The organism is Aeromonas sp. SER (genome assembly GCF_038739615.1).
Taxonomy (GTDB): domain Bacteria; phylum Pseudomonadota; class Gammaproteobacteria; order Enterobacterales; family Aeromonadaceae; genus Aeromonas; species Aeromonas jandaei.
Window position 1 is genome coordinate 1 of record NZ_JBCGFC010000003.1, and the last position, 115,343, is coordinate 115,343.

Genomic DNA, 115,343 nt, shown 5'->3' on the forward strand with positions numbered 1-115,343 from the left:
GCTGACCGGATTGCGGGTCAGTCGGGACAGTCACAACGTGCTGGAACTCTTGTACCAGCATCTCGTCTTCGTGACCTTGTACGAAGATGTTGCCGACGGAATCGGAGGTGAAGGCACCGGCGGTGATGTTGCCCTGGGTTTTACCTTCGATGCTGATATAACATGGAGTTGGCATGTGTATGCTCCTAAATAGATTGGTTAAATGAGATAGCACTCGACCCGACTATTAGCAGCGACCATGCCATTTATTTTTTACATAAAAAACAATGCGTTACAAACACCTTATCGTCACACGCCTCCCCACCAACGCAACTAGTTGCTCAGGCAACAGATCACACCACACAAACTTGCATTAAAGAGATTTAAAACTGCATGCAAGGCAACATTTTGCCCACAGCAGAACTTATATCTACCAATCAGCGCCAGATATAGCAAATATCCGCCATCCCTTGATGTGATGTTCATCAGTCTGGGCCTTATGGCTATTTCAGCTACGGTCTCAAGCTGGCGACTCGCAGCGAGCCATTGTACTGCCCGCCCCTATCAGGATTTAGATATATGAGATTTTGTCGGCGGGAAGAACAATAAACAGGGAAATGCAGAAAAAAATGACGGGAGCGTCTCATGTCAGTCCATATGGTCTGAGCGGATAGAAATGACCAACACGGCACACGACTGAATAGGCATGAGAAAGAAGCAAAGCAGAGCTGGAAAAACCAATTACAGGCGCCGTGAAAAGCAAAAAGCCCTGACGTTTCCGTCAGGGCTTTGCAATTTGGCGGTGAGGGAGGGATTCGAACCCTCGATACGTTGCCGTATACACACTTTCCAGGCGTGCTCCTTCAGCCACTCGGACACCTCACCAAATTTTGGTCTGTTGTTTAACGTGTTCAGCCAACACCTTGTTCGCTGCGCCGTTGCGCTGGAACGGGGCGTAATGTACGGGATACGAGGGCATGTGGTCAATGCAATTTTTTACTTTTTGCGTTCGTTTGCTCAATATCCGAACCAACTGACCAAAAACATGCCATTTCGTATCCCTTTTATTCAATTTACCGCCGCTTCGTGCAAATGTTCTCCTTTGAGCGCCTCTTCCAGCGAGCCATAAAACTCCAGCTTGCCGGGTTGCGGGCGAACCTTGGCGCGCGCCAGCGTCTTGAGCGGCTGGAACTGCAACTCGGCGACGCGCAGTTCGATACCGGCCGCGGCCATCTGCTTGCCAAACTGCAAGAAAGCGGAGAGGCCACCGGCATCCAGAATCGAGACTGCCTCCATCTGCAACACCAGCATGCGGTGCCCTTTCACCTCGGCGGCCAGTTCGGCAAACACCCGCTCCGCAGCTGCAAAGAAGAGCGGCCCATTGATCTTGTAAACCAACGCATCGGTCGGCACTTCGTGGGCATAGCGTTTGTGCTCGGCCAGATTGTGCAGCTTGGTCATCTTGGCGATCTCGCGCATAAAGAGCAGGGAGGCGAGGATCACACCGAAGGTGATGGCAATGACCATGTCGAAGATGACGGTCAGCGACAAGCAGACCAGCAGCACCAGTACATCCGCCTTGGGAGCCCGACGGATCAGTTCAACCACCTTGTGCGCCTCGCTCATGTTCCAGGCGACGATGAGCAGCAGCGCAGCCATGGCCGACAGTGGCAGCCAGGAGAGCCAGGGTGCCAGCACCAGAATGGCAGCGAGTACCACCAGCGCATGGATCACGCCAGAGAGGGGTGAGGTCGCGCCGGCCCGCACGTTGGCCGCCGAGCGGGCGATGGCTGCAGTCGCGGTGATGCCGCCAAAGAAGGGAGCAAAAATGTTGCCAAGCCCCTGCCCCAGCAGTTCGGCATTGGAGCTGTGCTTGCGACCGGTCATGCCGTCCAGCACCACAGCGCAGAGCAGCGACTCGATGGCTCCCAGCATCGCCATGGAGAAAGCGGCGGGCAGCAGACGTTCGATGGCTGCCAGATCCCAAGTCACCGGGGCACCATCCGGCCCGGGCAGTGCCCATGGCATCACCAAGGTCGGCGCGATGGGCGGGATCCCCATCCCTTGCGTGCCATCAGCCAGTGTGTAGCTGAACTTGCTGCCGATGGTGGCCACATCCACCCCAAAGTAATGGAGACCAAATCCCAAACCAACCCCCACCAGCACGGCAGGCAGATGGCCCGGAACCGGCAGCCGGAGCCGCGGCCACAGCAGCAGCACGGCCAGCGTTGCAACCCCCACCAGGGTATCTCCCCACTGCCAGCTGGGCATGGCGCTGGCCAGTGCTTCGACCTTGCCCAGATAGGTTTCCGGCATATGAGGAACGCTCAGACCGAAGAAATCCTTGATCTGCAAGGTGGCGATCACAATAGCAATACCACCGGTAAAACCCAGCGTTACTGAGGGGGGGATGTATTCAATAAGGCGACCGAGGCGGGCCAGACCCATCGCCACCAGAAAGAGGCCGGAGATAAGGGTCGCCATCAACAGGCCACCTACCCCGAACTGCTGGGCAACCGGGTAGAGGATCACCACGAAGGCAGCGGTCGGGCCCGAGATGGAGTAGCGGGAACCGCCGGTCACTGCAATAACGATACCGGCGATGATGGCGGTATAGAGGCCATGCTGCGGAGGAACACCACTGGCAATGGCGAGCGCCATGGCCAGTGGAATGGCGATGATGCCCACCGTCACACCGGCGATCAGGTCACGGCCAAAACGGGCCATGCTATAGGGCTCATCAATACAGGATTGGCGCAAGGCTATGGCGAGCTTCACGCTATTTAAAGAGGCTTGCTTGTGCATGTATACGTAATACCAAGAAGAGGGAGATAAAGGCCGGAGGGATCCGGCGCCCGATCATCATCAAGGGCCGGCAGAGCTGTCGACGCGGCGATGGTATCCTGCGTAACCTTACTCCAGCAGCGCCACTATTTCGATGGGCAGGATCAATGAATACTACAATCCGGCATCATTTGACTCATTTCCAGCCAAATCCCCGAACTTTATCGATTCGACCACCCTTTTTGGCGCCACGTTTGCTACCACAATGGCTTTTAGCCCCCTTGCACGTTGCCGACATGTTTGCCACACGATTGCCACAGAGCCCAAGGTTGCATGTCGATGAATGGCAGCAGTGGTTATGGGCAAGGGACTGATTGTGCTGAAAATAAACCGCAAAGCGCAACTTTTGGGCAAACGGTCTGAAAATCTGTTTTTCGTCCGGTTCGCGGGTTGACACCCGTCTTTCTGGTCATTAATATTCGCCCCGTCTCAACGAGACAGGCAATTCCTCCTTAGTTCAGTCGGTAGAACGGCGGACTGTTAATCCGTATGTCACTGGTTCAAGTCCAGTAGGAGGAGCCAATTCCCTCGTAGTTCAGTCGGTAGAACGGCGGACTGTTAATCCGTATGTCACAGGTTCAAGTCCTGTCGAGGGAGCCACATTTTAAAGCCCAGCCTTATGGCTGGGCTTTTTCGTATCTCTCTTGCAGGCTTTGGCATTGTCAGCAAAGCTGCTTTTTTTCCGAACTATATGCACGGCTCCCGGAAATCCTTTCTGCCTCTTTTATAGAGAGCATGACAGCTGCTCTGCCCTCTACACCGCCCTGTCATTATCGAATCAAGCAGATAAAGGCTGCCGTCATCAACACAGAGCGCTGTCTTCGGATACAGTTCACGTCATAATCACCCTGTTTCCTTATCTTGGAGTTTTTATGCGCCAGTTCAATCTCATGCTCAATGGCAGCAAGATGATGATGTACCCCTTCTACGTCTGCATCCTGCTCTGCGTCGCCCTGCTGATGGTCAAGTTCTTCATGCAGCTCTATGCGCTCTGCGTCAATATCATTGAGATCCCCTACATGGATCTCATCACCGGCGTGCTGACACTGGTGGACTTTGTGCTGGTGGCCCAGATGCTGATCCTGGTGGCGGTGTGCGGCTACGTGCAGTTCATCCAGACCCAGGAGCAGCGCGAGGCGCTTGGCAACAACTGGCTCAGCAAGATCAACTTTGCCTCTCTCAAGCTCATCGTCATCAACTCGCTGGTCACCATTGCCGGGGTGGAAGTGCTCAAAGCCTTCCTCGAAGATGGCATCACCAACGAAGTGGAGATGAAGTGGTCTGTAGTGGTGTTTCTCGCCTTCTCGATGGCGGCACTGATTTATGCGATCACCGAGCGCATGGCCGAACATAAATAGCGGTGGAGCTTCACTGGCGCGATTCAGCTTATATTCATCAGCAATACAATTGATAACTCTTTTCATTACCCTTACTGCGTTATAGACTTGCTCCCCCCGGGCCGATTGCCCGGGTGTTGGAGCAGTTATGACAACCCTTTCCCTCGTCCCCCGACAATTCTGGCAGTGGCTGGCCTATCACCATCAGGCTGCCGAGTGCTCCCTCTACCTGATGTTCTTCTCCGGCCTGCTGTTGTGGGAGCCGCTGACCCCGCTCTGGTCGCTGGCGCGCTGGAATTTGTTTTTCCATGTGATGCTCTCGCTCACCCTGTTCCCGCTGCTATTTGGCGCCTTCTGGCTCTCCCATCGCAGCTTGTTGAACCGCAGCAACAAACCCTTTTTACGCACCACGGGGCGGATTATCGAAGCCCTGCAGCTGATCTGTCTGGCCAGCGGCCTGCTGCTGGTGCTGCACGGCACCCCGGGCGATGCCATGGGCAACCTCGCCAGCTGGGCCCACTGGTTGAGCGCATTGGCGTTAACTCCTCTGGTGCTGCGCCACGCCTGGCGCTGGACCATCTTGAAATGGCGCTCCTGATCCCATGTTGAAGTCATCGTTCTCTGCATATTTGTCACCCCTGCTGGCCCTCCTGCTGCTGCTGACCAGCCCCTTTGCGTTGGCCCAGCAGATGGGCGCTGGGATGATCGCCTATGAGGAGGGGAAAAGCCCGCGCCTTGTCACCGCCAACCAGAACGCCGGCTCGGTCACCCTGCTTGAGCGCGATAGCGGCAAGCGACTCAAAGAGACACAACTAGGTGGCGATCTGCGCCAGCTGGCCCGCGCAGACAACGGCACCCTGCTGGTAAGCGATTATCGCGGCGATCGCCTGCTGCTGCTGGATGATGATCTCACCCTGGACAAGGCGATCCCCACCGGCCATAGACCCTACGGGGTCATCTTCGATCCCAAGCGGCAGTGGTTTTGGATCACGCTGTTCGAATCAGCTCGCCTGCAGGCCTATGACACGGCGGGCAACTTGCAGCTGGATGTGGCCACTGCCGAGACCCCGCGCGGACTGGCCTTGACCGACAATGATCGCCTGCTGCTGACCCACGCCATGACAGGCCAGCTCGCCATCTATGATCTTGCCAAGCTTGAGAAGGACGCCAAGGGAGCTTCGCTTCCCAAGCCCAAGCTAATCACCCTGGCCGAGACCCACAGCGACACGCCAAGCGACTCGCAGGGCTTGCCGCGCCTGCTGGACGGCATCGCCCTCTCCCCCGATGGCAGCGAGGCCTGGCTGCCCCATGTGCTGTGGAGCTTCGATCACCCCTTCCAGTTTCAGAGCACCGTCTTTCCGGCCGTCTCCATCATCGATCTCGATGAGGAGAAAGAGCGGGTCGATGAAAGAAAACAGCTTTTTTTGCAAATCAACCTGCCAAGCGTCGGCAACCGCAGCCAGATTGTCTCCAACCCGTTCGCTGCGCGCTTCGCCGCCGATGGCAAGCGGGTCTATCTGACCCTGGCGGGCTCGGAAGATCTGCTGGTGTTCGACCTCTCCCGCAGCGGCAAATCCAACAGCAACCGCCACCGCCGCAAAAAGTTTCAGGGGGGCGCCAAGGCGACCCAGCTCTTGCGTCACCTGCCGGGGCAGAATCCGCGGGATCTGCTGATCGACGGCAACCACATTCTGGTGCACAACGCCATGGGGCAGGATCTCACCCGCCTCAATAGCGGTGGCAGCGGCCCGTTTGCCCGAGTCACCGTCGATGTGCCCCACTTCGCCGAACTGGTAGAGACAGATCCGCGCCCCGAGCCGCTTCAGCGCGGCGAGCGGCTGTTCAACCTTGGTAACACTGCGTCCAACTCACGCTTCCCGATGGCGGGGGACAACTGGATGAGCTGCAACTCCTGCCATCTGGACGGGTTCAACTTCACCAACCGCTATCTGATGGCGGCCCATCGCCAGCAGAGCGGCGACAACGCCATCAACGGCCACGCCAACCTTGCCAATATGGTGGCGGGGGACTTTATCGGCGAATACCTGCGCATGACCCAGCAGACCCAAGGCGGCATGGGCCATGACATCCGCGATGGGGCCGAGGCGGTTGACCCCGCGAGGCCCCAACCGGAAGTGAAAGCGATGATGGAGGACTTGCACGCCTTCGTCACCGCCGATGACAACCTCCCCTATCTCGCCAACTGGCTGCGACTCGATGCTCCGCGCACGGATCCCGCCAAGGCACCGACCACTCACCCGAAAGAGTGGCTCAACTCCGCCTCCTGCCAGAACTGCCACCAACAGGCGTTCCAGGATTGGAGCGAGAGCAACCACCGGTTGATGGGCAACTCCCATCCCTACTACAAGGTGGTGCAGGCGCTGGCTCGTGAAACCGAGGGCGAAGCGTTTGGCCAGTGGTGTCAGGGCTGCCACATGCCCCAGCAGGTGATGACAGGCCAGCTGGATCTGCCCAAGGGTTCCCACATGTTCGAGCAGGGTGGCGCCTCGCTGATTGCCGCCCACAAGGCGGGCGAACCTGTGGTTGAGGAAGGGACCGGCTGCGTGCTTTGTCATCGCATCACCAAGGTAGAAGATGCGGGCGGCAACAGCGCCTTTACCGTGAATTTGAAAGACCGCGAGAGCTATGTGTTCGAGGATGCCTCGGGCGGCAGCCTCCAGCACTGGCTGGCCGAGCGGCAGATCAACGCCCGTCCGGCGGCCCACAAAGCCTCCTATCAAAAGGATTTCTACCGCGACGCGGCCCTGTGCAAGTCGTGCCACAACGAGTTTGCCCCGGGCACCGGCGCCAATATCGTCAACACCTGGGACGAGTGGGAAAAATCCAGCTTCGCCAAGGCCGAGGATCTTGCCAAACGGCGCACCTGCATCGACTGCCATATGAACCCGGAGCCGGGCAACGGCGGCGCGCCGGTGGCTGGCCAGTCCACCGAAAACGGCACCATGAAAGTGCGGCTCTATCGCCACAACTTTACCGGTGCCCAGCACCAGCTGGTGGGGCTGCGCAACCCCGACCTTGAACAGGAGAGTCTGGCGCTCTTGCGCTCCAGCGCTACCCTCTCCGCCCGTATCGAACAGGCTGCCGATAGTCAGCAGCTGGTGGTGCAGGTCGCCAATACCGGCGCGGGCCATGCCCTGCCCACCGGAGTGGCCGATTTTCGTGAACTCTGGCTGGAGCTGACCGTCACCGACGCCAGTGGCAAGGTAGTGCTTGCCAGCGGCCAGCCGGTGGATGGCGCTGTCCCAGAAGATGCGCGGCTGTTCAGAAAAGTGTTCGGTGATGCCGAGGGCAAGCCGGTGGGGCTCAAGTTCTGGCGCTACGCCAAATTGCTGGAAGATACCCGCATTCCGGCCGATGGCTGGCGCGATGAAGTCTGGCAGCTACCCGCAGAAGCCCAAGGGCCCTTCAAGGCCGATATCAAACTCAATTTCCGCACCTACCCCAAGTGGGTCAATGATGCGGTGCGCGCCGCCGAGCCCAGCTTGCCGGAACCACCCATAGTGCAGCTAAATCGGTTGCAACTTACCCTGCAGCCTCTCCCCGTCACGCCTGCTACGGAGCCTCAATCCTGATGTTTGCAAGTTTCCTCATTACCCTGCGCGAGGGGCTGGAAGCCTTCCTGCTGGTCGGCATCTGCCTCTCCTACCTCGCCAAGCTGGGGGCGAGCCGCTACAACAAGTTCATCTATCTGGGGGTGGGGCTCGGCCTTATCGCTTCCCTGATCGTCGCCTTCCTGTTCCAGGTGGTGGTGAGCCAGTTCGAGAGCGAGCGCTACAACCACCTCTTGATGGCGGGGATCCTCATCTTCGCCACCTTGGTGCTCACCTATATGGCGATCTGGATGCAGAAGCAGGCCAAATCCCAGGTGGGGGCCATGACGGCGCGCATCGATGCGGCCATCGATGGCGGCAACCTGTTTGGTCTGGTGCTGCTCGCCTTTCTGGCGGTGATGCGCGAAGGGTTTGAAACCGTGCTCTTCTTCTCCGCCCTGCTCTATTCGGGGCAAGGGGTGGATCTGCAATCCGGCCTGATAGGCGCGCTCGCAGGGCTGCTGGTCTCCATCGCGCTGGTGTGGGGACTGCTGCGCTCCACCCGCAAGGTGGCGCTGGCCCCCTTCTTCCGCTGGACTGGCCTGCTCATCATCATCATCGCCGCAGGTCTGCTGTCGTCCGCCGTCAACATGTTGCAGGCGGCAGATATCATCACCTTCTGGACCACGCCGGTGTTCGACATCAGCCACATTCTCGACGATCAGGGGGTATTTGGTACCTTCCTGCGCGCCCTGTTTGGCTACAATGCCTCACCCGCTGGCTTGCAGCTGCTGACCTGGGCCCTCTATCTGGCGATCTTCGTTACCCTCTGGCAGCGCAGCTATCGCCCGCAGGTAAGTGCCGCGACTGGCAAGGGCTGAGCCAACACGCCCTGTGGTAGCAAGGCCACGGGGTAACAACACTATTCGGGGGCCGCGCCTTGGTGCGGTTCCCTTATCTATCAAGCAGTTTCGGAATAGGTCATGAGCGATAACAACAAGAAGCACATTGCGGTACTGGGTGCCGGCCCCGCCGGTTTGATGGCCGCCTGGCGCCTGCGCCGCGCCGGTTTTGCAGTCACCCTGTTCGAGCAGGAGCCGGTGGTCGGCGGCATGTGCGCCACCCAGACCTTCAAGGGGCGCGATGGGGAGTATCGCTTCGACTACGGCGGTCACCGCTTTATCACCAAGAACCCCGAGCTGCTCGCCTTTATCGACGAGCTGATGGGAGACGACCTGCTCCACGCCGAACGCAAGAGCGTCATCCGCTTTGGCGGGCGCACCTATGACTACCCATTGAACCTGCCCAACCTGCTCAAGACGGCGCCGCTCGCCCTGATGGCCGGGGCGGTAAAAGACTTGCTGCTGTTGCCCTTTAGCAAGAAGCCGGATGATTTTGCCAAGGCGAGCTTTGCCGAGTGGATCCAGAGCCACTTCGGCCGCACCCTCTACCGCCAGTTCTTCGAGGGTTACACCGGCAAGCTGTGGGGCATCAATCCGGACAAGCTCTCCGCCGACTGGGCCGGCCAGCGCATCAGCCTGATCGATCTCAAAGACGTGGCGCGCCGCCTGCTGCCAAGACGCAACGGCAGTATCTCGGTGCGCACCTATGCCCGCAAATACCGCTACCCCAAATATGGCTTCGGACAGATCTTCACCACCCTGGGCGAGCGGCTGGTGGCCGAAGGGGTTGAGCTCAAAACCGGCGCTACCATCACCCGCCTTGAGCAGGCCGATGGCCGCATCGAACGGGTTTATTGGAAACAAGATGACGTTGAGCAGAACGAGCGCTTTGATCAGGTGATCTCCACCCTGCCGCTGCCGCTCACCTGCCAGCATCTGGGCTTGCCGTGCGATCTCCACTACCGGTCGCTTCGCTTCGTCAATATGCCGCTCAAGCAAGAGAACCTGTCGGACAACACCTGGCAGTACCTCTCCGACCCCCACATTCTGGCCACTCGCCTGCAGGAGCCGCGCCGCCGCAGTCCCTTTATGGCGCCCCAGGGCCAGACCTCCGTGATGCTGGAGATCCCCTGCAATCCGGGGGATGCCACCTGGCAGGCTCCGCTCTCTGATCTGCGCGGTCGGGTTACCACTGATCTCGCGAGTCTCGGTGTCGATACCGCCAAGCTTGGCGATGAAACTTTTGAAGCGCGCAGCGAATACGCCTATCCGCTGATGGATCTCGGCTATCAGGCCCGTCGTAACGAAGCCATCAAGGCGCTGATGCCCATCACCAACCTCATCATGACCGGCCGTCAGGGGACATTCCGCTACATCTTCACCGACACCGCTATGGAGATGGGGATGATGGCTGCCGACATGGTGATCGACGGGGTGGACCGACGCCACGCCATCTTTAACCATCGCAACGAAAATACCGTGATCGAAACCCAGAGCGTGGCCTGATGGCCGCGCCATTGGCATAAGTAAGGAGAACAGGATGACTATCCGCCCGGGTTTACTCGCCCTCACCCTGCTGCTGACCCTGAGCGGGCAGGCGCAGGCTTACTCCTACGCCGCCGCCGGCAAGGAGCCACTGATCGATGCACGCGAAGCGCTGCTGGGCGCCGCCACTGGCGGCAAGGATGCCAGCGCCACCTTGAGCGAGATCGCCGAGGAGCTGACCTATCTGGAACAGCACCACAAGGTGGAATTGCAAGCGCCACTGGCAGCCGCCATCAAGGCCAAAGACGCCGCAGCAACCGCCGCCCTGCTCAATCGCGCCTACAAGGCGGAGATCGAGCGCCGCCTCGAAGGGGCCAGCCAAAACCTTGGCGACTACCAGACCGCTAAGGTGCTGGTGGTCAAGAGCAAGCGCTTCCTCGACTTGATCCTCCCATCACTCAGTGAAGGGGATCGCAAGGCAGCCGAACAGGCGCTGGCCAGGGTGCTGGATGCCATCGGCAACCCGGGGGTATTCGGGGTGGGCGCCAAGCCTGCCGATGCGGCTGCCTTTGCCACAGCGGAAAAAGCGCTGATGGCCGTGCTGGCGCCGCTTTGATGGCCTCTCATCGATGACGACGGCCCCCCTCATCCCCAACCCTTCTCCCGCAAGGGGAGAAGGGGGGCGTCACCACGGCCGATTACGCTTCGCTAATCGACCCTACTTGCTGATCCTGCTGCAACTGGCCTGGTTTTGCTGGCTGCTGGCCTTCCCGGTGGCCCTCGATTCCGACGATGCCCTCAATTTCGCCCACGGGGTGACGCGCTTTAGCGTGCTGGAGTTCTCCCCCCACTTTCCGGGTTACCCCGCCTTTATCTGGCTGGCGCGGCTGATCAATCTGGCGGTAGACGATCCGGCCCGCGCGGTGCAGTGGGCAAGTCTGCTCGGGAGCAGTTTGCTGGCGCCGCTCGCCGCCTTGTTGGCGGTGAAGCTGTGGCAACGGCCAAGCCTGCTCGCCCCAGTCTGGCTGCTGGTGCTGGCCCTACCGCTCACTCCGACACTGGCGCTCTCCGGCCTTTCGGATGGGCCGGCGCTCGCCGCCTGGCTCGGAACGCTGCTGGCCTTGCAGCAGCGCAGATTCGCACTGGCGGGTCTGCTGCTAGGCCTTATGCTGGCGCTGCGTCCCTCCTATTTTGTGCTGGCGCTGCTGCTCTTGTGGCTGGGTATGGTGCAGAAGGAAACGCGCGTCAGGTTTGTGCTCCCCATCGCGCTGGTGGGGCTTATCAGCCTGCTGTTTGTCTGGCAGGCCGATGGCTGGGCCTACTTCAGCGAGGGGCGCCGCTTTACCGACGGCCATTTTACCCTCTGGGGCAATACGGCGGCGACCCATGGCGATCGACTGCTGAGCTGGGCGCGTACCTTCAACGATCAGCTGACCCCGCTCTGGCCCCTGTTGATGGTGGCGCTGCTGATGCTGCCGCTTTGGCAACGCTCAAAAGATCACAAGGCAGCCCTCTCTCCGCTCTGGACGCTCTACTGGTTCATCCTGCTGCTGTGGACCCTGTTTGGCCAGAATCCCGACAATCCCCGCCATCTGGCCCCCATTACCCTGCTCGGTATTGTGCTGCTGGCAGGCTGGCTGCTACGCCGTGGCGAGTCGGTGGTCGCGGTGGCCGGATTGCTGCTCCTAGCGGCGACCTTCACCCTGCCCCGTCCGCCCGCCATGGTGCAGGCGGCAAAACTGGCAGAAAAAACGTGCCCGGCGCTGGTGACCCAGTGGGGGGTAAGATTGCTGCGGGAGACCACGGCGCTGCCGGTGACCGATGGCTGGTACAAGGGGGATGCGGCGCTGGCGCTCTCTCAAGGAGCCTGCCGTTTGAGCCGCCGGGCCATTGAGCCTGCTGAAATGCAGGCTGGCAGCAGACAGATCTGGTTTGCCCCCCGATTTCACGCCGAACCGGGCCTCTGGCTCGCCATACCGGATCCCCCGCTGGCACAAAACTGATAGACTGCCTTTTCGCCCTTTTTCCATCCATCCCACAACTGGATACCCTATGCCCCAAACCGCTCCGACCCGGGCCTCCGCCCTCTCCCCCCGTTTTCTTTTTATCCTGCTGGGTGCGCTGGCAGGCCTGACCCCGCTCGCGGTAGATATGTATCTGCCGGCTATTCCGGCCATCGCCCGGGATCTGGCTACCAGCATCGACGGTGCCCAGCTCACCATCAGCGCCTTTCTGGGCGGCTTTGCCATCGGCCAGCTCTTTTACGGCCCGCTCGCTGACAGCTATGGCCGCAAGCCGGTGATCCTGGCGGGGCTGGTGATGTTTGCCATCGCCTCGGTCGGTTGTGCCATGGCGGACTCCCTGCCCGAATTGCTGGCCTATCGGATGCTGCAGGCGGCGGGCGGCGCCGCGGGGTCGGTCGTGGTCAATGCCCTGCTGCGCGATCTGTTCGAGAAGGATGCCTTTTCCCGCGCCATGTCGTTCGTCATTCTGGTGATGACGCTGGCGCCGCTGGTGGCACCCGTGGTGGGGGGGTACATCAGTGCCCATGCCAGCTGGCGGGTGATCTTCTGGCTGCTGGTGGGGATCAGCCTGCTGATCTGTCTGGTGATGCAGTGGAAAATCGAGGAGACCCTGAAACCCGAGCACCGTCAGCCGCTCAAGATCGGCCAGATCCTCAAGAACTACTGGGGTGTGCTCTCCCATCGCGGTGCCATGGGCTATGTGCTGTGCGGCTCCCTCTCAAGCTCCGGCATGTTCGCCTTCTTAAGCGGCTCACCCTACGTCTATATCGAGTATTTCAAGGTGCCGACCGAGCATTACGGCTGGCTGTTTGGCCTCAATATTCTGCTGATGATGGTGGTGACCTTCGTCAACAGCCGGCTGGTGAAAGGGGTGGGCGCCGAGCGGATGCTGCAATACGGCCTGCTGGTGCTGCCCTGCGCGGGCGCCCTGCTGGTCTACAACGCCTGGAGCCAGACCGGCGGCCTGTGGGGCATCGTCATTCCGGTGGTACTGTTTGTCGGTCATATCAGTCTGGTGGGCGCCAACGCCATGACCGGTCTGATGGGCCACTTCCCGCAAGCTGCGGGCACCGCCTCGGCACTGGCGGGCACCCTGCGCTTTGGCATCGGCGCGCTGGTCGGCATTCTGGTCAACCTCAACCCGCCCCACTCGCCGCTGCCGATGGCCATTGCCATCGCCTGCTGCGGGGTCGGTTCAGCCCTCAGCTACTGGCTGCTCACCGGCCACAAGGCACACTGATCCCTCTGCTGGATATAAAAAAGAGCGCCCCCTCTCTTGCGACAGGGGGCGCTCTTTTTTGGGGAGAGATGTCACAACAGGTGCGCCTCAATCCCCTCCGATATGCGTCACTTCTTGCCAAAACCGGACTGTTTCAGGGTATACCCCGCGCTGTTTTGCCAGGCATCCAGACCGCTTCGGTTGTTGCCTGCTACCAGGCTCGCGGCCAGACTCGGGCTGTTGAACAGCTGATCGGCGGTAAAGAGAAAGCCCCCTTCGCTGCGGGGTACCAGAATGCCCTTCTCCAGCAGCTCCAGCCGCAACTCGATCACCGCTTCACGCAAAGAGGCGGCATCCTCGCCATTGGCGGTGGAACCGGCCAGCACCATAAAGCCCGGATTTTGCCGCTTGCCCACCGGATAACCGTGAGCTTCGGCCCCTTTGCCGTTGAAGTGGTAGAGCTCACGCTCCCCGGGACGATTGTCGGAGAGCGCCTTTTGCAGGGTCATCAGCTCGTTGTAGATCTCGATGGGGACGACGGCCGCCTGCTTGTTCCCCTTGCTATCGATGATAAAACTGACTTGCTTGTGTAACATCCTTGCTCATCCTGTGACCCATGGAAGCCCCTATTCTAACCATCTCGGGCAACCATGATCCAGCAAGGATCCCCATCTCTTTTGCTGCATCGATCACTAACTGACGCACTAGATACACAGCTGAAAGCCATTGACCATCAAATGGTTACCCCACCCTGCTTCGCGCTGGTCACGATCTGGCAAGCCAATCTCCCGCGATCCTTGTCCGGATCCCTTCCCTGCGCCTTGCAATGCAGACCACCGTCAAAAAACCTTTCAAAATCCGAGCGATAAATAACTTTTTACTCATTAAATTGGTCGCCGTTTGATATAATCCTCATCCGGCCCTCTCAGCCCCAAAAGCAGCTGAGGGCAACCCATGTTTGATCAACATCCAATCTGGTTAAAAACAGCGCTCGGGGAGCTGTAACCCCGTGCGGTAGCTATCTCGTTTATCACCATTACACGTGTCTAAGCAGCAAATGTTAATCAAGCTACACCTCACGCGAGCCTTGCTACATAAGGTTTCTATCATCTGCAAGTAAGGTTGAAACGATAAGTATTAGACTATGACACAAGCTAAATGACATTTTTACTGACTGTGCGAGACCGGCATTCCACTATTCGACACAGCTATTTATATACTAATTAGTGATATTCATTTATTAACTGGCAGTTTTTATCGCGAGTAAAAATAATTTCCTATCAAGAATTAAATACAATTTACCTTTTATTACATCTTGTCTAGTCACATATTGAGGTTTAAAGTTGCTCATTAATAAAAATTGGAGCCTCCAAACTACATTCGAAGTAGTAAATGAAAAATATTATCCGGGTGGTATACAAAGCGGCCCTCAACGAAATAGATTGATAGAAACTTGGGGGCAACTAGTTGGTAAACAAAGAGCTTTGAGTGAGCTTGAGCATTTGATTATTGAATATGGCTCAATCAATAAAATGTCAAAATCAGTACGGATGTCTTCAATTACCATCAAAAATCTGAAATCATTTTTTGAATCACTGCCTGATGAATTCGAAAGTTCAAACTCAACTAAAATCCATAAATTTAGTGAAGGTAAACATTGCGGATTAGAAGAAGACTTACACAATGAATTTAAAGAGGTAAAGGGCCAAAATCCAACAAAGTCAATTCAGAATGTCGTCGATGAATATATACTGGCATTTCTCAACAGTTCGGGCGGTAGTATTTTTTGGGGAATTCAAGATGATGGCATCGTAAAATGTATAAAGTTAGATAACCGACTAAAAGATGAGATAAATAAAGTCATCAATCTTAAAATAAACACTATTGAACCATCTATTGACCCCACAAGAATAAATATAGTATTTCATGATGTTACAGGCGTAGATTGTGGTTACGTTCTTGAAGTACGAATACCTAAGTCAAACTTATCTGGCTTACATTTCAACTCATCTGGTAATACTTGGATAAGAGTTAATGGATGCAAACAAAAACTACAAGGTGTTGCATTACAAGATTATCTCATCCAAAGATTACAGAGCAACTTTAAATAGCAATGTTAAATTAAAAAACATTTAATATCGGAGTATGTAAATGGGTAGGGAAGATAAACGAATATTATTGTTGGACTTCTTCAGAGAAAGAGAAGAAAGACACGAGTCTTTTTCAGTTACACAAGCCGCAGCCGCAACAGGTTACAATTCTAAAAGTGTCATTAAATATATAAATGAAAAATTAAAAGGCCAGTTTATTTTCAAATTTGATAGTAACAGTTTCATTTCTAAAGGTCTGATAAAAATATCAAACAATGACTTTATTAGACTTATGTCCCAAAGCACTTCATCAAAGGAGATAACACCACAGGAAAAAATGTACCAACAACTAATAAAAAGGAGTCTAGATGCATTCATTCTTGCGTTAGAAGTTTACAATAGGCCTAGTTTGTGCAACCGAGTTGAAGCATTCACTATTTTAATGGTCAATGCATGGGAGCTTTTTTTAAAGGCTGAGATATTAGATGCATGCGGCGAAGATAAGGTTTTTTACAAAAATGGAAAAAGCATATCGATCTCCGACGCACTACCCCTGAGAATCCAAAACAATGATCCTGTAAAAAGAAACATTGAGACATTGGTCTTACTACGAGACCAAGCAACACATTTGCTCATTCCTGAATTGCAACCACAACTTTCAAGATTATTCCAAGCAAACGTTTTTAATTATCAAGAAAGATATAAAAACCAAATGGGAAACTCCCCTCTTGCTGGACAAAGTGTGGGAATGCTTAGTCTGGTTATAGATGGTCCTACACCTGAAATAGGTGTTATTAAAGAAAACTATGGGAAATTAACAGCAACAGAAGTCGAGAGATTCATCTATGCCTTTGAAAGTACAAATAGAGAGCTAAATTCAGATAAGTTTTCCATCAATATAGAGTACAAACTTGCCCTTGTTAGAAACCCAAATAAATCCGACCTAACATTAAGCTGTGGAGAGCAAGGACAGAAAGCAATAATAATAACCCAAGCAAAAGATCTAAATGATACCCATCCATATTTCACTAATGATGCGATCTCAGCGATAAATGCTAATCAAAAGATTAAAAAAATAAATAGGCATTCATTTCAAGCGATTGTTTTTAAACATAGAATCAAGAAAAACAAAAACTCTGAAATGTACAATTTCACTGATAGAGCCAGATATTCAAACAAATTCATTACATGGGTAGTAAAAAATATTACGGAACATGATAACTGGTTGCAAACAGCATTGGATGAATATAATAAACACAAGAAAAGCAAAAAAATGGCTGCATAAAGTAGATGATAACCCCTCTACATTTATTAGCTAGCAGTAGTTATTTTGAGACAGGAATCTGTTAGATATTTTTATCTATATATCTCTTGCTCAGGCAATGCGACAGCTTATTATTTTCTCCCAGCGATTGAATAAACGCCAGTGTACGGCGATTAAACTGCTCCGGCTGCTCCACATTGCAGACATGGCCGCACTGTTCAATGACCGCCAGCGAAGAGCTGGCATCGCGGGCCACCTGTTCGCGCACCGGCGCCAGAAACATATGATCCTCCTCCCCCATCACATAGAGAGTGGGAATGGGCAGGGAGCGTTCGCGAAAATAACGCATCAGCGGATTAACCTCGGTAGCGAGGCGGAACCAGCGTTTGAACTCTTTCTGGCAGAGCTTGCGGGCCTCGCGCACAAAGAGGTTGCGCGACTCCTGATGGTGCTGGCGCGGCATAATGATGAAGGCAAACAGCCGGTAGAGCCACATATAGGGCAGGAAGTGCTGGCCGAGTCGGCCCAACTGCACCAGCACCCGCGAGCGGATATCGAGCCGCAGGATTGCGCCCCCCAGTACCATGCTCTTGACCCGCTCCGGGCAGAGCTCGGCCAGATGGCGAATAAGGATGGTGCCAAGGGAGATGCCGACAAAGTGGGCGCGGCGGATATCGAGATGATCGAGCAACCGAACGATATCCTCGGTCACCGCCCGAAAGCTGTAGTGGCCCTGGATCACCTGCTGTAGCTTGTTGGACTGGCCATGGCCGCGCAAATCCAGCAGCAACACGTTGAAGTGCTCGCGATAGGCGCGCAGCTGCTTGAACCAGATGGAGGAGCTGCCACCGGCGCCGTGGACAAACACCACCCAATCCCGCTCGGGACCCAGTTCGAAAGTCTTGTGATACAACATCAATAGGCTCCCTCGGTGATGGGGGGTATACTCGGCAGCGCATAGTAACAGATGCCTTCCCCTGATTGATATGCAACCGCACTGATCGGATCACCCACAGCGAGACCAGACCATGGAGTTAACCCCTTTACGCCACTTTCTGCTCTCGTTGCCGGGCAGTCAGGAAGATACCCCGTTTGGCCCGGAGATCCTGGTCTACCGCATCGCCGGCAAGATGTTCGCGCTGGTGGATTGGCAAGCTGACCCGCTCACCATCAACCTCAAGTGCGAACCCGAGCTGGCGCTACTGCTGCGCGAACTTCACCCCGAGGTGAAGCCTGGCTGGCATATGAACAAGCAACACTGGAACACAGTGACCCTGAACAGCACCTTGCCCGATGATCTCTGGCAGGGCTGGGTGCACCACTCCTATGAGCGGGTTGTCGCGGGTCTGCCCAAAGCCAAACGGCCCATGGCGCCCGCCCGCAATGCAGCAGATCAGGGGGCTTCGGCATGACGCCTCTCCTCTTGATCGCCCCCCTTGGCGAGCAGCATATTCCAGCGCTGGTCACCCTGTTCGAGCAGGCAATCCGCCACACCGGCCCCCAGCACTACAGCCCGGAGCAGGTGAAGCAGTGGGCCCTCGGTTCACAACATCCCGGCTTTGTCAGCCAGCTGCGCGAGCATCATGGCTGGGTTGCCATGCTGGGTGACGCGCCTGCCGGTTTTGTCACCCTGAGCGCCGATGGCCACCTCAGCCTGCTCTACGTCGGTGCGGCCCACCAGCGGCAGGGGCTGGGCAATCTGCTGCTTACCACGGCGCTGGCAGGTGCCCGCGCCCTTGGCATCAGCGCCATCACAACCGAGGCCAGCGCCTTCAGTTATGAGCTATTTTTACGGCATGGCTTTACCTTGACCGGCGTGGAAAGCGTGGAGCGCGGCGGAGTCAGTTTTACCCGCCACCGCCTGCACTGCTGCTTGCCAAGCTAGATCAAGCCACTAAAATACGCTTAATTTTCGTATTGTTACTGTATTGAGGCAGCAACCATGGTGGTAGAGAGTGAAGGCTATATCTCGCTGATCGAGTATCTGGTGGAGAGTTTGGGACTGTTTGAGGCCCAGCAACAGAACGCGGGTGGCGAGCAGACCATCGAGGATCTCGTCAGTAGCCGGGTGGCCAGCAACCTGATGGCCATCTGCGAGCAGAACCCTCAGCTGGCACCCAAGGTGCGCTTTACCATCATGCAGGAGGCGGACGCCGTGGTCGCCGATCTGGAAGAGGTGCTCTCCGCTGTCTGGCTGCGCGAGCCGACCCCGGAGCAGAAAGCCTTCCTCATCGAGTTTATCGATCTTATCAAGAACCTCTTCGACAGCGCGATCGCCTGACAGATCGCCCCTCCCGAGCTAAAACAAGCAGATATGAAAAGGGCCGCCTTGGTGGGCAGCCCTGCTTGCTATCATTTTCAACCCGCCAGTGCGTTCATTCATCAGGCGGTTATCAAGGCAAGAAATGTGTCTGGACTTTGCATCCGATCCCTGGACGCTACCTAGTTAGTCCCGACTGGTCGCAATAAGTTCCCTCCTCCGACCATTTATTTTCACTTTTTTTACGGAATCGACTACAAACCTGTTCAGCGGTTCAGGCTAGGCGGTAAACAGACTCCAATGCCACCCAATCCGCAGTAGCCATCCGGGTTCTTCTCCAGATATTGCTGGTGATAATCCTCGGCGTAGTAGAAGGGTGCCAGCGGCAGGATGCGGGTGGTGATGGCCCGGCTGTCACCGCTTGCCGCCATGGCCTGCTGATAGGCAGCCATGCTCTGCTGGGCAATGATCTGCTGACTCTCGTCGCCATAGAAGATGACCGAGCGGTACTGGGTACCGATGTCCCCGCCCTGCCGCATCCCCTGCGCCGGATCGTGCTGCTCCCAGAACAATTTGAGCAGATCGCCATAGCTGATGACCGCCGGATCAAACACCACCTGCACCGTCTCGGCATGACCGGTCAGGCCGCTGCACACCTCCTTGTAGGTGGGATTGGGGGTGACGCCGCCCTGATAACCGGCGGCGGTGGAGTAGACCCCAGGCTGCTGCCAGAACAGGCGCTCCACGCCCCAGAAGCAGCCCATGCCAAACCAGGCGATCGCCATGTTCTCGGGCCAGGGCCCCTGAGTCGGATGGCCGTTTACTGCATGCTGCTGGCCAATCACCATGGCCTCGCTGCGCCCCGGCAACGCCTCTGCCGGCGAAATAATCTGTTCCATCAAGCCACTCCTTGTAAAAACCGGTGCCAATGCACGATGACGAAAAGGAGCATCGAAGATAACAGTTTGTGGCACCGGATCAACCGGCGCCTCCCGCCCCCATCCTCCTCTTCACTCCCCTGCGCCTCTCCTGCCACTTCGGCCAGTTACGCCCGGGCAAGGCATCCGGTTGGCCAACAAACCCAACCAAATCAATATTTAGTCTTGATTTGTGAATTTATTTTCATATATTGAGCCAATCGCTGTTTTTTTATGGAAGAAATATCAAGTGCGTGAACGTGAGCCCAGTCTGGTCAATGCTTTCCGGCAATCTACTCCCTATGTCAATGTCCATCGGGGCGCCACCTTTGTGCTGATGATGGGGGGGGAAGCCGTCTGCCACCCCAACTTTGCCAATATCGTCAGCGATATCGCCCTGCTGCAGACTCTGGGCATACGGCTGGTGCTGGTGTTTGGTTCACGTCCGCAAAACGATGAAGCGTTGGCCCGCGCCGGAATCGAGGCCCAGTACCACAAGCGGATCCGGGTCACCGATGACGAGAGCTTCGCCATCATCAAACAGGTGTGTGGTGGCCTGCAGTACGACATCACTGCCCAGCTCTCCATGGGGCTCGCCAACACTCCGATGCAGGGTGCGCGGATCAGCGTGGTGAGCGGCAACTTCGTCACCGCCCAGCCGCTGGGGGTGGATGATGGCATCGACTTTTGCCACAGCGGCCGGGTGCGCCGCATCGATGTGGAGGGGATCACCCGCCAGCTCGATCAAAAGAGTCTGGTGCTCATCTCCCCCATCGGCTGCTCGGTCACCGGCGAGAGCTTTAACCTGAGCTCGGAAGAGGTGGCTCGCCGGGTGGCGGTCGATCTCAAGGCGGACAAGCTTATCTGCTTCAGCAGCACCCAGGGGGTTATGGACAGACACGGCGAAGCCATCTCCGAGCTCTTCCCCGAACAGGCCGAAGAGCTGCTGGTGGAGCTGGAGCAGGCGGGAGAAGAGATGTCCGGCACCGCCCGCTATCTGCGCGCGGCGATTGCCTCCTGCCGTGGCGGGGTGCCCCGCTCCCATCTGGTGAGTTATCAGGATGACGGCGCCATGCTGCAGGAGCTGTTCAGCCGCGACGGCCTCGGTACCCAGATTGTGCGGGAGAGCGCCGAGCAGGCCCGTGCCGCCACCATCGAGGACATCGGTGGCATTCTCGACCTCATTCGCCCGCTGGAGGAGGAAGGCATTCTGGTGCGCCGCTCCCGCGAGCAGCTGGAGATGGAGATCGACAAGTTCACCATCATCGAGCGCGATGGCCTGATCATCGGCTGCGCGGCGCTCTACTGCTTTATGGAAGAGGCGATGGCGGAGATGGCCTGCGTCGCCATCCATCCCGACTATCGCAACTCCAACCGGGGGGATCAGCTGGTGGCCAAGGTGGCCGAGCGGGCCAAACGGCTCGGCATCCGCCGCCTGTTCGTGCTCACCACCCGCTCCATCCACTGGTTCCGGGAGCGGGGGTTCGAACCGCTGGAAGTGGAGGATCTGCCGGTTGAGCGCCAGCGCCTCTACAACTGGCAGCGTCGTTCCAAGGTTTTGTCAAAAACCATTGTATAACCTATTGATTCTGCGTTGAGTTAGCTGACATTTTGAACTTTTTTACAAACTCGATTGACAGTCCAATCCAACGCAAGGTATTTCTAAATGCACTCCACCGCCATGGTGGAGCCAGAAGAGGAGCGCTGCCCAGGCAGCCCGAGAGAGGACGCCAGAGTCCGGTGAACTTGGGTCAGGGGGAGCAGCGCCGAGACATCTGAGGAGACTGGAAACCTCAGTGTCGGCTGCGGGGGCTGAATCCCCCGGGTTGTCATCGGTAGTGGTCATCCCCCACCGCGCCCTGTCAGGGGCGGGTACGGGATGGGCTCTGCGGGTGGAGTGCTTCTGGCCGGGATCGCTTCGCACATTCCTGCCATTTTCAGCCTCCTCCTCTCTTTTTTGCCCGATGGATCCGGATTTTTAAATTAAGACAGGAGTAAGCAATGAGCCCGATCAATGTCGCCAAGTTTGGCGGAACCAGTGTCGCCAACGCCGCGGCCATGAACAACTGCGCCGATATCGTGCTGGCCAATCCCGCCACCCGCATCGTGGTGCTGAGCGCCAGCGCTGGCGTCACCAATCTGCTGGTAGCACTGGCTCAGGGCGAGCTGGACGACGCGGGCCGCGAAGCCCAGCTGGCCAGGCTGGCCGACATTCAGCAGGCCATTCTGGCCGACCTTGGCCACCCCGCCGAAGTGACGGCCCTGATCCACGATCAGCTCGGCGAGATCCGCACCATGGCGCAGCAGGCCAGCCAACAGACCGATGCCGAACTGGCTGATCGCCTCATCGCCTGCGGCGAACTGATGTCGACCCGCCTCTTTACCGAGTTGCTGCGCCAGCGCGGCGTCAATGCCCACTGGCAGGATGTACGCCAGCTGATGCGCACCGACAGCCGCTTTGGCAAGGCCACCGTCGACCTGAACGCGACTCGCGATCTCTGCCAGCAGACGCTGGGCCCGGTGCTCGGCGACACCCTCGTCATCACCCAGGGCTTTATCGGTGCCGATGGCGATGGCCGCACCACCACGCTTGGCCGTGGCGGCTCCGACTACAGCGCGGCCCTGCTCGCCGAGGCGCTCGATGCCACCAGTATCGAGATCTGGACCGATGTACCCGGCATCTACACCACGGATCCGCGCCTCGTCACCCGGGCTCGCCCCATTCCCGAAATCAGCTTTGTCGAGGCGGCAGAGATGGCCACCTTCGGCGCCAAGGTGCTCCACCCGGCCACCTTGCAACCGGCGGTGCGCCAGAATATTCCGGTCTTTGTCGGCTCAAGCAGGGAGCCGCAGGCGGGGGGAACCTGGATCCGCTCCACCACGGACACCAGCCCGCTGTTTCGCGCCGTGGCACTGCGTCGCCAGCAGGTGCTGGTCACCCTGCACAGCCTCAACATGTTCCACGCCTACGGCTTTCTGGCCGAGGTGTTCGGCATTCTGGCCCGCCACCGCATCTCGGTCGATCTCATCACCACCTCGGAGGTGAGCGTGTCGCTCACCCTGGATCACACCGGCAGCCAGAGCAATGGCGAACCTGTGCTCAGTGACAAGGTGCTGGCCGAGCTCAGCCAGCTCTGCAAAGTCGAGGTGGAGAACGAGCTGGCACTGGTGGCGCTCATCGGCAACCGGATGAGCGAGGTCAACGGGGTGGGCAGCCGGGTATTCGATGCCCTGCGCGATCACAACATCCGGATGATCTGCTACGGCGCCAGCGCCCACAACCTCTGCTTTCTGGTCAAAGAGGGCGAAGCGGGCCAGATCGTCAACCGCCTCCATCAGGAGCTGCTGGACTAACCCTCACCGCTGGCAAATCCGACCATGTAAAAGGGCACCCGCGAGGTGCCCTTTTCATTTCTGTTTCGCTGAGGCGTTGGCTCAGGCGCAGGTGGTCACCGGCAACTGGCACGCCATCACTTCGCGCCGCTGGCGCTGCAATCTGGCCAGCAGCTCGCTCTGGCCCAGTCCCAGCTCTTCGCTGGAGAGATTGTCGACCAGCTGCTCGTAGTGGTCGGTCACCGCCTGCTCCAGCCAGTCGAGACGACGCAGGGTGAGCGGGCTGCAGCTGCGGCCACTGAGATCGTCGGCCACATCGAGCCGGTGGCTGCGATACATATCCCGCCACCAGTTGGCAGCGAGCGCCTCGTCGCTTGCCAGCGCGGCACTCCACTCCCCTTGCAGGCTCTGCAACCGGGCCAGCACGGGGGCGCTGGCGCCTTCCCGTATCAGGTGGTGGATCTCCCGTTTCACCCATTTCAGACAGAGCTCGCGCCAGTAGCGGAACTGCGGCAAGGGATCGGCCTCATCGAGCCAGAGCCCTGACAGGGTGCGGGTCTCCAGCCGCTCCGGCACATGAAATTGCGGGTCGACCAGCCCGTTGGAGTTGTACTCGAAACGGGGGTCAAAGGGCCACATGTAACCAAAGTCGAACACGCTGATATGTTCGCCGTCATCGAGCAGGTTGCCCGGGCTCGGATCCCAGTCGAACCAGCCCCAGCGGGCCAGCTCCCCCTGCACTTCCAGCATCTGCGCCAGATTGCGCTCGTTAAGCTGATGCACCGGCACACCCCGCAGCCAGGGCGAGACCAGAATGCCGGCACGGGCCGAACCAAAGCTGGTACAGACCACGTGGGAGAGCACGGTGGGATGCAACTCGCGCAGCGCTTCGATTTCGCGCCGCCGCTCCAGTTCGGTGAGGAAAGCGGTCTTGCCATCGAGGTTGGCGACCAGCGAATCGTTGCGGCGCCGCTTCAGGCACCAGTGATGGCCATCGATCTTGAGATGAAACACCTCAGCGGTAAGACCGTGACGATAGACCTTGATCACCGACGGATGGGAATCCTTGAGTTTGACCAGCTGCGCCACGGGAAGCGGACAGTCACGTTCGCGCCCGACCCGGATCTCCTCCTTGCTCTCGAGCATACGCAGCAATCTGGCTTGCCGTGCCATCACCTTGGGATTCATACATGTACCTCCTGTCGCTACTGAGAGACTAAACAGCACCTCTCTCGCAGACCAGCAGCAAACGTTCATGATGACGCTTTCATCACATATTCCGGACAACCTCTCGATCGGGATCACAATATGCAGGGCTGGAGTGCAACCAAAAATTCATCAGGCGGTCATTAAATTGACATCCATGAACCGGCCACGCACCATCGGGTCAAATAGTATGCAGATGATCTGCTCCTCTCTCACTTGCTCAAAGGATGAGCTGATATGAATCGCCCTTTCTCAGGCCGTCGCCGTGCCCTGAGTCTCTCCCGCCTGCTGCTGACCCTGCTCGGTGGCCTGCTCATCGTGACCCTGCTGCTGCCCCTCATCAATCCCGGCAGCTGGCTTGGCCGTGCCCAGCCGCTGGTGCTGGGGCCCGCCGACAACCCGCTGGCCACCCTCACCCGCCACGCCCTGCTCTACAAGAGCGACAGCCGCGGCCTCTATCTGGTGGTGCGCAGCCAGTGGCAACTGCGAGGGCCGCTCCAGCCGGGGGACAAGGTGCGGGTGGAGCTGCTCAATGACAAGGGGGAGCGGATCGACGAGCTGAGCCAACCGGTGGAGAAGCGTCAGGTGTGCCGCCAGCGCCGCTGCACTCTGGATCTCAACAGCACGTTGCGCGCCCCCGACGATGCACTGGCCAGCCGTTACCAGCTGCGGATCGGCCTGCTGCTGGCCGATCGCCCCGAGAGCGGCGACTTCAGCCAGATCCTGCAGACCCTGCCGGAGCAGGGCTTCAACCTCACCTACCTGATGGTGAGCCTGACGCTGGTGCTGGCGCTGAGCGCCGCCGTGCTGAAGGCGGTGCTGCCAAGGCTGCGCCGCAATCTGCGCTGGCGCATCATCGGCAGCCTGCTGCTCGGCAACCTCACCTTCGTGCTGCTGCACGGCTTCGTGGTGTTCAAACTGGGGGAGTTTCTGCTCTGGTCAGGCTTTCGCCCGGAGCACTACTACCTCGCCTGGGGCAGCATGGTGCTGGGCTGGAGCCTCTGCGCACTGGCCGGGTTCAACCTCTATATGGGGCTGGTCTTTACTGCCCTCTCCGGCATAGGGCTGCTGGCCAACTTCATGAAGATCGCCATCTATGGCGTGCCGCTCGGCGGCGATGATCTCGGCAACCTGATGGCGCTGCTGCGGATCCTGCAGGATCAGCACCCCGTCGTGCCGCTGCTTGGCGGTGCTATGGTGCTCTTCCTCTGCTGGCGCTTTGCCCTCTCCCGCTGGATCCTGCGCACCGCCGCCGCCACCGCGGCCTTCTTTGCCCTTTGCGTCTTTGCCACCCAGACCAGCAACAAGCTGCTGGGGGCCAACGTGCGCTACGTGGATCGGGCGGTCAACTACCACAGGGACATCATCCGTTCCGGCCCCGGCCTCTATCTGTTCAATCTGGTGGACGAGATGCTGGAACAGGGCAGCGTGTTTCGCTATCCCTTGCAGATCAACGAATTCACCCCTCAGCTGAGCCAACCGCCGCAGGGGGCGGCGCCGCGCTGGGATCTGGTGATCGTGCTGCAATATGAGTCGCTGATGCTCGACTGGCAGGGGCGGCTCTGCGCCCCCGCGCCCACCCTGAACCTGCCCGCCACCATCCAGCAGTGGCACAAGACCATTCACTCCCCCACCACCGGCGGCATGACGGTGCTGGCGGAGTTCGAGATGAACACCGGCCTGCCGGTGGGACTGCTCAAGCAAGGTGTGGTGCCCTACTACTACCTTTCTGATCAGGTGCCAGGGCTGGCCCGCAGTGCCAGCCAGAGTGGCTACCAGACCCTCTTCGTCCACCCCTATGTGGAGAAGTTCTGGGGCCGCGCCAAGGCGATCCCGGCGCTTGGCTATCAGGAGCGCTGGTTCGACAGCCGTTTTTCCACCCTTGAGCACAAGGGGCTCTATATCTCGGACGATGCCCTCATCGATCACCTGCTCAAACGCAGCGAACAGGATGACAAACCTCTCTTTGCCTACGCGGTCACCATGCAGGGCCACGGCCCCTTCGATGGCCCTCGCTATCAGGCACAGGAGCGCAGCGGCGCCTGCCCGAACGAGAGCGAGAGTGACAGACAGCTGCTCAACACCTACTACACCGGGGTGGTGGATGCCATGGCCTCGCTGGAGCGGCTGCTCAAGAGTCTCGATCAGTCGGGCAAACGCTATCTGGTCATCGCCTTTGGCGATCACCAGCCCTTCCTGATGTCGGCCGGCAAGGGCATTCACGGCGACAAACCGGCGCGCGATGCCACTTATCAGATCCCCATGATGGCCTTCACCCGCGCCGATGACCCCCTCAATCTGGCGACCCAGTTTGCGCCGGTGCGCCAGCTCTATCAGATGGGGCAAGCCACTCGCCAGCTGCTGGCCGGCAATCTCACCCCCATCAGCGACGGCCCCCTGCTCCATCCGGTGCTGGGCGAGGAGAAGGGTTTCGACGTTTCGCCACTGGTGCCGCAGATCCGTGCCAGCTTCCGGGCCGATGCCCTGCCCTGACAATCCCATCCCCCAACAACAGACAAGGCCGCATCAGCGGCCTTGTCTGTTTCCTGCGCTCCGTCAGACGCTCTGCCACCAGGGCTCAAGCAAGGTGAGCTGCTGGCGGTCGAGATCCAGCGCCGCCTCGACGCCCAGCGGCAACGTCAGCATGGGGTGGGTATGGGCGCAGTCAAACTCCGCCAGAATGGGAAAGTGCGGCGCCCCCACCACCTCCAGCAGGATATCGAGCGGGCGCTTGCCACTGCCCTGATCGTTGAACAGCTCGTGCTTGCCGAGGATAAGGGCGCCGATCCGATCAAACACCCCGCACAGCTTGAGATGGGCAAAAGAGCGCTCCAGCGTCTCGGCAGATTTCAGGCTGTCCTCCAGCAACAGAATGTCGCCGCGCTCGATGGCCGGCATATAGGGGGAGCCCCAGATCCCCGCCATGGTATTGAGGTTGCCGCCCATCAGCCGCCCCGCTACCCGCCCTGTCCCCACCGAGATCAGCCGGTTGGGTTGGCACTGCTTGGTCCGGGTCTGATTTTCCCAATCGAGTCGTTCATCGCTCCACTTTGCCGGGGTGGGCAACGTGCAGGGGACGCCAACCTCGTCGGCCAGCACAATCTGTAAAAAGCTGGCCAGCGTCTCGTCCACCAGCGGTGGCAACTCGCCGAACGAGGCCACCAGCGCCGGGCCATAAAAGGTGACCAAACCAGTCTGGGCATGAATGCCGAGCAGCAGCGCCGTCACATCGGAGTAGCCGACGATGATCTTGGGATCGCGCTTGAGCGCAGCAAAATCGAGGTAGGGCAGCAGGGAGTTGGAGTTGCTGCCGCCAATCACCGACATGATGCAGCGCACTTGCGGATCGCGAATAAGGGCGTTGAGCTCCTCGGCCCGCGCGGCGATGGGGGCGGAGCGCCAGTGATCCTGCTGGCCGGTGAGGCTGCCCGCCTTGAGCCGGAAGCCCTGCCCTTCGAGAAAGGCTTTTGCACGGGCAAAACGGGTGGGGGCCCAGGCGGTTGCCGCGCTGGAGGGGGAGAAAAAAGCGATGGTGTCGCCGCGCTGGAGTGGCGGGGCAAAGAGTCTTGTCATCAGGCACATCTCCCGGGGCTCATCAAAGCGTGAAAACAGAGCCCTGACTATCTCTTATCGCCCCTGTTGGCACAACGGTTGGCTCGCCAGTGTTTAGGAATACAAAACGCTTGATTCATTATTAACAGATATTCTAAACAAAACCGCGCTCCTAGAATGACCTCATTGCGATAGCCAGCCCCGGCTGGCAGCCAGAATGGTCGCCCGGGCAAGCCTGAAGCTTGCCGCCGACCGATGCTCTTGCGACGCCGATTTCAATGAGGACCCCGTCATGAACAGAACCGCATCCCCCACAGCTCTGGTTGTTGAAGGTGGCGCCATGCGCGGCATATTTGCCAGCGGCGTGCTGGATGCGTTTATCGAACGTGACTACCGCCCCTTCGACTTCGCCATCGGCGTCTCGGCAGGCGCCACCAACCTGTTGGCCTATCTCGCCAGCCAGCATGGCCGCAGCCACGACATCCTGACCGAGCTGGCCTGCACCCCGGAGTTTCTCGACCCGCTGCGCTTTGCCAAGGGGGGCAATCTGGTGGATATCCACTGGCTCTGGCACACCAGCTGCCGCAAATACCCCCTCGATATCCATCGCTATCGGGAGAGCGGCATCCCCTTCTATGCGGTGGTGACCAATGCCCTGACCGGCAAGGCGGAGTACATCCGGGTCAAGCCGGAGAACATGGATGAGGTGCTGCCCGCCAGCTGCGCCATTCCCCTCGCCTCTCGCGAATATCCCGAGGTGCACGGGGTGCCGATGACCGATGGCGGCGTCGCCGACTCCATCCCGGTGATCGAGGCCTACCGCCGCGGCGCCCGCCAGATGACGGTGATCCTCTCCGAGCCGCTGGGCTACCGGCTCAAGCCGATGCCCTTCCCCTGGATGATCCGCACCCTGCTCAAGACTCACCCCGCGCTGGCACAGGCGCTGGAGCAGCGGGATCGCAGCTACAACGAGGCGCTCGATTTCATCGCCAATCCGCCTGCTGATTGCCAAATAGAGGTGATCGCCCCGGCCGACTACTTCCCGGTGTCCCGTTTTACCCGCGATATCAACAAGCTGGAGATGGGATACGTGATGGGCAAGTGCGCCGGCTATCAGGCCGCCCTGCTCAATTGATAACAGCTTTACAGGCATGACCCGACCTGCCGCGACGCTCGCGCCGCCAACACAATAACCATCGGGTCAGTTGAACAAGATGAGTCATAAACCGGACCGCGGGAAAGCTGTCTAGCTCTCCCGGCTAGTCAATACCGGGACAGACACGCCCCTGGCAATGCCAAGGCATGTCACCCCAAGACAAGGTGTTTATTTATGTCGTTTCTTCTCACCCAGCCCGCGCTGGTGCAGCTGTTCGAGCGGCTGCTACCCGATTACCGGATCATGGCCCCTGCGGCCGAATATCGGGGCGGTCGCTTCTCCGACACCGACAACGTCACCTACCACAGCATCCGCCATCCGGCCGATCTGGTGTGGCAGGAGAAGTCCCACTTCTCCCCGAAAGAGGTGGTACTCCCCATCACCCAGACCCTGTTCCACTTCGACAATCTGGAGCTGCGCGAATCCAGGGTGGAGGCCAAGCCTACCCTGCTGTTCCTACGCAGCTGTGATATCCACGCCCTGCGCCGGCTGGATCAGGTCTATCTCAAGAACGGCCAGAACAGCGACGTCTACTACGCCCGACTGCGCAGCAAACTCAAGCTGGTGCTGCTGGAGTGTCGCGAGAGCTTCGAGAACTGCTTCTGCGTCTCCATGGGTAGCAACGAGACCCGGGACTACGCCGCCGCCATTCGTCTGAGCGATGAGGGTGCCCGCATCGAGGTGAAGGATCCCGAGCTGCTCGGTTACTTTGCCGAGCTCGGTGAATCCGATGACTTCACCCCGGAGTTTGTCCAGAGCAACCCGGTCAAGGTGCGCACCCCGGACAGTGTCTGTGACGACCCGCAGCGGATCCGCCAGATCCTCACCGATCATCCGGTCTGGGCCGAGTACGACAGCCGCTGCATCGGCTGCGGCCGCTGCACCACCTCCTGCCCGACCTGCAGCTGCTACAGCGTGCACGACCTCACCTATGCAGAGAACCCCAAGCAGGGCGAGCGCCGTCGCCAGTGGGCCAGCTGCATGGTGGATGGTTTCAGCGACATGGCCGGTGGCCACGGTTTTCGCGCCAAGCATGGCGAGCGCCTGCGTTATCGCGCCCTGCACAAGGTCAACGACTACAAAGCCCGTCAGGGGGAGGAGCACATGTGCGTCGGCTGCGGCCGCTGCGACGATCGCTGCCCTCACTACATCTCCTTTAGCAACATCATCAACAAGATGACCGATGTGGTCGAACAGACCATCGCGGCCGACAACGCGCAGGGGGCGAACTGATATGTGCCAGTGCCAGCAAACCGCAACAGCAGAACAGCAGCAGGAGGTGGTCGAAAACCGCCTGCTGCCCAAGGCCTACACCATTCTGGCTATCGAGCGCCACACCGAGCTGGAGTGGAACTTTCGGGTATCCCGCGACTTTGATGTCCACTACGGCCAGTTTGTCGAAATCTCCCTGCCCACCGTGGGCGAGGCGCCCATCTCGGTCTCCGACTATGGCGATGGCTATGTGGATCTGTTGATCCGCAAGGTCGGCAAAGTGACCGATGCCCTGTTTGCCCTCGATGTGGGCGACAAGGTGTGGATGCGCGGCGTCCATGGCAACGGCTACCCGCTGGAGGCCTATCACAACCAGCACCTCATCGTGGTGGCGGGCGGTACCGGCGTCGCACCGGTCAAGGGGCTGCTGCGTCGCTTCAGCAAACACCCGGAACAGGTGAAGTCTCTCGACATGATCCTCGGCTTCAAGAACGAGCAGGCGGTGCTCTATCGCCACGAGATGCCGCTCTGGGCCGAGCGCCAGAATCTCATCGTCACGCTGGATGAGGGTGAGGAGAGCGAGCAGTTTCGCATCGGCCGGGTCACCGACTACATCGACCAGCTGGATCTCTCGGATAGCGAGGATATCCAGGCCATCGTGGTCGGCCCCCCCATCATGATCCGTTTCGTGGTGCTCGCCCTGCTTGAGCGCGGCATCCCCAAAGAACGCATCTGGGTCGACTACGAACGCCGTATGGCCTGTGCCGTCGGCAAGTGCGGCCACTGCCGGATGGGCGACACCTATATCTGCGTGGATGGACCGGTCTTTCGTTTTGACCAGGCCCAGCATCTGATCGACTGAGGGAGAACACCATGAGTCTCGATATCGACATCATCAAGGCCCGCGCCAAAAACGAATACCGCCTCTCCAAGGTGCGCGGCGAAGCGATGATCAGCGTGCGCATTCCCGGCGGGATCATGCCCGCCCACCTGCTGGTGGTAGCCCAGCAGATCGCCGAACAGTACGGCAACGGTCTGATCCACCTCACCACCCGCCAGAAGCTGGCGATGCCCGGCATCAAGTATCAGGACATGGACAAGGTCAATGCCGCCCTCGAGCCCTTTATCAGGGAGATTGAGGTGGAGACCTGCGGCATCGAGGTGGCGGACACCACCGCCGGTTACCAGAGCATCGGCGGGCGCAACATCGTCGCCTGTCAGGGCAACACCATCTGCCAGAAGGGCAATATCGACTGCACCGGGCTGGCCCAGCGGATGGAGAAGCACCTCTACCCCAACCCCTATCACCTCAAGATGGTGATCGCCGGCTGCCCCAACGACTGCGCCAAGGCCAACATGGCCGACTTCGGCATCCTCGGCATCGCCAAGATCAATTTCAATGCCGAGCGCTGCATCGGCTGCGGCGCCTGCGTCAAGGCGTGCAGCCACCACGCGGTCGATTGCCTCGCCATCAAGCATGGCAAGGCGATCAAGGAGGAGAGCAAGTGCATCGGCTGTGGCGAGTGCGTGCTGGCCTGCCCGACCCTCGCCTGGCAGCGGGATCCCAAGCAGCTCTACATGGTCAAGCTGGGGGGACGCACCAGCAAGAAGACTCCCCGTACCGGCAAGCTGTTCCTCAACTGGGTCACCGAAGAGGTGCTGCATGCGGTGATCAGGAACCTGTTCGAGTTCGAGGCCGAGATGCTGGATGGCAAACCCATCTATCTGCACATGGGTCACCTTATCGACCGGGCCGGTTATCACAAGTTCAAGGAGCGGGTGCTGCGCGGCGTCACCCTCAACCCGGAAGCCATGGTCGCTGACCGCATCTTCTGGGCCGAAGATCAGTACGTCGCCAACATGCATGTCAAAGCGGTGCAATAGGAAAAACCTCGTTTGGGGAAGCTGATCATAGTGGCCGACAACCGGTGGGGATCTGTCGTTGGCCCGGGCGTGGATCACGCTTCCCCCTTTTTCCTCTCACTGCGTTGCAACGCCTTCTCCTCTTTTCGTCCTGCGCAGCCCGCTGCTGCCGGACCCGCATCCGGAGCCCGTTATGGACTTTCTCCCTCTCTTCTGTCAGCTGCAACACAAGCCGGTGCTTATCGTCGGTGGTGGCGAAGTCGCAGTGCGCAAGGCGCGCCTGCTGCTCGATGCCAAAGCCCGGGTGACCATCAATGCACCCCATCTGGAACCCCAGCTGATGAGCTGGGCCGAGCAGGGACTGCTGACCGTCTGCGCCGCCGATTTTCACCCCGAGCTGCTCGATGGCAAATGGCTGGTGATCGCCGCCACCAACCAGCCCGAGGTCAATCATCAGGTCTTCAACGAAGCGAACCTGCGCCAAATCTTCTGCAACGTGGTAGACGCTCCGGCCCACTGCAGCGCCATCATGCCCGCCATCATTGACCGCTCGCCGCTGATGGTGGCCATCTCCAGCGCAGGTTCGGCGCCGGTGCTGAGCCGCCAGCTGCGGGAAAAACTGGAAGCCATGTTGCCGCAGCATCTCGGCCAGCTCGCGGCGCTGGCGGGCAAGCTGCGCGAGCGGGTCAAGGCCATACCGGACAAGCTGGCCCGCCGCCGCTTCTGGGAGCGGCTCTTTAGCCATGAGCGACTGGCATGCCAGCTGGCCCGCGGCCAGCAACAGGCCGCCGAGCAGAGCGTCGCTGAGCTGCTCAATGAGCCGGTGCTGAGCAAGGGGAGCGTGACTCTGGTGGGCGCCGGCCCCGGCGATGCGGGGCTGCTCACCCTGAGCGGTCTGCAACAATTGCAGCAGGCGGATGTGGTGGTCTATGACCGGCTGGTCTCGCAGGAGGTACTGGCGCTTGTGCGCCGGGATGCCGAGCGGATCTTTGTCGGCAAGGAGGCGGGTCGCCACTGCGTGCCCCAGCAGGCGATCAACCAGCTGTTGCTGGAACAAGCGCAGCTGGGCAAACAGGTGGTCAGGCTCAAGGGGGGCGATCCTTTTATCTTTGGCCGGGGCGGCGAGGAGCTGGAGACTCTGGCCGAGGCGGGCATCCCCTTCTCGGTGGTGCCGGGCATCACGGCAGCGTCGGGTTGCGCCGCTTACAGCGGCATTCCCCTCACCCACCGCGATCACGCCCAGCGGGTGCAGTTCATCACCGGCCACGACAAGGAGGGCAATATCGCGCAGGAGTGGTCGGCGCTGGCGGCCCCCCGCCAGACTCTGGTCTTCTACATGGGGCTGGCCCATGCCGGCCGCATTCAGGACGAGCTGCAAACCCACGGCCTGCCCGGCCACACCCCGGTGGCGCTGGTGGAACAGGGCACCCGGCTCAGCCAGCGAGTAGTGCGCGGCGAGCTGCAGCAGCTGGCGCTGCTGGCCACTCAGGTGGAGAGCCCGAGCCTGATCATCATCGGCTCGGTCGTGACCCTGGCTGACACACTGGACTGGTACGGCGAAGCCAATACCCTGACCGGGGTGTAACCGCTCATAGCGCCCCCCTTCAGCAGACCAGTAAAAAAGCGACGCAGGCCATGGCCTGCGTCGCTTTTATCGCAATTGGCAAACGGATTTATTCGAAGGAGATAGGACCGGTCGAGCCTGCATCACTGTCCTGCCACTCGCTTTCACCGCGCACCCGCGGATCACCCTGCAGGGTATAGAGGATCATCCCCTGCCGGATCTGCAGCGCCCCATCGGCACGCTTGGCCTTGACCTTGACGTCGTTGACCCACACCTGCTCCTTGCCATCCACCCGGATGACGGCCACTGTCTGGCCAGTCCCGCTGTTTTTGGCGACCCACTTGCCCTGATAGGGGGAATTCCCCTTGGCCATCGGCTGTGTGGTAGCCTTGCCTGCCGACCAGGATTGCACGGTGCAGATGCCGTTGGCACGGTTATCGTGCTTGATGGCGTAATCAATGCTCGGCTCGCTGGTGGTGGAATCAGCGCTGATGCCGATCATGATTTTGCCACTCTGGGCAGAGTAGGCATTGGGTGCATTGGTCTTCAGCGAGGCCTTTTTGCCGTTGATATAGACATTGCCATCCTGCGACTTGACCTTGATGTTCATCGGGCAGTCAGCGGTAAAGTTCGGTACCGCTGCCGCCGCGCTGCCAGCATAAGCAGCGATGGCCAGAGTGATAACAGTCAACAGAGCAGATTTTTTGTGCATCCTGATACGCCTTCAAGAAATGGTGGTTCAAGAAAAGTGGTGTCATCCATGATGAGAGGTCATCCTGATGGCAACAACTCTAGTCCAGCCGATGAGGGTGACCCAGTTAAAAAAAATAAAACCCGTGCCCACCGGTTATGAAAAAATATAAATAAACAAAATCAATGAGTTAATCTCAAAGCTGTCTTCATCATCCCCCTATCTGGCATTTCTGTTCTCAAGCGTCGCGCACAAAAAAGCCGATAACCCGGTTATCGGCTGGCCAGTTCAACACGCGGGTTCAGCGCACGGGGGAAAGCTTGCTATCTCAAACCACCACGGCGGTGCCGCTGATGCTGACCATCAGCATGCTGCCGTTCTGCCCCACCACCTCGTAGTCGATATCGATGCCGACCACCGCATTGGCCCCCAGCGCAGAGGCGCGCTCCTTGAGCTCATCAAAGGCAATCTCGCGGGCACGGGCCAGCTCTTTTTCGTAAGCGCCGGAGCGGCCGCCGATAATGTCGCGGATCCCGGCAAAGAGATCCTTGAAAATATTGGCGCCAAGGATGGCTTCGCCCACCACGATGCCGCGGTATTCACGAATGCTCTTGCCTTCCAGAGTGGGGGTTGTCGAGAGGATCATCTTGAACTCCTATGGGTGACAGAGGGCTCAGACTAACCCAACTCCCCGCAAATCCCAACCGGGTGATGGCCTTTGCGACGCAGCGCTTAAAAATTGCGACGACCAGATAAAACAACACCGCGACGGGCGCGGTGTTGTGATGCGAGTGCAATGACCATCAGGGATTGTAAGCGACGACCGAGCCGCTCAGCCCCGTCATCTGGGAGATCTGTCCCTGGATCCCCTGCAGCTTGACCTTGGAGACATCCGGCCCGATAAAGACCCGGTTGATCTGTCCCTGCACCGGCGTGCGCGGCGATGTGTGGGCCGAGTAACCGGCAGCCCGCAGCTTGCTCACCAGTGCGTTGACGCTGTCGACGTTCTTGAACGCGCCGAGCTGGAGGATCCAGCTGCCCTGCGCCGGTGCCGCGGCGGGCGCCGGCGTGGTCGGCTGGCTCATCTTGCTCTCGATAAGGTCATCGAGGGACTTGATCTGGCCTGCCTGCTGTTTGGCTGGCGCAGGAGTCGGCGCCTTGGCTACCTCGACCGGCTTGGTCGGAACCGGTTTTGGTGCCGGCTTGGGTTGTTCAACCGGCGCCTTGGCGACCACTTCCGGCTTGGGTTGCGGCTTGGCAGGCGCGGCCTGCTGCACCGGCTGCTGGGCTGTACTCCCCTGATTGCCGAGGGTCATGGGGTCAGCGACCTCTTCCACCTGCCACTGCTGGGCGGCCGAGGCTTGCTGCTGGCTGGCCAGATGCTCGGCCGGCAGCGTGCTTGCCGCCGATACCTGCAGCGCGGGCTTGGCCGGCTCAAGATCGGGACGCAGCGGAATTTTGGCAAACGCCTCCTCTTTTTGCGCCAGCTTGTGACCATCCAGCAGGTCCGGCAGGAAAATAACGACCAGGGCCACCAGAATAACGGTGCCCACCAGACGGTTTTGAAACTTCGAGGCCAAGTTGACTCCTACTTCCTTTACTTGATCCAATTCATGGCATGCCCCCGACAAAGAGGGGCTGGCTAGCTGGCGAACCCCGCCAGCACATCGGCGACAGTGTAAAACGAACCAAACACAATGACCATATCGTCAGGACTCGATACGGCCAAGGCAGCCTGATAGGCAGCCTCGACGCTGTCAAAGGTCGTCGCCGGCCCCTGCCCGGAGCCAAGCGCCTGCGCCAACTGGGCCGCACTTGCCGCCCGCGGGCCGGTCAGGCTGGCCAGATACCACTCACCGATCAGGCCATCGAGCTCGGCAAGCGACCCCGCCATATCCTTGTCCTTGAGCATGCCCACCACGGCGCGGCGCACACCCGCACAGGGCATCTTGCGCAGCTGGGCGGCCAGATAGGCGGCCGAATGGGGGTTATGGGCCACATCGACGATGACCAGCGGCGCGCTTTGCAGCTGCTGCATCCGGCCAGCCAGCCGGGCATTGGCAAGCCCGTCACTGATGGCTGACTCAGGCAGCGGCAAGCCGAGGGATTCCAGCGCCGCCAGTACGGTGACCGCATTCATCAGCGGCAGGGCCGGTTTGGGCAGATCGCGCCACTGGTGAAGACCTTGGTAATCCCAGCCGGTGGCGTGCTCATCGCCACGAAAATCGATACCGACCTGACGCAGGTTGGCGCCGATACGCGCCGCCTCGCTGGCGATGGTCAGAGGAGGATTGGGCTCGCCGCTGATGGCAGGTTTGCCGGCGCGATACACCCCGGCTTTCTCCACCGCCACCGCCTCGCGGGTATCACCCAGCCAGTCACAGTGATCGAGGGCAATGGAGGTGATCATGGCGACATCGGACTCCACCACATTGGTGGCATCGAGCCGACCACCCAAGCCCACTTCCAGCAGCAGCACATCCGGCGCGGCGCGGCAGAAGAGCCACAAACCGGCCAGCGTCGCAAACTCGAAGAAGGTGAGCGCTATCTCGCCGCGCGCCGCTTCCACTTCGGCAAAGGCGGCGCAGTGATCGCTATCTGCCAGCTCCTGACCGTTGACCCGTACCCGCTCGGTAAAGCGCAGCAGATGGGGCGAGGAGTAGACGCCGACCTGGTAGCCGGCGGCCATCAGAATGCTGGCCGCCATGGCGCAGCTGGAGCCCTTGCCGTTGGTACCCGCCACCGTGATCACCTTGAACGGCAATCGGGTGAGCCCCATGCGACGGGCAACCGTGCCGACCCGCTCCAGCCCCATATCGATAGAGACCGGATGGATCTGCTCCAAATAAGAAAGCCAGTCGACAAGCGACCGGCTTTGGGATTGATGCATGTTTGAACTCATCTTCACTCTGCGATGACGTGAGTATTCATCAGTTTGGCAAGCAGGCTGGCCAGACGGTTACGCATTTCGCGGCGGTCGATGATGAGATCGATGGCGCCCTTCTCCAGCAGGAATTCGGAGCGCTGGAACCCTTCCGGCAGCTTCTCGCGTACAGTCTGCTCGATAACGCGCGGGCCGGCAAAACCGATCAGCGCCTTGGGCTCGCCCACGTTGATGTCGCCCAGCATGGCCAGACTGGCGGAGACGCCACCCATGGTGGGGTCGGTCAGCACGGAGATGTAGGGCAGACCGGCTTTGGACAGACGATCCAGCGCGGCACTGGTCTTGGCCATCTGCATCAGGGAGAACAGCGCCTCCTGCATGCGGGCACCGCCGGAAGCGGAGAAGCAGACCAGACCACGACCTTCCTTGATGCTCTCCTCAACGGCGCGCACGAAGCGGGCACCGACCACGGAGGACATGGAGCCACCGATAAAGGAGAACTCGAACGAACAGGCGACAACCGGTACCCCTTTGAGGGTCCCTTTCATCACCACCAGCGCATCTTTCTCCCCCGTCTCTTTCTGAGCGGCAGACAAACGATCCTTGTAGCGCTTGGAATCCTTGAATTTCAAGACATCATGAGGCTCCAGCTCGGCACCGACTTCGGTGCGGCCCTGCTCGTCGAGAAAACTCTCGAGACGGGCGCGAGCGCTGATGCGCATATGATGATCACACTTGGGGCACACTTCGAGATTGCGCTCCAACTCTGCCCGGTAGAGCACCTGTTCACAAGCACTGCACTTGGTCCACACCCCTTCCGGAATGTTGTGACGACGAGGGGCAGTGATCTTGCTCTTGGGAAGAATCTTCTCAAGCCAGCTCATGGAATTCCTTAATGCTTTTGTGCCTGACAAAACACATCGAGCCTTGTCTGTTCAATGACTTAATAGCTCGATGGCAACAAATGACGGGTCATTAAACCACAATTTTTCGGGCGCAGTTACTAAAAACTGGTCGTACCCGGTGCCGAGTCCGGCAGCCACAACGGGCCAAGCGGTACCCGGGGCAGAGTCAGTTCAGCCGGGTAATCCACATCGACCAGATAGAGGCCACCCGCTTTGGCGGTTGGCCCGGCCAGATTGCGATCCCGGGCAGCCAGCACCTCGGCTACCCACTCCACCGGTTTAAGCCCCTGCCCCACCAGCAGCAGCGAGCCGGTGATGTTGCGCACCATGTGGTGCAAAAAGGCGTTGGCCCGGATATCGAGCACGATATAGGGGCCCTGACGGCTGACACAAAGGTGCGTCACATTGCGCCACGGCGTCTTGGACTGGCAACCGACGGCCCGGAACGAGCTGAAATCCTGCTCACCCAGCAGGCATTGCCCGGCCTGATGCATCAGCTCTGCATCAATCGCTTCGTGATAATGGCTGACGCCGCTGCCGAGAATGGCTGGCCGGCAGTTGTGGTTGTAGATGACATAGCGGTAGCGACGGGCGGTAGCGCTGAAACGGGCGTGGAACTCCTCGTCCACCTCCTTGACCCAGCGCACGGCGATGTCGGGCGGCAGGTTGGAGTTGAGACCCAAAGTCCAGGCCCCTTCGGCACGCTTGGCATCGGTATCGAAGTGGATCACCTGACCGGTGGCATGGACACCGGCATCGGTGCGTCCTGCGCACTGGATGGAGACCGGATGATTGGCGATCCGGCTGAGGGCCTTTTCCAGCTCCTCCTGCACACTGATCACTTCTCGCTGACGCTGCCAGCCGAAGTACCGGCTGCCGTCATATTCAATACCTAGGGCAATTCGCATGGATAAGGGTGTCTTTTGGTAAAGCAGTGAAAGAAACGGGACGGATTATACGCATCTCGCAGCAAAAATCCCAAAATCCGCGCAAAAGCTACGGCCACGGCAACAAGTAAAAAGGGCAGCCGCTGGCTGCCCTTGTCGTTCGAGTTCATCGGGATGATGGGATTATCCCAGTCGCTTGAGCAGTTTTTCCGCTTCGGCGCGCTGATGGTCACTCCCCTGCTCTGCCGCCTCTTGCAGCAGCTCGCGGGCGCTGTCCTTGTCATCAATTTCAAGGTAGGCACGTGCCAGATCCAGCTTGGCACCGACGCCGCCATCATCGGCATCCACATCAAATCCGGTAGACTCCGGCAGCACTTCGGGGAAACCGTCAAGCCCCACATCCAGCGAGAAGCCCTGATAGGGTTCCGGCTCTGACGTAGTGGCATCCGCTTCGGCCAGCAGCTTGTCGATCTCGACGTAACCGCTCTCCTGCGCCTGCTCGCGGGGTTGCAGATCTGCAGGGTGCGACTCGACCTCTGTAAAGGCATCTTCGAAATCGGAGAGCGCCATTTCGTTGGGATCCCACTCCAGATCCGCTTCAGCCTCTTTCTTGGCCTTGAGCGGTTCAGGCTCCAGACCCAGCTCGGCCAGCATCTCGTCGGCACTGGCATCCCCATCCAGACTCAGGTCGATGGCATGCTCATCCTCAATCTCGACAGCCGGCTCCTCAAAGGCACCTTCGAAATCGCTGAGATCGAAACTGGCGAGGTCATCATCGGCAGGCTCGGCGTGAGCCGGCGCACTCAATTCCGGCTCGATGTCGGCAGAAAGATCAGCGTCCAGCTCGGCGAAGAGCGCAGCCTGCAGCTCCTCTTCGCTCATGATCTCGTTGGCGCCTTTGGGCTTGGGATTGAACTCGTTGGCCAGATCCATGGCTGGCTCACTGGAAAGCGCTATCGGCTCGTCATGGGCAAGATCAAGATCCGGCACCAGATCGGGGTCACGGCTGGTAGCAGCAGGCATACGCTCGGGTTCGAAGCCCTGCAGATCCATCTCGCCTTCGTCGCTGAATACCAGTTCAACATCGGGCTTCGGCGCCGGCTCAACCGGCATGAAGCCATCCGGGGTGTTGAGGTCAGGCAGCGGACGCTCCGGCTCGTTGTCGGTGATATCGACGCTGAGCAGATCATCAAACTCGCTGTGATCCTGATCCATCATCATTGCGGTGGATTCAGAGAGGCTCTTCTCCTGCTCTTCCAGCTCACGACGGGCCCGGGCGCGCAGCCAGAGGGTCACCAGCGCCAGCACCAGCAACACCGGCAGCAAAATGATCATCGCCAGATTGAGCGGTGAGGAGAGCAAGTCCATCAGCCAGTTCTGCTTGTGCTCAGGCTCTGCCACCACGGGCGGCACCGGCTTGGCCTTGAGCTCGGCAATCTCTTTCTCCAGCGCTGTCTGATCCTGCAGCTGAGCCTTGAGGGTCTCCACCTCTTCGGTCAGGGATTGCAGGCGCAGCTTGAGCCTGTGGTTCATCTCGGTCACCTGGGCGAGCTGGGCATTGGCATCTTCCAGCGCCAGGGTCATCTCGGTAGCAGGTTTGCCAACCGGTTTGTCCAGATCGGAAGGCAGCGGAGCAGGCGCGGTACCGCTTGCCGCACTCGGTGCCGGGGCAACGGCCTCTTTCGCCGGAGCCTCGTTGACCTTGGCTACTTCCTTGGCGTCAGCCACCTTGGTCTCGGCAGCCGGTTTCGGTTCGGCCACTGGGGCAGGAATGGGTGCAGCCTTGACGGCTGGCAACGGCGCTGGCGCCGCCTTCGCGGGTTCTGCCTTGGCCACTTCAGGCTTGGCTGGCGCGGCTTTTGCTGCGACCGGTTTGGCCGTATGAGCCTGTTTGTTGGCCAGATATTTGGGGCTCAGCCCTTTCCAGCTGGCATTGTCGCTGCGGAACTTGGCGCGGGCCTCGGCATCGGTGATGACGCTCGCCTCGGCAGCGGTGGGCAACTGGATGCGCGAGCCCACCAGAATATGGTTGATATTGCCATCGGCAAAACTGCGGGGGTTTTTCTCGTAGATCGCGACCATGGTCTGATAGACGCTGACGCGGCTGGAGGGACGATACTTGCTTGCCAGACTCCAGAGGGTATCGGTAGGACGAATCGGGCCATAGCTGGCGGGATTGGCGGTTGCCACCTGACGGACGATGGGCTGGGCGGTTGCCCGAACCGGCTGCGCGACGGGCTGGGCCAGCGGCTGGCTGTTGACAGCGGGTGGTGCGGGCTCGTCAGGGCCTTTCAGTTCGACAAAAAACGGCTCCCGTGAGGAATCTGCAGCCTGAACGGTGCCCAGCAGACCCAATGCGAGTAGCGTTGCCAATGTTATGCGGGAATGTCCCATATTCGTTCCTTCGTATGACGGCCCTATCACATTGAAAAATCTGGATAGTTACCCCAAAACAGTCGGTTCAATATAAATCAGGCTCGCCTTGCAAGCCAGCAGTCCGACACATTTAGCACCCAACTTGCCTCTGAGTGTAGAAAAAAACTTAATCAGTTGATATCGCAAAAGAATCTTGCAACACCGCAGTGCGGTGCCGGTCACACACCACGCTATTTGCCCAGAGGGAGCGCCGCCGTCCTGCGGCGCACCCTCTTGGCCATACGGCCTTACAGGTAGTCTCGAACCAGCAGTTCGGCAATCTGGACGCTGTTGGTGGCAGCGCCCTTACGAACGTTATCGGCCACGATCCACATATTTACACCATTGGGGTGAGAAATATCCTGACGAATGCGGCCAACCAGCACTTCATCCTTGCCGGTTGCATCGCGTACCGGTGTCGGATAGTCCCCTTCCTCTTCAAACAGGGTCACGCCCGGCGCTGCGCGCAGCAGATCTTTCACCTGCTCGGCATCGAGCGGCTGGTGCAGCTCGACATGCACAGCTTCAGAGTGGCCGTAGAAGACCGGCACCCGCACGCAAGTCGGGTTCACGGCAATGCTGGCATCGCCCAGGATCTTCTGGGTCTCCCATACCATCTTCATCTCTTCCCGGGTGTAGCCGTTGTCGGTGAAGCTGTCGATCTGCGGGATCAGGTTGAACGCGATCTGCTGGGGGTAGAGAGTCGGCTCGACCGGGCGACCATTGAGCAGCTGAGCGGTCTGTCCTGCCAGTTCACTCACCCCCTCCTTGCCGGAGCCGGAGACGGACTGATAGGTGGCGACGTTGATACGGGCGATGCCCACCTCGTCATGCAGCGGCTTCAGGGCCACCAGCATCTGGATAGTGGAGCAGTTGGGGTTGGCGATGATGTTGCGATTGCGAAAATCGGCCAGTGCATCCGGGTTGACTTCCGGGATCACCAGCGGAATATCTTCGTCGTAACGGAAGCAGGAGGTGTTGTCGATGACGATGCAGCCATGCTCGGCAGCAATCGGTGCCCACTTGGCAGAGACCTCGGCCCCGGCAGAGAACAGGGCTATCTGCACCTCGCTCCAGTCAAACTCCTCGACATCGAGGATCTCGAGGTTCTTGCCATCAAAGCGCACGGTTTCACCAGCGCTGCGGCTGGAAGCCAGCGGATAGAGCGTAGCGACCGGAAACTCGCGCTCTTCCAGGATCTCGATCATGGCCTGGCCCACGGCGCCACTTGCGCCCAATACCGCGACATTAAACTGCTGGCTCATTCTGTTCTCCTCTAATAAAACGGCTATGGCGCCTGCTGGCGCCATGGTCGGCGGGGCTCCGATATGCGGGGCATCCTCGCCTGATATGGCCAATCCGAGGCAGAGCAAACCTGCCGCGGATTGGTAAAAACGGGGTCATAAGTAGTGCGGACGTAGCGGCCCACCCACCTTATAAGTGTGAAATATCAAATCCGGCAGCGCCCAGCATGTGGCAGGCAAACTCACCCTGGATCTGCAGGGAGGAGAGCTCGCGGCGCTCCGGATAATTTTTGCGCTGCTCGTCGAAGCTACCCGGAATACCCAGCCGGGCGCGAAAACGGGCATCGTCGCGGCGCACATCGTAGATAAGGTGAACCAGCTGCTTGATCAATGCCTGATCCGGCGCCCGTCCGGGCACCACCGCCTGCACATCGGCAACCGGCAGCAGCGTACGCAGATCCTGACGGGGCTCGCGCCCCAGCTGGCGGCAGAGCGCCTCATAGAGCATCCAGGTACCACGCGCCTTCCCCTCTAGGCTGTAGCCCGCAATATGGGGGGTGGCAATCTCGGTATGGGGCACCAGCTGCGCAAGCGGCTCCGGTTCGTTCTCCCAGACATCCATCACCAAGCGCAATGGCTTATCTCTCAACTGACGCGCCAGCAGGGCCCGGTTATCCCACACCTCGCCACGGGATGCGTTGATAAGGATCTGCCCGGCGGGGCGCGCAGCTATCTGCTCGGCATCCAGCAGATGGTAGGTCGCATCCGGCCCTTCACGAGTAATGGGCACATGGAAGCTGACGATATCGGCGCCAAGGGCGGTCTGATAGTCGACAAAATCCGCTTCAGGATTATTACGCGCCTTGGGGGGATCGCAGCGCAGCACCCGCATGCCGAGCGCTTCGGCCTTGCCGGCCACGCACTCGCCAGTGTTGCCAGCCCCAATCACCGCCAGCGTCATGGTTGCGAGAGCAAGCTCGTAGCGCTCGGCCAGCACGAGCAGGGCGGAGAGCACATAGTCCCCCACCGAATATTTGTTGCAGCCGGGGGCGCTATAAAAAGGGATATTGCGGCTAGCCAGCAAAGCCTTGTCGACATGATCGGTGCCGATGGTCGCGGTACCGACAAAAGCCAGTTTGGGGCTGGTCGCCAGCAGGTCGGCGTTTACCCTGGTCACCGAACGCACCAGCAGCACATCGGCGTCCTGCAGATCGTTGGCCTGCATCTGCCGCCCGGGCAGGGCAACCACTTCACCAAACTCGGCAAACAGCTCCACGGCGTGGGGCATATTCTCATCTACGACTATTTTCATCGGGCTCTCTTTGCAGGCAACCGCCATGGACGCGCCATTCTAGCCCAAAGCCCGCCAACATTTCAGCCTGACATGCACTTGGTTACCGCAGACCAGGGGTAATTGATGAACGAACAGCCAAATGTGTAAGAAGAGGTAAACAGAAGGGCAGGTCTGCTTTGTCGTCGTACCATGTAGTGGCACAATGGCGCTCTTTTTTCCAGACCCTTGCCGATAGAGATCATGCCGCCCCATAGCCCTTCCCTCTCTCGCAGTCAGGTGCTCGCGTTTACCACACTCTTGATCCTGCCCCTGCTGCTGCTTGCCATCCTCCCCTGGCAACCCTTTCTGACCGGCTCGCTGCAATCGGGCTGGCTCTGGTGGCCTTATGTCCTCACCCGCATGGTCGATATTCCCGGAATTGGGATCAGCGCCGCGCTGCTATTGCTGCTGACCAGGCAGAAACTGCAGCTCGATCGCTCATCCCTGCTGGCTCTGGCCGGCGCGCTGCTGGTGCTGCTCGCCGGAGACTGGCTCATCAAAAGCATCATCAAGCATCTGACCGAGGAGCCCAGACCTTATCTGCTCTGGCTGGAGAGCCAATCCCTGATCCCCGCCATCAAGAGTTTCTACGCCGCCAGTACCGAAGTGCGCAGCGAACAGGTACACGCAGCCAGCCAGCTGTTGGCGCTGCCCCAGTGGCTTGGCAATCACTGGCAAAAGGAGGTGAACTACGCCTTCCCCTCCGGCCACAGCATCGCCGCCATGAGCCTTGCCCAATTCTTTGGCCTCATCTGGCTGGCCCGCGCACCGGTAGGGGTCTGGCTGCTGCCGCTCTGGGCTCTCGGAATAGGGCTGTCACGCATGGTGATCGGCATGCACTGGCCAACCGATGTGCTGGCCAGCGCCATTCTCGGCAGCATCACGGCGCTGCTGGCCGCTCGCTGGTGGCTGCACAGATATTGAGCCATCGCTTGTCCCGCAAGGCTCCCTCTTGCGGGATGGGGACAAGCCTGCGCTTTTTTGCCATAATGCCGCCTCATTTTATGCTGACCGAGATCCCATGACCGACGCAGTTCATACCCTCAAGGGCCGTTTTCGTGGTTTTTACCCCGTCGTCATCGATGTTGAAACAGCCGGCTTCAACGCCAAAACCGATGCCCTGCTCGAAATCGCGGCTTATACCCTGAAAATGGATGAGCAAGGATGGCTCCTGCCCGATCAGATTTTCCATTTTCATGTGGAGCCTTTCGAAGGTGCCAATCTGGAGCGTGCCGCTCTGGAGTTCACCGGTATCGATCCCTTCAACCCGCTGCGCGGTGCTGTCTCTGAAAAAGAGGCGCTGACCGAGATCTTCAAGGGGATCCGCAAGGGGATGAAGGAGAGCGACTGCAGCCGCGCCATCATCGTGGCCCACAACGCCACCTTCGATCACGGCTTCGTGATGGCGGCAGCCGAGCGTGCCGGCCTCAAGCGCAATCCGTTCCATCCGTTCGCCACCTTCGATACCGCCGCCCTCTCCGGGCTGGCGCTCGGCCAGACCGTACTGGCCAAGGCGTGCCAGAGTGCCCGCATTCCGTTTGACAACAAAGAGGCTCACTCTGCCCTCTATGACACCGAACGGACCACCGACCTCTTCTGCCATATCGTCAACCGCTGGAAGAGCATGGGCGGCTGGCCGCCAGTCGGGCCGGATAGCGACTCAGCCTCCGGAGATGAGGATCTGGAATAAGTTGCAAAGGCTGCCGCAGGCAGCCTTTCTTTATGTGCTTTGACTCTCTTTTGCCTCTATTGCCCCTCCACCGCCTGCGTTATCCCCCTAGCAATTCCCACACGCGTGCAAGATGGGAGCCGCGACATACGAAGAGCAAATACCATCCCCGATCAACTTTGTTTCAGATGACCTTGGTCAGATGCCCATTTTGACCGATTTTTTTCTCGACATTTGTCACATTTTTCGCAAACTAACTCCCCTTCACATGACAGACAGCAATAACAAACATAAGGAAATCAAATGAATCCAGTTGTTATCGCAGTCGGGCTGATGCTGGTGCTCAGTCTGCTGCGGATCAATGTGGTGGTCTCACTTGCGCTGGGCGCCATTGCTGGCGGCCTGGTAGGCGGGCTCTCCCTCACCGACACCCTGACTACCTTCAGCGGCGGTCTGGGTGGCGGCGCCGAGATCGCCCTCTCCTACGCCATGCTGGGGGCCTTTGCCGTCGCCATCTCCCGCTCCGGGATCACCGACCTGCTTGCCAGCAAGGTGATCAGCCAGCTGGGCAAGGATGCCAGCAGCAGCCGCATTTTGTGGGTCAAGACCCTGCTGCTCTCATCCGTTCTGGCAGTGTCCATCTCCTCGCAAAACATCATCCCGGTGCATATCGCCTTTATTCCGATCCTGATCCCGCCCCTCCTCCATGTGATGGCGCAGATGCAGATCGACCGTCGTCAGGTGGCCTGTGTCATCACCTTCGGCCTGACCGCCACCTATATGGTACTGCCGGTCGGCTTTGGCGGCATCTTCCTGAACAATATTCTGGCCAAGAACCTTATCGATAACGGCGTGCCGATCACCTCCAGCCAGATCCCGCTGGCCATGGCCATCCCGGGCTGTGGCATGGTGCTGGGTCTGCTGATTGCGGTCTTCTTCAGCTACCGCAAACCCCGCCAATATGACCTGGCCAAGATCCTGGAAGCCGAGCCGGAAACCGTCGAGCTCAATCTCAACCATATCTGGGTAGCCCTGCTGGCTATTGGCATCGCACTTGGTCTCCAGCTGATGACCAACAGCATTGTGCTGGGGGCATTGGCCGGTTTCGTCATCTTCACCTGCGGTGGCGTCATCAAGTTTCGCGAGAGCCAGGATGCCTTCACCCAGGGGGTACGCATGATGTCGCTGATCGGCTTCATCATGATCTCCGCCGCCGGCTTTGCTGCCGTCATGAAGGCGACTCACGGCGTCGAGAGCCTGGTTCAGGTCGTTTCCAGCTCTATCGGTCAGCACAAAGGCATTGCCGCCTTCCTGATGCTGCTGGTGGGCCTGCTCATCACCATGGGGATCGGTTCCTCCTTCTCCACCGTCCCTATTATCGCCACTATCTATGTGCCGCTCTGCCTGCAACTGGGTTTCTCTCCCATGGCGATCATCGCGCTGGTCGGTACCGCCGGTGCGCTGGGGGACGCAGGCTCGCCAGCTTCGGACTCCACCCTCGGCCCCACATCGGGCCTCAACGCCGATGGCCAGCACGACCATATCTGGGACAGCGTGGTGCCCACCTTCATCCACTACAATATCCCGCTGGTTATCTTCGGCTGGATTGCCGCCATGGTGCTCTGACCTGAAAGTGACACTGTTTAGATAGCAAAGGCGGCCTGTTGGCCGCCTTTTTGTTGCTGATGGCAAGTTGTTTGCTGCTCTACCCGAGCGCCACCTCCTGCATGATGGCACGATTGACAAAGTAGCGGTGGCAGAACTGGAGAAAGTCCTGCAAGGTCAACGGCCTTGAGTAGAAGTAACCCTGGATCTCGTCCACTCCTATGCTCAGCACCGCCTTGAGTTCGTCGTTGTTTTCCACCCCTTCGGCCACGACGCGCACCCCCAGCTGATGAGAGAGCGAGGTGATAGCCTCAACAAAGAGCGCCTGCCGGGTATCGTTGTCGATGGCGGTGATAAAGGAGCGATCAATCTTGAGCTTGTCGAAATAGAGCTCACGCAGATATGAGAATGAGGACCAGCCGGTTCCAAAATCATCGAGCGCCACCCGTACCCCGATGTGGCGCAATGAGGCGATGATCTGCTTGCTCAGCTCGATATCATCAAGTGCTATGGTCTCCGTCAGTTCCACGATCAACTGCTGTAACCCGAGCGGGCCGACACTCATCCTCTCCTCGACATTGGCAGCCAGCCCCATATTGAACATGGAGCTGGAGAGGTTGACCGAGATCTCCAGCAACTCCACCAGATCGCTCGGGAAGATGGAAAGATCACGCTGCAAACGGTGGAAAATCCAGAGCCCCAGAGCCTCTCCCAGACCGTTTTCCTCTGCCAGCGCAATGATATCGAGCGGCGGAATAAAGCCATATTCCGGATGATTCCAGCGGATCAGCACCTCGGCCCCCAGCCGGACAGCACTCTGACCACGCACTATCGGCTGATAGTAGAGGCAGAGCTGCTGGCACTCGGGGCTCTGGATCAATTCACGCAACTCGGTCGAGAGGCGGCGGTTGCGCAGGTAGTGTTGATGCATGGCTCGGGAGAAGACCACCGAACGATGAAGCCGCTGGCGCTTGGCACTATCGAGGGCGATATCGGCAAACAACAGCATCTCTTCCGGAGTATGTACCGGGCGAGCATACTGGCTCACCCCCATAAAGACCCTGACCCGGTGCGCCGGATCTGCCGCAAAGGCCAGATCGGCCAACTCGGTGCGCAACTGCTCCAGAAAGGGGAAGCGCAGATAGGTCGGCATGGCGCCGGAGATAATGATGGCAAACTCGTCACTGCCGGTGCGGGCCACAAAAATACCTGGTGCCGCCACGCTATGGATCCGTTCGGCCAGCTGTTTAAGCAGCCCATCCCCTATCTCGTATCCCAGACTGTCGTTCACTTCACGAAAGTGGCCCAGATCCACCAGGCAGACAGTGATACTGCTGCCGCCGTCACGATAGGCAGCCCGCAACTTCAGGTGCTTGATAAGCGCCGCCCGATTGGGGAGACGGGTCAGGGGATCGTTCCAAGCAAGAAACTGCTGGTGACGCACTTCGCGAAACAGCATCACCAGCATCACCATAGTTGCCGACATCAGAAAGGCGAGAATGGCAAAATTCTGAGTACGCGACTCATTGAGCAGTTCGCGCTGAGCAATGGCAGAGGGGCCGGTAAAGTTCTTCACCATGACATCACGAATAGCCGCCAGATCGCGATCGAGTTCTATCGAGAAACGAGCTAACCGGGTCGAATCGCGCGTTCCGCTCACCACATCCTGTTCGTACTCTTCAAACAGCGACATCAGCTGTCCTGCGGCTTGGGCAGCACCAAAGCGAGACCTGACCGGCTTTGCCTCTTCACCATGCAGGAAAACATCAAGTCGGTTCCAGGCGATATCAAACCGCTTGTTCATCTCCTCCTGACTCACCGAGCCGGCGCGATAAAGCTGGAGTGATTCGCCAAAACCGTGAACTTCCAACTCCAACTGTGCCAACGCCCAGGCTGACAACTGGGTATAGCGAGTAACAGCATTGAATGCGCGGTCATAGTTCCAGACCGACCAGATGGCGACCCCCAAAAAGGCGGTCACCATCAGGATCAGGCTGACAAACTTGCCGCGCAGCATGTTACTTGCTCTCTAGCCCAATCAGCTGCCACACCATGCGGCTGTGATAGAGCTCCTTGTTCAGGTCGGGGTAATCGGAGAGCGGGTAGATAATCCAGAGAGGTCCTTTGTTGCGCAGGGTCAGCGGCTTGCCATCCTGCTTCTCGGCAACCAGCACAGGATACTTGTCACCATCCTCGACAGGCACGGCAGCCCAGTAATCATTGACGGCCATCGCCTTCACTTCGCTGCTCTTTAGGCCGTATTTCTTCACCAGCTCCCGCAGCAGCACACCGCGGTAAGTGTGACTGCCTTCGGTCCAGGGCGTTTTGGTGGTCACTTCGCTTTGCGGCAGTGTCTCAAACTCGGCCCGGGTCAGACTAATCTGCCCCTTGCCATTGCAACACCCATCACCCTTAATCGTCAGAAACGCATCGTCTGCCAGCACCACGCTCGATACGAGACACCCAGACAACAACAGTACTCTGCCAAACCATCCGGTCATGATGAACCTCCATGTCATTGTGTTCAGTTTATTAATCGTTATCTCTTCTGCCATATGCAAACGAAAGAGAGGGGATACCGACTAAAGTCGCAGCCACACAACACAAGCAGAGGCACACCTTATTGACTACGACCTCAATGTCCTGAGACAGGATGACACCACTCCCCTATCACTCACAACCGTCTAACAAAAAAATAATGCCCTTTTGGCTCTCGTTTTTATCACCGAAGTGAGTTGTGCACCCTCGATTCGCTATAGCTAAGCACCATCAGGAAAAAACATAAAAAAAGGCCGCTCAATGAGCGGCCTTCTGGCATTACCAATCAGGGATTAGCTGTCGCGGCGCTTGCCACCGAACTTGCGACCCTTGTCGAAACCGCCTTCACGGCGATCCTTGTTGAAGGGACGGTCACCCTGCGGACGGCGATCCTTGTTGAAAGGACGGTCGCCACGGAACGGACGATCACCGCGCGGCGGACGGCTGCTGGTGTTGCCACCGGCCGGCACTTCGGTATAGCGAGTGATCTGCAGCGGACGCTGGCAAACACGGGCTTTCTTGATCACTTCCAGCACATCGGCGCTCATACCCTTGGGCAGGTCGACGGTAGAGAAGTCGTCAGCGATGTCGATGTTGCCGATGAAACGGCTCTCGATGTTCGCTTCGTTGGCGATGGCGCCCACGATCTGGCCCGGCTTGACGCCGTGATGGGCACCCACATCTACGCGGTAGCGCTCCATCTCAACGTCCGGATTGTCTTTGAGCGGACGCGGCTCCAGGGACGGCATACGACGGGCCGGACGATCGCCACGGTCACCGAAGTCACGACCGCCACGGTCATTGAAGTCACGACGCTCGAAGCCACCGCGATCGTTGCTGTTGTTGAACAGCGGATCCGGGATGGAGTCATCCAGCAGCAGCGGTTGGTCACCCTGTACCAGCTTGGCCAGTGCGGCAGCCAGCTCCAGCGGATCGGCAGAATCTTCTTCGATCAGCTCGTTTACCAGGTTGTGGTAGATCTCGAGCTCTTCGCCCATCATGGTTTCGCGGATGCGCTCTTTGAACTTGGCCAGACGGTGCTGGTTGATGTCCTCGGTGCTCGGCATCTTCATCGGCTCGATTGCCTGACGGGTTGCGTGCTCGATAGCGCGCAGCATGCGGCGCTCGCGCGGAGCCACAAACAGGATGGCCTCGCCCTTGCGACCGGCACGACCGGTACGGCCGATACGGTGAACGTAGGATTCGGTGTCGTACGGAATGTCGTAGTTCACTACGTGAGTGATGCGCTCAACGTCCAGACCACGGGCAACCACGTCGGTGGCGATCAGGATGTCCAGCTGGCCCTGACGCAGCTTGTCAACGGTACGCTCACGCAGCTTCTGCGGGATGTCGCCGTGCAGCGCTTCACAGGCGTGGCCACGAGCGGCCAGCTTGCCAGCCAGCTCTTCAGCGGCGTTCTTGGTACGTACGAACACCAGCAGAGCTTCGTAGGGCTCGACTTCCAGCAGACGGGTCATGGCGTCCAGCTTGTGCAGACCAGTCACCTGCCAGTAACGCTGACGAATGGTGGTAGCGGTAGCAGTCTTGGAGGCGATCTTGATCTCTTTGGGCTGCTTCAGATGCTTCTGGGCCACGCGGCGGATCTGCTCCGGCATGGTGGCGGAGAAGAGCGCAACCTGACGACCGGCCGGGCACTGATCCATGATCCAGTCCACGTCGTCGATGAAGCCCATGCGCAGCATTTCGTCCGCTTCGTCCAGCACCAGAGCTTTCAGACCGGAGAGATCCAAGTTCTTGCGACGGATCAGATCCATCACACGGCCCGGAGTACCGACGACAACCTGAGCACCGCGACGCAGAGCGCGGGTCTGGGTTTCGTAGGAGGCGCCACCGTAGATGGGCAGCACGTGGAAGTCAGGCATGTGGTGGGCATAGCGTTGGCACGCTTCAGCCACCTGCAGAGCCAGTTCGCGAGTCGGCGCCAGCACCAGGATCTGGGTGTTGCGGTTACCAGCTTCCAGACGAGACAACAGAGGCAAGGCAAAAGCAGCGGTCTTCCCTGTACCGGTTTGCGCCTGCCCCAGCAGATCGTGGCCCGCCATCAGGTGGGGAATTGCTGCGGCCTGGATGGGGGACGGGCGCTCATAGCCCACGTCCTGCAGCGCTTTCAATACAGGCGCGGCCAGTCCAAGCTCACTAAAAAGGGGCAGTTGTTCGGTATCAGACATAGATTCTTCCAGATTAAGGCAGGCGGCTAACACCGCGGAATAGCAAAAAGGCGGCGATTATAGCGCCACTTTGTTCTGCTGTCTTGAAAAATGTGATAAGCCTCTCAAGACGTTGGCAATTATAGAGGGATCTTGCGAGTTAAGCTTGCTTATTTTTCACTCATGATGCGTTATTGCAGATCGTTCCTCTCCGGAGTCCTTGCCCCGCTTGTGCTTGAGCACCGCCATGGTCAACCGGCTGGTGCACAATAAACGACCACGTTCATCGCGAATTTCTATCTGCCACACCTGAGTCGTCGCCCCCAGATGCAGTGGCGAGCAGCGCCCCGTTACCACCCCTTCCCGCTTGGCTCGCAGATGATTGGCGTTCACCTCCAGACCCACACAATAACTGTCAGGCCCGACCGCCATGTTGGCCGCGAGCGATCCCAGCGTCTCCGCCAACACCACAGAGGCACCACCGTGCAGCATGCCAAGGGGCTGATGGGTACGGTGATCCACCGGCATGGTGGCCTCCAGCCAGTCGGGGCCAAAGGCGGTATAGATGATATCGAGGTGAGCCATCAGGGTATTTCGGGAGCTGGCGTTGAGCCCTTCAAGGCTCATGGGCCTGCGCCAGATAGGGGATGATTCCTGACTCATGAAAAGAGAACTCCTTCAATTGCATGGGGAAAATGGAGCATCACTGCATTGCACAACAAGCCTGCCCCGGCCAGCAGCCGGGGCAAGAAAAAACCTGAAACCGGCCCCCTTACCAGGGGTAGGTGACGCCGGGCCACTCGGCCCAGGGCATCTCCCGACCCGGCAAGCGGGGCTCTGACCACTGCCACACCTTGGCGAGCCAGTCGCGCAGCAGCCCTTCCAGCTCTTGATCGCTGATGGGGGCCTCGGCCACCTTCCAGAAAAAGAGCTCCGCCTCCACCTCCGGCAGTACCGAGGGGTAGAGATAAACTCCGCCCCAGAATTGCGGCTCCCGATCCGGACTCCAGAGACCATAGGCGAACGAGCGCTTGGCCAGAAACTCCGACTGCTGCCACTCCAGATCCCCTTCGTGCTGACTCAGGCTGAAATTGGCGGAGGGCCAGATATCGTTTGGCCGAAACAGCTGATGGAGTTGCTCGCGCTCGCGCAGGATGGCGACAAACTCCACCACCGCCTGAGCGGGGGTGGCGGGCAACAACAAGAAACGCGGGTGCCGATAGGCTTTCGGCACCCGAAACCGCTTGGGAAATCGCAGCATCAGAGCAGCTCCAGCAGGGCTTGCAGCGGATGTTTGATCTTCTCTCCCTCCATCCGTTTGACCTGACTGCGGCAGGAATAACCGGTCGCCAGACAGCGATCCTGTGGCAAACGGGCCAGCGGTTCGGCCCAGCTCAACCCATAAATGCCCTTGGAGTTCTCCACCTGTTTGACATCGTGACCATAGGTGCCCGCCATGCCGCAGCAACCGACCGGGACCGGTTGCAGTTTGGCGCCAAAGCGGCCAAACAGGGTACCCCAGTCGCCGTGAGTCGAGGGCTTGGCAGTCTTCTCGGTGCAGTGGGCAAAGAGATACCAGGGCTCTGCTGTCTGATCTTCACGTTTCGGCAGCACATCGGCCGGAAGCGAGAGCAGCCACTCCTGCGGCAACATCACCTGAAAATCACCGCGCGCCGGCCCCAACGCCTTGGCGTACTCGTCGCGATAGCAGAGCACCATGGCCGGATCTACCCCCACCATGGGAATGCCGAGCGCCGCAATCTTGTTGAGAAACTGGGCGCTGCTCGCCGCGGTACGGGCAAAGGCGCGCAGGAACCCCTTGATATGCTGGGGCTTGCCGTTGGGCTTGAAGGGCAGCAGGTAGGGCTGGAACCCGAGCTTGCTGGCGAGTTTCACCAGGTCGCGCACCACGGGGGCGTCGTAATAACTGGTGAAAGGATCCTGCACGATCAGCACCACTTTCTGGCGCAGCTCGGGAGTCATGGCCTCCAGACCCGGCAGGTCGAAGTAACGGGCGCGGTTATCGCGCAGCTCCTCGGCCAGAGTCGGCACGCTCAGAAGCGGCACATCGACCATGCCGATGCCCTTTGCAGCCGCCTTCTGGGCCCACTCTTTTTCGAGGAAGAAGTTGACCAGCTTCGGCGCTTTGGCAAGCAGCGGCGCATAGCTCTCCACCGTGCCGACAAAGTAATCCTTGGGCGCACGCAGGTAGCGACCGTGATAAAGCTGCATAAAGCGGGCGCGAAAATCAGGCACATCCACCTTGATCGGGCACTGACTGGTGCACGCCTTGCAGGCCAGACAGCCAGCCATCGCCTCCATCACCTCGTGGGAGAAGTCATACTCGCCGCGCTGTTTGGCCCAGCTGTTGCGCACCTTGTCCACCAGCTGTTTGAAGCGCATGCCGCCGGAGTGAAGTGCCACCTCTTCCGCCAACGGATCAAAGCCCTGCTCCGCCAACTGACGCAGCCACTCGCGCATCAAGCCAGCCCGCCCCTTGGGTGAGTGGCGGCGGTCGCGGCTTATTTTGACCGAGGGACACATGGGCGAGTCGGTTTCAAAGGTGAAACAGAGACCGTTGCCGTTACAATCGAGGGCCCGGGTATAACTCTCGCGCACCGCCACCGGGATCTGGCGGTCAAACTTGCCGCGCTTGGGGCCATCGACTGAGACCAGCTCGGCATCGCTGCCATACGGGACACAGATCTTGCCCGGGTTGATGCGGTTGGCCGGGTCGAACGCCCCCTTGACCCGCTGCAGCTCTTCCCACAGCTCGCCAAAGAAAGCAGGGCTGTACTCGGAGCGGAAGCCCTTGCCGTGCTCGCCCCACATCAGGCCGCCATATTTGGCGGTCAGCGCCACCACCTGATCGGAGATGCGCCGCAGCAGCACCTCCTGTTCGGGGTCGCACAAATCGAGCGCCGGTCGTACGTGCAGCACACCGGCATCGACGTGGCCAAACATGCCGTAGTCAAGGCCGTGGGCATCAAGCAGGGCGCGAAACTCCATGATGAAATCGGCCAGCGACTCTGGCGGCACGGCGGTATCTTCGGTGAAGGCCACCGGCTTCTTGCGCCCTTCGGCGTTGCCGAGCAGCCCCACCGACTTCTTGCGCATGGCGTAGATGGTCTCGATGCTCGGCAGGTGGTCACACACCTGATAGCCGATGATCCCGGCTTCACCGTTGGCCAGCAGCGCGTCGATACGGCGGCAGAGCTCCGCCACCTTGGCCTTGTGCGCAGCCTCGTCGGTGTCGGCAAACTCGACGATGTTGAGCCCCTGCAGATCCTTGCCGGGCACATCCTGAATAAGTTCTTTCACCGAATGCCAGATGATGTCGGCGCGGGCCAGCCCGAGCACCCGGGAGTCCACCGTCTCCACCGACAGCGCCTCGGCCTGCACCATAAAGGGGGCGTTGCGCAGGGCCGAGGGGAAGCTGTCGTACTTGACGTTGACCAGGGTGCGGTAGCGAGGAATGGGTGTGATGTTGAGTCTGGCTTCGGTGATAAAGCCGAGGGACCCTTCAGATCCGCACAATACCCGGCTGACATCCAGCGTATCGGTATCCGGTTGATAGAGGTGCTTGAGATCGTAACCAGTCAGAAAACGGTTGAGCTTGGGGAAGGTCGCCTCGATGTCGGCGCGGCGCTCCTTGCCGATGCGATAGAGGGTGCGATAGATCTCCCCTTCCCGATTCTCCAGCGCCAGCTTGTCGGCAAGTCGCTCACCGGTCAGCGGCTCGGTCGCCATCAGGTCACCATTCTCCAGCACGGCCTTGAGACCCAGAACGTGATCCGAGGTTTTGCCGTAAACCAACGAGCCCTGCCCCGATGCATCGGTGTTGATCATGCCGCCCAGAGTGGCGCGGTTGGAGGTGGAGAGATCCGGCGAGAAGAAGTAGCCGTGAGGCTTCAAGTAGGCGTTGAGCTGGTCTTTCACCACCCCGGCCTGAGCGCGCACCCACCCCTCTTCCAGATTAATTTCCATGATCTGGTTCATATGACGGGAGAGATCGACGATAATGCCGCCGCCCAATGACTGACCGTTGGTGCCGGTACCGCCACCGCGAGGGAAAAAACTCAGAGTGTGGTACGCCGGCTCCGCCGCCAGCTTGAGCATCACTGCTATGTCGTCCGCACAGCGCGGATAGAGAACCGCCTGAGGTACTACCTGATAGACGCTGTTGTCCGTCGCCATCGCCAACCGGCTTGCATAAGACTTTTCGATATCACCACGAAAGGCACTGCGCCCTAGCAACTCTAGGTACGACAGGGTTGTGGGTGACAAACTGTCCTGGTAATCGAGTCTCGGGATCATGAATCCTTGTTCCCTTATTTGCTTGATGCCGGCACCCCGGCGACTACGACTGACCCATCGCCCGTCAATAGCAATCAGGCCAGTCCGCTCACATGTGAGCGGGCAGTATATCAGCTCGAAAACCGCTTGCGCGTAGCAATATTAACCATTTGAAAGGAGGACTTTTATGGCTCACCACAGCCATGTTATCAGTACGCTGGTCACCACAGAGAAGCAGGCGCTCACCCTGTCGCTGTTTGGCTGCATCACTTTCGCCATCTTCGGCATCGGCTACGGCCTGTTCGTTGGCTCCAACGCCATCATGCTCGATGGTATCTTTACCCTGTTCAGCATGGGCATGACGGGCCTCGGTCTGGTCACCGCCTACCTCGTCACCCGCCCCTCCGATGACCGTTTCCAGTATGGCTATGCGCACTTCGAGCCCATCGCCAACGTCATCAACGGCTCCATTATTCTGCTGCTCTGTCTGGCGGCACTCTACAACGGCCTCACCACCCTGTTTGAAGGGGGACGGGAGATCGATCTCGGTCATGCCCTCATCTATGCCGTTGTCTCCACCTTCTTCTGCGCCATCCTCTACCGGATTGAAGCCCAGGTCGCCGAGCAGGTTGACTCCGAACTGGTGCGGGTAGACTCCAAGGAGTGGCTGGTGGATACCCTGCTCAGTGCCACCCTGCTTATCGGTTTCGTGGTCGCCATCGGCCTCGATGCCATCGGCTACGGCCAATACAACCGCTATATCGACCCGGTACTGGTCTCGCTGCTGGCCCTCTGCGCCACCCTCATTCCCATCAAGGTGCTCGGTCGCAACCTGCGGGAAGTGCTGAAAATCGCCCCCAGAGGGGATGTTTCCCAGCTGGTCGAGAACGAAGTCGAGGCGCTGCGCCAGCGTCACGGCGTCGAGTGCTACAGCCATCTGGCGAAAAGCGGTCGCCGCTTCGATCTCGAACTCAACATTCTGGTCGCCCCGGGTCAGGAGTGGCCCGTCGAGCGGCAGGATGCCCTGCGCCAGGAGCTCTGGTCCCGCCTCGGCGATACCCTGGGGGATGCCTGGCTCTCGGTCTGTTTCACCCGCGAAAAGCGCTGGTTGTAACCCGATAACCGGTGGAGGCTGGCTGCCAGCCTCCACCGGCTGCGTCACATCCCGACACCGCCCACTTGCCAAATTGGCGCCAGCCGCTATCATCAGGGCTCATTTTTAACCCGAGGTTTTATTGCCCATCATGGACAATCCCCGAAGTTGCCCTTCGTTTCTTCCCGTCAAAAGCTATCTGTTTCTGCTTAACCAGCGCCTCTGAATAACGCCATTGCCTTGCTGCTGCGGCTTTCGCTAGCCCTGTTCACTGTTCGCTCTGTCTGTTTTTTTGAGGTCACATAATGGAATTGCTGCTGGATCCCCATATCTGGATCGGTCTTTTTACCCTGATCATTCTCGAGATTGTGCTCGGGATCGACAACCTGGTCTTCATCGCCATTCTGGTGAAAAAGCTGCCCCCCGCCCAGCGGGACAAGGCGCGCGTACTCGGCCTTGGCCTCGCCCTGCTGATGCGGCTGGTGCTCTTGAGCGTGATGTCGTGGCTGGTCACCCTCACCACCCCCATTTTGCATATCTGGGATCACCCCTTCTCCGGTCGCGATCTCATCCTGATGGGGGGCGGTATCTTCCTGCTGTTCAAGGCCACATCCGAGCTGCACGAGCGGCTGGAGGCCAAGCCCCACGACGATGGCCCGGTCGGCGCCTACGCCAGCTTTGGCGTGGTGATCGCCCAAATTCTGGTGCTGGATGCGGTCTTCTCGCTGGACTCCATCATCACCGCCGTCGGCATGGTGGAACACCTCGGCGTGATGATGGCCGCCGTGACCATCGCCATGGTGGTGATGGTGCTCGCCTCCAAGCCGCTGACCCGCTTCGTCAACGCCCACCCGACCGTGGTGGTGCTCTGCCTGAGCTTCCTGCTGATGATCGGTTTCAGCCTGGTGGCGGAGGGCTTCGGCTTCCATATTCCGAAGGGTTACCTCTACGCGGCCATTGGCTTCTCGGTGCTGATCGAGTTTTTCAACCAGCTGGCCCAGCACAGCGCCATGCGCCACGAGGCCAAACAGCCGCTGCGCGAGCGCACCACCGCCGCCATCTTCAAGCTGATGGGGAGCAAGGCGTATCAGGACCGGCCGGATGACGATCTGGATGCCCCGGCCGCCGCACCGGTGAGCTTTGGCGAGGAGGAGCGCTACATGGTGACCGGGGTGCTGTCGCTGGCCGAACGCTCCATCCGCACCATCATGACGCCGCGCTCCGAGATGGCCTGGATCGATATCAACGACTCCAGCGAGGATATCCGCATCCTGCTGCAGCGCGAACCCCACAGCCTGTTCCCGGTCTGTGACGGGGATCTGGACGAGGTGATCGGCGTGGTCAAGGCGCGCGACCTGCTGTTTGCCCTCAACGAAGGGCAATCCTTAAGCGCGCTGGCCAAGCAGAACGACCCCATTATCGTGCCGCAGACCATCAACGTAATTAAGCTGCTGGCAGAGCTGCGCAAGGCGAAGGGGAGCCTCATTCTGGTGGCCGACGAGTTCGGCGTGATCCAAGGACTGGTCACCACCCACGACCTGCTGGAAGCGATCGTCGGCGAACTGCCGGATGAGGATGAGACCCCCGACATGATCCGCGATGGCGAAGGGTGGCTCATCAATGGCAGCACCAACATCCACCATGTGGAGCAGGTGCTGGAGCACGAGAGGCTGGTGAGCGAGAGCGACGAGTACGTGACCCTGGCCGGCATGCTGCTCTCCCACTTCGGCACCCTGCCCACCCCGGGCCAGCAGCTGCAACTGCAGGCGCTCAACTTCGAGGTGCTGGAGGTGAGCGAGCGGCGCATCGAGCGGGTACGGGTGATGCCGATCGCTGGCTAATCGAGCCGCAATGCAACCATGAGAAGAGGGCCGGTGAGCCCTCTTTTTTTATTCGCCTTTCATTTGCATGTGATGCACCGATTGCGGCGCCCGCTTGGCCCCGCCAGCCATCCGCAGCGACGTTCATTCCCTTCCAATCGCGATTGCTGCATGCAGTGCAATTCAATGGTGCAATTACCCCTCTTTGTTGCAACGCTATTGGCGGCTAGAGTCACCCTCAATCCCACCATGAGGAACTCAAGATGAGCCACGATCACCTGTTTTGCCCGCAGCGACTGGGTCAGCTGCACCTTGCCAACCGCATCGTCATGCCCCCCATGACCCGCTCCCGAGCCAGTCAGCCCGGTGATGTGGCCAACGCCATGATGGCCAGCTACTACGCCCAGCGTGCCACTGCTGGCCTTATCATCAGCGAGGGCACCCAGATTGATCCCATGGGCAAGGGCTACGCCTGGACGCCGGGCATCTACAGCGCCGATCAGATCGCCGGCTGGAAGCTGGTGACCGACGCCGTTCACGCCCAACATGGCACCATCTTCGCCCAGCTCTGGCACGTAGGTCGGGTCACCCATCCGGACAACATCGGTGGCGCCCAGCCCATCTCGGCCTCGGCCCTGCCCGCGGTCGGCGTCAAGGTGTTTGTCGATAACGGCAGCGATGCCCCCGGCTTTGTCGAGACCGTCACCCCACGCGCCATGACCCAGGCCGATATCGATGCGGTGGTGGGGCAGTTCCGTCAGGCGGCTCGCAACGCCATCAGCGCCGGTTTTGACGGCATCGAGCTGCACGCCGCCAACGGCTACCTCATCAACCAGTTCCTCGACTCCGAGTCCAACGCCCGCAACGACGGCTACGGCGGTTCGCTGGAGAACCGGCTGCGCTTCCTCAAAGAGGTGACCGAAGCGGTCTGCAGCGAGATCGGCGCTGACCGGGTCGGGGTGCGTCTTGCGCCGCTCACCACCCTCAACGGCACCGTGGATGCCAACCCGCAGGAGACCTATCTGGCCGCCGCCCGCCTGCTGGGCCAACTCAACGTGGTCTACCTGCACATCGCCGAAGCGGACTGGGACGATGCCCCCCTGATGCCGGAGAACTTCAAGCAGGGTCTGCGCGATGCCTTCCCCAACACCCTGATCTATGCCGGCAAATATGACGGCGAGCGGGCGCGCGCCGCCCTCAAGGCGGGTTGGGCCGATATGATTGGCTTTGGCCGTCCCTTCGTTGCCAACCCGGATCTGCCGGAGCGGCTGCGCCACGGCTATCCGCTGGCCCCCCACGATCCGGCCACCCTGTTTGGCGGCGGCGAGAAGGGGCTGACCGACTACCCGACCTATCAGGCCGATGACGCATAAACCGGCCGTTGCTTGCCAATAGCCAACAGAACACGATAAGCAGGCCCCACAGGTTGGGGCCTGCCGTATTGTTGCGCAATTGCAATAGTGGAAGTTTTACTGTCTTGCTGTTGCAATAATCTCATCAAGCTCTCCCCACAGTTTCGCAAGGAGTCATCATGAATCACACCCAAGCCTGGTGCTGGCATGCCCCCGGTGAACCGGATCAGCTCACCCTCGCCGACCTCCCGCTCTCTCCCCTTGGCCTGGATGAGGTGCTGGTGGCCAACCGGGTCATCGCCTTCAATCCGGTGGACTGGAAGCTGATCGAATATGGCCACTCCCACTGGCAGGATGGTCAGGTGCCCGGCGTCGATGGCATGGGCACGATCGTGGCGCTCGGCGCCAACGTCAGCCATCTGCGTCTCGGCGCCCGGGTCGCCTATCACACCGATCTGCGCCACCACGGCAGCTTTGCCCGTCACACCTGGGTACCGGCGCGCGCCCTGCTGCCGGTACCCGATGCCCTGAGCGACGAGGCGGCCGCCGCCCTGCCCTGTCCCGGTCTCACCGCCTGGCAGGCGCTGGCCAAGCTGCCGCGCCTGCACGGGGAAGCGCTGCTCATCACCGGCGCTGGCAGCAGCGTCGGCCGCTTTGCGGTACAGCTCGCCCTCCAGCAAGGAGCGCGGGTATTTGCCAGCGCCAGCCCACGTCATCATCCGTGGCTCAAGCAGATAGGTGTGCAGGGGGTGGCCGATTATCGGGATCCCGCCTGGCTGGCCATCTTGCAGGCCGCCAACGGCAACGAGCCGTTCGAGGGGCTCATCGATCTGGTCTCGAGCCAACAGGCAGAGAGCCTGCTGCCCGCCCTTGGCTACTACGGCCATATGGTGACTGTGCTGGGGCGTATTCCGCACAATCCGCTGCCCGCCTTTAGCCATTGCCACTCGTTGCACGAGATTGCGCTGGGTGCCCAGCACGCCTTTGGCTCGGACAAACAGTGGAGCCGGCTGGTCGCCGCCGGTGTCAACATGATGGAGCAGATGGCGAGCGGCGAGCTGACCCTGCCGCCGCTGGTAGTTGGCAACTTTGAGACACTGCCTACCCTGCTCGAGCGCTTCAAGCGCGAAGGACAGGGCGAGAAGTTTCTGGTGCGAGTGGCGTAGCGCGGGCGTCATCCACCGGCAGCAGAAACGCTCGCAGCTGAAAATAAGAGAGGCCCGTGATAGCGGGCCTCTTTGCATCCGGGATTAACCTGCGCCTGACTCAGTGCAACTGCACCCCGTGGCGGGCGGCATGAGTGCGAATATCGCGGGTCAACCGCGCCTTGTCGGCCAGACTCAGCCAGCTCGCCTCCACCGCATTGAGGGAGAGGCGGCAGAGCTGATCCGCAGTGGCACCGAGATCGTTCGCCAGCGCCGCAAAGTTGGCCCCCATGTAACCACCAAAATAGGCGGGATCGTCGGAGTTGATGGTGACGCAGATCCCCTGCTCCAGCAGTCGCAGCACATTGTGGTGGGCCATCTGGTCAAACACCTTGAGCCGGGTGTTGGAGAGGGGGCAGACGGTGAGCGGCAGCCGGGTATCGGCCAGATAGCGGAGCAGCTCGGGATCGTCGGCCGAGCGCACCCCATGATCGATGCGGCATACCTGCAGCTCGTTGATCGCCTGCCAGATGTAGTCGGCAGGCCCCTCTTCGCCCGCATGGGCCACCACCGGCAGCCCCAGCTCGCGGCATTTGGCAAAAATCCGGGCAAATTTGCTGGGCGGATTGCCCTTCTCCCCCGAGTCGAGGCCGATGCCGTGGATCCGTGACAGGAAGGGCTCGGCCTCTGCCAACGTAGCGAACGCCTCCTCCTCGCTCAGGTGGCGCAAAAAACTCATGATAAGCCGCCAGCTGATGCCAAACTCCTGCTCCCCGCGCTGCAGCGCCCGCTCGATGCCGCCGAGCACGGTAGCAAAAGGTATGCCACGGGCGGTGTGGGTCTGCGGGTCGAAGAAGATCTCCACATGCACCACCTTGTCGGCGGTGCAGCGTTCCAGATAGGCCCAGGTGAGGTCGAAGAAGTCCTGCTCGGTCACCAGCACGCTGGCACCAAGGTAGTAGAGGTCGAGAAAGGATTGCAGGCAGTCAAAGTCATAGGCGGCGCGCACGCTGGCCACGTCGGGCCAGGGCAGCGGCACATTGTTGCGTTTGCCAAGCTCGAACATCAGCTCGGGTTCGAGGGTGCCCTCAATGTGAAGGTGCAGCTCCAGCTTGGGCAATTCGGCTATAAAGTGTTCGGCAATAGGGTTATCCATGGCGACGGCTCCATCAGCGACCAGATCCCGGGGACAACCCCTCCACACGATTGCCCCGACTTCATGCTTATTGTGCGCTCAAGTTGCAAGACAGGGGAGACTTGTCATCAAACAGATTTATAATGGCGTCACAAAAATCATAAATGATTGAACGTCTTATCGATTGGCAGCTCGTCTGCGCCCTGACAAGGAGTTTTCATGAAGAACGTCATCTGTGACATCGACGGTGTCATCCTGCACAACAACGATCTCATTCCCGGCGCCGACCGCTTCGTCCATCGCCTGCTGGAGCAGGGCAGCAAGCTGCTGTTTCTGACCAACTACCCGGCCCAGACCCAGAAAGATCTGCAAAACCGCTTCCGCTCCGCCGGGATCGAGGTGCCGGAAGAGTGCTTCTACACCTCCGCCATGGGCACCGCCGACTTTCTCAAACGTCAGGATGGCAAGAAGGCCTATGTGATCGGTGAAGGGGCGCTGACCCACGAGCTCTACAAGGCCGGCTTTACCATCACCGATATCGACCCCGACTTCGTGGTGGTGGGCGAGACCCGCAACTACAACTGGACCATGATCCAGCAGGGGGCCAAGTTCGTCGATCAGGGGGCCCGCTTTATCGCCACCAACCCGGATACCCATGGCCCCATGATGCACCCGGCCTGCGGCGCCCTGTGCGCCCCCATCGAGCGGATGACCGGCAAGAAGCCGTTCTATGTCGGCAAGCCGAGCGCCTGGATCATCCGTGCGGCGCTCAACCGGATGGAGGCCCACTCCGACGACACCATCATCATCGGCGACAACCTGCGCACCGACATTCTGGCGGGCTTTCAGGCAGGCCTCGAGACGGTGCTGGTGCTCTCCGGGGTGAGCAAGGTCGCCGATATCGACCGCATGCCGTTTCGGCCGAACCACATCTTCGACTCCGTGGTCGACATCGATATCGTCTGATACCCAAGGATTTAAACCGGGCAGGTCTCCCCTGCCCCAGCTGGACCTGTTATGGAACCCATTCTCATCGCCGTGGCCTTTGGCTGCGGCATGCTGGTCAATCTGATTGGCCTGCCTCCTCTGCTCGGCTTTCTGGCCGCCGGTTTTATCCTCAATGGCATGGGCTATCACAACACCCCGGCCCTCAACGAGATCGCCGATCTCGGCGTCACCCTGCTGCTGTTCACCATCGGTCTCAAGCTCAATATCAAGACCCTGATGCGACGCGATGTGTGGGGCACCACCAGCCTGCATCTGCTGCTCTCCACCCTGCTCTTTACCGTGCTGCTGCTGGTCTGCAAGGGGCTCGGGCTGGTGCTGGCCCTGTCGCTGGACTGGAAGCTGGCACTGCTGCTCGGTTTTGCCCTCTCCTTCTCCAGCACCGTCTTCGCGGTCAAGGTGCTGGAAGATCGCAGTGACATGAATGCCCTCTACGCCCGCATCGCCATCGGTGTGCTGGTGATGCAGGATGTGTTCGCGGTGGCCTTTCTGGCCTTCTCCAGCGGCAAGTGGCCCAGCATCTGGGCACTCTGGGTACTGGGGCTGCCGCTGCTGCGCCCACTGCTGTTCAAGCTGCTGGAGCGGGCCGGTCACGGCGAGTTGCAGGTGCTGTTCGGAGTATTTCTGGCGCTGGTGGTGGGTGCAGCCGGGTTTGAAGTGGTCGGCCTCAAGCCGGATCTCGGAGCCCTTATCATCGGCATGATGCTCGCCTCCCATCCTGCCGCAGCAGGCCTTGCCAAGGCGCTCTTCAACCTCAAAGACCTGTTTCTTATCTGCTTCTTCCTCACCATCGGCCTCAACGGTCTGCCGACCCACGACACCATGTTGCTGGCGCTGGCGCTGGTGCTGGCCCTGCCGCTCAAAAGCGCGCTCTATTATCTGGTCTACAGCGGCGCTCACCTGCGAGTGCGCACCGCCCTGCTCTCCACCCTGGCGCTCACCAACTTCTCGGAGTTTGGCCTGATCGTCGCCGCCATCGCAGCCAAGGCAGGCTGGCTCTCCTACGAGTGGCTGGTGGCGGTTTCTCTGGCGCTGGCGGCAAGCTTTATGATCTCCGCTCCGCTCAATGCCCAGAGCGAGCGGATCTACCACCGTATCGGTCACTGGCTCAAGGGGTTGCAGGCGAGCAACCTCCATCCGGAAGACAGACCCATCGAGCTGGGCGATGCGGAGGTGATCATCCTCGGCATGGGGCGGATCGGTCAGGGGGCCTATTTCGAACTGGAGAACAAGTACGGCAACGTCATCCTCGGGGTGGAGAACGACAGCGAGAAGCTGCCCACCCTGCGCGCCCAGGGGATGAACGTCATCGAGGGGGATGCCACCGATACCGACTTCTGGGACAAGGTGCTGCTCTCCAATCAGGTCAATCTGGTGCTGCTGGCGATGCCCCACCACTCGGGGAATCTCTACGCCATCGAGAAGCTGCGCAGCCACGGTTTTGCCGGCAAGATAGCCGCCATCGTTCGCTTCGAGGACGATATCGCCTCCCTGAAAGAGCAAGGGGTGGATGCGGTGTTCAACGTCTACAACGAAGCGGGCAGCGGCTTTGCCCGCCATGTGATCCGCCGTTTGCAGCCACTCTGATCCTGCGGCTAGCGGCCCTTGGCAAGGGAGTGCGCATCGTTTAAGTTATGCACAACCTCGTTTAATAAAACGAACAAACGCGGGGCCGGGATGGCCCCGCTTTTATATCCCCATTGCCAGGGAGGCACCATGAAGACCCTCAACGACTGGATTTTGCTCGATCGCCATGAGGCGGCCCCCACCCCGCTGATGCCCGCCCCCGAGCGCATTAAAGCAGGCCATCCGAGTCAGACGGTGTGGAACCACTACTCAGACCCCAGCCAGCAGTTTCACATCGGCTTCTGGAGCTGCGAGCCCGGCCGCTGGGCCATCCACTACACCGAACACGAGTATTGCCAGCTGCTGGAGGGGGATGTGGTGATCCACGACAATCTGGGCGGCCAGCTGGTCCTCAAACCCGGCGATCAATTCGTCATTCCCGCCGGTTTTGTCGGAGAGTGGGAAACCCTGACCCCCTGTCGCAAGGTCTACGTCATCTTCGAACCTGCCTCGGCTTGACGTTCACGTCACCCAGCCCCGTTGCAGCAGCCCTTATCCTGTTGATCCGCTTGACGCTTACGGCATGATTTTCTGCGGTTTTCCCGCTTGCAAAAGGTTTTTCCGCTAGGCATTGTGTCTGACGAGGAATGTAAATGGAATTTCGAGCCCAAACGTGGGGGGCTCATATAAAAATCAAGAGGATTACCGCCAATGTGTTCAATTTTCGGCATTCTGGATATCAAGTCCGATGCAGTAGCCCTGCGCAAATCGGCGCTGGAGATGTCCAAGCGACTGCGTCACCGCGGGCCTGACTGGTCCGGCGTCTACAGCTCAGACAAAGCCATTCTGGTGCACGAGCGTCTGGCCATCGTCGACCCGGGCAATGGCGCCCAGCCGCTCTACAACCCCGAGCGCACCCATGTGCTGGCGGTCAACGGCGAGATCTACAACCACAAAGAGCTGGAAAAGACCCTCAAGGTCGATTTCCAGTTCCAGACCAAATCTGACTGTGAAGTGCTGCTTGCCCTCTACAAGGAGAAGGGCCCGGCGTTTCTCGACGATCTCAACGGCATCTTTGCCTTCATTCTTTATGACGCCGAACAGGATGCCTACCTGATTGGTCGCGACCACATGGGGATCATTCCCCTCTATACCGGCCGCGACGAGCACGGCAACTTCTATGTCGCCTCCGAAATGAAGGCGCTGGTGCCGGTCTGCAAGAGCGTCGAAACCTTCCCGCCGGGACACTACCTGTGGAGCAAGGATGGCGAACTCAAACAGTGGTACAAGCGCGACTGGATGGAGTACGCCGCGGTCGAGCACAACGTCAGCGACAAGACCGAGCTGAAAGCGGCGCTGGAAGCTGCGGTCAAGCGCCAGCTGATGTGCGACGTGCCTTATGGCGTGCTGCTCTCCGGCGGGTTGGACTCCTCCGTTATCTCCGCCATCACCAAGCTCTATGCGGCGCGCCGCATCGAGGACGATGGCAAGAGCGAAGCCTGGTGGCCGCAACTGCACTCCTTCGCCGTCGGTCTGGAAGGGTCTCCGGATCTCGCCGCCGCCCGCAAGGTGGCTGATCACCTCGGCACCATCCATCACCAGATCCACTTCACCGTGCAGGAGGGTCTGGATGCCCTGCGCGACGTCATCTATCACCTCGAGACCTATGACGTCACCACCATCCGAGCCTCCACGCCCATGTATCTGATGGCACGCTACATCAAGGCGATGGGGATCAAGATGGTGCTCTCCGGCGAAGGCTCTGACGAGCTGTTCGGTGGCTACCTCTACTTCCACAAGGCGCCCAACGCCCGCGAGTTCCACGAAGAGAACGTGCGCAAGCTCGCCTCTTTGCACCTCTATGACTGCCTGCGCGCCAACAAGTCGATGGCTGCCTGGGGCGTGGAAGGCCGCGTACCCTTCCTCGACAAGGAGTTCATGGACGTGGCGATGCGCTTGCAGCCGGCTGACAAGATGTGCGGCAAGGGCAAGATCGAGAAGCACATCCTGCGCGAAGCGTTCGAGGATCTGCTGCCCCACGAAGTGGCATGGCGTCAGAAGGAGCAGTTCTCCGACGGCGTAGGCTATTCGTGGATCGACAGCCTGAAAGCCATGGTAGAGCAGGAAGTGACGGATCAGATGTTCGAGGCGGCCGCATTCCGCTTCCCCATCAACACACCGCTCACCAAGGAGGCCTACTTCTACCGCGCCATCTTCGACGAGCACTTCCCGCTGGAAGCCGCCGCCCGCACCGTGCCCTACGGCAAGTCGGTCGCCTGCTCCACCCCCACCGCGCTGGAGTGGGATGCCAAGTTCAAGGAGATGGCCGACCCGTCTGGCCGCGCCGTGATGGACGTGCACCAGCAGGGCTACTAAGCCAGAGCGGGGCGACCCCAGCGGCTAACGCCAAATAGCAAAAAGCCCTTCACCACGGTGAAGGGCTTTTTCTTATGGCAAATAGAGTAAACCGACGATCAGAACATGGCCCATAAAACCGACGTTGAAAGTGAGCATAGGCTCGGGCAGAGCACCACGTATCGAAAAATGGGATAGGGTATTCCCCTGCTACATAACTGGCACTATGGCATTCGTCATGTGGAGGTGAAATCAGGGTAGCCGACACTGTATTAATGCAGGTATCAATTGACAGCATTTCATTTTTCAGATGCCGATATTTGAAATAGTGATATTGTCAGCAACCATGTGTCCCTGAATATATTATCAATGAGGTATCTATGTTGAGAAAAAAACTAATTTTGCTTGCTCTGACATTACCGCTACATGTGCACGCCAACATTTTTTTCATCAAGGGAAACACGGTCAATGACACAGATGTAGATAAGGCCGCCATCTACTTCAATGCAGGCATAGACCCGCAGACAGTGGCCTGGCTGTTATCCTCTGTTGATGAAATTAACGGCAATTATCGCAACATTCAAAATATAGATATATATCTCAATAGCGGGGGTGGTGATATGGACTCCGGGTATATGGCCTACGAGGCGTTGCGTAAAAATCCGACGAAGCTGAATATGATTAACGCATCAAATGTGGCCTCTTCTGCAACTATAATTTACTGTGCATCGAATGAGCGTTATGCCATGCCAATGGCATCTTTCTTACTTCATCCTGCTGCCGCGGCAAATGAAATCAATGATTACCTGAAGCCGGATCAGGCACAGCGTATTTTGGACGACGCTGAAAAATACAACTCGCTCTTTCGCACCATTTACTCTTCCTGCACCAAAATTCCGGCAGAGGAGCTAAAGGCCATCACCTCGTCCGAGAGTCGACGTGCAACCTACAACATTGAAAATGCCAAAAAAGTAGGTCTCGTGAATCAGGACATGAAAAAACAGACAACATATCCCGTGACCTATTACATCACGGATATGCAGAACTAATTGATGCAAATCCCGCCATGGCAGCCATTCCAACACACAGGAAGGGCTGCCATGGCTGTTCACAAAACAAGCTTAGTTTTGGCAACAGCGCGAACATATTTCGTGAGTGAGCCAGTCGTCTCACTGGCTCAATGAGTATTCACTGCTTTAGCCATCAAAATGCTGCATCGCGCGATCCGATCAGGGTTGCGCGTCTGGCTGGTTTGCGGGGGCGGCCTTGATAAAGGCTTGCAACTGTTCGCAGTTGGCGACGATGCGGCGGATAGTGGGGTAATCGTCCAGCGTCATCTCGTAGCGGCGGGCGTTGTAGACCTGGGGCACCAGCATGCAATCCGCCAGAGTGACCTCGTTGCCGACGCAGTAGATACCGGCGGTGGTCATCAACAGCTGTTCAAGGGCGGTAAAGGTTTCGTCAATCCAGTGGCTATACCAAACCGCCTCCTGCTCCTTGCCCACCCTGAAGTGCTCTTCCAGATAGTTGAGCACCCGCAGGTTGTTGAGCGGGTGGATATCACAGGCGATCATGTTGACTATCTGGCGTACCTTGGCGCGTGCCTCGGGGGCTGAGGGCATCAGGGGATGGGCGGGATAAGTTTCGTCAAGGTACTCCATGATGGCGACCGACTGACCGATCTGCACATCGCCATCCACCAGAAAGGGCACCAGCCCCTGCGGGTTGATCCGTTTGTAACTCTTCTCGCGCTGCTCCCCCTGCCGCAAATTGATCGGGTGCTGCTCATAATCCAGTCCCTTGAGCTGCAACACGATCCGCACCCGAAAACTGGCTGACGAGCGCCAGTAGCCAAACAACTGCAACATACTTCGTCCTTCTTTTGTCAGCCGACAGGCAGCCTCGCCCCCTGTCGGCCCCCCATCTCTCGGGGATCATCACTCTGTCTGGCTGCCACCCTGCACCACTTGCTGGGAGAGTGTGCCAAACAGACTCTTGCCATTGCGATCCAGCATGGTGATGGCCACTCTATCACCAAATTTCATATAGGGGGTTATAGCTTGATCACAATCAAGAATTTCCAGCATGCGCCGCTCGGCGATACAGGATGAGCCGGCGCTGCGATCGTAGTTGGAGACGGTGCCGGAGCCGATGATGCAACCCGCCCCGAGCTGTCTGGTCTTGGCTGCATGGGCAATCAGCTCGAAGAAGTTGAAGGTCATGTCCACCCCGGCTTCTGGCGCACCGAACAGCGCACCGTTGAGGTGGGTCAGAAGCGGCAGATGGACCTTGCCATCGAGCCAGTCATCCCCCAGCTCATCCGGGGTGATGGCCACCGGCGAGAAGGCGCTGGACGGTTTGGACTGGAAGAAGCCAAAGCCCTTGGCAAGCTCGCCCGGAATGAGGTTACGCAGGCTCACATCGTTGACCAGCATCAGCAATTTGACGTGGCTGGCGGCCCCCTGCGGGCTTACCCCCATCGGCACATCGTCGGTGATGATGGCCACTTCCGACTCGAAATCGATCCCCCACTCCTCGGAGCCCATGACAATCGGCCCACGAGGGGCGAGGAAGCTGTCGGAGCCCCCCTGATACATCAGCGGATCGTGCCAGAAGCTCTCCGGCATCTCGGCGCCGCGGGCCTTGCGCACCAGCTCCACATGGTTGACGTAGGCGCTGCCATCGGCCCACTGATAGGCGCGCGGCAGCGGAGAGAGGCAAGACGCTTCGTCAAAGGCGAACGAGTCAGCCGCTCGGCCCTCGTTAAGCTGCTGATAGACAGCCTCCAGCTTGGGGGCGACCTCGGCCCACTCGTCGAGGGCGGCCTGCAACGTCGGGGCAATCTCGCTCACCCGCACCGCCCGGCTCAGATCCCGGCTCACCACCACCAAAACGCCATCGCGCTTGCCATTGTTCAATGTTGCCAATTTCATAAGCGATTCCTTATTTGCCGGCAGCAGCGTCCGGGCGCTGCCAGCTGGATACATACCGGGTGTTCTCGATCCGTTCGCACAGACTGCCGACGTTCAGCGCATCGCGGGTATCGAGCATGACCGCTACCTCGTCGGTGAACTTCTTGGCATAGGCCTGCCCTGCCGCAAACGCCTTGGGATGGGGGCCGTGGGTGAAACCGGCAGGGTGGAAGGTGACCATGCCCCGCTCGATATTGTCCCGGCTGAAGAAATCCCCGGCGTGGTAAAAGAGCACCTCGTCGTAATCGTCATTGCTGTGATAGAAGGGCACCTTGAGGGCGCCGGGGTCGCTCTCGATGGGGCGCGGCACGAAGGTACAAATCACGAAGCGACTCGCAACAAAGGTCGAATGGGCCGACGGCGGCAGATGGTAGCGGTGGCTCATCAGCGGGCGGATATCCCGCCAGTTGAGGCGCACCACGCTCAAATCCCCGTGCCACCCCTGCGCGTCCAGCGGGTTGAAGGGCCAGGTGATGACCGACACCTGATCGTGGCGCTTCACCTGCAGCGACCAGGGATTCTCATCCTGCTGGGCCAAAAAGCGCTCGTTGATGGCGGGCACATCCAGCGCCGCCGGGTCGAAGATGGCGTGATTGCCCACCAGCCCCTTGTCCGGTAGCTGATAGCTGTCGTTGGTCGCCTCGATCATCAGGATGAACAGGGGCGCCGTCGGCTCGATGCGCCACATGGTGCCACGGGGGATCACCACATAGTCACCATCCCGCAGGGTCAGGTGGCCGTAGTCGCAGAAGAACTCGCCGCCCCCCTCGTGGATAAAGAGCAGCTCGTCACCGTCGGCATTGCGCACCAGAAACGGCATCGCCTCGGAGTGCCGCCATATCCGGTAGCGACAGTGGGGGTTGCTGAGAATGTCGGGGGCCACCCAGGGGGAGAGGGAGCTCACCTCTTCCTGGAGGGCATTGAGGTCAAACAGCCGTGGCCGCAGTGGCCCTTCCCAACTGCTCCAGTCGGTGGGGGCATGCTTGTGGTGCATGTGGGTGGCGGGGCCAAAAAAGCCGCTGCGCCCCAGCTCGCGCTCATAGATGGCCTGCTCCGGCAGGTCGGCATGGGCCTGACGGGAGTGGGTCCCCTCCCGATGGGGGAAGTTAATCCAGTTACGCATCGCTCGCTCCCTCTTTGCGGGCACCCTTCTCATCCTCGCCGCCATCCAGCACGCCGCGGCGGATCTGGTCCAACTCGATCGATTCAAAGAGCGCCTTGAAATTGCCCTCGCCAAACCCTTCGTTGCCCTTGCGCTGGATGATCTCGAAGAAGACCGGGCCAATCACGGTGTCGGTGAAGATCTGCAGCAGGATGCCATCCTTGGTGGGGGAGCCGTCGATGAGGATGCGCAGCTCTTTGAGGGCAGCCAGATCCTCCTGATGCCCCTCGACACGACTGTTCACCTTCTCGTAGTAGGTATCCGGGGTCGGCATAAAGCCGGTGCCGCGGCTGCGCAGGGTGCGGATGGTGTGGTAGATGTCGGCCGAGGAGAGTGCGATGTGCTGGATCCCCTCCCCCTTGTACTGGCGCAGGTACTCCTCAATCTGGGACTTGTCATCCGCCGACTCGTTGATGGGGATGCGGATCTTGCCGCAGGGAGCCGTCATAGCGCGTGAATGCAGCCCGGTCAGCTTGCCCTCGATATCGAAGTAGCGAATTTCACGGAAGTTGCCGATCCGCTCGTAGAAATTGGACCAGACATCCATATTGCCGCGATGGACGTTGTGGGTCAGGTGATCGATCTCGATGAGACCGGCATCCACCTCCGCCATCCGGGCCTGCCAGTCGGGGTAGAAGACAAAATCCACATCGTAGATGGAGCCCTTGTCGCCATAACGGTCAACAAAAGAGAGGGTGCTCTCGCCGATACCGTAGATGGCGGGAATATTGAGCTCCATCGGGCCAATCTTGCCGACAAAGGGCTTGGCCCCCTTGGCGATGGCGAACTGCTGTGCCTTGCCCGCATCGCTCACCCGAAATGCCATGCCGCAAACGCTCGGCCCATGCAGGCTGGCAAACTGCTCCGCCTGGGAGTGGGGCTCGGCATTGACCACGAAGTTGATATCCCCCTGCCGGTAGAGCCAGCACTGCTTGTGTTTGTGCTTGGCGACCTCGGCAAACCCGAGCGACACAAACAGGCTCTTGAGGGCGGCAATCCCCTTGGCATCGGGGGCCGTGTACTCGACGAACTCGAAACCGTCAGTGCCTAACGGATTGATGGTATGGGTGGCGGAAGAGGTGGCATTCATCGGGCGCTCCTTGCTCTTGATTCGGTTAAAACGGATTGCGGCACGCAGCGGCGCAGCAAGTGTTAACAACTTGTTTCATTAGAGGCAGGGCGTAGCAGGAAGAGAAGAGGCAGGTTGCAGATAGTTTTTCGCAGCTGGCAGCAAAAGATGTAAATGGATTGTGACATTCAAGCCGCAGCCCTGCGGATCAAAGTGTGACGACCCGCATGGCTGTCAGCTTTGCCTTACAGTTGCCAGTTTTTGACCATCAGATGGGGCAAGCGGGCACGGGCTTTTTGCAGTCGCGTGGGCGTCGGATTGATCAACCACGCCTCTTTCCCCAACCCCAGCAGCGGCAGATCGTGCAGGCTGTCGCTCAAGGCCAGCTCGGTATCAAGGGCGCAGATCTCTGGCAGCAGCTTGTGCTGACCGTGGCAGTAGAAGCGCGGCATCAGGCCGCCAAGCCGGTAGTGCATTTGCGAGCCAATAATCCGGTGGGGCAACTGGCCGGGCAGTTGATGATAGAGCTGGGCCCGTACCAGCGCCCGCGGGCTGGCGGAGATCACCCAGCAGCGATGCCCTTCTTCTCCAAGCAGCCGATGCGCCTCGCGAAAGAGCCCCGGACGGGTGTGGCTGTAGGCGCGCACCAGCTTGCGCCAACCAAGGGGAGAGAGCCAAAGCGTGATGGCCCACCAGATAAGGGAGATGCCGCGCCGCCGCTGGTTGGGCACCAGATAGACCAAACCACCCAGCGTAATCACCGGCAACAGCAGCAGCGGCCAGATCCGGCGCCGCAGGATATAGCGCAGCAGACCGGCGTGGCTGTCGCCGGGGGCCAGGGTGTCGTCAAAGTCGGCAAGGATCCAGCGCACAGCACTCCCGCACTCTCGATTCCCCCCACTCTCTTTCGGCACCACTGGTTCAGCTGGCGAGCGGCTTATCATGGGAGCCTCAAGGCGTAAGAGCGGCAATCGCGGCGGTCAGCTCGGGGGTGACAAACTCGGTCCCCTGCGTGGGCGGGCAGACAAAATCGAACGGCTCGCCAGCCAGAGTAAAGCTAAGCCGCCAGGCATGCAGATAACCGCGATCGGCTGACGTGCCGCCATAGCGCTCATCCCCGAGAATGGGGGCGCCGATGCTTTTGAGGGCAACCCGGATCTGGTGGGTCTTGCCGGTCTGCGGTTTGATGCGATAGAGCCGCAGCCCCTCGCGCACCGACACTGAATCAAACCAGCTGATGGCAGGATTATCCAGCGTACGCGCCAGCATCCAGCTGCCGCCGCGCCCCTTTTGCATATCCCCCTTCACCCAGCCCTGCTTCTTCTTGGGTTTGCGATCGGAGAGCGCCAGATACTGTTTGCTCACCTCGCGGGCCGCAAAGGCCATGCTCAGTTCGCGGTTCGCCTCCGTGGTGCGGGCCAGCAGCACCAGACCGGAGGTCATCTTGTCGAGCCGGTGTACCGGATAGAGGGTCAGACCCGTATCGGCCTTCACCCGATTGACCAGCCCGGGCTCAGTCTCTCCTCCCTCTTCTCCCTTCTCGTCATGCATGCCGATGCCGGGCTGCTTGTCGATAACCAGAAAATCGGCGTGTTGAAACAGGATCCGGTACATAACACCTCGGCGAACTGGAAAAAGGCAGCAACCGGCACGGCGGCTGCTCTCGGGCAGGCATTGTCCCTGCTCGGCCACCATTTGGCAAACGGCCGATGGCGATTGCCGGGCGAAAAAAAGCCCCGTCGACATGGCGGGGCTTTTCATCTGGCGTTAACCGGTCACACACTGCGCGGGCGCAGATGGGCGTGCCAGCGAGTCTCCCACTTCTTGAACAGCCAGACGATGACAAAGGTGAGCAACATATAGAGCAGACCGGCTGTCAAAAACGCCTCGAACGGACTGTAGTAGCGGGAGTTGATGATCCGCGCTGCGCCGGTCAGATCGACGATGGTGATGATGCCCGCAACCGCCGAGCCTTGCAGCATGAAGATCACCTCGTTGCTGTAGGCAGGCAGCGCCCGGCGAAACGAGTTGGGCAGAATGATCCGGGTCAGGGTCTGCCAGCGGGTCATGCCAAAGGAGTTGGCCGCCTCAATCTGGCCACGCGGCATGTTGTGTACCGCCCCGCGCACGATTTCTGCGGTATAGGCGCCGGTGTTGAGGGTAAATGCCAGCAACGCGCAGAACCAGGCCTCGGAGAAGAGCGACCAGGCAGCACTGTTCTTCAGCCACTCCCATTGGGCAGCACCGTAGTAGATGATAAAGAGCTGCACCAGCAGTGGAGTGCCGCGAAAGAAGTATATGTAGGCCCAGATCGGCCCTTTGATCAGCCAGTTGCGGCTGTTGCGCAAAATGCCCAGGGGAATGGCGATCATCAGGCCAAGCAGCAGGGAGAGTGCCACCAGCCAGACCGTGGTGTAGAGCCCCTCCCAGTAGGTGGGCCACTCTTTGAGAATGATTGAGAAATCCATGGCTTACCTCGTTTTGATGGCGTAGTGACGCTCGGCCCACTTGAGCGCCGAGGTAGAGACGGCAGTGAAGATCAGGAAGATGAGCGCCACGGCCATGTAGAAGGTAAAGGGTTGCTGGGTCGAACCCGCCGCCAGCGACGCTTTGCGCACCATGTCATCAAGCCCGATGATGGAGACCAGCGCGGTGGTTTTGAGTAGCACCAGCCAGTTGTTGCCAAAGCCCGGCAGGGCGTGGCGCATCATCTGGGGAAAGAGGATCCGCACAAAGAGTTGGCTCGAACGCATGCCGAAGGCACGGGCCGCCTCCAGCTCCCCCTTGTCCACCGCCAGAATGGCGCCGCGGAAGGTCTCGGTCATATAGGCGCCGAAGATAAAGCCGATGGTCGCCACACCGGCGGCAAACGGGCTGATATCCACATAATCGGGCAGCAGGGAGACCCACTCCTGAGACGGGTTGCTCTGCAGCAACCAGTTATTGTAGGTCTCGTTGACCCAGGAACAGACGGCGTTGATGAACACCTGGCCGCCAAAGAAGAGCAGCATCATCAGCACCAGATCGGGAATGCCGCGGATCAGGGTGGTATAGCTGCTGGCAATGGCGCGGGCCCACTTGTAAGGGGAGAGCTTGGCGAGCGCCCCCAGCATGCCGAGCAGCAGCGCCAGCAGCAGGGAGGCGAGCGCTACCTCCAGCGTGACCCAGGCGCCCTCCAGCAACGAGGCTTCGTATCCTTTCAAATCAAACATATGCAGCTCCATTGCAACTTCTCGAGTGGGCTGATGCCTCTGAACAACAAGAGAACCCACATCTTTAACACGGTCAGATGCAGCTCCATTGCAATTAATAGGGCCCATCGCTCCATACGGAGAGAACGGGCCCGATGACAACTGGCGAGGTGAGCCGGTCGGCCTGTTATTCGCTATCTATGTGGCGAATGACTCACCGTACACGGCTCCAGTTTTTACTCGCCGTATACGTCGAACTCAAAGTACTTGTCGTTGATCGCCTTGTACTTGCCATTGGCACGCAGTGCCAGAATGGCGGCGTTGAATTTCTCTTTCAGATCCTTGTCAGCCTTGCGCACCGCAATACCGGCACCCTCGCCAAACCACTTGGGATCGGTCAGTTTCGGGCCGACGAATTCAAAGGCATCGCCCCCCTCTTTCTTGAACAGACCGTCGGTGATGGCAGCGGAGTCGGCCAGCACATAGTCGACACGGCCAGATTTCAGATCGAGATAGGCTTCATCGGCAGTGCCGTAACGCTTGATGGTGGCGTTCGGGAAGTTGTCGGTAATGAAGGTATCCATGGAGGTAGCACGCTGCACCGCCACGGTTTTCCCTTCCATGAAGGCCTTGTCGAGCTTGACGTCAGTCCCTTTCTTGGCGGCAAAGCGAGCCGGAATGTGCTGGTACTTCTGAGTGAAGTCCACCTTCTTCTTGCGCTCTTCAGTGATGTCCATGGTGGCGATGATGGCGTCAAACTTGCGCGACAGCAGCGCCGGAATGATACCGTCCCAATCCTGCTTGACCAGGGTGCACTTCACTTTCATCTCTTCGCACAGGGCATTGGCGATGTCGATATCAAACCCTTTTACCTCGCCATTGGGCTCGGTCCAGGAGAAGGGGGGATAGGCACCCTCAACCCCGATACGCACCTCTTTCCACTCCTTGGCCATCAGGCTGCCGGAAGAGAGGGCAGCAATCACGGTAGTCGCCAGCATCAGCTTGTTCATGTATCTCTCCTTGATAAAACAGTCGATCGTGTAAATCCGGGCTCCGGCCATCAATAGATGGAGGAGATGAATTGTTTGAACCGCTCGGATTTGGGATGGGCAAAAATCTCTTTGGGGTTGCCCTCCTCCTCCACTCTTCCCTGATGCAGGAACATCACCTTGTTCGATACATCGCGGGCAAATGACATCTCGTGGGTCACCACCAGCATGGTACGCCCCTCTTCGGCCAGCTCGCGCATCAGGCCAAGTACCTCACCCACCAGCTCGGGATCGAGCGCCGAGGTGGGTTCATCAAAGAGCATCACCTCGGGCTCCACCGCCAGCGCACGGGCGATGGCGGCACGCTGCTGCTGACCGCCGGAGAGGTGACCCGGGTAGTAGTCGCGCCGTTCCCAGAGTCCAACCCGGTTGAGCAGCTGCTCCGCCTTGGCGATCGCCTCGGCACGGGGCACCTTGAGCACCTGGATCGGCACTTCGATGATGTTCTGCATGATGGTCATGTGCGACCAGAGATTGAAGCTTTGGAAAACCATCGCCAGCCGGCTGCGAATGCGCTCAACCTGACGCATATCTTCCGGCAACCGTTCGCCGGAACGGCTGGTTTTCATCCGGATCAATTCACCATGGAGGGAGACGCTGCCGGATGAGGGGGTTTCCAACAGATTGATACAGCGCAGAAAAGTCGACTTCCCCGAACCCGAGGAGCCGATAAGGGAGATGACATCCCCCTTGTGGGCAGTCATGTCGATGCCCTTGAGCACTTCGTGGGTGCCAAAATATTTGTGCAGATCACGTACTTCCAGTGCGGCAACGTCGCTCATCCATTACAACCTTGTCTGTCCCTAGACGCCGCAGGGGCGTGACTCCACCATCGCCAACTTAACAAAAATTTAACCGATGGTAACCTTCAGCGAAAATATCACCCGGATAGTGAAAAAACAATATGGAACGCGGGGATCCTGGTTAATCGCTCTATTTTTATTCGACTATCACGTATTTTTCAGCACTTTGTTTGCATAAACAGCCGTTTCATCGGCGTTTGGAATACCGCCTTTTTATACCCCAATCATGGCCGTGGCAAGAGAAAAACCACTTTCGGCCCGTAACGACTCCAAAATGGCTTTATGCAGCCACTCCCCATGCAGATTCTGGCTGGAGCGAATGGATCAAACTGATTTTATTGGCCCCTTGTCAGGAAGCTGCGTTCCCCTTCGCACACCCCACATCAAGCTGAAAAGTAACAACTCCCTAATAAATGGCCCCGACACCCCATGGAAAGCGAGAGAAATGTGACACAGAGCCAATAAGTAATGATAAGGTGGGATTTTTATCAGTTTTTGTGATCGAGGCCCCGATGTTGCTCAATGTCTTGCTGATCCTGTTGCCACTGGTGATCGGCTATCTGGTTCCCCTCTCCTCCGCCCGATTGATCAAGCTGGTCAATCAGGGGCTGGGCAAGATGGTCTACCTCATTCTCTTTCTGATGGGGCTGGGGCTTGCCTATGTGGAGAACCTTGGCAGCAACCTCGCCGTCATCTTCAAAGTGGCCGGGATCATGCTCGGCGCCATTACCCTCTGCAACCTGCTGGCCCTCTGGTGGCTCGACAAGCGCTCGCCGCCGACCCATGCCGCCAGCGATGCCAAAATGCCGAGCAAGCTCCACCTCCTGTGGGAGTCGCTGCAGCTCTGCTTTGTGGTACTGGGCGGTGTGCTGCTGGGTCTGCTGGTAGATCTGCGCGCCCTGCCCATCGACAAGTGGAGCGAGTGGGCGCTGATGCTACTGCTCTTTCTGGTCGGGGTGCAGATGCGCAACTCCGGCATGCGGCTGCGCCAGATCCTGCTCAACCCCTGGGGGATGAAGATCGCCGCCACCGTCATTGTCAGCAGCTGGCTCGGCAGCCTGCTGGCGGCCCAGCTGCTGGGCATGCCCCTGGCTCACGGGCTGGCGCTGGGATCGAGTTTTGGCTGGTACTCGCTCTCCGGTATTCTGGTGGCCGACAAGCTGGGGCCTGTGCTGGGCTCTGCCGCCTTTATCAACGATCTGGGACGCGAGCTTATCGCCATCCTGATCATTCCGATCCTGATGCGGCGTCACCCCTCAGCGGCTATCGGTTATGGCGGCGCCACCGCCCTCGACTTCACCCTGCCGGTCATCCAGAAGTCGGGGGGCATCACCGTCGTGCCAGTGGCCATTGTCTCCGGCTTTATCCTGAGCCTGCTCGGCCCCATCCTGATCCTCGGCTTTCTGGCTATCTAGGCTGCCTCTCCCCAGCAAAAAGCCCGACACGGTTGTCGGGCTTTTTGTTTGGAAATCGATACGTGCAATAAAACGCCAAGTGTTTAGCTACGCCACTGACCGCCGCTCATCACCTTCGTGATGGCGAGCGAAGCTGACTTGATCAGCAGCAAGTCAGCATCCTGACCGACCCCGATCCGCCCCTTGCCGCCAAGCCCCAGCGCCTGCGCCGGGTTGGCGCTCACGACCGCCAGCGCCACCTCGAGCGGCACCCCGAGTTGGCAGGCTCGAACACACTCCTGCCACAGGCTGGCGATCTGGCCGCAGCGCATCTCGATAAGACGTCCCTCGCCATCAAAGCGCGGCAGACTGGCGTTGGCATCCGAGCTGAAGCTGATGCGATCGGCTGGTACGTTGGCGGCCAACAGCTCCACCAGCGCATCGGCCGCCAGCCGCTCGCCATCCTCAACCAGATCGGGAAAGCTGGAAGTGGTGAGATCGACCCAGCCTCCCGCCTTGCCCCACTCAAGCGCCTCGGCGAAGAGCCAGGGGTTGCGGTTGCAGTGGGTCGGATAGAGCTGGCGCAGCGGAATATCGGTCTTGTCGCGCAGCGCCCGCAGCGGCGCCAGTGCGCCCTGACCATCCCCCAGATGAAAGAAGCTGACCCCGCTCTTGCCCGCGAGCAACCCGGCCACCCGCGCCTCGCTCACCAGACGGGCCAGCTCGTCATGGGTTGGTGCGCTGGATCTGTGGTCGCTGATGGCCACCTCCCCCACCCCCAACACTTCAGGGATCAGGATGATGTCTGACTCCACCGTGCCGGTGATGCTCTTGACCGGCAGATGGTAGGAGCCAGTGTACATGAAGGCGCTCACGCCGGCGGCGCGAAACTCACGCACCTTGCCGAGCACCTGAGCCGGCGAGCGGGTCAGACTGTCGGTACCAAGCGCCGCCACCAGCGTGGTCACTCCGGCCTTGAGCGCCTCGCTCGCCGCCAGTTCGGGGGTACGAAAGGCAAAGCCCCCCTCACCGCCACCTCCCGTAATATGGGCCAGCGGATCCACCATGCCGGGCACCAGATAGTGGCCCCGTCCATCAACGCGCACCAGTGGCCAGTCGGCGGGCACGCTCATTCCCTTGCCCATCCAGGCGATGCGGCCATCCGCCACCAGCAGATCCTGCTGGCCAAGGTAGGCGGGGCTGAAAATTTCGGCCCCCTCGATCAGGGTCAACATCATGGTTACTCCTCGCTCAATACCGTGACATGCCATCAGGCAGATGAACTATTTACCCACTATTGGCGCGCCGGTGAAAGCACTTCCTGAACAAGACTTTCATGAGAGATGGAAGATCCGCTACTCTCAGCGGCACTATCCGTTCGCAGGCCCCGCTTTCATCATGAACTTTCTGGCTCACCTTCATCTGGCCGCCCACACCGGAAGCTCCCTCACCGGCAACCTGCTCGGCGATTTTGTCAAAGGCTCGCTGCCAACGGGCCTTGCCGCACCGTTTGACGAGGGGATCTGGCTGCACCGCAAAATTGATGCCTTCACCGATGGCCATCCCGAGCACAAGGCGGCCGTCGCCTGTTTCGAGGCCCCCTGGCGCCGTTTTGGCGGCATAGTGGTGGATATGCTCTACGACCACTGGCTGAGCCAGCACTGGCAAGCGTTCAGCGCAGACCCCTTGCCCCGCTTTCTCGCACAGAGCTATGGCCAGTTGCTGGCTGATCACCACGTCTTGCCAGAGGGGTTGCCGCTCCCCCTCAAACGGATGGCCGAGCAGAACTGGATCGCCTCCTATCAGCGCAAAGAGGGGCTGGCGCAGGCCCTCAATGGTATTGGCCGCCGACTACGCCGCCCGATGCCGCTCGGCGATGCGCTGCTCACCCTCGATGCGGCTCAATGGCGAGGGTGCGAAGCAGGATTTCTGCGCTTCTACCCCCAACTGATGGGTCACAGCGTGCAGCAGCTGGCCCTGCTCCGGGCTGATTCGGGTCTGATATCACCGCCATAAAAAACGCCCCTTGCGGGGCGTTCTTCATCACATTGCTGCACGTTACTTCTTGCATTACTTGGCTTCGTCACTTGGCTTCGTCTTTCTTCTTGCGAATGCTGAGGCCCAGTTCGCGGCCACGCAGACGGGCGTAGTAGATGGTGCCGACAAACGCGAGGGTGGTGAACAGCAGCTCCACCACCGCCAGCCAACGCTCCCCCTCATCCGTGGTGATCAGGGTCAGGGCGTGGAGGAAATAGGGCATCAGCACGAAGTTGCCCCAAGCGTGGGTATAGGGGTTGCCCTGCACTATCCCCTTGAGGGGGAAGAGCAGCGGCACCGTCCAGATCACCGGCAGCAGCCAGGGGTTGAGGTCGGGATGGGGCGAGAGCCACAGATGCCAGAGGATGACCCAGCCCAGCAGACCAAAGAAGCCGACCAGGGTCAGCAGACGGGCAAAGCGGGTGCTCACTTGAGGATCTCCAGCACCTGCTCCGGCGGGCGACCAATGCGGGCCTGACCATTCTTGATGACGATGGGGCGCTCGATCAGCTTGGGATGCTGGTGCATGGCACGAATAAGGTCGTCTCCGTTCACTTCGCCGAGGCCCAGCTCCTTGTAGAGATCTTCCTTGGTGCGCATCAGCTGGCGCGGGTCGCTAAAGCCAAGCAGGGTCAGCAGCTTGCGGATCTCCTCTTCACTCGGGGCCTGCTCCAGATAGAGCACTACATCAGGGGCGATCCCGTGCTGTTCCAGCAGCGCAAGGGTTTCACGGCTCTTCGAGCAGCGCGGATTGTGGTAGATTTGGGTCTCGCTCATGGTAACTCCCTGATTAATCGCAAGATGGGACAAGAAACGGCGCTATTGTAGGGGAAAGTGATGGTCAGGGTAAGCGGCAGTGGAAAGGAATTGATACGAATTTGTTGGCTGATTGTGGCTGGCCTGCTGGGCGCCTGCACGCCCGCCCCCGAATTTACCGACGCGGCGGGGCAAACGGTGGCCCTTGACCACTTTGCCGGCAAGCCGCTCTTGGTCAACTACTTCGCCCCCTGGTGCGCCCCCTGCCTGCGGGAGATGCCGCACCTCAACGCGCTGGCTGCCGAGGGAGAGATCGCCGTGGTGGCAATCAACTACGACCCGACCACCTCGGCAGAGCTGGACAAGCTGGCCGCCCAGTACCACATCAAGGTGCCGCTCCTTATTGCCAATGAGGATGCCAGGCTCCCCTTCCCTCGCCCAAGCGGGCTGCCTACCAGCTACCTGCTCGATAGTGAGGGCAAGCTCAAACAGACGCTGGTTGGTGAACTGGGTCAATCGCAGATCGACGCCCTCAAGGCATCCATCAGGCATCCGGACAACTGAGCGGCCCACAGCGCTCAAAGCTGTTTCTCTGACTCACCATAAACAACAAGGGCGCACTCTGGTGCGCCCTTGTTATTGGCAATAACCTCTCATTACCCCTTGAGGCTGTCGAGATCCTTCTTGGCCCGCTCCAGCTCAGTGATACGCGCCTCCAGTCTGGCCAGAGTCATCCGGTCACTGGTGGTGCCACGCGCCACGATCAGCTCGTCGATAGCCGCCTGATAATCACCGCGCAGAGAGAGGATTTCAGCCCGCGCCATGTGCAGCTCGGTCATTCTGCCCGCCTTGCGATAGGCGTCGGAAAGCAGGTTCCAGGCCAGATTGTTCTCCTCATGCGCGCGGGCATAGGGATCGAGGATGGCGATGGACTTCTTGTAGTTGCCGCTTTCGAGATAGGCGTTGCCAAGGTTGACCACCACCACCTCGTTGTCCGGCATCTGGCTGCGGAACTTCTCGAGGCGCGCGATGGCCTGGGCACTGCGTCCCTTGGCCAGGTCGATGTCGGTCTGGGCATCGACGATAAAGAGATCTTCCGGATGACGGGTGGCCAGCTCTTTCATCAGCGAGTCCGCTTCGTCGGTGCGTTTGAGCTGGATCAGCGCCAGCGCCTTGCCGTAGATGGCGGCATCCTTGAGCGGATAATCCCCTTTCTGGATCCGGCTGTCGAAGTAACTCAGCATCCCCTGCGGGGTATCGGTGCCATAGCGCACCTGAATGCGCACCTTGGCCAGCCAAAAGTCGAGGCTCGGCGGCAAGTCGCGGCGGCCATAGCTGCTCGCCCGGGCACGGGCCTCGCTGATCCGGGTCTCCGGCAGCGGGTGAGTCAGCAGCATTTCTGGCGGCTTGCTGGCATAGCGATACTCGGCAGCCAGTTTCTGGAAGAAGTTGGCCATCCCCATGGGATCGAAACCGGCATCGTAGAGGGTCTTCATGCCGATCCGGTCCGCTTCGTATTCGTTGTCGCGGGTGTAGTTGATGGCAGACTGCATGGAGAGGCCCAGCGTGGTCTGCAACGCGGCGATACCGGCGGTAGGGTTGATCACTGCCAGCGCGATGGAGCCCACCAGACCGGCCAGGGTCACCGCCGAGCTGCTTGCCTGCGCTTCCATATAGCGGGCGATGTGGCGCTGGGTCACGTGGGTGATTTCGTGGGCCAGCACCGAGGCGAGCTCGCTCTCGCTGTCGGCGTAGAGAAACAGGCCTGTGTGCACCTTGACCCGCCCACCAAGGAAGGCGGCCGCGTTGATGCTGGGATCGTTAATCAGGAAGAAGGTAAACGGGAAACGCACCCCATCGGCGTTGGAGAGCAGGCGCTGCCCCAGATCGTCGATATATTGGCTCAACACGGGATCATCGATGATCGGCAAACCGGCACGGGCAAAGCGCATGAAGGCGTTGCCATAGCGTACCTCCTGCTCGATGGGCAGGGCCGATACCCCGGCGGTACCTATGTCGGGAAGCTGATTGTTCGCCTCGGCATGAAACGTGGCGCCCATCAGGGAAGCCAGCAGGGGAAGTGATGCCATCAGGGGGGAAAAGCGTGCCACGTTATCTCTATCTCCATCAGAAAGGGCCTCGGCAGAATACCCTTGCCCATCAAGGGCTACAAGCGTTGTTTCATGCTCTTATCACGGCCATAATAGCGGCCATCTGCGTGATGGAGCCCCCATGGAATATCTCGACCTGACCCCCTGGCGCTGTCCCGAGCCGCTGATCCGGCTCAAGCTCTGGTTGCGGGAGGCCAAAACCGGTCAAACCGTGACCATTCGGCTGGCCGATGCGGGCTCCCGGCAGGATATTCCGGCCTATCTGCAGCGTCTCGGCCACGGGGTCATTCTCACTCCGGAGCCGGATAATACCCTCTCTTTGCAGCTGGTTGTCGGGGCGACACAGCCATCTTGAGCCCCTGTCGTGTAAGGATGCAGTCATGTTAGAAGTCTTGAAGCGCTGGTATCAGACCCGGTTCTCCGATCCCGATGCCGTTACCCTCTTCCTGTTGCTGGTCTTCTGCTTTGCCATCATCTGGCTGTTTGGCGATCTGCTGGCCCCCCTGCTGGTGGCGCTGGTGATGGCCTACCTGCTGGAGTGGCCGGTGGCCCGGCTGCAGAAGGCGGGGCTGTCGCGCACCCTGGCCACCAGCGTCATTCTGATCCTATTTATTACGGTGGCGGTCGCCGCCCTCCTGGGCCTTATCCCGACCCTGGTGAGCCAAGGGATCAATCTGGCCAAAGAGGCGCCGGCCATGCTGACCCACGCTCAGGATTATGTCCGCACCCTGCCTGACCGCTATCCCGAACTCATCGACGTCAGTCTGGTGGAGACCGTCATCGACAACATCCGCCAGCGCATTCTCAGCGGCGGCGAGCATCTGGTGAGCGCCTCGCTCAGCTCGCTGGTGAACGTGGTCGCCATCATGATCTACCTGATCCTGGTGCCACTGATGGTCTTCTTCATGCTCAAGGACAAGCGGGTCTTGATGGGCAGCCTGCGCCGCTTCCTGCCGCGCAACCGCACCCTGGTCAACCGGGTGTGGGTCGAGATGAACAACCAGATCATCAACTACATCCGCGGCAAGGTGATCGAGATACTCATCGTAGGCATCGCCACCTATGTCCCCTTCGCCCTGATGGGACTGCGCTATTCGGTGCTGCTGGCGGTCGCAGTCGGCTTCTCGGTGCTGATCCCCTACATAGGCGCCGCCGTGGTGACGGTGCCGGTGGCCATGGTCGCCCTGTTCCAGTGGGGCCTCACCCCGGAGTTCGCCTGGCTGATGGTGGCCTATCTGGTCATTCAGGCCCTCGATGGCAACCTGCTGGTACCGGTGCTCTTCTCGGAGGCAGTCAACCTCCATCCGGTCGCCATCATCATCGCCGTGCTGGTCTTTGGCGGATTGTGGGGATTCTGGGGGGTCTTCTTCGCCATTCCCCTCGCCACCCTGGTCAAGGCGGTGATCAATGCCTGGCCAAAACGCGAAGATCTGCCGAGCGCCGCAAAATAACCCACTTCCCATGCAATCGTGACAACGGAGTGTCCATGACCTTTTTTCGTCAAATCAGAGCGGCAGGGCTGACGGCCCTGCTCCTCGCTGCCGCCCTGCCCGCCCGCGCCGATATCGACCTTGGCTCCATGGATCTGCTCACCAGCGACAGCCCCACCAGTCCGGTGCCACAAGGCTTTGTCGCCGGTGCGGCGCTCATCGGGGGACAAGCCCGCTATGAGGCGCAGGATAATGCCACCTACGCCATCCCGGGCTTTATCTACTTCGGCAAGCAGTTCATGTTTCTCGGCGATCGGGCGCGCTACTACTTCCACAAGGATGAACATGTCGCCCTGTATGGCTATGGCCGGGTGCGTTTTGGCAATCTGGATCCCGAGGATTCTCCCGCCTTCAGCGGCATGGAACAGCGAAAATGGCAGCTGGAAGGCGGGATCGGTGGCAACATCATCACCCCCTACGCCCTGCTGACCGTGCGGGCCAACAGCGATATCACCGGCCGCAGCAAGGGTCAGGAGCTGCTGCTGTGGGCCGACTTCCCCATTCAGCGCAACAACCTGCTCATCATGCCGGGGATGGGGGTGATACTGCGCAGCGACAAGATGGCCAACTACTACTTCGGCGGCATTTCCGAGAGCGAGGCCACCGCCCAGCGTCCAGCCTGGGATACGGGCTCAACCCTCTCCCCCATGGCGGCGCTCATCACCAGCTACCGCTTCAGTCCCAACTGGATTGGCATGTTCGCCATGAACTACGAATTGTATGATCGAGACATCAAAAACAGCCCCATCGTCCAGCACGACGGCGAACTCTATGCAGGATTTGCCTTGGGCTATATCTGGTAACGGTGATAAGCCGTGAGATACGAACAAAAAAGGGAGCCCTCGGCTCCCTTTTCACGACCATCTTCAGGCTGGTAGTACCGCCTGTTCAGGCTGCCCATTCAGGCTTACAGCGCTGCCAGAAACTCGGTCAGCTGCTGATTGACGAAGGCCGGATTTTCCAGCGACGAGATGTGGCCAGCTGCCGGGATCTCTCTGAACGGGCAACCCAGTACCTCGGCCATCAGATAGCCCTCCAGCACCGGGCGCGCCTTGTCCTCGCAGCCGGTCATCACCAACGCAGGCACCGTCATCTCTTCCAGCCACTCGATGCGATCTTCGCGGGTCACAAAACTACGCCCCACCGCCACCATGGCGGCGATCTTATCCTTTGGCCAGGCGGCAAGGCGCGCCTTGAAACCGCTCATCAGCGCCTCATCAGGCTGATTGGCAAAAAAGAGCGGCGCTACCTGTTCGACGATGGGCGCCGGAATGGTGCCGAGCTGCTCGATCATCGCCAGCATGCCGAGGTAGCGTTCGCAGGTAATCTGCGGTTCGAGGCCAACGAAACTGTCCATCAGCACCAGTCCCTTGAGGCGAGCTGGGGCCATGCGCGCCAGTTCCACACCCCACATGCCACCGATGGAGAGGCCCACCAGCACGAACTCGTCAACCCCGAGGGCATCGAGCAGCGCCAGATTATCGCGCGCCAGGGTTGCCAGCGTGCAGGCGCCTTCCGGAAGCAGATCGGAATCGCCATGGCCCCACAGCTCGGGAACGATGCAGCGATAACTACCCTTGAGCGCCTCGATTTGCGGTGCCCACATGGCGCTGTCCCACAGATAGCTATGGCCAAACAGCAGTACCGGCCCTTGCCCTTCATCCAGATAGGCCATCCGGCGGCCCGCTATCTCCATAAAATGCTTCATGTTATCTCCTGTTGCCAGCGATGGGCGGGCAGTGTATCACGTCCCCCTTGGCAGTCGACTCTCCCTGGTGCAAGCTGAAGTGACGGCAAGAAGGGACTCAAAGAGGAGAAGAAGATGCCGAAGGACAAGAGCAAGAAGCGGCCACGTCTGGACAAGAAATGTTATGAACACCACCTAGCCCACCTGCAGGAGGAGCTGGTCAAGCTGCAGGAGTGGGTCAAGCAGGAGGGGCTCAAGGTGGTGGTACTGTTCGAGGGACGGGACGCTGCCGGCAAGGGGGGGGTCATCAAGGCGATCACCGAGCCCCTCAACCCCCGGGTCTGCCGGGTTACGGCGCTGCCCGCCCCCTCGGACCGCGAGCGCTCCCAGTGGTACTTTCAGCGCTATGTCGCCCACCTGCCCGCTGCTGGCGAGATGGTGCTGTTTGACCGCTCCTGGTACAACCGCGCAGGGGTAGAGCGAGTGATGGGCTTTTGCAGCGACGCCGAATATCGCGAGTTTCTGCGCGCCTGCCCCGAGTTCGAGCGGATGCTGATCCGCTCCGGCATCACCTTGATCAAATACTGGTTCTCGGTCTCCGATGAGGAGCAGGAGAAGCGCTTCAAGGAGCGGATCAACACCCCCATCAAGCGCTGGAAGTTCAGCCCGATGGACTTGCAGTCCCGCTCGCGCTGGGTCGAATACTCCCGCGCCAAAGATGACATGTTCACCTACACCGACACCCAAGACAGCCCCTGGTTTGTGGTTGAGGCGGACGACAAGCGCCGCGCCCGCCTCAACTGCATCGCCCATCTGCTGGGCAAGGTGCCCTACGAGGCGATCCACTACGAGCCCATCAAGCTCCCCCCGATCAAGACCGAAGGGTACGAGCGCCCGCCCCTGACCAGCCAGACCTTTGTCCCCGATATTACTGCCGAACTCGAGGGGTGAGCCCAGCTACCGCGCCTGCCGGTTTGGCCAAACGGCAGGCAATAAAAAGCCGGTCGCAAGACCGGCAAAAAGGCATTGAAGATACGGAAAACTTGCACCAAACCGCTATCAGGTACGGATGTACTTGGCGGTGCGGGGGAACGCCTGCTCCTTGGCATCAAACAGATAGCAGGCTTCAGCCGGGATCCCCACGCTGTAGCTCTGACCGGTCGCCACATCCACATCAGAGGTGGTCTTGACGGTAAAGTCGTGACCATCCACATCCATATAGACGAAGGACTCGGCCCCCAGATGCTCGGCAACCTGCACCACGCCACTCAGCTTGCTGTCAGCATGGGCGTGGCTCAGCGGCACCAGATGCTCCGGGCGGATACCCAGCTCAACCTTGTCACCCACCGCGCCACGACGGGCATCGACCCGCACCCGCACGCTGTCGCCGGTAGAGAGCTTGACCACGCACTCCTGCTCGCCAATCTCCATCAGCTCGGCAGCCAGGAAGTTCATCTTGGGCGAACCGATAAAACCGGCCACAAACTTGTTGTCCGGGTTGTGGTAGAGATCCAGCGGTGAACCGAACTGCTCCAGGTTGCTGGCGGCATCGGCCTTGAGCGGACTCAGCACCACAATCTTGTCAGCCAGGGTCATCGCTTCCACCTGATCGTGGGTCACGTAGATGATGGTGGAGTTGAGCTCCTTGTGCAGCTTGGCGATCTCGATCCGCATCTTGACCCGCAACGCGGCGTCGAGGTTGGAGAGCGGCTCGTCAAACAGGAACACCTGCGGCTGCTGCACGATGGAGCGACCGATGGCAACCCGCTGACGCTGACCGCCGGAGAGTGCCTTGGGTTTGCGCTCCAGCAGCGGCTCCAGACCCAGAATTTCAGCGGCACGCATCACCCGCTTGTGGATGTTCTCCTTGTCCATCTTCTTGAGCTTCAGACCAAAGGCCATGTTCTCGTAGATGTTCATGTGCGGATAGAGGGCGTAGGACTGGAACACCATGCCCACGTTGCGCTCTACCGGCGGCACGTCGTTCATGTAGCGACCGCCGATGGTCAGCTCACCGCTGGTGATGTCTTCCAGACCCGCGATCATCCGCAGCAGGGTGGATTTGCCGCAGCCGGACGGGCCGACGAAGACGATGAACTCGCCCTCCTTGATGGAGAGGTTGATATTGCGCAGGGTGTCCTTGTGAACAGCCGGGTCGTAATTTTTGCGAACGTTGTTGAGTACTACTTCAGCCATGACGAGCTCCGCTCTTGAATCTTTGCAAATCGTGATAGCGGGGGGAGTCAGCTCCCCCCGACCATAAACTTAACCTTTCACACCGCCAGCGGTCAGACCGCCAACCAACCAGCGCTGTGCCAGCAGGAACACCACTGTGATGGGGAAGCCGGAGAGCACGGCGGCTGCGGCAAAGTCACCCCACAGGTAGTTCTGCGGATAGAGGTACTGCTGGGCCCCGACCGCCAGGGTCAGATTGTTCACATCCTGCAGCAGGATGGAGGCCATGGGCACCTCGGTAATGGAACCGATAAAGGCCAGAATGAACACCACCGCCAGAATGGGCACCGACAGGGGCAACAGGATCAGGCGGAATGCCTGCCACGGAGTCGCACCGTCGATGGCCGCAGCCTCCTCCAGAGAGGAGTCGATGGTCTCGAAGTAGCCCTTGATGGTCCAGACGTGCAGGGCGATACCGCCCATGTAGGCGAGGATCAGGCCACCGTGGGTGTTGAGACCCAACCAGGGGATGTAGTCACCAATCTTGTTAAAGAGCGCGTAGATGGCCACCAGTGCCAGCACAGCCGGGAACATCTGGAAAATCAGCATGCCCTGCAGGATGGTGGACTTGCCACGAAAACGCAGGCGGGCAAAGGCGTAGGCACAGGTGGTGGAGAGCGTCACGATCATCAGTGCAGTGATGCCGGCGATCTTGATGGAGTTCCACAACCAGGTCAGCACCGGGAAAGGCGGCGGCGTGATGCTGCCGTCGGCGTTGGTGATGGAGATGCCCAGCGCCAGTTTCCAGTGATCCAGGGTCGGATTGGAGGGGATGATCTCCCCTACCGCGAAGTTACCGTTACGGAACGAGATGGCGATAACCATGATCAACGGGAAGATGATCAGCGCCAGGAAGCCCCACATGACCAGGTGGGTTGCCCACACCCGGTATTTGACTGATTTGGGTTGTACGATTGCCATGTTGAAGCCTCCTTACAGCTGTTTGTCGGCTTTGGACAATTTCAGGTTGAGCAGCGCCAGCGCACCTACGATGAGGAAGATGGCGGTGGCGATGGCACTGGCCAGACCGTAGTCCTGACCACCCGATCCCTGGAATGCAATCCGGTAGGTGTAGCTCACCAGCAGGTCGGTGGTACCGGCCGGAGTGCTGGCACCGATGATGTCCGGAGCACCGTTGGTCAACAACTGGATAAGTACGAAGTTGTTGAAGTTGAAGGCAAACGAGGCAATCAACAGCGGGGTCAGCGGCTTCATCAGCAGCGGCACGGTGATCTTGAAGAAGTTCTGCACCGGACCGGCACCGTCCATGGCGGACGCTTCATAGAGATCTTCCGGAATGGCTTTGAGCAGGCCCATGCAGAGGATCATCATGTAGGGGTAGCCCAGCCAGGTGTTGACGATCAGGATCATCACCTTGGCCAGCATGGGATTGGTATACCAGTCCGGCTTGATGCCAAAGGCCGCTTCCAGGAACATGTTGATCTCACCGAAGTTCTGGTTGAACAACCCCTTGAACACCAGGATGGAGATAAACGCCGGAATCGCGTAGGGCAGGATCAACATGACCCGATAGAAGCCGCGCCCCTTGAGCGATTCCCACTGCACCAGACAGGCCAGCACCATACCGATGGCCAGAGTGAACGCCACAGAACAGGCGGAAAAAATCACGGTCCAGACGAAGATCTGCAGGAACGGCGCCTGAATACCCGGGTCAGTCACGATGCGGGCGAAGTTCTTCCAACCCACGCTGACCACAAAGCCCGGAGCGATGCCCTTGCCGACAAACTGGCCCTGATCGTCGATGTACTGGTAGAAACCGGTCTCGCCGTTGGGCAGCATCAACTCGCCGCTCTGGTTGTCGCGCAGCAGGTTGCTGTCTTTGATCACCACGCCGGATTTGAGCACGGCGCCATCCATCAGACGGGTGTACTGGGACTTCTGGGCGGCAAACTTGCGCAGGCTGCTCAGGGTCAGATGGGTGGAACCATCCGGCAGCACCAGATCCAGCGCGCTCAGGTGGGTGCGATGATCCACGATGGCACGAATGGGGGCCGGTTTGCTGGCGATCTCACCAGTGACCGGAGTCAGCTCGATGACCTGAGGAGTTGCCTGTGCCCGCCCTTCACTCACGGCCAGCTCGCGGGCCTTGTTGTTCATCAGGGTAACGGGTTGGCTGATATAGGCGTGATCATCCTGGTTCAGCTGCAGCTGGAACTGGCCGTTGTCGCCACCCAGCAGGGTAAAATCGAATTCACCGCCCGCCACCTTGTAGGTTTTCTTCAGATGGTAATCACGAGCCTGCTCCACGGAGAGCAAGTTGGTACCTGAATAGTTGGTGAAGGCGATGCCAATCGTGTAGGCAAGAGGGAAGATGATAAATACAACCATGCCAGCCACACCCGGAAAGATGTAGCGATGGGCATAGGTCTTCTTGTTCATGAAGACATACAGACCGACGGATACCACCACCAGATCCAGCAGCGCGAATACCCACTCGCCACTGGCGTACATCATCACGGCTGCATAGCCGTTGAGGATGGCGACCAAGGCCGCGATAGTCCACTTAAGCCAGGTGTGCTTATCCTTCGGACCGGCATAGGACTCAACAGAAGGTACTACTTCCATGCCAATTAACCTTTATAACGCCAAGAGAGATTTGAGAGAGAGGGAGGCCATTGCGGCCTCCCGGGTAGTGCGTGCTTACTGAACGATACGCTTGGCAGCGGTATCCAGCGCTTCGTCAACACCTTGACGGCCAGAGGTCACGTTCTTGAGGGCAGTTTCGAAGGAGGACCAGAAACGGCTCATCTCGGGCACGGACGGCATCGGCTCGCCAGCCTGGGCGTTCAGCATGGTGGCCTTGATGTGCGGATCGGATTCCAGAGTCTTCTGGAAGGATTTCAGCGCAACGGCACCCAGCGGCTTGTCGGCGTTGACCGGAGCCAGACCGGCATCGGTCAGCAGGTAGTTTTCCAGAAACTCGATGGCCAGATCCTTGTTCGGGCTGGCGGCGTTGATGGTGGCACCCAGTACGCCAACGAAGGCTTTAGCCGGTTTGCCCTTCAGGGTCGGCAGCGGCGCTACGCCGTACTTGATGCCGCTCTTGTCCAGGTTGCTCCAGGCCCAGGGACCGTTGATCATCATGGCCACTTCGCCCTTGTTGAACTTGGCATCCATTACGCCGTAGTCGATCCCCTTCTCCAGGTGACCGGATTTGATCATCTCGGAGATGTAGCCTACGCCGATCTTGGCGCCAGCGTTGTTCACGCCGGTGTCTTTCACGTCATAACCGGTAGCGGTTTTCTTGAAGGCGTAGCCACCGTTGGCAGCCACCAGCGGGTAGCTGAAGTAGGGGGTGTCATACGCCCACATGATGGCGCGCTTGCCGTTCTTCTTCAGAGTCTCGTCAATCTTGGCGATCTCTTCGAAGGTCTTCGGCGGCTCAGGCAGCAGATCCTTGTTGTAGATCAGGCTGACTGCTTCCATGGCAACCGGGTAGCCATAGGTTTTACCGTCAACAGTCATGGCATCCCATGCCAGCTGTTCGAATTTGGCTTTGGTGGCAGCGCTCGGCGTTACCGGAACCAGCAGACCGGCCTTGACCCACTCACCGTAACGGTCGTGAGCCCAGAAGAAGATGTCCGGGCCGTTGCCAGTGGCGGCGGCTTGCTGGAATTTCACTTCAACCTGATCCGGGTGAGCAACAGTAACCTTGATGCCGGTTTCTGCTTCAAATTTCTTACCCACTTCAGCCAGACCGTTGTATCCCTTGTCACCGTTGATCCAGATGGTCAGCTGGCCTTCATCGATGGCAGCAGTAGCAGTGCAAGCGACGCCAAGAGTGGCCAGACCGATCAGGGATGACAGCAATTTCTTTTTCATGAGCCTTTCCTTGTAGTAGTTCCGCGCTGTAAGAGCATTGTGTGCGAAGTGAATATTATCCCAAGCGTCATTCACCTCACATGACGCAACTCGCATTTTTGAAATGCAATTACGTATTTCCTTCCAGAAAGTTTTGAAAACATTTTCTTAAATCGGGGAAATAACCCTGTTTATCGGCTTATTTCAAAACAACAACCGAAATATAATTACCAAACTGAAATATAATTACCCCAATGAAAGGGTTTTCACTTGAATGAAAACCCTTTCAGGTGGTTTATTTTGTTTGATCTGTTAACAAAGCACCGGCCCGGTTTCGCCCTGCCCCTTTCGCCCAATAAAAAAGAGACTCTGCCAGGGCAGAGTCTCTTTTTGCCGGAAATGACGGCTTGATCACATTACGACTGACGCAGCAGCTGATCCTTGAGGTTGGGCGGTACCCCCTTGATGGTCAGGGTGTCGGTCTGCGGGTCATAAAACACGCGGCTGTTCAACAACTTCTGCTCAAAACTCAGGGTCAGACCGCCGCCGGAACCGACAAACTTGGTCAGCCCGCGCAGGGTAGAACGGTCGGCCGGGAAGCGCTCTTCCAGTTCGTACTCCTGACCGATGAAGCTGTAAAAATCGAGTTCACCCTCGCCGGCATCTTTTGCGGAGAGTTCCGCCGACAGCTCCTTGATCTCGATCTCTTCACCGGCACTCGCCTGCTCGGTGCAATATTTGAAAACCTGCTTTTTATAGTCATTGCGCTCTGCCGGTTCGAGCTGACGACTCTCGCAATAATCTTCAACCGCCTGCAGCAACCCTTTATTCTGGATCTTGGCATCCATTCCTTCACGGGCACCCAGCAGATCCATAAAGAAGTCGCCCAGCTTGCGACCAATACGTCCCTTGCTGAAGGTAATATAACGGCGTGACTCGGGTTGGGTTTTCCACTCGGTCAAATCGATGCGGGCCACCAGATTGAGTTTGCCAATATCGAGATACTGGATATGACGCAACTCCAGCGCTTCGCTGACGGTGACGCTCTCCTTGCCCTCCAGCAGGGCGATCATCAGATAATCGACACCGACATAGTTGTATTTGGCAATCAGCAATACCCCCTGCTCATCGAGGGCGTGCTCCACCAGCTGTTTGACCAGCATCTGGGTCACATTGACCGAGAAGGGCACGAATTCGGTCTGCTCGCCGAGCAGCTGTTCGAGGGCGATGCGAAACGCGGGAGAGGGCTGCTTGGGGGCCTCTTCCCCCTCCGCCAGCTCGGCGACGGCAGCCTCGGGGTCGGCGAAGAAGCCAAAGCCCTTGCCGCCCTTGCCGTTGTAGATGCGATGCAGTTCCGCCATCAGTCCCTGTACCGCCTCGTCGGGAGGCAGGGTCTGGCTGCGGGTATCGGCGTGTGGTTGACCATCGCCGCCCTGGCGCAGGGAGTGAAGTATGATCTTGTCGATATCGAGACTCATGTCACAAAGCCATAGTGTTAGCCGAAAGGGTGAAGTATTATAAGGCGCTTTGAACCGAGATGAACTGAAGATTATGCCCATCGTATCAAAGTACAATAACGAGCAGTTTGACGCCCTGATGAACGACCTGATCACCGCCCTGGAGAAGCACAAGGCACCGGTGGATCTCAGTCTGATGGTGCTCGGCAACCTGACTACCAATATCATCAACGGTATGGCTCCGGCCCAGCGTCAGGCCATCACCGAGAAGTTTGTCCAGGCCCTGACCGCATCGGTCGATAACCGCCACGACACGCACTGAGTCCCCGACTCTGTTGATTTGACGTTTCTCAACGCAGATGGATCACTATGGTCGAAACCGGTAACCCCTATCGTGATAATGTCTCTCGCCTGATCACCTGGGGGCATTGGTTCTCCTTCTTCAACATCATTCTCGCCATGCTGATTGCCACCCGTTATCTGGGCGCCATCAGCTGGCCGTCGACCACCCTCGGCGTGGTCTACCTCGTTGTAAGCTGGATTGGCCACTTCTCGTTCTTAAGTTTCGTCACCTACCTGCTGACGATCTTCCCTTTGAGCTTCGTATTGCCCAAAGAGAAGCCCCTGCGCTTCATCTCCGCCGTCGTGGCGACGCTGGCGCTGGTGCTTTTGCTGATCGACACCCAGGTATTCCGGCTCTTCAAGTTCCACCTCAATGCCCAGGTGTGGCAGTTGCTGCTGGATCAGGCCCAGACCGAGGAGGGCTCGATCTGGAGCATCATCTTCGTCGCCGTGCCGACCATCTTCCTGCTGCAACTGCTGCTGTCGGCCTATGTCTGGCGCAAGATCAACAAGCGCAAGCGCCGTCAGTACGGCAATCAGGTAGGGCTGGCGCTGCTGGTCTGCTTTATCCTGACCCACGTGGTCAACAGCTGGGCGGATGCCACCCTGTATCAGCCCATCACCATGCAGCGCGCCAACTTCCCCCTCTCCTACCCCATGACGGCCCGCTCCTTCCTGGCCAAACATGGCTGGCTGGATCTGGATCAGTACGAGAAGCAGGCAGCCAACCAGAGCGATGACAGTGACAGCCGGATCCGCTATCCGTTGCGGCCGCTCAACGTCAATGCGCCCCTCACCCACAGCAACCTGCTGATTGTGGTGGTCGATTCGCTGCGCTTTGACATGCTCAACAACATCAACATGCCCAATCTGCAGCGCTATGCGGATCAGCATCTCAGCTTCCGCAATCACCTGAGCGGCGGCAACGATGACCTGATGGGGATGTTCAGCCTCTTTTATGGCCTGCCCGGTCACTACTACAAAGAGATCAGCAGCGACAAACGCCCGCCGGTGCTGTTTGACGAACTGCTGCGCCAGGATTACCAGTTCGGCCTGTTTGGTGCGATAGAAGATGGCCAGAAGTATCGCAAGAGCATCCTCGCCGGTCTGCGAAAACAGGTGTTTGTCTCCGAGCAGACCAACGACGGCAAGCTGCTGACCGACTGGCAGCAGTGGCTGGAGAAGCGCACGCCAGAGCGCCCCTGGTTCTCGCTGGTCTATCTCTCAAGTCCTGGCGACTACCAGCTGCCCGCAACCATGAAGGGTCCTTTCCAGCCAGAGCTGACCAACTTCAATCCGGCCACCGCCTATCGGGCGGAAAACCTGGTGAAGCTGGAGAATCGCTACAAGAACTCGGTCTTCTATACCGACCAGTTGCTGGAAGAGATGCTGACCAAACTGCAGTTGCAGGGCATGGACAGCAATACGGTGGTGGTCATCACCTCCAACCATGGTCAGGAGTTCAACGACACCCAGAGCAACAGCTGGGGCGCTGGCAGCAACTACTCCCTCTATCAGGTGCAGGTGCCCATGGTGGTGGCCTGGCCTGGCCGCAGCAGCCAGGTGATCGAGCAGCCGAGCAGCCATTTCGACCTGGCGCCGACCCTGATGCAGGGAATGCTGGGGGTGCGCAACCCGCCGCGTGATTACAGCATTGGTCGCTCGCTGTTCGACTTCAGCCCGCGCAACTGGCTGCTGGCCGGGGATCAGAATGACTTTGCCATCTACCAGAGCGGAACCATCACCCACTTCAACAAACAGGGTGACTTCGAGCTGCTGGATCGCAACAGCTATCAACCCATCAAGCGGGCCACTCCCGACATGGGCGCCATGATCCAGGTAATGAACGAGCTCAACCGCTTCTACCGTCACCCCTGACAGGCATCTATCTCAAACAAAACGCCCCCGCATTCGGGGGCGTTTTTTTGGAGTGGCGCCAAGCAATTGCTGGTGTGGATTATTGAACCTGCCCGGTCGACCATGCCTGCGGCAATTTGTAGCCGGCAAACCGCTTGGCGGCATATGCCTTGAACTCCGCAGAGTTGTAGGCGGCCGCCACATCCCTGACAAATGGCTTCTCGCTGTCGACCTGCTTCACGACCACCCAGTTGATAAAGTCGTAGCTGCGCTCAAGAAAGAGCCCATGGCTAAACGGGATGCCGCTGGAGGCGGCAAAATTGCCGTTGATCACCGCAAAATCCACATCCTCCCGCGAACGGGGCAGTTGCGCCGCCTCGAGCAGTACCAGCTTGAGATTGTGCGAGTTGTTCACCACATCAAACTCGCTCGCCTTGAGCGGATTAATCCCCTTCTTGAGAGTTAGCCAGCCCAGATCCTGCAGCATCAGCAGGGCGCGCGCCTGATTGGTGGGATCGTTGGGGATAGCCACCGTACTCCCCTCTTTCAGCTGATCGAGTGTGGCCAACTTGCCTGAATAGAGCCCCATCGGCCCGGTGGGCACCTGCACAACGGGTGTCAGTGACAAACCGCGGTCTTTGCTAAAGCTCTCGAGATAAGGCTTGTGCTGAAAACAGTTCACATCGAGCGAGCCATCCGCCAGCGCAATGTTGGGGGAAACATAGTCGGTAAATTCCACCAGCCTGACCTTGTACCCTTTGGCCTCCAGCTGCGGCTTGATGGAGTCGGTCACCATGTCGGCAAAATCCCCCACCGTAGTGCCGATCACAATCTCTTGGCGATCCTGCTCACCCGCCCGGGCAGTGCCAACCAGAGTGCCGCTCAGCAAGAGCAATAGAGAACAAAACCAGAAGGTGCGACGCAACATACAAGACTCCCTGTCTCAAGACTCATCAAGGTGATAGCGGACTACTGATTTCAAAATGGAAATCCAGACGTCCAAACGGCCAATGAAAGACAACTTATCAGAGTCGGCTACCAATACCAAGCGACAAAATTGAGGAAGCTTATGAGCCGGACGACGCAGAGATGGGGAATGAAGAGAACGGAGTGAAAACAAACAGCGCCAGTGTGGCAGCGCACATCGCGCGCCAGTCAGCATTGACTGCTAACCACCTGAGTTAACAACAAAAAGATCAATAGCGAGCGCTGATAAATGCTCTCAATAAAACACACGATCAGCTCCAATGGAATATGTAACATAAAAAAGATCGGATTTCTTTGAGGCTGATCTAACTTATGAAAACAGGTTCTTTTGGCTCTTCATCATCCATGTGTAGATTCCATTCGCACCCAGGAAGGTGCTCTATAAGATGGAGTTTAAAAATAATGAAGCAAACATCGTTAGCACTGGCGATCACAGCACTGCTGTCGGCGCTGCCAGTTGCATCTGTTCAGGCAAATGAAAGTTGTGCCCCCCTGACCGGCAAGGAAGCCGGACTGGATACCGGCCGCAGCAGCAGCGAACGCTGTCTGCCCGGCATCAACCCGCTGCAGGATCAGCAGTGGTATCTGCTCAACAGTGGCCAGGATGCCTTCAGCGCCCGTGGCGGCGTGGCAGGTAACGATCTCAACCTCTGGTGGGCACATCGCACCGGCGTGCTGGGTCAGGGAGTCAATGTGGCCGTGGTGGATGATGGCTTGGCTATCGCCCACCCGGATCTGGCGGACAACGTCCGTCCGGGATCCAAAAACGTGGTGACCGGCAGCGATGACCCGACCCCGACTGATGCGGATACGGCGCACGGCACTTCGGTCTCCGGCATCATAGCGGCGGTAGACAACGCCATCGGCACCAAGGGGATCGCCCCGCGGGCCCAGTTGCAGGGGTTCAACCTGCTGGACGACAACAGCCAGCAGTTGCAGAAAGACTGGCTCTACGCCCTTGGCGACAGCGATGCCAGCCGCGATAACCGGGTATTCAACCAGAGCTATGGCATGAGCCTGGTCGATCCCCGTCCGGCCAACGATCTGGATCAGGCCCAGCTCGACCGCCTGTTCGAACAGCAAACCCTCAAGGCGCAGAGTGCCGCCTATATCAAGGCTGCCGGCAACGGCTTCAACAAGATAGCGGCGGGCGGCTATGTGCTCAATCGCACCGGCAACGGCCCCAAATTGCCGTTTGAGAACAGCAATCTCGACCCCTCAAACAGTAACTTCTGGAACCTGGTGGTGAGCGCGCTCAACGTAGATGGTGTCAGATCCTCCTACTCCAGCGTCGGCAGCAACGTCTTCCTGAGTGCCACCGGCGGCGAGTACGGTACCGACTCCCCCGCCATGGTGACCACGGATCTGCCCGGCTGCGATATGGGCTACAACCGCACCGATGATCCCCGCACCAACCGGCTGCACGGCAACCCGCAACTGGATGCCAGTTGCGACTACAACGGCGTGATGAACGGCACCTCCTCCGCCACCCCCAGCACCTCGGGCGCCATGGCACTGCTGATGTCCGCCTACCCGGACCTGTCAGTACGCGATTTTCGGGATCTGCTGGCGCGCAGCGCTACCCGGGTCGATGCCAAACATCAGCCCGTGATGGTCAGCTACACCAGCAGCACCGGCAAGGTGCGCGATGTGAAAGGGCTGGAAGGGTGGGAGCGCAATGCCGCCGGCATGTGGTTCAGCCCGACTTACGGTTTTGGTCTGATCGACGTCAACAAGGCGCTTGAGCTGGCAGCCAATCACCAGCCACTCCCCCCGCTGGTGCAGCTGCCGTGGCAGAAAATCAATGTCACCGGCAGTACCGCTGCCATCCCGGATGTGGGCAACAGCCCGACCAGCTCGACAACCCGCATTGCCACACCGTTGACGGTCGAAGCGGTTCAGGTGATGGTGAGCCTGGATCACCAGCGTCTGCCTGATCTTCTGATCGAACTGGTCTCCCCCGCCGGCACCCGCAGCATCCTGCTGAGCCCTTTCAACAGCCTGGTCGGCCAATCTCTCGACCAGCAGCAGCTGGGCTTTGTGCGCACCAAGGGATTGCGTGACATGCGCCTGCTCTCCCACAAGTTTTACGGTGAATCGGCCGAAGGCCAGTGGCGACTGGAGGTAACCGACGTTGCCAACGGTACCCGTCAGGTCTCTCTGCTCAATCGCAAGACCAAGGAGCGCACCACCCTGACCGAGCGCAACAACCGTCAACCGGGCAAGCTGATCTCATGGTCCCTGCGGGTCCTGGGTCACGATGCCAATCGCAGCTAACACGCTAGGAGTATTACCATGAACAAACCTGTTACCTTGCTTCTGGCAACCCTGCTGGCCCCCCTCTCGGGACAGCTCTGCGCCGAGGAGTCCGTCACCATGGATGGCAAGCAGTACAGCACCATAGAGGTGAACGGCCAGACCTACCTCATTCCCGACAACGGCAGCAAGAAGCGCGTAGCCCGCAGTCTGGATGACAAAGTGCCGCAGCAAAGCCTGCGCCGCGGCGACGTATTGATGCAGGGGGCGGCCAGCCCCGAGCTCACCGTCAGCGGAACCCTGCTGGTGGAAGCTGACGATGCCACAGCCAAGGCGCTGGCGACGCGCCACGGCTTGAACTTCAAGCAGAGCAGCGGCGGCATCGCCCTGCTGGAGGCCAAATCGGGCACCGATCTCAACGCCATCGCCACCAAGCTCCAGAGCGAGGGGGTGAAGGTACAGATCGAGCTGTCGGGGGCCGAGCGGCAACCAAAATAGGTCTCGTCAGCGGGATAACAAAGGGGGCCATCATGGCCCCCTTTCTATTCTCTTCACTGCGACAGCGGCTTACTTGCGGCCATGCTGCTCCGCCAGATAGAGCCAGGTATCGACCACGGTATCCGGGTTGAGCGACACCGAGTCTATCCCCTGCTCCACCAGCCAGGCGGCGAAGTCCGGGTGATCGGATGGCCCCTGGCCACAGATCCCCACGTACTTGCCCGCCTTGAGCGCAGCGGCAATGGCCATCGCCAGCAGCGCCTTGACCGCCTCGTTGCGCTCGTCGAACAGGTGGGCGATAAGCCCCGAGTCCCTATCAAGTCCAAGCGTCAGCTGGGTCATGTCGTTAGAGCCGATGGAAAAGCCGTCCACGTGCTCGAGGAACTTGTCTGCCAGCAGGGCGTTGCTCGGGATCTCGCACATCATGATCACCTTGAGCCCCCGCTCGCCACGGCGCAGACCGTTCTCGGCAAGGATGTCGATCACCTGCTCCGCCTCGCCCACGGTGCGCACGAAGGGGATCATCACCTCGACGTTGGTCAGCCCCATGGCATCGCGCACCCGCTTGATCGCCTCGCACTCGAGGGCAAAACAGGGGCGGAAGCTGTCGGCGATGTAGCGCGACGCACCGCGGAAACCGATCATCGGGTTCTCTTCGTGAGGCTCGTAGCCACGGCCGCCCACCAGGTTGGCGTACTCGTTGGACTTGAAGTCCGACATCCGCACGATCACCCGCTCCGGCCAGAAGGCGGCGGCCAGAGTGGCGATGCCCTCGGTCAGCTTGGCGACGTAGAACTCACGCGGGCTCTCGTAGCCGGCGATCATCTTGCCGATGGTGGCCTTGAGTTCGGGGCTCTGGCTGTCAAACTCCAGCAGCGCCTTGGGGTGCACCCCGATCATCCGGTTGATGATGAACTCGAGACGGGCCAGACCGACACCGGCATTGGGCAACTGGGCAAAATCGAACGCCCTGTCCGGGTTGCCGACGTTCATCATGATCTTGATGGGCAGGCGCGGCATGTTGCCCACCTCGGTGACCGCCACGTCGAAGTCGAGTTCGCCGTCATAGATAAAACCGGTATCCCCTTCCGCGCAGGAGACGGTGATAAGCTGGCCAGCCTCGATGCTATCGGTGGCATTGCCGCAGCCCACCACCGCCGGAATGCCCAGTTCGCGGGCGATGATGGCGGCGTGACAGGTACGGCCGCCCCGGTTGGTGACGATGGCGGAGGCCCGCTTCATGATGGGCTCCCAGTCCGGGTCGGTCATGTCGGTGACCAGCACATCGCCGGGCTGTACTTCGTCCATCTGGCTGATGGAGGAGATGACCCGCGCCGGGCCCGCGCCAATCTTGTGACCGATGGCCCGCCCCTCGATCAGCACCTTGCCCGCTTGCTTGAGGGCAAAACGCTCGAGGGTGTTGGCCTCCTGGCGGCTGCGCACGGTTTCCGGGCGCGCCTGCACGATGTAGAGCTTACCATCCTGCCCATCCTTGGCCCACTCGATGTCCATCGGGCGGCCATAATGCTGCTCGATGATGAGGGCCTGCCTGGCCAGCTCCATCACCTCGGCATCCGTGATGCAGAAACGGCTGCGCTCGGCTTCATTGGTGTCGACGATCTGCACCTGACGGCCATGGCTCGCATCGCCGGAATAGGTCATCTTGATGAGCTTGGAGCCGAGGGTCTTGCGCACCACCGCCGGGCGCCCCCCCTTGAGGGTCGGTTTGTGCACGTAGAACTCGTCCGGGTTGACCGCACCCTGTACCACCATCTCGCCAAGACCGTGGGCTCCGGTGATAAAGACCACGTCGTTGAAGCCTGACTCGGTATCCAGGGTGAACATGACGCCGGAGGCGGCAAGATCCGAGCGCACCATCCGCTGCACCCCGGCCGACAGGGCGACGCCCTTGTGGTCATAACCCTGATGCACCCGATAGGAGATGGCGCGATCGTTGAACAGTGAGGCAAAGACATGCTTGATGGCTACCATGACCGCATCGATGCCGCGCACGTTGAGGAAGGTCTCCTGCTGGCCGGCAAAGGAGGCGTCCGGCATATCCTCGGCGGTGGCGGAGGAGCGCACAGCAAAAGAGGCATCCAAACCTGCACTCAGTCTGGCGTAAGCCTCCCGGATCGCCTGCTCCAGCGCGCTCTGGAACGGGGCTTCAATCACCCAGTCGCGGATCTGCTGACCGGCCCGATTGAGGGCGGCAATGTCATCCACATCCAGATTGTCGAGCAGATGGTGGATCTTGCCGTTGAGGCCGCTTGACTCCAGAAACTCGTTAAACGCAAAGGCGGTGGTGGCAAACCCGCCCGGCACCGATACACCGGCGCCAGAGAGGTTGCTGATCATCTCGCCAAGGGATGCGTTCTTGCCGCCAACTCGTTCTACATCCTGCATTCCGAGTTGCTCGTACCAGAGTACGTACTGTTGCACTTGCATGTCTCCAGGTTGGTGGGCAAGGTGCCATGGCACCTTTTTTGTGCCCGATTTTTATAGGTGAGTAAGGTGCGTTATTGTCTCTTTCTTCTATTGCCAACGACCATGAAAACGTTTTCCATTTTTTGTCAAAAAAATCCCCGAGCAAGATAGGGGATGGTCGAATGACCCGAACATTCTACAATGCCGACACAAAAAGATAACGACTAAGGTTTGCTAGCCACTTCACAACTTGGGCATGGCAGATCGGTTGACAACAGGAGGATGGTTTCGACAGATACTTCCTGGCCAGCCCCTTGGTCGATGTAACAGGAGCTCAACGTGCACACCGTATTTTATGTTTCCGATGGGACCGCCATCACCGCCGAAGTGTTCGGCCACGCGGTACTGAGCCAGTTTCCACTGGCCTTCGAGCAGATCACCATCCCCTTCGTGGAGAGCCGTGAAAAGGCGCGGCAGGTGCGGATGCGGATCGATGAACAGTTTCGCCAGACCGGGGTGCGCCCCATCCTGTTTCACACCATCATCGATCCCCAGGTGCGCGAGGAGGTACTGAAAGCCGAAGCGAGCAGTCACGACTTTCTCAACACCTTCGTCAGCCCGCTGGAACAGGAGCTGGGGGTGAAGGCCGAACCCCGCCCCCATCGCACCCACGGCATGGAGAACCGCAAGCTCTATGACGATCGCATCGAGGCGGTCAACTTCGCACTGGCCAACGACGATGGCATCACCACCAAAGAGTACGACGAGGCGGACATCATCCTGATCGGCGTCTCCCGCTGCGGCAAAACTCCCACCAGCCTCTATCTGGCGCTGCAGTTCGGCATTCGCGCCGCCAACTACCCCTTTATCGAGCAGGACATGGGTGGGCTGGAGCTGCCGACGCCCCTCAAGGCCAACCGTCACAAGCTGTTTGGCCTCACCATAGCGCCACAGCGGCTGCACGAGATCCGCAACCAGCGCCGCGCCAATAGCCGCTACGCCTCGCTGGAGCAGTGCGAGCAGGAGTTGGCCAGCGTGGAGCGGCTGTTTCGTCAGGAGGCGATCCGCTTTCTCGATACCAGCTCCCACTCAGTCGAGGAGATCAGCGCCAAAATCCTCGAGGCAACCGGCCTGCGTCGCCAGCTCTGTTAAGCCAGCTTGACAGCAGATAAGCCACGCCAGATGCAAAGAGGGGAGAAGCCATCAAGCTTCTCCCCTCTTTTTCTGGTTATTGCCCCATGGCCGCCGTGATGAAAAGCCGTCCGGGATTGCCTAACGATTGAGTTCGGGATTGTTCAGCAAACGGGCATAAAAGGGCAGCAGGCCGTGGCGCCTGCGGATCCGCTCGGCCAGCAAACAACCCGCCAGCGCCCCCACCACACCTCCGGCCAGCAGAAGCAACGGCCAGTGGTGCAACAACCCCTCATCACCCAGTACAAACCAGCCCCCCATCATGGCCGTCATCCCGACCAGCAGCAGCGGACTGGCGGCAATCAGCAGCCAGATCGTCACCAGCAATCCGCTGGCAACCCAACGCTGCAGCAGTGTTACCTCGTCACGAGTATGCCGCAGCTCATCCTGTTGCCTCTCCATCATCAGCCCTCTCCTCCCGGCTACACACCCAGAAATCAAAACAACTCAACAAATGTCAACAAAACACAATTCGATTGATTGAATTTCAAGCAAAACCTGTCCCATCACCTGAAAATCTAATTAAAAAGCTGGCTTTTGACCAAAACACCACCGCTTGGCGCGGAAAACAGGTGCATTTATGGCGAATTATCACTATTCTGCTTTCGTTGCCAGTCCAGATTAAAAATTGAAAACGACATGGCGTAACGAAATAAATACAGATTTCGTCAGGTTTTGGCTACGCATCGCGATGCTGCTCAGGAAGAGCCCAACACCGGCAAGAGACAACAGAGATAGGTAAAGGACAGATCCATGGATTTGAAACAAGACGGTGAAGAGCTGAAACGCGGCCTCAAAAACCGCCACATTCAGTTAATTGCGTTAGGCGGTGCCATCGGTACCGGCCTCTTTCTGGGGATTGCCCAGACCATCAAGATGGCAGGCCCCTCCGTACTGCTGGGTTATGCCATCGGCGGCTTTATCGCCTTCCTGATCATGCGCCAGCTCGGTGAAATGGTGGTGGAAGAGCCTGTAGCCGGCTCCTTCAGCCACTTTGCCTACAAATACTGGGGTGAGTTTGCCGGTTTCGCGTCCGGCTGGAACTACTGGGTGCTCTACGTGCTGGTGAGCATGGCCGAGCTGACTGCGGTGGGTATCTACGTCCAATACTGGTGGCCCGAGATCCCGACCTGGATGTCGGCAGCCTTCTTCTTCGTGCTGATCAACACCATCAACCTCTCCAACGTCAAAGCGTTTGGCGAGATGGAGTTCTGGTTCGCCATCATCAAGGTGGTCGCCATCATCGGCATGATCGGCTTTGGCGGCTATCTGCTCATCTCTGGTGCCGGCGGCCCCGAGGCGAGCGTGACCAACCTGTGGGCTCAGGGCGGCTTTTTCCCGAACGGCATCAGCGGTCTAGTGATGGCGATGGCGGTGATCATGTTCTCCTTCGGTGGTCTGGAGCTGGTCGGTATTACCGCAGCCGAAGCGGACAACCCCGAGAAGAGCATCCCCAAGGCCACCAATCAGGTGATCTACCGGATCCTGATCTTCTACATCGGCGCCCTGGCCATCCTGATGTCCCTTTACCCTTGGGGTACAGTGGTCGAAGGCGGCAGCCCGTTCGTGATGATCTTCCACGCACTGGATAGCGATCTGGTCGCCACCGTGCTCAACATCGTGGTGCTGACGGCGGCGCTGTCGGTCTACAACAGCTGCGTCTACTGCAACAGCCGCATGCTGTTCGGTCTGGCCAAACAGGGTAACGGCCCGAAAGTGCTGCTCAAGACCAACAAGAGCGGTGTACCGCTGGTTGCCCTCTCGGTCTCTGCCATCGCCACCCTGCTCTGCGTGCTGATCAACTACCTGATGCCGGGCAAGGCCTTCGGTCTGCTGATGGCGCTGGTGGTCTCCGCACTGGTGATCAACTGGGCGATGATCAGCCTCGCGCATCTGAAGTTCCGCAAGGCCAAGGTCGCGGAAGGTGTCCAGCCCAAGTTCAAGGCGTTCTGGTATCCCTTCGGCAACTACCTCTGCCTCGCGTTCATGGCTGGCATCCTGGTTATCATGTACATGACCCCCGATTTCCGCATCTCGGTCGAACTGATCCCGGCCTGGCTGGTCGTACTGGGCATCGGCTTCGTCATCAAGCGCAAGGGACAGGCCCAGACCAAGGCAGCCGTCAATCTGGGTTGATAACCAGGCTTCTCAATACCAAAAACGCCGATCATCTGATCGGCGTTTTTTCATTCCTGCGATGGGCTTACTGCTAACCAACTGGTGCCTTGGTGGGTAACGGCACTTCACGTGAAGGACTGTTTACGCAGCACTCCTCCTGAAAAAAGGCGATGATCTCTTCCAGTACCGCATATTGGGAGACGCAAAGCAGGGTGCGGCTCTCGCGGTTCTGCTTCACCAGCCCGACCGAGACCAGTGCCGCAATATGATGGCTGAGGGTTGATCCCGGGATCTCCAGCTGCTTTTGCAGCTCACCCACCGGCAACCCCTGCTCCCCCGCCTTGACCAGATGTTTGAAGATAAACAGACGGGTTGGATGACCCAGCTCCTTCAACGCCTTGGCAACCTCTTCCAGCTCCATTCTCATCCCCCTGTGACGCTGTAATATTTCGATAATACCAGAAATATCTTGACCACCACATCATTTCGAATATTTTAGAAATATAGTTTTCACCAAGCGAGTATGATGATGAACCACTGGTTACCGATGCTGACTGATGCATCCCATATGTTTTTATTCCTGGCTTTTGAGCTTTCCATCCTGTTTCTGGTCATCAGTGCAGTGGTCAGCTTGCTACGGCAAAAGATCCCCGATGAGAAGATCCAGCGCCTGCTGGGGGCACGTAAAGGCAGAGGCTACTTGCTCTCTGCGTTGCTCGGTGCCGTCACCCCTTTTTGCAGCTGCTCCACCATCCCCATGCTGAGAGGATTACTCTCCGCCAAAGCCGGTTTTGGCCCGACCATCACCTTCCTTTTCATCTCCCCGCTCTTGAACCCCATCATCGTCGGCTTGATGTGGGCCACATTCGGCTGGAAAGTGACACTGCTCTACGCAGTGATTGCCGCCAGCGTCTCCATGCTGGCCAGCCTGCTGCTCGACAAAATGGGGTTCGAACGGCATGTCATTGAGGCCAGAAAGGCAATCTCCGGTAGTTGCACCACCGGTTGTAAACCCGGCACCAAGAGAGCCTCTCCGGCGCAAACCGCCTGCTGCACAATCAGCGCAAGTCCCATCAAGGCCATGCGGCCGATGGCAAGCGCCACCTGCTGTAGTACCTCAGCCCTGAGTGCAGAGGTCCCCACCCTCTCGTGCTGCCCGGATACAGCCACTACCCCGGTTGCTACAGAAATGCTGCCTGCCCAGTTGCGCAAGGCTGGTGCCGATGCCTGGCAGCAGTTTCGCGATGTACTGCCCTTCCTGCTGCTTGGCGTACTCATCGGCTCTTTCATCTATGGCTTTATTCCGGCCGAGTGGATCGCCGCCCATGCCGGCGCCGACAACCCGCTGGCCATCCCCTTCAGCGCCATCGTCGGGATCCCGCTCTATATTCGTGCCGAGGCAGTGATCCCGCTGGCGTCGGTACTGCTGGGCAAAGGGATGGGTATGGGCGCCGTGATGGCCCTTATCATCGGCAGCGCCGGTGCCAGCCTGACTGAAGTGATCTTGCTCAGATCGATGTTCAAAGCCCCCATGATAGTGGCCTTTCTGACCGTGATCCTCGGCATGGCTGTCCTGATGGGCTACCTCACGCAGTTGCTGTTCTAACAACTCTGCCCCCAGATATGAAAAACGCCGATCGGATGATCGGCGTCTTTATTTATCACGGACAAAAATCCGTGGCTTACCGTTACAGATGCTGCTGGATGATGGGGTACAACTCCTCAACTTTGCGGGCAATATGATCGGGCTTGTGCTCCCACAGCTCCGGGGTTGAGTGGCTATAGGCGACAGCAACAGAGATAACCCGGGCGGTGTCGCCAAGCTCGGCTTGCAGATTGCGGGCAAACTGCACATCCGCCTCATGATCGCCGATATAGAGCAGTGATGCGCTGCGTACCGTGCCCAAAATGGACTCCAGGCATTTGATGCCGCCCAAGGGGTGCGGTTTTTGCTGCTGCGCGGGGACATCATCGTAACCTACCACAGCCTTGAACTGTCCGTTCACGCCATGCTGCTCCAGCACCCGGCGGATATTTTTTTGGGAATTTTGCGAACAAATCCCGTGGGGAATGGCAGAGAAATGGCTTATCACCGCCTCCAGCCCGGCAAAGAAATACACGCTTGTTTGGTTCATCTCCTGATGCTTTGCCCAGAGCGAACCGGCCTGCAGCATCTCGGCCTGTGACATACCGTAGTAGTCGACATAGAGGGCCTGCCAATTTTTGGCAGCATGGTTGGCATAGTGATAGTCGGCTTCACTGCGCAAATAGCGGGGTAGATTGTCACCGGTCAGATGGGGCGCCACCTCGGCCAGAATATTTTTGGTGATGTCGATATTCTTGGGCACCGAATTGACCAGGGTGCCATCGTAGTCCCACAAAATTGCGTCCAACTTCATTCTCTTGCCCTTTTACTGCGTTACATCACGTGATGCCATGTTACTTGGCCAGAGCGTTCACGCCAAACCATGGTGCCAATAACAGGGATGCCTGTGCTGCTGTGGTAGCACAATTTTTTAATGTGTAAAGACACAATAACAAGGCTCTCTGTCATACTCAGATGAAGCATTCCGTTACTCAACACCGGAGCCTGATCATGGCCAGCAGCACGCTTCACACCATAGATACCGAAGTCGAGTTGACCGACAACATCCAGCTGGTATCGACCACGGACCTCAAAGGGGACATCACCTACGCCAACCCGGCATTTTGCCAGGTGGCTGGGTACCGCCTCGAAGAGATGATCGGCCAGCACCACAATCTGGTTCGCCACCCTGATATGCCCAAAGCGGCATTTGCCGATCTCTGGGCCCATCTGCAAGCTGGGAAACCATGGCGCGGGCTGGTCAAGAATCGCTGCAAGGATGGCCGTTACTACTGGGTTGACGCCTATGTCACTCCTATCTACGAGGGGGGCCAGATCTCGGGTTACCAGTCGGTTCGCTGTCGTCCCGCCCCGGAGCACAAGGCTCGGGCCGATAAAATGTACAAGGTGCTCAGGGCTCGCGAAAGCGGCTCAGCCATCCGCTTTGGTCAGAACCTGCTGACGCCGACCATGTTCAGCATTCCGCTGCTGCTGGTTTGCGCCGCCATGGCTCTCTGGCTACTCCCCCCCATCCAGGCCTTGCTGGTCATCGCTCCTCTGCTGGCCGTGCTCTGGTTAAACCGCCATCCGCTCTTTCTGACACCAAGATACCTGCAGCGTCTTGAGCAGGATTACGACAGCATCAGCCGTCTCATCTTCTCGGGTGATGCCCCCCACAGCATCGCCGATTTCCATATCAAACTCGGGCAAGCTAGGATCCGTACCGTGCTCGGCCGGGTTGACGATGCAACGGGCTCGCTCAACAGCATGGCCAACGATCTGCAAGGTTCAGCCTCGCTGGCCAGTAAAGATATCTCCTCGCAGGATACCCAGATCCAGCAGATAGCCACGGCCGTGACCCAGATGGCCTCAGCGGCAGAGGAGATCAATCGCAATATTCAGGACAGCAACCAGCAGATTGAAGAGGCTCGCCACCACTGCACCACCACCAACAAGCAGCTCTGCGAGGCGGGAGAGGAGATCGCGACACTGGCAACCCAGGCTGAGCAGGCATTCCAGTCAGCCGTCGAGCTGGCCAGCGAATCGGAGCGGATCGGCAGCATCATGACTGAAATTCGCGGCATTGCGGATCAGACCAACCTGCTGGCTCTCAATGCTTCCATTGAAGCGGCACGAGCGGGCGAACAGGGGCGCGGTTTTGCCGTGGTCGCCGATGAGGTGCGAAACCTCTCTACTCGTACCCACAAGGCTACCGAGCAGATCCAGAGCAGCATCGGCCACATCCAGCACACGCTGGGGGGATGGAAAGAGATGATGCACCTCAATGTGACTCGCACCAACGCCTGTCTTGCCACCACCCGGGCGAGTACCGGCAACCTGAATCAGGTCGTGGTCGAGATCGACAAGGTCTCGGATTTTTCCAACCAGATTTCCGCCGCGGCCACCCAACAGCAAGCGGTCATCGAAGAGATCAGCCGCAATATCAACCTGATCTCCTCGCTCTCCCACGATAACAGCCTCAAGATCGACAAGGTGAGCGAGACCAGCGCCAGCCTGCTGAACAAGGCAAGCCAGCTCAAAGATTTGAGTCGCACTTTCGGCTAGCGGTCAGCCCTCCCATAGCAAACAGGGCCACCCGTTTGGGTGGCCCTGTTGTTCATTGGTTTACTCCGGGCACGCCCTTACTTGGCGTAATCCTCGGTCGGGATGCAGGCGCAGAACAGGTTGCGATCGCCGTAGACGTCATCGATGCGGTTGACCGACGGCCACAGCTTGGCGGCGCGCACGGCCTCCGACGGGAAGACCGCCTCGGCGCGGCTGTAGCCACGATTCCACTCTGCATCCATCACATCATCCTGGGTGTGCGGCGCATGGACCAGCGGGTTGTCGGTGAGGCTCCACTGCCCCTCCTGCACCTTGGCAATCTCGGCGCGAATGGACGTCATCGCCTCGACGAAGCGATCCAGCTCGCGCTTGGATTCCGACTCGGTCGGCTCGACCATCAAGGTGCCCGCTACCGGGAAGCTCATGGTCGGCGCGTGGAAGCCGTAGTCCATCAACCGCTTGGCTACGTCCATCTCGCTGATGCCGGAAGCTTCTTTGAGCGGACGGATATCCAGAATGCACTCGTGGGCCACCCGACCGTTGCGGCCAGAGTAGAGCACCGGGAAGGATTCACCCAGCTTCTTGGCCAGATAGTTGGCGTTGAGGATGGCCACCTGAGTGGATTTCTTCAGTCCTTCATCACCCAGCATGGCGATATACATCCAGCTGATGGGCAGGATGCTGGCCGAACCGAACGGTGCAGCCGACACGGCGCCGTTATCACGGCTCTCCTTGTCGGTCTTGACTACGGCGTGACCGGCCACGAACGGTGCCAGATGCTTCTTCACGCCGATGGGGCCCATGCCCGGGCCGCCACCGCCGTGAGGAATGGCGAAGGTCTTGTGCAGGTTGAGGTGAGAGACATCCGCCCCGATAAAGCCCGGCGCCGTCAACCCGACTTGCGCGTTCATGTTGGCGCCGTCCAGATAGACCTGACCACCGTGCTGGTGAACGATGTCGCACACCTCCTTGATGGTCTCCTCATACACCCCGTGGGTGGAGGGGTAGGTCACCATCAGACAGGAGAGTTGATCCCCCGCCTCGGCCGCCTTGGCGCGCAGATCGTCGAGATCCACGTTGCCCGACTTGTCACAGGCGGTGACGATTACCTTGAGCCCCGCCATCTGGGCAGAGGCCGGGTTGGTACCATGTGCAGAAGCCGGAATGAGACAGATGTCGCGATGCCCTTCGCCGCGGGATTCATGGTACTTCTTGATGGCCAAGAGACCAGCGTACTCGCCCTGCGCCCCTGAGTTGGGCTGCATGCAGACCGCATCGTAACCGGTCACCTTCACCAGCCAGTTTTCGAGGTCGGCCAGCAGCAGCTGATAGCCCTTGGCCTGTGCCAGCGGGGCGAACGGGTGCAACTTGCCGAACTCGGGCCAGGTCACCGGGATCATCTCGGCGGTGGCGTTGAGCTTCATGGTGCAGGAGCCCAAGGAGATCATGGCGTAGTTGAGCGCCAGATCTTTGGCTTCGAGACGGTGGATATAACGCAGCATCTCGGTTTCGGAGTGGTACTTGTTGAACACCTCGTGGGTCAGCACGGCATCGGTGCGCAGCAGATCCTGCGGGATGGCGTGATGGGCCTGCGCCGCCTTGTCGAGGGCCTCGATATCCAGTCCATGGCCTTGACCGAGGAAGAGCTCGAACAGCTCGACCACATCAGTGCGGGTGGTGGTTTCAGAGAGTGACACCCCTACCGCACCGTCGAGATCCGCACGCAGGTTGATGCCCAGCCCCTCGGCCTTGGCGATCAGCTCTGATTTGCCCGTGGTCAGCACGGTCAGGGTATCGAACCAGCTGGCATGCTTGAGGGCCACGCCCTTGGCCTTGAGGCCGAGCGCCAGAATGGTGGTGAGACGGTGCACGCGGGAGGCGATGGTTTTCAGCCCTACCGGGCCGTGGTAGACGGCGTAGAAGCTTGCCATGTTGGCCAGCAGCACCTGAGCGGTACAGATGTTGGAATTCGCTTTCTCGCGGCGGATGTGCTGCTCGCGGGTCTGCATCGCCATGCGCAGCGCGGCCTTGCCGCGGGCATCCTTAGAGACACCGATGATACGGCCCGGCATGGAACGTTTGTAGGCATCGCGGGTGGCGAAGAAGGCGGCGTGGGGGCCACCGTAACCCATGGGCACGCCAAAGCGCTGGGCGGAGCCCAACACCACGTCGGCACCCAGCTCGCCCGGGGATTTGAGCAGCAGCAGGGAGAGCAGATCGGCGCTGACGCAGGCCAGCCCTTTCTGGGCCTGTACCGCGGCAATCAGGGCACGCAGATCTTTCACCTCACCTGTGGTGGTGGGGTACTGGAACAGGGCACCAAACACCTCTTCGCTCACTGCATCGCTCGCGGCGCCGACCGCCACGTCGAAACCGAAGTGAACCGCGCGCTCCTTGACCACATCGATCACCTGCGGGTGCACATCATCGGCCACGAAGAAGAGGTTGGATTTGGACTTGGCCATCCGCTTGGCCAACGCCATCGCCTCGGCGGCGGCGGTCGCTTCATCCAGCAGGGAGGCACTCGCCAGATCCATGCCGGTGAGATCCAGCGTCAGCTGCTGGAAGTTGAGCAGGGCTTCGAGACGGCCCTGCGCCAGCTCGGGCTGGTAGGGGGTATAGGCGGTATACCAGCCCGGGTTTTCCAGCACGTTGCGCAAAATGACGTGGGGCACATGGGTATCGTGATAACCCATGCCGATATAGCTCTTGGCAATCTTGTTCTGGGCGGCATAGCCCCTGAGCTTGGCCAGCGCCTCCACTTCGGTCATGCCGGCACCGATGCCGAGCGGGCCCGGCAGGCGAATGGCGGCGGGCACGGTCTGGGCAATCAGATCATCCAGGCTTTCGGCCCCGACGGTCGCCAGCAGCTGGCGCAGCTCTTCCTCGCCCGGGCCGATATGGCGGCGGACAAAATCGTGTTTTTGTTCGAGTTCAAACAGTGACTGGGTCATTTCCCTGATTCCTGATAAATAGGTCCTGCTAATAAATCCTGTATAGACAGTGCTGATAGCCAGCCGTGCCGGCTTCACTCATGTTCGCTATGCCGCTGTCAGAACAAAGCGGCACCGGATGCTCGCGGGCATCCCGGGGGTCACCCTGTAAACAGACCTCAAACCGTATCTGAGGGTTGAATATGGGCCACTTCACCCGCCTGCAGACCCGGGGTCTGCAGCCATACAAATGGGCCCCGCACTCGCAGGGCCCAAGGGCATTACTCTTCGTCCACCACGTTCTGGTAGCCTTCGGCATCCAGCAGGTTGGCCAGTTCGCCTGCGTCGTCCAGCTTGATGCGATAGAGCCAGCCCGCGCCGTAGGGGTCGGAGTTGACCAGCTCGGGGCTCCCTTCCAGCTCTTCGTTGACGGCAATGATCTCGCCGCTCACCGGGCTGTAGATGTCGGAGGCAGCCTTGACCGACTCGGCCACGGCGCAGTCATCACCGGCGCTCACCTGCTTGCCTACTTCCGGCAGCTCGACAAACACCATGTCACCCAGCAGCTCCTGGGCGTGCTCGGTGATGCCGACCACGGCCTCACCGTTGCCTTCGACACGGATCCACTCGTGGGAAGTGGCATATTTCAGTTCGCTCGGGATATGGCTCATCTCTGTTTCCTTTGATCTTTGAGTCGGGTTGAAACGCTCATTGCTAAATCGGGCAGGCGGACGCCTGCCCGCCTGCAAATGTAAGAGGGTTATGCCAGCTTCTGGCCGTTGCGCACGAAAGCGGGCTTGGTGACCTTCACGGTGACCAGCTTTTTGCGGATCTCCACCTCGGCCTGCTCGCCGATATCGCGGGGCACCCGCGCCAGCGCGATGCTGTAGCCGAGGGTGGGCGAGAAGGAGCCGGAGGTGATCACACCTTCCCGCTTCTCACCGTTTGCCGCGGTGAAGGTGACCGGCATGCCGGCACGCAGCACCCCTTTCTCCTCCATCACCAGGCCCACCAGCTTGGGCTGGTTGCCCGCTGCTTTCTGCGCTTCCAGCGCAGCGCGGCCGATAAAGTTGCGATCGCTCGGCTCCCAGGCGATGGTCCAGGCCATGTTGGCGGCGAGGGGAGAGATTGACTCGTCCATATCCTGACCGTAGAGGTTCATGCCCGCTTCGAGGCGCAGGGTATCGCGGGCACCGAGACCACACGGGGCGACCCCGTTATCCAGCAGTGCCTGCCACAGCTCGCAGGCTTTCTCTTGCGGCACCACGATTTCATAACCATCCTCACCGGTGTAGCCGGTGGTGGCGATAAAGAGATCGCCAGCCTGCACGCCGAAGAAGGGTTTCATCCCCACCACGGCAGTGCGCTGGGCGGCGCTCAGCACGATAGCCACCTTGAGCTTGGCGTTGGGCCCCTGCACCGCGATCATTGCAAGCTCGGGACGCTCGGTCACGGTGACATCAAAGTCGATGGCGTGATGGCGGA

General features: G+C 59.3%; 98 protein-coding genes, 3 tRNA genes, 1 pseudogene and 1 riboswitch (1 of these 103 running past the window's edge). Of the genes and pseudogenes, 50 read left to right on the forward strand and 52 right to left on the reverse strand.

The annotated features are described in order from the left end of the window. From hcp1 to dauA, 3 genes and pseudogenes are all read right to left on the reverse strand, one after another. Positions 1 to 175: pseudogene (gene hcp1 / locus AAHA41_RS05135) on the reverse strand (type VI secretion system effector Hcp1); the annotation flags it as partial. A gap of 601 nt (positions 176 to 776) precedes the next feature. Continuing rightward, positions 777 to 864, reverse strand: a tRNA-Ser gene (locus AAHA41_RS05140). 183 nt (positions 865 to 1,047) lie between these two features. Next, positions 1,048 to 2,784, reverse strand: a complete 1,737-nt coding sequence (dauA, locus tag AAHA41_RS05145) for a C4-dicarboxylic acid transporter DauA (protein ID WP_104015055.1) — start codon at positions 2,782 to 2,784, stop codon at positions 1,048 to 1,050. A 485-nt stretch (positions 2,785 to 3,269) separates the two neighbouring features. On the opposite strand from dauA, the gene AAHA41_RS05150 reads away from it, so the two are divergent. From AAHA41_RS05150 to AAHA41_RS05195, 10 genes are all read left to right on the forward strand, one after another. Continuing rightward, positions 3,270 to 3,345, forward strand: a tRNA-Asn gene (locus AAHA41_RS05150). A 2-nt stretch (positions 3,346 to 3,347) separates the two neighbouring features. Further along, a tRNA-Asn gene (locus AAHA41_RS05155) sits at positions 3,348 to 3,423 on the forward strand. 272 nt (positions 3,424 to 3,695) lie between these two features. Continuing rightward, complete coding sequence (locus AAHA41_RS05160; RefSeq protein WP_033115154.1) at positions 3,696 to 4,181, forward strand: YqhA family protein; 486 nt, start codon at positions 3,696 to 3,698, stop codon at positions 4,179 to 4,181. Positions 4,182 to 4,308: 127 nt separating this feature from the next. Beyond that, a complete protein-coding gene (locus tag AAHA41_RS05165; protein ID WP_323071268.1) occupies positions 4,309 to 4,758 on the forward strand; it encodes a hypothetical protein in 450 nt (149 codons plus the stop codon). Positions 4,759 to 4,762: 4 nt separating this feature from the next. Beyond that, positions 4,763 to 7,753, forward strand: coding sequence for a hypothetical protein (locus AAHA41_RS05170; protein WP_323071271.1), 2,991 nt, complete (start codon positions 4,763 to 4,765; stop codon positions 7,751 to 7,753). Continuing rightward, positions 7,753 to 8,592, forward strand: a complete 840-nt coding sequence (locus AAHA41_RS05175; RefSeq protein ID WP_058051663.1) for an FTR1 family protein — start codon at positions 7,753 to 7,755, stop codon at positions 8,590 to 8,592. Before AAHA41_RS05170 ends, AAHA41_RS05175 begins: the two co-directional genes overlap by 1 nt. 102 nt (positions 8,593 to 8,694) lie before the next feature. Further along, a complete protein-coding gene (locus AAHA41_RS05180; protein ID WP_323071275.1) occupies positions 8,695 to 10,119 on the forward strand; it encodes an NAD(P)/FAD-dependent oxidoreductase in 1,425 nt (474 codons plus the stop codon). A 34-nt stretch (positions 10,120 to 10,153) separates the two neighbouring features. Next, positions 10,154 to 10,714, forward strand: a complete 561-nt coding sequence (locus tag AAHA41_RS05185; protein ID WP_323071276.1) for a hypothetical protein — start codon at positions 10,154 to 10,156, stop codon at positions 10,712 to 10,714. Between the two features lie 106 nt (positions 10,715 to 10,820). Next, positions 10,821 to 12,101, forward strand: coding sequence for a hypothetical protein (locus AAHA41_RS05190; protein WP_323071285.1), 1,281 nt, complete (start codon positions 10,821 to 10,823; stop codon positions 12,099 to 12,101). Positions 12,102 to 12,150: 49 nt separating this feature from the next. After that, positions 12,151 to 13,362 (forward strand): Bcr/CflA family multidrug efflux MFS transporter, encoded by a 1,212-nt coding sequence (locus AAHA41_RS05195; RefSeq protein ID WP_185227281.1) that lies wholly within the window; start codon positions 12,151 to 12,153, stop codon positions 13,360 to 13,362. Positions 13,363 to 13,469: 107 nt separating this feature from the next. Here the strand turns inward: AAHA41_RS05195 and AAHA41_RS05200 are convergent, their stop codons facing one another. Next, positions 13,470 to 13,937, reverse strand: a complete 468-nt coding sequence (locus AAHA41_RS05200) for a DUF4357 domain-containing protein (RefSeq protein WP_033115146.1) — start codon at positions 13,935 to 13,937, stop codon at positions 13,470 to 13,472. Between the two features lie 747 nt (positions 13,938 to 14,684). On the opposite strand from AAHA41_RS05200, the gene AAHA41_RS05205 reads away from it, so the two are divergent. Together AAHA41_RS05205 and AAHA41_RS05210 are read left to right on the forward strand one after the other, a co-directional pair. Then, the gene (locus AAHA41_RS05205) at positions 14,685 to 15,452 is read left to right on the forward strand and encodes an ATP-binding protein (protein WP_323071282.1); all 768 of its coding nucleotides are present in this window, start codon (positions 14,685 to 14,687) and stop codon (positions 15,450 to 15,452) included. Positions 15,453 to 15,492: 40 nt separating this feature from the next. Then, complete coding sequence (locus AAHA41_RS05210; protein WP_342697309.1) at positions 15,493 to 16,716, forward strand: DUF3644 domain-containing protein; 1,224 nt, start codon at positions 15,493 to 15,495, stop codon at positions 16,714 to 16,716. Between the two features lie 61 nt (positions 16,717 to 16,777). On the opposite strand, the gene AAHA41_RS05215 is transcribed toward AAHA41_RS05210, so the two are convergent. Beyond that, positions 16,778 to 17,611: an alpha/beta hydrolase gene (locus tag AAHA41_RS05215; protein ID WP_323092192.1), complete on the reverse strand. Its 834-nt coding sequence runs from the start codon at positions 17,609 to 17,611 to the stop codon at positions 16,778 to 16,780. Positions 17,612 to 17,723: 112 nt separating this feature from the next. Here AAHA41_RS05215 and AAHA41_RS05220 point away from each other — a divergent pair, with 112 nt between their 5' ends. The 3 genes from AAHA41_RS05220 to AAHA41_RS05230 are packed head-to-tail and all read left to right on the forward strand — an operon-like array spanning position 17,724 to position 18,976. Continuing rightward, positions 17,724 to 18,107, forward strand: coding sequence for an MmcQ/YjbR family DNA-binding protein (locus AAHA41_RS05220; protein WP_323071583.1), 384 nt, complete (start codon positions 17,724 to 17,726; stop codon positions 18,105 to 18,107). Continuing rightward, a complete protein-coding gene (locus tag AAHA41_RS05225; RefSeq protein WP_323071585.1) occupies positions 18,104 to 18,580 on the forward strand; it encodes a GNAT family N-acetyltransferase in 477 nt (158 codons plus the stop codon). Before AAHA41_RS05220 ends, AAHA41_RS05225 begins: the two co-directional genes overlap by 4 nt. A 57-nt stretch (positions 18,581 to 18,637) precedes the next feature. Continuing rightward, the gene (locus AAHA41_RS05230; protein WP_033115949.1) at positions 18,638 to 18,976 is read left to right on the forward strand and encodes a DUF3802 family protein; all 339 of its coding nucleotides are present in this window, start codon (positions 18,638 to 18,640) and stop codon (positions 18,974 to 18,976) included. Positions 18,977 to 19,221: 245 nt separating this feature from the next. On the opposite strand, the gene msrA is transcribed toward AAHA41_RS05230, so the two are convergent. Next, complete coding sequence (msrA, locus tag AAHA41_RS05235) at positions 19,222 to 19,854, reverse strand: peptide-methionine (S)-S-oxide reductase MsrA (protein WP_043819586.1); 633 nt, start codon at positions 19,852 to 19,854, stop codon at positions 19,222 to 19,224. A 268-nt stretch (positions 19,855 to 20,122) separates the two neighbouring features. Here msrA and argA point away from each other — a divergent pair, with 268 nt between their 5' ends. Together argA and lysC are read left to right on the forward strand one after the other, a co-directional pair. After that, positions 20,123 to 21,451, forward strand: coding sequence for an amino-acid N-acetyltransferase (argA, locus tag AAHA41_RS05240; RefSeq protein WP_033115951.1), 1,329 nt, complete (start codon positions 20,123 to 20,125; stop codon positions 21,449 to 21,451). 107 nt (positions 21,452 to 21,558) lie between these two features. After that, positions 21,559 to 21,783, forward strand: a riboswitch (Lysine riboswitch). Between the two features lie 90 nt (positions 21,784 to 21,873). Next, complete coding sequence (lysC, locus tag AAHA41_RS05245; protein WP_043849782.1) at positions 21,874 to 23,226, forward strand: lysine-sensitive aspartokinase 3; 1,353 nt, start codon at positions 21,874 to 21,876, stop codon at positions 23,224 to 23,226. Positions 23,227 to 23,307: 81 nt separating this feature from the next. On the opposite strand, the gene AAHA41_RS05250 is transcribed toward lysC, so the two are convergent. Continuing rightward, positions 23,308 to 24,393 (reverse strand): hypothetical protein, encoded by a 1,086-nt coding sequence (locus tag AAHA41_RS05250; protein ID WP_124242744.1) that lies wholly within the window; start codon positions 24,391 to 24,393, stop codon positions 23,308 to 23,310. 255 nt (positions 24,394 to 24,648) lie between these two features. Here AAHA41_RS05250 and AAHA41_RS05255 point away from each other — a divergent pair, with 255 nt between their 5' ends. Then, a complete protein-coding gene (locus AAHA41_RS05255; RefSeq protein WP_323070655.1) occupies positions 24,649 to 26,904 on the forward strand; it encodes a sulfatase-like hydrolase/transferase in 2,256 nt (751 codons plus the stop codon). A 63-nt stretch (positions 26,905 to 26,967) separates the two neighbouring features. Here the strand turns inward: AAHA41_RS05255 and AAHA41_RS05260 are convergent, their stop codons facing one another. Continuing rightward, positions 26,968 to 27,984: a S66 peptidase family protein gene (locus AAHA41_RS05260; RefSeq protein ID WP_323070654.1), complete on the reverse strand. Its 1,017-nt coding sequence runs from the start codon at positions 27,982 to 27,984 to the stop codon at positions 26,968 to 26,970. A gap of 271 nt (positions 27,985 to 28,255) precedes the next feature. Between AAHA41_RS05260 and AAHA41_RS05265 the strand changes: the two genes are divergently transcribed. The 5 genes from AAHA41_RS05265 to cysG all read left to right on the forward strand — a co-directional run bounded on the left by AAHA41_RS05265 (position 28,256) and on the right by cysG (position 33,779). Continuing rightward, positions 28,256 to 29,098 (forward strand): patatin family protein, encoded by an 843-nt coding sequence (locus AAHA41_RS05265; RefSeq protein WP_071911411.1) that lies wholly within the window; start codon positions 28,256 to 28,258, stop codon positions 29,096 to 29,098. 195 nt (positions 29,099 to 29,293) lie between these two features. Then, positions 29,294 to 30,352 carry an anaerobic sulfite reductase subunit AsrA gene (asrA, locus tag AAHA41_RS05270; RefSeq protein WP_323070653.1) on the forward strand — a complete coding sequence of 353 codons (1,059 nt, stop codon included), beginning with the start codon at positions 29,294 to 29,296 and terminating at the stop codon, positions 30,350 to 30,352. Between the two features lies 1 nt (position 30,353). Then, positions 30,354 to 31,193, forward strand: a complete 840-nt coding sequence (gene asrB, locus AAHA41_RS05275; protein WP_323070652.1) for an anaerobic sulfite reductase subunit AsrB — start codon at positions 30,354 to 30,356, stop codon at positions 31,191 to 31,193. An 11-nt stretch (positions 31,194 to 31,204) separates the two neighbouring features. Beyond that, positions 31,205 to 32,215, forward strand: a complete 1,011-nt coding sequence (gene asrC, locus AAHA41_RS05280; protein WP_323070651.1) for a sulfite reductase subunit C — start codon at positions 31,205 to 31,207, stop codon at positions 32,213 to 32,215. A gap of 172 nt (positions 32,216 to 32,387) precedes the next feature. Then, positions 32,388 to 33,779: a siroheme synthase CysG gene (cysG, locus tag AAHA41_RS05285; protein ID WP_323070650.1), complete on the forward strand. Its 1,392-nt coding sequence runs from the start codon at positions 32,388 to 32,390 to the stop codon at positions 33,777 to 33,779. A gap of 88 nt (positions 33,780 to 33,867) precedes the next feature. Here the strand turns inward: cysG and AAHA41_RS05290 are convergent, their stop codons facing one another. The 9 genes from AAHA41_RS05290 to AAHA41_RS05330 all read right to left on the reverse strand — a co-directional run bounded on the left by AAHA41_RS05290 (position 33,868) and on the right by AAHA41_RS05330 (position 44,096). Further along, positions 33,868 to 34,470, reverse strand: coding sequence for a hypothetical protein (locus tag AAHA41_RS05290; RefSeq protein ID WP_323070649.1), 603 nt, complete (start codon positions 34,468 to 34,470; stop codon positions 33,868 to 33,870). A 307-nt stretch (positions 34,471 to 34,777) separates the two neighbouring features. After that, entirely contained in the window at positions 34,778 to 35,095 is a 318-nt protein-coding gene (locus tag AAHA41_RS05295; RefSeq protein ID WP_041209401.1) for a heavy metal-binding domain-containing protein, read from the reverse strand. A gap of 157 nt (positions 35,096 to 35,252) precedes the next feature. Then, the gene (dedD, locus tag AAHA41_RS05300; RefSeq protein ID WP_323070648.1) at positions 35,253 to 36,029 is read right to left on the reverse strand and encodes a cell division protein DedD; all 777 of its coding nucleotides are present in this window, start codon (positions 36,027 to 36,029) and stop codon (positions 35,253 to 35,255) included. A 62-nt stretch (positions 36,030 to 36,091) separates the two neighbouring features. After that, positions 36,092 to 37,351, reverse strand: coding sequence for a bifunctional tetrahydrofolate synthase/dihydrofolate synthase (gene folC, locus AAHA41_RS05305; RefSeq protein WP_323070647.1), 1,260 nt, complete (start codon positions 37,349 to 37,351; stop codon positions 36,092 to 36,094). A gap of 2 nt (positions 37,352 to 37,353) precedes the next feature. Next, positions 37,354 to 38,217, reverse strand: a complete 864-nt coding sequence (accD, locus tag AAHA41_RS05310) for an acetyl-CoA carboxylase, carboxyltransferase subunit beta (protein WP_041209398.1) — start codon at positions 38,215 to 38,217, stop codon at positions 37,354 to 37,356. A 119-nt stretch (positions 38,218 to 38,336) separates the two neighbouring features. Further along, positions 38,337 to 39,146 carry a tRNA pseudouridine(38-40) synthase TruA gene (gene truA, locus AAHA41_RS05315; RefSeq protein ID WP_323070646.1) on the reverse strand — a complete coding sequence of 270 codons (810 nt, stop codon included), beginning with the start codon at positions 39,144 to 39,146 and terminating at the stop codon, positions 38,337 to 38,339. A gap of 162 nt (positions 39,147 to 39,308) precedes the next feature. Then, positions 39,309 to 41,519, reverse strand: coding sequence for a FimV/HubP family polar landmark protein (locus tag AAHA41_RS05320; RefSeq protein WP_323070645.1), 2,211 nt, complete (start codon positions 41,517 to 41,519; stop codon positions 39,309 to 39,311). A gap of 269 nt (positions 41,520 to 41,788) precedes the next feature. After that, positions 41,789 to 42,805: an aspartate-semialdehyde dehydrogenase gene (locus AAHA41_RS05325; RefSeq protein ID WP_071911425.1), complete on the reverse strand. Its 1,017-nt coding sequence runs from the start codon at positions 42,803 to 42,805 to the stop codon at positions 41,789 to 41,791. Between the two features lie 169 nt (positions 42,806 to 42,974). Continuing rightward, positions 42,975 to 44,096, reverse strand: a complete 1,122-nt coding sequence (locus tag AAHA41_RS05330) for a 4-phosphoerythronate dehydrogenase (protein ID WP_323070644.1) — start codon at positions 44,094 to 44,096, stop codon at positions 42,975 to 42,977. 222 nt (positions 44,097 to 44,318) lie between these two features. On the opposite strand from AAHA41_RS05330, the gene AAHA41_RS05335 reads away from it, so the two are divergent. The 3 genes from AAHA41_RS05335 (at position 44,319) to AAHA41_RS05345 (ending at position 47,412) form a co-directional block, all read left to right on the forward strand. Beyond that, a complete protein-coding gene (locus AAHA41_RS05335; protein ID WP_323070643.1) occupies positions 44,319 to 45,041 on the forward strand; it encodes a phosphatase PAP2 family protein in 723 nt (240 codons plus the stop codon). 97 nt (positions 45,042 to 45,138) lie between these two features. After that, positions 45,139 to 45,807, forward strand: a complete 669-nt coding sequence (gene rnt / locus AAHA41_RS05340; RefSeq protein ID WP_041209394.1) for a ribonuclease T — start codon at positions 45,139 to 45,141, stop codon at positions 45,805 to 45,807. Positions 45,808 to 46,089: 282 nt separating this feature from the next. Continuing rightward, positions 46,090 to 47,412 carry a Na+/H+ antiporter family protein gene (locus tag AAHA41_RS05345; protein ID WP_323070642.1) on the forward strand — a complete coding sequence of 441 codons (1,323 nt, stop codon included), beginning with the start codon at positions 46,090 to 46,092 and terminating at the stop codon, positions 47,410 to 47,412. Between the two features lie 79 nt (positions 47,413 to 47,491). Here AAHA41_RS05345 and AAHA41_RS05350 read toward each other — a convergent pair whose 3' ends face one another. From AAHA41_RS05350 to AAHA41_RS05375, 6 genes are all read right to left on the reverse strand, one after another. Next, entirely contained in the window at positions 47,492 to 49,408 is a 1,917-nt protein-coding gene (locus AAHA41_RS05350; RefSeq protein ID WP_323070641.1) for a bifunctional diguanylate cyclase/phosphodiesterase, read from the reverse strand. Between the two features lies 1 nt (position 49,409). Further along, positions 49,410 to 49,892 carry a molybdopterin-dependent oxidoreductase gene (locus tag AAHA41_RS05355; protein WP_323070640.1) on the reverse strand — a complete coding sequence of 161 codons (483 nt, stop codon included), beginning with the start codon at positions 49,890 to 49,892 and terminating at the stop codon, positions 49,410 to 49,412. Positions 49,893 to 50,222: 330 nt separating this feature from the next. Then, positions 50,223 to 52,118, reverse strand: a complete 1,896-nt coding sequence (locus tag AAHA41_RS05360) for a DEAD/DEAH box helicase (protein WP_041209390.1) — start codon at positions 52,116 to 52,118, stop codon at positions 50,223 to 50,225. A gap of 156 nt (positions 52,119 to 52,274) precedes the next feature. Continuing rightward, positions 52,275 to 52,760 (reverse strand): hotdog fold thioesterase, encoded by a 486-nt coding sequence (locus AAHA41_RS05365; RefSeq protein WP_041209389.1) that lies wholly within the window; start codon positions 52,758 to 52,760, stop codon positions 52,275 to 52,277. Between the two features lie 109 nt (positions 52,761 to 52,869). Beyond that, a complete protein-coding gene (locus tag AAHA41_RS05370) occupies positions 52,870 to 53,358 on the reverse strand; it encodes a hypothetical protein (protein WP_323070639.1) in 489 nt (162 codons plus the stop codon). Next, positions 53,358 to 56,414: an FAD-binding and (Fe-S)-binding domain-containing protein gene (locus tag AAHA41_RS05375; protein ID WP_323070638.1), complete on the reverse strand. Its 3,057-nt coding sequence runs from the start codon at positions 56,412 to 56,414 to the stop codon at positions 53,358 to 53,360. The genes AAHA41_RS05370 and AAHA41_RS05375 overlap by 1 nt, the downstream gene beginning before the upstream one ends. A gap of 166 nt (positions 56,415 to 56,580) precedes the next feature. On the opposite strand from AAHA41_RS05375, the gene AAHA41_RS05380 reads away from it, so the two are divergent. The 4 genes from AAHA41_RS05380 to AAHA41_RS05395 all read left to right on the forward strand — a co-directional run bounded on the left by AAHA41_RS05380 (position 56,581) and on the right by AAHA41_RS05395 (position 61,824). After that, positions 56,581 to 57,507: a cation diffusion facilitator family transporter gene (locus tag AAHA41_RS05380; protein ID WP_041209386.1), complete on the forward strand. Its 927-nt coding sequence runs from the start codon at positions 56,581 to 56,583 to the stop codon at positions 57,505 to 57,507. A gap of 284 nt (positions 57,508 to 57,791) precedes the next feature. Next, positions 57,792 to 59,327: a TerC family protein gene (locus AAHA41_RS05385; protein WP_323070637.1), complete on the forward strand. Its 1,536-nt coding sequence runs from the start codon at positions 57,792 to 57,794 to the stop codon at positions 59,325 to 59,327. Between the two features lie 242 nt (positions 59,328 to 59,569). Next, the gene (locus AAHA41_RS05390) at positions 59,570 to 60,679 is read left to right on the forward strand and encodes an alkene reductase (RefSeq protein WP_323070636.1); all 1,110 of its coding nucleotides are present in this window, start codon (positions 59,570 to 59,572) and stop codon (positions 60,677 to 60,679) included. 158 nt (positions 60,680 to 60,837) lie between these two features. Beyond that, complete coding sequence (locus tag AAHA41_RS05395) at positions 60,838 to 61,824, forward strand: zinc-binding dehydrogenase (protein WP_323070635.1); 987 nt, start codon at positions 60,838 to 60,840, stop codon at positions 61,822 to 61,824. A gap of 100 nt (positions 61,825 to 61,924) precedes the next feature. Here the strand turns inward: AAHA41_RS05395 and AAHA41_RS05400 are convergent, their stop codons facing one another. After that, a complete protein-coding gene (locus tag AAHA41_RS05400) occupies positions 61,925 to 62,959 on the reverse strand; it encodes an adenosine deaminase (RefSeq protein WP_323070634.1) in 1,035 nt (344 codons plus the stop codon). A gap of 198 nt (positions 62,960 to 63,157) precedes the next feature. Here AAHA41_RS05400 and AAHA41_RS05405 point away from each other — a divergent pair, with 198 nt between their 5' ends. The 5 genes from AAHA41_RS05405 to AAHA41_RS05425 all read left to right on the forward strand — a co-directional run bounded on the left by AAHA41_RS05405 (position 63,158) and on the right by AAHA41_RS05425 (position 68,913). Next, a complete protein-coding gene (locus AAHA41_RS05405) occupies positions 63,158 to 63,904 on the forward strand; it encodes an HAD-IIA family hydrolase (RefSeq protein ID WP_033115984.1) in 747 nt (248 codons plus the stop codon). Between the two features lie 51 nt (positions 63,905 to 63,955). Beyond that, on the forward strand, positions 63,956 to 65,530 hold the full coding sequence (locus AAHA41_RS05410) for a cation:proton antiporter family protein (protein ID WP_323070633.1): 1,575 nt from the start codon (positions 63,956 to 63,958) through the stop codon (positions 65,528 to 65,530). A gap of 129 nt (positions 65,531 to 65,659) precedes the next feature. Beyond that, on the forward strand, positions 65,660 to 66,028 hold the full coding sequence (locus tag AAHA41_RS05415) for a cupin domain-containing protein (protein WP_323070632.1): 369 nt from the start codon (positions 65,660 to 65,662) through the stop codon (positions 66,026 to 66,028). A 192-nt stretch (positions 66,029 to 66,220) separates the two neighbouring features. Further along, complete coding sequence (asnB, locus tag AAHA41_RS05420) at positions 66,221 to 67,885, forward strand: asparagine synthase B (protein WP_323070631.1); 1,665 nt, start codon at positions 66,221 to 66,223, stop codon at positions 67,883 to 67,885. A gap of 359 nt (positions 67,886 to 68,244) precedes the next feature. Next, positions 68,245 to 68,913: an ATP-dependent Clp protease proteolytic subunit gene (locus AAHA41_RS05425; protein ID WP_279008470.1), complete on the forward strand. Its 669-nt coding sequence runs from the start codon at positions 68,245 to 68,247 to the stop codon at positions 68,911 to 68,913. Between the two features lie 180 nt (positions 68,914 to 69,093). On the opposite strand, the gene maiA is transcribed toward AAHA41_RS05425, so the two are convergent. From maiA to AAHA41_RS05475, 10 genes are all read right to left on the reverse strand, one after another. After that, positions 69,094 to 69,732, reverse strand: coding sequence for a maleylacetoacetate isomerase (gene maiA / locus AAHA41_RS05430; RefSeq protein WP_323070268.1), 639 nt, complete (start codon positions 69,730 to 69,732; stop codon positions 69,094 to 69,096). Positions 69,733 to 69,801: 69 nt separating this feature from the next. Beyond that, positions 69,802 to 70,797 (reverse strand): fumarylacetoacetate hydrolase family protein, encoded by a 996-nt coding sequence (locus AAHA41_RS05435; protein ID WP_323070267.1) that lies wholly within the window; start codon positions 70,795 to 70,797, stop codon positions 69,802 to 69,804. A gap of 10 nt (positions 70,798 to 70,807) precedes the next feature. Continuing rightward, positions 70,808 to 71,959, reverse strand: a complete 1,152-nt coding sequence (locus AAHA41_RS05440) for a homogentisate 1,2-dioxygenase (RefSeq protein WP_323070266.1) — start codon at positions 71,957 to 71,959, stop codon at positions 70,808 to 70,810. Then, positions 71,952 to 73,088 carry a 4-hydroxyphenylpyruvate dioxygenase gene (gene hppD, locus AAHA41_RS05445; protein ID WP_323070265.1) on the reverse strand — a complete coding sequence of 379 codons (1,137 nt, stop codon included), beginning with the start codon at positions 73,086 to 73,088 and terminating at the stop codon, positions 71,952 to 71,954. The genes AAHA41_RS05440 and hppD overlap by 8 nt, the downstream gene beginning before the upstream one ends. Positions 73,089 to 73,312: 224 nt before the next feature. Beyond that, on the reverse strand, positions 73,313 to 73,939 hold the full coding sequence (locus tag AAHA41_RS05450) for an HAD family hydrolase (RefSeq protein ID WP_323070264.1): 627 nt from the start codon (positions 73,937 to 73,939) through the stop codon (positions 73,313 to 73,315). Positions 73,940 to 74,018: 79 nt separating this feature from the next. Then, complete coding sequence (locus AAHA41_RS05455) at positions 74,019 to 74,681, reverse strand: TIGR01621 family pseudouridine synthase (RefSeq protein WP_041209372.1); 663 nt, start codon at positions 74,679 to 74,681, stop codon at positions 74,019 to 74,021. 161 nt (positions 74,682 to 74,842) lie between these two features. Beyond that, on the reverse strand, positions 74,843 to 75,535 hold the full coding sequence (locus AAHA41_RS05460) for an ABC transporter permease (RefSeq protein WP_041209371.1): 693 nt from the start codon (positions 75,533 to 75,535) through the stop codon (positions 74,843 to 74,845). A 3-nt stretch (positions 75,536 to 75,538) separates the two neighbouring features. Further along, a complete protein-coding gene (locus AAHA41_RS05465) occupies positions 75,539 to 76,279 on the reverse strand; it encodes an ABC transporter permease (protein ID WP_041209370.1) in 741 nt (246 codons plus the stop codon). 215 nt (positions 76,280 to 76,494) lie between these two features. Further along, positions 76,495 to 77,268: an ABC transporter substrate-binding protein gene (locus AAHA41_RS05470; RefSeq protein WP_041209369.1), complete on the reverse strand. Its 774-nt coding sequence runs from the start codon at positions 77,266 to 77,268 to the stop codon at positions 76,495 to 76,497. A gap of 50 nt (positions 77,269 to 77,318) precedes the next feature. Beyond that, positions 77,319 to 78,089, reverse strand: a complete 771-nt coding sequence (locus AAHA41_RS05475; RefSeq protein ID WP_033115996.1) for an ABC transporter ATP-binding protein — start codon at positions 78,087 to 78,089, stop codon at positions 77,319 to 77,321. A gap of 533 nt (positions 78,090 to 78,622) precedes the next feature. Between AAHA41_RS05475 and AAHA41_RS05480 the strand changes: the two genes are divergently transcribed. Continuing rightward, entirely contained in the window at positions 78,623 to 79,525 is a 903-nt protein-coding gene (locus AAHA41_RS05480) for a lysine exporter LysO family protein (protein ID WP_042030018.1), read from the forward strand. A gap of 83 nt (positions 79,526 to 79,608) precedes the next feature. Here AAHA41_RS05480 and iadA read toward each other — a convergent pair whose 3' ends face one another. Further along, complete coding sequence (gene iadA, locus AAHA41_RS05485) at positions 79,609 to 80,739, reverse strand: beta-aspartyl-peptidase (protein WP_323070271.1); 1,131 nt, start codon at positions 80,737 to 80,739, stop codon at positions 79,609 to 79,611. 163 nt (positions 80,740 to 80,902) lie between these two features. On the opposite strand from iadA, the gene AAHA41_RS05490 reads away from it, so the two are divergent. Next, on the forward strand, positions 80,903 to 81,520 hold the full coding sequence (locus AAHA41_RS05490) for an ACP phosphodiesterase (RefSeq protein WP_323070263.1): 618 nt from the start codon (positions 80,903 to 80,905) through the stop codon (positions 81,518 to 81,520). A 67-nt stretch (positions 81,521 to 81,587) separates the two neighbouring features. Here AAHA41_RS05490 and AAHA41_RS05495 read toward each other — a convergent pair whose 3' ends face one another. Together AAHA41_RS05495 and arsC are read right to left on the reverse strand one after the other, a co-directional pair. Continuing rightward, a complete protein-coding gene (locus AAHA41_RS05495; RefSeq protein WP_108571256.1) occupies positions 81,588 to 81,971 on the reverse strand; it encodes a DUF2069 domain-containing protein in 384 nt (127 codons plus the stop codon). After that, the gene (gene arsC, locus AAHA41_RS05500; protein ID WP_124243495.1) at positions 81,968 to 82,318 is read right to left on the reverse strand and encodes an arsenate reductase (glutaredoxin); all 351 of its coding nucleotides are present in this window, start codon (positions 82,316 to 82,318) and stop codon (positions 81,968 to 81,970) included. The genes AAHA41_RS05495 and arsC overlap by 4 nt, the downstream gene beginning before the upstream one ends. 60 nt (positions 82,319 to 82,378) lie before the next feature. Here arsC and AAHA41_RS05505 point away from each other — a divergent pair, with 60 nt between their 5' ends. Then, positions 82,379 to 82,861 carry a TlpA disulfide reductase family protein gene (locus AAHA41_RS05505; RefSeq protein WP_323070262.1) on the forward strand — a complete coding sequence of 161 codons (483 nt, stop codon included), beginning with the start codon at positions 82,379 to 82,381 and terminating at the stop codon, positions 82,859 to 82,861. A 92-nt stretch (positions 82,862 to 82,953) separates the two neighbouring features. Here AAHA41_RS05505 and AAHA41_RS05510 read toward each other — a convergent pair whose 3' ends face one another. After that, positions 82,954 to 84,387: a M48 family metalloprotease gene (locus AAHA41_RS05510; protein ID WP_041209364.1), complete on the reverse strand. Its 1,434-nt coding sequence runs from the start codon at positions 84,385 to 84,387 to the stop codon at positions 82,954 to 82,956. A 142-nt stretch (positions 84,388 to 84,529) separates the two neighbouring features. Between AAHA41_RS05510 and AAHA41_RS05515 the strand changes: the two genes are divergently transcribed. Genes AAHA41_RS05515 through AAHA41_RS05525 form a run of 3 tightly spaced genes read left to right on the forward strand, consistent with a single transcriptional unit; the run spans position 84,530 to position 86,701 of the window. After that, complete coding sequence (locus AAHA41_RS05515) at positions 84,530 to 84,763, forward strand: sulfurtransferase TusA family protein (protein ID WP_042029966.1); 234 nt, start codon at positions 84,530 to 84,532, stop codon at positions 84,761 to 84,763. Between the two features lie 25 nt (positions 84,764 to 84,788). Then, positions 84,789 to 85,859 carry an AI-2E family transporter gene (locus AAHA41_RS05520; RefSeq protein ID WP_042029968.1) on the forward strand — a complete coding sequence of 357 codons (1,071 nt, stop codon included), beginning with the start codon at positions 84,789 to 84,791 and terminating at the stop codon, positions 85,857 to 85,859. A gap of 35 nt (positions 85,860 to 85,894) precedes the next feature. Further along, on the forward strand, positions 85,895 to 86,701 hold the full coding sequence (locus tag AAHA41_RS05525) for a MipA/OmpV family protein (protein ID WP_323070261.1): 807 nt from the start codon (positions 85,895 to 85,897) through the stop codon (positions 86,699 to 86,701). A gap of 104 nt (positions 86,702 to 86,805) precedes the next feature. Here AAHA41_RS05525 and AAHA41_RS05530 read toward each other — a convergent pair whose 3' ends face one another. Further along, a complete protein-coding gene (locus tag AAHA41_RS05530; RefSeq protein ID WP_323070260.1) occupies positions 86,806 to 87,606 on the reverse strand; it encodes an alpha/beta fold hydrolase in 801 nt (266 codons plus the stop codon). 114 nt (positions 87,607 to 87,720) lie between these two features. On the opposite strand from AAHA41_RS05530, the gene ppk2 reads away from it, so the two are divergent. Next, positions 87,721 to 88,536, forward strand: a complete 816-nt coding sequence (gene ppk2, locus AAHA41_RS05535) for a polyphosphate kinase 2 (RefSeq protein ID WP_041209359.1) — start codon at positions 87,721 to 87,723, stop codon at positions 88,534 to 88,536. Between the two features lie 108 nt (positions 88,537 to 88,644). Here ppk2 and ugpC read toward each other — a convergent pair whose 3' ends face one another. The 5 genes from ugpC to yejK all read right to left on the reverse strand — a co-directional run bounded on the left by ugpC (position 88,645) and on the right by yejK (position 95,120). Next, a complete protein-coding gene (ugpC, locus tag AAHA41_RS05540; RefSeq protein WP_042029975.1) occupies positions 88,645 to 89,781 on the reverse strand; it encodes a sn-glycerol-3-phosphate ABC transporter ATP-binding protein UgpC in 1,137 nt (378 codons plus the stop codon). Positions 89,782 to 89,850: 69 nt separating this feature from the next. Next, complete coding sequence (malG, locus tag AAHA41_RS05545; RefSeq protein ID WP_041209357.1) at positions 89,851 to 90,741, reverse strand: maltose ABC transporter permease MalG; 891 nt, start codon at positions 90,739 to 90,741, stop codon at positions 89,851 to 89,853. 12 nt (positions 90,742 to 90,753) lie between these two features. Continuing rightward, a complete protein-coding gene (gene malF, locus AAHA41_RS05550; protein WP_041209356.1) occupies positions 90,754 to 92,406 on the reverse strand; it encodes a maltose ABC transporter permease MalF in 1,653 nt (550 codons plus the stop codon). 75 nt (positions 92,407 to 92,481) lie between these two features. Then, positions 92,482 to 93,663 carry a maltose/maltodextrin ABC transporter substrate-binding protein MalE gene (malE, locus tag AAHA41_RS05555; RefSeq protein ID WP_033116010.1) on the reverse strand — a complete coding sequence of 394 codons (1,182 nt, stop codon included), beginning with the start codon at positions 93,661 to 93,663 and terminating at the stop codon, positions 92,482 to 92,484. A 395-nt stretch (positions 93,664 to 94,058) separates the two neighbouring features. Beyond that, on the reverse strand, positions 94,059 to 95,120 hold the full coding sequence (gene yejK / locus AAHA41_RS05560) for a nucleoid-associated protein YejK (protein ID WP_323070259.1): 1,062 nt from the start codon (positions 95,118 to 95,120) through the stop codon (positions 94,059 to 94,061). Between the two features lie 73 nt (positions 95,121 to 95,193). Between yejK and AAHA41_RS05565 the strand changes: the two genes are divergently transcribed. Continuing rightward, positions 95,194 to 95,421 carry a YejL family protein gene (locus tag AAHA41_RS05565; RefSeq protein WP_005344699.1) on the forward strand — a complete coding sequence of 76 codons (228 nt, stop codon included), beginning with the start codon at positions 95,194 to 95,196 and terminating at the stop codon, positions 95,419 to 95,421. 47 nt (positions 95,422 to 95,468) lie between these two features. Beyond that, positions 95,469 to 97,319, forward strand: coding sequence for a DUF3413 domain-containing protein (locus tag AAHA41_RS05570; RefSeq protein WP_323070258.1), 1,851 nt, complete (start codon positions 95,469 to 95,471; stop codon positions 97,317 to 97,319). Positions 97,320 to 97,398: 79 nt separating this feature from the next. Here AAHA41_RS05570 and AAHA41_RS05575 read toward each other — a convergent pair whose 3' ends face one another. Beyond that, positions 97,399 to 98,226: a MetQ/NlpA family ABC transporter substrate-binding protein gene (locus AAHA41_RS05575; protein ID WP_323070257.1), complete on the reverse strand. Its 828-nt coding sequence runs from the start codon at positions 98,224 to 98,226 to the stop codon at positions 97,399 to 97,401. A gap of 461 nt (positions 98,227 to 98,687) precedes the next feature. Between AAHA41_RS05575 and AAHA41_RS05580 the strand changes: the two genes are divergently transcribed. Together AAHA41_RS05580 and AAHA41_RS05585 are read left to right on the forward strand one after the other, a co-directional pair. Beyond that, positions 98,688 to 100,562, forward strand: coding sequence for a S8 family serine peptidase (locus tag AAHA41_RS05580; RefSeq protein WP_323070256.1), 1,875 nt, complete (start codon positions 98,688 to 98,690; stop codon positions 100,560 to 100,562). A gap of 18 nt (positions 100,563 to 100,580) precedes the next feature. Further along, on the forward strand, positions 100,581 to 101,039 hold the full coding sequence (locus tag AAHA41_RS05585) for a hypothetical protein (RefSeq protein ID WP_104015108.1): 459 nt from the start codon (positions 100,581 to 100,583) through the stop codon (positions 101,037 to 101,039). A 69-nt stretch (positions 101,040 to 101,108) separates the two neighbouring features. Here the strand turns inward: AAHA41_RS05585 and ppsA are convergent, their stop codons facing one another. Then, positions 101,109 to 103,487: a phosphoenolpyruvate synthase gene (ppsA, locus tag AAHA41_RS05590; RefSeq protein ID WP_323070255.1), complete on the reverse strand. Its 2,379-nt coding sequence runs from the start codon at positions 103,485 to 103,487 to the stop codon at positions 101,109 to 101,111. 318 nt (positions 103,488 to 103,805) lie between these two features. Between ppsA and AAHA41_RS05595 the strand changes: the two genes are divergently transcribed. Further along, on the forward strand, positions 103,806 to 104,618 hold the full coding sequence (locus tag AAHA41_RS05595; protein WP_033116017.1) for a pyruvate, water dikinase regulatory protein: 813 nt from the start codon (positions 103,806 to 103,808) through the stop codon (positions 104,616 to 104,618). 120 nt (positions 104,619 to 104,738) lie between these two features. Here AAHA41_RS05595 and AAHA41_RS05600 read toward each other — a convergent pair whose 3' ends face one another. Next, positions 104,739 to 105,062 carry a hypothetical protein gene (locus tag AAHA41_RS05600; RefSeq protein ID WP_108572476.1) on the reverse strand — a complete coding sequence of 108 codons (324 nt, stop codon included), beginning with the start codon at positions 105,060 to 105,062 and terminating at the stop codon, positions 104,739 to 104,741. Between the two features lie 348 nt (positions 105,063 to 105,410). Here AAHA41_RS05600 and AAHA41_RS05605 point away from each other — a divergent pair, with 348 nt between their 5' ends. After that, positions 105,411 to 106,793 carry an amino acid permease gene (locus tag AAHA41_RS05605; protein ID WP_323070254.1) on the forward strand — a complete coding sequence of 461 codons (1,383 nt, stop codon included), beginning with the start codon at positions 105,411 to 105,413 and terminating at the stop codon, positions 106,791 to 106,793. Positions 106,794 to 106,866: 73 nt separating this feature from the next. On the opposite strand, the gene AAHA41_RS05610 is transcribed toward AAHA41_RS05605, so the two are convergent. Continuing rightward, complete coding sequence (locus AAHA41_RS05610; RefSeq protein ID WP_042029989.1) at positions 106,867 to 107,196, reverse strand: metalloregulator ArsR/SmtB family transcription factor; 330 nt, start codon at positions 107,194 to 107,196, stop codon at positions 106,867 to 106,869. A gap of 108 nt (positions 107,197 to 107,304) precedes the next feature. On the opposite strand from AAHA41_RS05610, the gene AAHA41_RS05615 reads away from it, so the two are divergent. After that, positions 107,305 to 108,381 carry a permease gene (locus AAHA41_RS05615; protein WP_323070253.1) on the forward strand — a complete coding sequence of 359 codons (1,077 nt, stop codon included), beginning with the start codon at positions 107,305 to 107,307 and terminating at the stop codon, positions 108,379 to 108,381. Between the two features lie 82 nt (positions 108,382 to 108,463). Here the strand turns inward: AAHA41_RS05615 and AAHA41_RS05620 are convergent, their stop codons facing one another. After that, the gene (locus AAHA41_RS05620) at positions 108,464 to 109,174 is read right to left on the reverse strand and encodes an HAD family hydrolase (RefSeq protein WP_323070252.1); all 711 of its coding nucleotides are present in this window, start codon (positions 109,172 to 109,174) and stop codon (positions 108,464 to 108,466) included. Between the two features lie 197 nt (positions 109,175 to 109,371). On the opposite strand from AAHA41_RS05620, the gene AAHA41_RS05625 reads away from it, so the two are divergent. Next, entirely contained in the window at positions 109,372 to 110,925 is a 1,554-nt protein-coding gene (locus tag AAHA41_RS05625) for a PAS domain-containing methyl-accepting chemotaxis protein (RefSeq protein WP_041209347.1), read from the forward strand. 77 nt (positions 110,926 to 111,002) lie between these two features. On the opposite strand, the gene gcvP is transcribed toward AAHA41_RS05625, so the two are convergent. The 3 genes from gcvP to gcvT form a co-directional block, all read right to left on the reverse strand. Continuing rightward, complete coding sequence (gene gcvP, locus AAHA41_RS05630) at positions 111,003 to 113,879, reverse strand: aminomethyl-transferring glycine dehydrogenase (protein ID WP_323070251.1); 2,877 nt, start codon at positions 113,877 to 113,879, stop codon at positions 111,003 to 111,005. A 260-nt stretch (positions 113,880 to 114,139) separates the two neighbouring features. After that, positions 114,140 to 114,529 carry a glycine cleavage system protein GcvH gene (gcvH, locus tag AAHA41_RS05635; protein WP_033116021.1) on the reverse strand — a complete coding sequence of 130 codons (390 nt, stop codon included), beginning with the start codon at positions 114,527 to 114,529 and terminating at the stop codon, positions 114,140 to 114,142. Positions 114,530 to 114,618: 89 nt separating this feature from the next. Next, positions 114,619 to 115,343, reverse strand: partial view of a glycine cleavage system aminomethyltransferase GcvT gene (gene gcvT, locus AAHA41_RS05640; protein ID WP_323070250.1) — the 3' portion only. 373 nt of this gene lie beyond the right edge of the window; the window shows 725 of its 1,098 coding nt (coding positions 374-1,098); its start codon lies beyond the right edge, outside the window; the stop codon is at positions 114,619 to 114,621.

Coding starts and splice junctions, on each gene's coding strand:
- AAHA41_RS05565 (WP_005344699.1), top strand. CDS start 95,194: ATGCCCATCGTATCAAAGTACAATAACGAGCAGTTTGACGCCCTGATG.
- AAHA41_RS05575 (WP_323070257.1), bottom strand. CDS start 98,226: ATGTTGCGTCGCACCTTCTGGTTTTGTTCTCTATTGCTCTTGCTGAGC.
- AAHA41_RS05415 (WP_323070632.1), top strand. CDS start 65,660: ATGAAGACCCTCAACGACTGGATTTTGCTCGATCGCCATGAGGCGGCC.
- AAHA41_RS05345 (WP_323070642.1), top strand. CDS start 46,090: ATGAATCCAGTTGTTATCGCAGTCGGGCTGATGCTGGTGCTCAGTCTG.
- AAHA41_RS05220 (WP_323071583.1), top strand. CDS start 17,724: ATGGAGTTAACCCCTTTACGCCACTTTCTGCTCTCGTTGCCGGGCAGT.
- malF (WP_041209356.1), bottom strand. CDS start 92,406: ATGGAAGTAGTACCTTCTGTTGAGTCCTATGCCGGTCCGAAGGATAAG.
- AAHA41_RS05330 (WP_323070644.1), bottom strand. CDS start 44,096: ATGAAAATAGTCGTAGATGAGAATATGCCCCACGCCGTGGAGCTGTTT.
- AAHA41_RS05525 (WP_323070261.1), top strand. CDS start 85,895: ATGACCTTTTTTCGTCAAATCAGAGCGGCAGGGCTGACGGCCCTGCTC.
- AAHA41_RS05515 (WP_042029966.1), top strand. CDS start 84,530: ATGGAATATCTCGACCTGACCCCCTGGCGCTGTCCCGAGCCGCTGATC.
- AAHA41_RS05460 (WP_041209371.1), bottom strand. CDS start 75,535: ATGGATTTCTCAATCATTCTCAAAGAGTGGCCCACCTACTGGGAGGGG.
- AAHA41_RS05160 (WP_033115154.1), top strand. CDS start 3,696: ATGCGCCAGTTCAATCTCATGCTCAATGGCAGCAAGATGATGATGTAC.
- malE (WP_033116010.1), bottom strand. CDS start 93,663: ATGAAAAAGAAATTGCTGTCATCCCTGATCGGTCTGGCCACTCTTGGC.
- AAHA41_RS05360 (WP_041209390.1), bottom strand. CDS start 52,118: ATGTCTGATACCGAACAACTGCCCCTTTTTAGTGAGCTTGGACTGGCC.
- gcvH (WP_033116021.1), bottom strand. CDS start 114,529: ATGAGCCATATCCCGAGCGAACTGAAATATGCCACTTCCCACGAGTGG.
- dauA (WP_104015055.1), bottom strand. CDS start 2,784: ATGCACAAGCAAGCCTCTTTAAATAGCGTGAAGCTCGCCATAGCCTTG.
- AAHA41_RS05570 (WP_323070258.1), top strand. CDS start 95,469: ATGGTCGAAACCGGTAACCCCTATCGTGATAATGTCTCTCGCCTGATC.
- iadA (WP_323070271.1), bottom strand. CDS start 80,739: ATGTTGACCCTGATCGAGGGGGCCGAAATTTTCAGCCCCGCCTACCTT.
- AAHA41_RS05320 (WP_323070645.1), bottom strand. CDS start 41,519: ATGGGACATTCCCGCATAACATTGGCAACGCTACTCGCATTGGGTCTG.
- AAHA41_RS05290 (WP_323070649.1), bottom strand. CDS start 34,470: ATGCACAAAAAATCTGCTCTGTTGACTGTTATCACTCTGGCCATCGCT.
- AAHA41_RS05170 (WP_323071271.1), top strand. CDS start 4,763: ATGTTGAAGTCATCGTTCTCTGCATATTTGTCACCCCTGCTGGCCCTC.
- AAHA41_RS05475 (WP_033115996.1), bottom strand. CDS start 78,089: ATGAGCGACGTTGCCGCACTGGAAGTACGTGATCTGCACAAATATTTT.
- ppk2 (WP_041209359.1), top strand. CDS start 87,721: ATGCCGAAGGACAAGAGCAAGAAGCGGCCACGTCTGGACAAGAAATGT.
- AAHA41_RS05350 (WP_323070641.1), bottom strand. CDS start 49,408: ATGCTGCGCGGCAAGTTTGTCAGCCTGATCCTGATGGTGACCGCCTTT.
- AAHA41_RS05440 (WP_323070266.1), bottom strand. CDS start 71,959: ATGCGTAACTGGATTAACTTCCCCCATCGGGAGGGGACCCACTCCCGT.
- AAHA41_RS05215 (WP_323092192.1), bottom strand. CDS start 17,611: ATGTTGTATCACAAGACTTTCGAACTGGGTCCCGAGCGGGATTGGGTG.
- asnB (WP_323070631.1), top strand. CDS start 66,221: ATGTGTTCAATTTTCGGCATTCTGGATATCAAGTCCGATGCAGTAGCC.
- AAHA41_RS05625 (WP_041209347.1), top strand. CDS start 109,372: ATGGCCAGCAGCACGCTTCACACCATAGATACCGAAGTCGAGTTGACC.
- AAHA41_RS05295 (WP_041209401.1), bottom strand. CDS start 35,095: ATGATCCTCTCGACAACCCCCACTCTGGAAGGCAAGAGCATTCGTGAA.
- AAHA41_RS05520 (WP_042029968.1), top strand. CDS start 84,789: ATGTTAGAAGTCTTGAAGCGCTGGTATCAGACCCGGTTCTCCGATCCC.
- AAHA41_RS05390 (WP_323070636.1), top strand. CDS start 59,570: ATGAGCCACGATCACCTGTTTTGCCCGCAGCGACTGGGTCAGCTGCAC.
- AAHA41_RS05490 (WP_323070263.1), top strand. CDS start 80,903: ATGAACTTTCTGGCTCACCTTCATCTGGCCGCCCACACCGGAAGCTCC.
- AAHA41_RS05325 (WP_071911425.1), bottom strand. CDS start 42,805: ATGAGCCAGCAGTTTAATGTCGCGGTATTGGGCGCAAGTGGCGCCGTG.
- AAHA41_RS05165 (WP_323071268.1), top strand. CDS start 4,309: ATGACAACCCTTTCCCTCGTCCCCCGACAATTCTGGCAGTGGCTGGCC.
- asrB (WP_323070652.1), top strand. CDS start 30,354: ATGTGCCAGTGCCAGCAAACCGCAACAGCAGAACAGCAGCAGGAGGTG.
- AAHA41_RS05505 (WP_323070262.1), top strand. CDS start 82,379: ATGGTCAGGGTAAGCGGCAGTGGAAAGGAATTGATACGAATTTGTTGG.
- AAHA41_RS05260 (WP_323070654.1), bottom strand. CDS start 27,984: ATGACAAGACTCTTTGCCCCGCCACTCCAGCGCGGCGACACCATCGCT.
- AAHA41_RS05600 (WP_108572476.1), bottom strand. CDS start 105,062: ATGATGGAGAGGCAACAGGATGAGCTGCGGCATACTCGTGACGAGGTA.
- AAHA41_RS05265 (WP_071911411.1), top strand. CDS start 28,256: ATGAACAGAACCGCATCCCCCACAGCTCTGGTTGTTGAAGGTGGCGCC.
- AAHA41_RS05370 (WP_323070639.1), bottom strand. CDS start 53,358: ATGCTGCGATTTCCCAAGCGGTTTCGGGTGCCGAAAGCCTATCGGCAC.
- AAHA41_RS05385 (WP_323070637.1), top strand. CDS start 57,792: ATGGAATTGCTGCTGGATCCCCATATCTGGATCGGTCTTTTTACCCTG.
- AAHA41_RS05365 (WP_041209389.1), bottom strand. CDS start 52,760: ATGAGTCAGGAATCATCCCCTATCTGGCGCAGGCCCATGAGCCTTGAA.
- truA (WP_323070646.1), bottom strand. CDS start 39,146: ATGCGAATTGCCCTAGGTATTGAATATGACGGCAGCCGGTACTTCGGC.
- AAHA41_RS05335 (WP_323070643.1), top strand. CDS start 44,319: ATGCCGCCCCATAGCCCTTCCCTCTCTCGCAGTCAGGTGCTCGCGTTT.
- AAHA41_RS05375 (WP_323070638.1), bottom strand. CDS start 56,414: ATGATCCCGAGACTCGATTACCAGGACAGTTTGTCACCCACAACCCTG.
- AAHA41_RS05255 (WP_323070655.1), top strand. CDS start 24,649: ATGAATCGCCCTTTCTCAGGCCGTCGCCGTGCCCTGAGTCTCTCCCGC.
- msrA (WP_043819586.1), bottom strand. CDS start 19,854: ATGGAACAGATTATTTCGCCGGCAGAGGCGTTGCCGGGGCGCAGCGAG.
- asrC (WP_323070651.1), top strand. CDS start 31,205: ATGAGTCTCGATATCGACATCATCAAGGCCCGCGCCAAAAACGAATAC.
- AAHA41_RS05530 (WP_323070260.1), bottom strand. CDS start 87,606: ATGAAGCATTTTATGGAGATAGCGGGCCGCCGGATGGCCTATCTGGAT.
- AAHA41_RS05580 (WP_323070256.1), top strand. CDS start 98,688: ATGAAGCAAACATCGTTAGCACTGGCGATCACAGCACTGCTGTCGGCG.
- hppD (WP_323070265.1), bottom strand. CDS start 73,088: ATGAATGCCACCTCTTCCGCCACCCATACCATCAATCCGTTAGGCACT.
- arsC (WP_124243495.1), bottom strand. CDS start 82,318: ATGAGCGAGACCCAAATCTACCACAATCCGCGCTGCTCGAAGAGCCGT.
- AAHA41_RS05210 (WP_342697309.1), top strand. CDS start 15,493: ATGGGTAGGGAAGATAAACGAATATTATTGTTGGACTTCTTCAGAGAA.
- AAHA41_RS05435 (WP_323070267.1), bottom strand. CDS start 70,797: ATGAAATTGGCAACATTGAACAATGGCAAGCGCGATGGCGTTTTGGTG.
- gcvP (WP_323070251.1), bottom strand. CDS start 113,879: ATGACCCAGTCACTGTTTGAACTCGAACAAAAACACGATTTTGTCCGC.
- AAHA41_RS05180 (WP_323071275.1), top strand. CDS start 8,695: ATGAGCGATAACAACAAGAAGCACATTGCGGTACTGGGTGCCGGCCCC.
- ugpC (WP_042029975.1), bottom strand. CDS start 89,781: ATGGCTGAAGTAGTACTCAACAACGTTCGCAAAAATTACGACCCGGCT.
- AAHA41_RS05175 (WP_058051663.1), top strand. CDS start 7,753: ATGTTTGCAAGTTTCCTCATTACCCTGCGCGAGGGGCTGGAAGCCTTC.
- AAHA41_RS05395 (WP_323070635.1), top strand. CDS start 60,838: ATGAATCACACCCAAGCCTGGTGCTGGCATGCCCCCGGTGAACCGGAT.
- maiA (WP_323070268.1), bottom strand. CDS start 69,732: ATGTTGCAGTTGTTTGGCTACTGGCGCTCGTCAGCCAGTTTTCGGGTG.
- AAHA41_RS05405 (WP_033115984.1), top strand. CDS start 63,158: ATGAAGAACGTCATCTGTGACATCGACGGTGTCATCCTGCACAACAAC.
- AAHA41_RS05610 (WP_042029989.1), bottom strand. CDS start 107,196: ATGGAGCTGGAAGAGGTTGCCAAGGCGTTGAAGGAGCTGGGTCATCCA.
- asrA (WP_323070653.1), top strand. CDS start 29,294: ATGTCGTTTCTTCTCACCCAGCCCGCGCTGGTGCAGCTGTTCGAGCGG.
- rnt (WP_041209394.1), top strand. CDS start 45,139: ATGACCGACGCAGTTCATACCCTCAAGGGCCGTTTTCGTGGTTTTTAC.
- AAHA41_RS05195 (WP_185227281.1), top strand. CDS start 12,151: ATGCCCCAAACCGCTCCGACCCGGGCCTCCGCCCTCTCCCCCCGTTTT.
- AAHA41_RS05250 (WP_124242744.1), bottom strand. CDS start 24,393: ATGAATCCCAAGGTGATGGCACGGCAAGCCAGATTGCTGCGTATGCTC.
- AAHA41_RS05185 (WP_323071276.1), top strand. CDS start 10,154: ATGACTATCCGCCCGGGTTTACTCGCCCTCACCCTGCTGCTGACCCTG.
- lysC (WP_043849782.1), top strand. CDS start 21,874: ATGAGCCCGATCAATGTCGCCAAGTTTGGCGGAACCAGTGTCGCCAAC.
- AAHA41_RS05620 (WP_323070252.1), bottom strand. CDS start 109,174: ATGAAGTTGGACGCAATTTTGTGGGACTACGATGGCACCCTGGTCAAT.
- AAHA41_RS05400 (WP_323070634.1), bottom strand. CDS start 62,959: ATGGATAACCCTATTGCCGAACACTTTATAGCCGAATTGCCCAAGCTG.
- AAHA41_RS05465 (WP_041209370.1), bottom strand. CDS start 76,279: ATGTTTGATTTGAAAGGATACGAAGCCTCGTTGCTGGAGGGCGCCTGG.
- malG (WP_041209357.1), bottom strand. CDS start 90,741: ATGGCAATCGTACAACCCAAATCAGTCAAATACCGGGTGTGGGCAACC.
- accD (WP_041209398.1), bottom strand. CDS start 38,217: ATGAGCTGGCTTGAGAAGATTCTTCCCAAGAGCAAGATCACTGCCCCT.
- AAHA41_RS05410 (WP_323070633.1), top strand. CDS start 63,956: ATGGAACCCATTCTCATCGCCGTGGCCTTTGGCTGCGGCATGCTGGTC.
- AAHA41_RS05225 (WP_323071585.1), top strand. CDS start 18,104: ATGACGCCTCTCCTCTTGATCGCCCCCCTTGGCGAGCAGCATATTCCA.
- AAHA41_RS05470 (WP_041209369.1), bottom strand. CDS start 77,268: ATGAACAAGCTGATGCTGGCGACTACCGTGATTGCTGCCCTCTCTTCC.
- ppsA (WP_323070255.1), bottom strand. CDS start 103,487: ATGCAAGTGCAACAGTACGTACTCTGGTACGAGCAACTCGGAATGCAG.
- AAHA41_RS05615 (WP_323070253.1), top strand. CDS start 107,305: ATGAACCACTGGTTACCGATGCTGACTGATGCATCCCATATGTTTTTA.
- AAHA41_RS05230 (WP_033115949.1), top strand. CDS start 18,638: ATGGTGGTAGAGAGTGAAGGCTATATCTCGCTGATCGAGTATCTGGTG.
- AAHA41_RS05455 (WP_041209372.1), bottom strand. CDS start 74,681: ATGTACCGGATCCTGTTTCAACACGCCGATTTTCTGGTTATCGACAAG.
- yejK (WP_323070259.1), bottom strand. CDS start 95,120: ATGAGTCTCGATATCGACAAGATCATACTTCACTCCCTGCGCCAGGGC.
- folC (WP_323070647.1), bottom strand. CDS start 37,351: ATGAGTTCAAACATGCATCAATCCCAAAGCCGGTCGCTTGTCGACTGG.
- AAHA41_RS05480 (WP_042030018.1), top strand. CDS start 78,623: ATGTTGCTCAATGTCTTGCTGATCCTGTTGCCACTGGTGATCGGCTAT.
- AAHA41_RS05425 (WP_279008470.1), top strand. CDS start 68,245: ATGTTGAGAAAAAAACTAATTTTGCTTGCTCTGACATTACCGCTACAT.
- AAHA41_RS05200 (WP_033115146.1), bottom strand. CDS start 13,937: ATGTTACACAAGCAAGTCAGTTTTATCATCGATAGCAAGGGGAACAAG.
- AAHA41_RS05355 (WP_323070640.1), bottom strand. CDS start 49,892: ATGACCGGATGGTTTGGCAGAGTACTGTTGTTGTCTGGGTGTCTCGTA.
- cysG (WP_323070650.1), top strand. CDS start 32,388: ATGGACTTTCTCCCTCTCTTCTGTCAGCTGCAACACAAGCCGGTGCTT.
- AAHA41_RS05585 (WP_104015108.1), top strand. CDS start 100,581: ATGAACAAACCTGTTACCTTGCTTCTGGCAACCCTGCTGGCCCCCCTC.
- AAHA41_RS05510 (WP_041209364.1), bottom strand. CDS start 84,387: ATGGCATCACTTCCCCTGCTGGCTTCCCTGATGGGCGCCACGTTTCAT.
- AAHA41_RS05380 (WP_041209386.1), top strand. CDS start 56,581: ATGGCTCACCACAGCCATGTTATCAGTACGCTGGTCACCACAGAGAAG.
- AAHA41_RS05605 (WP_323070254.1), top strand. CDS start 105,411: ATGGATTTGAAACAAGACGGTGAAGAGCTGAAACGCGGCCTCAAAAAC.